This window comes from Deinococcus aquiradiocola (assembly GCF_014646915.1).
GTDB lineage: Bacteria > Deinococcota > Deinococci > Deinococcales > Deinococcaceae > Deinococcus > Deinococcus aquiradiocola.
Genome location: NZ_BMOE01000001.1, coordinates 443005 through 555871, shown reverse-complemented (window position 1 = coordinate 555871; position 112867 = coordinate 443005). Strand labels below are relative to the sequence as shown.

The following is a 112867-nucleotide window of genomic DNA, read 5'->3' as shown; positions in this document are numbered from 1 at the left end:
AACGCGTGGCCCTGCAGCGCACGCTCTCCGACCTGCACGCCCTCGCCGCCGCCCTGCAGACCACGCCCACCCGCACGGCCGCCGTGACGGAATTCGCGGAGCACCTGTGCGCCTCCTTCGAGGGCGACGGCGTGCAGGTGTACGAACTCGGCGCGCTCGGCCTGGACGTCATCGCGTCGTCCGGTGTGGTGCCGCCCCAGCAGCGCAGCCTGCTGCCCGGCAGTGGCGTCGCCTGGACGTGCGTGCAGGAACGCCGCCCCATGCTGCTGCCCGCCGTGCGCGCCGACGAACCCGGCTACGCGCCCGCCATGTCCGGCCCGCAGAGCCTCCTGCTGCTCCCACTGCACGCGCACACGCCCGCCGACGCCGAACCGAACGCCAGCGGCGCCGCGCCCACCTGGGGCCTCCTCGCCATCACTCGCCCCGCCACGCGCCCCTTCACGCCCACCGACCAGGGACACGCGCAACGCTTCGCGGAACTGCTCGGCACGGCCCTCGCGCGCATCGAACCGCACGCCCGGCCCGGCCTGCAGGAACACGGCCGCCACAACCCCCGCGCCTGAACGAGAGCGCGCCCCTCAGCGGGCGACCGCCCGGAACGGCCCAGGCCGCCGCCGACCCCACGTGACCGGAAGCGCCTGGAGTTCCTTCTCGTTCCACTCGGATCGAACCCGCACACCGCGAGGGATTCGACCGGAATCCGTTTCAGAGGCGCGTGAGGTTCGCGAACTTCACGAGGAGCTTCTTCGCGCCCGCCGCCGGGAAGTGCACGGTGACCTCCTGCTTGTCCCCGACGCCCGCCACGGCCAGCACCTGCCCCTCCCCGAACTTCGGGTGCGTGACCTTCTCGCCGCCCCGGTAGCTCAGCTCGCCGGTCAGGGGGCTGGTGTTCTTGACGGAACTGCCGAGCGGTGCGTTCCCGCCCGGCTGGGGGCGCGCGGGCACGGTCGGACGGTAGTCGCGCCACGTCTTCTGCCGGTACTCCTGTACCTGCCCGTACTGGTCGACCGTGTCGAAGCCGCCCTGCAGTTCCTCCAGGAAGCGGGAGTCCTCGGCGGCGTTCGTCTTGCCGTACTGCATGCGGTTCTGCGCGGCCGTCAGGAAGAGGCGCTCCATGGCGCGCGTGATGCCCACGTAGAACAGGCGGCGTTCCTCCTCGATGCCGCCCGGCTCTGCCAGCGCGTTCTTGCTGGGCAGCAGGCCCTCCTCGGTCCCGACGATGAACACCGCCGGGAACTCCAGGCCCTTGGCGTTGTGGAGTGTCATGAGGGTCACGGCGTCCTCGGGCACGCCGTCGTTCTCGCGTTTCACCCGGCCGTCGTCCACGCTGGACAGCAGGGCCGCGTCGTCCAGGAAGTCCGCGATGGTGCCGCCCTCGTGTTCCGCCTGCCATTCCTCGGCGGCGTTCACGAGTTCTTCGAGGTTCTCGAGCCGTACCGCGCCCTCCTGCCCCTCCTGGCGGAGCAGGTCCACGTACCCGCTCGTCTCGATCACGTAGCGCAGGAAGCCGCCGGGCGTGTAGTTTTCGGCAGCGTCCGAGAAGGCGCTCATCAGAGCCGCGAACTCGGTGGCCTTGTTCGCGCCCCGGTCGAGGATCCCGTCTGCGTTCGCGCAGGCGGTCAGGACGGACGTGCCGTTGATGCGCGCCCAGTCCATCAGGCGCGTGAGGGCCGTGTCGCCGATGCCGCGCTTGGGTCGCCCGATGATGCGGCGCAGCGCCACGTCGTCCGACGGGTTGATGCTCAGGCGCGCGTACGCGAGGATGTCGCGGATCTCGCGCCGGTCGTAGAAGCCGACGCCGCCCACGATCTTGGCGGGGATGTTCACGCGCCGCAGGCTTTCCTCCATCACGCGCGACTGGGCGTTCGTGCGGTACAGGATGGCCATGTCGCTGAAGCGGCGGCCCTCGTGGTGCAGGCGCGTCACCCATTCGGCCACGAAGTCACCCTCGGCGCGGTGGTCGTTCGCGCGGTGGAAGTACACGGCGTGCCCGTCGTCCTTGACGGGCTTGAGGGTCTTCTCGAGGCGTTCGGTGTTGTGCTCGATGAGGGTGTTGGCGAGGCCCAGCACGCGGGCCGACGACCGGTAGTTGTGCTCCAGGCGGTACACCTTCGCGTCCGGGTAGTCCTTCTGGAAGTCGAGGATGTTCTGGATGTCCGCGCCGCGGAACTTGTAGATGCTCTGGTCCGGGTCGCCCACCACCAGCAGGTTCCGGTCGCGGCTGGCGAGCAGGCGCGTCAGTTCGTACTGGGCCTTGTTGGTGTCCTGGTACTCGTCCACGTGGATGAACACCGCGCGGTCCTGCACGCGGTTCAGGACGCCTGGCACCTCCTGGAACAGCCGGACCGTCTCGGTGATCAGGTCCCCGAAGTCGATGGCGTTCTGCGCCTTCTTGCGGGCCTCGTAGCGCCGGAAGACTTCGGCGGCCGCCTCGCGCGGCAGGCCGCTCAGGTAACGTTCGCCGCGTTCGAGGTCGGCGGCCGTCAGCAGGTTGCTCTTGGCGCGGTCGAGGATGCCGCGCAGCACGCGCGGGTTGGTGTCCGGCCCCACCCCCGGCACGCTGCCCATGACTTCCTTGATGATGTCGAGCTGGTCGTCGTCGTCGTAGATCACGAAACCGCGCTGCAGGCCGATGTACTCGCCGTACGCGCGCAGGATCCGCACCCCGGCGGAGTGGAACGTGCTCATCCACAAGCTGTTCGCGCCCTCGATGAGGTGCCCGGCGCGTTCGCGCATCTCGGCGGCGGCCTTGTTGGTGAAGGTCACGGCGAGCACCTGGTCCGGCTGCACCCCGTAATGCCGGATGAGGTGCGCGATGCGGTAGATGAGGGTGCGGGTCTTGCCGCTGCCCGCCCCGGCGATCACGAGAGCGGGGCCGGTGAAATGGTCGGCCGCCTGGGCCTGGTTGGGGTTGAGCTGCTGGAGGAGGTCTGAACCGGAGGTCACGCGTGAATTGTAGCGCCCCCTCTTACGTTCCCGGCGTAACCCAGGCGGGGGTATGCGCGGCAGCAGGCCCGGCACGGTGCGGCTGCGGGGCCGGGCGGCGCTACACTGCGCGCATGCGTCTGTCCACCACCGACATCTATGCCTTCCAGTCCCTGGGCTACCTGGGGGCCCAGTACCAGGGGACGGACGAGCCGGAACGCTGGATCTCCAGTGACGAGATCAGCGAGCACACCCACATCGCACGCCCGTACCTCGTGCGGATCCTGGCGGCCCTGACCGCCAAGGGCGTCATCCGCTCCAAGAAAGGCATCGGGGGCGGGTACGCGCTGGCCCGAAAGCCGCGCCTCATCAGCCTGTGCGAGGTGGTGCGCGCCGTGGACGGCCCGGTCGCGCCACTGTCGTGCATCTCGCTCAACTGGGGCGAGCACTGCGTGGAGGAGGACCGCTGCCACGCGCGCAACACGGTGTACAAGCGCATGCGCGACGCGATGCTCAGCGTGCTGCAGGAATTCAGCGTGGAGGACCTCGTGATCGACGCGCGGCAGGGCGTGAGCTACGGGAACTGCCTGGAGCACCTGCTCCGCCCCAACGTCTGATCCGACCTTCCGGGAGGTGCACGGAAGTCGCACCTGTCTCTCCCCGGTTTACTCGGGCGAACCCTGCACAGACCGGGGGAGTTCACCGGAATCTGTCTGAACCGGGCGGCATGCGGTGGGTGCTGGCGGTGGGCGCGGGTGGCGACGCCGGCCGGGGCGGGATGGGGGAGGGTGGGCGTCCCTCACCGGGTTGCAGTGTGTGGGATGCGCCGGGCCGCGAAATGCAGACAAGTTGATGATTTTTGTCTCTTAGATGGTGTACCTTTTTCATCAGTGATGAAGACTGACCTCTCGGCCCTCAAATTCAACCAGATCACCGTCGTCACGGTGACGGCCGTGGCCCTCGTGCTGCGGCAGCCGTGGCTGGCGGCGCTGCTCGGCGCGGCCATGCTGTTCGGCGCGGTCAACCCGGCCCTCAGCCCCATGAAGGCCCTGTACCGTACGCTCGGCCCGGCCTTCGGTCTGAAGCCCGAGATCGTCGACGAGACGCCCGAAGCGCACCACTTCGCGCAGGGCGTCGGCGGCGTGTTCCTGCTCGCGTCCGGCGTCAGCGGCCTGCTGGGCCTGGGCAGCCTGAGCGTCGTGCTCGGCGTGATCGTGATCGCGCTCGCCCTGCTGAACCTCACGGCGCACATCTGTGTCGGCTGCCTGATGTACTTCCAGTACCGCATGCTCCGCTACCGCCTCAGCCGCTGAACCCTCCCCCCACACACCTGCACCCCAGCGCCACCCACCGGAGTCCACCATGTCCGACATCGAACGCCTGAAGAAAGAGAAGCCGCCCTTCGACATCATCGACGACATTCACGTCTACGCCCGCGAGGGCGTCATCGACCCCGAGTGGATCGACATGCTGAAGTGGTACGGCGTGTACCCCCAGAAACCCCAGGAGGACGGCTTCCTGATGATGCGCGTCAAGGTGCCCGGCGCGACGTACACCGCCGACACCCTCCGCGAGATCGCCAGCATCTCCGAGGACTATGCGCGCGGCACGCTCGACGTGTCGGACCGGCAGGCCTTCCAGTTCCACTGGCTCACCATCCAGGACATCCCCACCATCTTCACGCGCCTCGAGAAGGTCGGGCTGCACACGCGCGGCGCCTGCGGCGACACGGTGCGCGCCGTTATCAGCAGCCCGATCGCGGGTCTGGACGCCGCAGAGGTGATGGACGTGTCCGCCCTCGCGAACGACCTCGACCGTGAACTGTCCGGCAACCCGGCGTTCGGCGACCTGCCCCGCAAGTTCAAGATCAGCATCACCGGTTCTCCCGAACTCGAAGGCATTCACCTCATCAACGACATCGGCTTCCTGGCGCACGAGGTGAACGGCGAGGTCGGCTTCGACGTGTGGGTCGGCGGTGGCCTGGGTGCCGTCGCGCACCTCGCGCGCCGCCTCGGGGTGTTCGTGAAGCAGGACGAGGTCGTGGAGGTCGCCATGGCCATCGCGGGCGCGTACCGTGACCACGGCTACCGCCAGAACCGCAAGAAGTCCCGCCTGAAGTACCTCATCAAGGACCTCGGGCCGGAGAAGTTCCGCGAGATCGTCGAGACCGAGTACCTGAAGCGCCCCCTGCAGGACGGCCCGGCCGCGCCCGTCGCGCGCTTCGGCGGCAACGACGTGCTCGGCGTGCGCGACCAGAAGGGCGGCGGCAGCTACGTGGTCGTGGCGACCACCGTGGGCCGCATCAGCCCCGAGAAGGCCCGCGCGCTCGCGGACCTGTCCGAACGGTACGGCAGCGGCGAACTGCGCAACACGCCCTTCCAGAACATGCTCATCCCGAACGTGCAGGACCCGGCCGCCCTCAGCGCCGAACTCGCGGCGCTGGACCTCGCGCCGAACACCGGCATGCGCGGCACCACCATCGCCTGCACCGGCACGCAGTTCTGCCGCCTCGCACTCACCGAGACCAAGGCCCGCACCGCAGGTCTGATCGACCACCTCGAAGCGGGCGGTCTCGCGCTCCCGCAGCTGCCCGTCACCATCAACCTGACCGGCTGCAGCAACGCCTGCACCCGCTATCAGGTGGCGGACCTGGGCTTCATGGGATCGCTGCGCAAGAACGCGGACGGCGTGGAGGAAGAAGCGTACGGCGTGCACCTCGCGGGCGGCATCGGGCACGCGCAGCGGCTCGGCGCGAAGCTGAAGGGCGTCGTGCTCGCGCGTGACCTGGACACGTACACCGCGTCCGTCCTGAGCGACTACAAGCAGAATGCCCTCCCGGACGAGACCTTCGCGGACTTCGCGGACCGTGTCGGGCACGACCGCTTCGTGCCTGACGCCGTGCTCGGCACCGGCAAGGCCCCGGTGAACGCGTGAGCGGCGTCACTCCTCCCGCCGAGGGGCGCGTGGTGTGGTTCACGGGTCTGTCCGGCGCGGGCAAGAGCACCCTGGCGACCGCGCTGCACGAGCGCCTGGTGGCGCGCGGCGAACGCGTCGAACTGCTGGACGGGGACGCCGTGCGCGAGAACCTGAGCAAGGGCCTGGGCTTCAGCAAGGCCGACCGCGACACCAACGTGCGCCGCATCGCGTTCGTGGCGGGCCTGCTTGCCCGGCACGGCGTGACGGTCCTCGTGAGCGCCATCAGCCCGTACCGCGACACGCGCGACGAGGTGCTCGCCGCCCTCCCCAACACGGTGGAAGTGTTCGTGGACGCGCCGCTGTCGGTCGTGACGGACCGCGACGTGAAGGGCCTGTACCTGAAGGCCATCGCGGGCGAGATCCCGCACTTCACGGGCGTCAGCGACCCCTACGAGGCGCCGATCAGCCCGGACCTGCACCTGCGCACCGACCTGAAAAGCATCGACGCCTGCCTGAACGAACTGCTCACCCACCTGGGGGTTCACGATGTCACCCACGCTTGAAGCGCTTCCCTCCCACGACCTGACCCCCGCCCGCGAGGCCGCGGCGCAGCAGGGCGAATTCCGGCCGGACAGCGATCCCACCGAGGTGATCCGCTGGGCGCTCGCGGCGCACCCGGACCTCGTGATGCCGAGCGCCTTCAACCTGAACGGCGTGGTGCTCCTCGACCTCGCCGCGCGTGCCGGGTACGTGGGCGACGTGCTGTTCGTGGACACCGGGTACCACTTCCCGGAGACGCTCGCCACCCGCGACGCGCTCGCCGCCCGCTACCCGCAGATGAACTTCGTGACGCTGAATGCCGGAGCGAGCCCCGACGACGGGCAGACGCCCGACACCCTGTACGCCAGCGACCCGGACGCCTGCTGCGCCGTTCGCAAGGTCGCGCCGCTGCAGAACCACCTGCGGGCCGTGAACCCGTCCGCGCTGCTGAACGCCCGCAGTCGCGAGCAGACGAGCGACCGCGCCGACATCCCCTACGTCGAGGACGGCGGGTCGCGCCGCAAGATCAACCCGCTCGCGTACTGGACCCGCGAACGCCTCGAAGCGTACGCCGAAGCGCACGACCTGCCCGTCAACCCCCTGTACCACGACGGTTTCCTGAGCGTCGGCTGCTGGCCCTGCACGCGCGCCGTCAAGCCCGGCGAGGACAGCCGTGCCGGACGCTGGGCCGGGAAAGGCAAGACCGAGTGCGGCCTGTGGGCCGGAGACAACCGCCTCTGAACGACCGGGAGAGGCCCGCGCCCGCGCTGCTCTCGTATTGATTTTTTTTCGCCGGATAGTTGACCGAGTCTGTCCACAACTCACCGCCCGCTCACCGCTCCCCGAGGCCCCCATGACCATCCTGACCCACGACACCCTGACCCTCCCCACCCCCCTCGGGGGCACGCTCGTCAACCGCGTCCGCGCCGTGCAGCCCGGCGAGCTCGCCGGACTCCCCACCCTGGAACTCGGCGACCGCGCCGCCGCCGACCTCGAAATGATCGCCACCGGCGCGTACTCCCCCCTCACCGGCTTCCTCGGCGAGAAGGACTACCGCTCCGTCGTGGACCGCATGCGCCTCGAAGACGGCACCCCCTGGAGCATCCCCATCACCCTGATGGTCACGCCCGAAGAGGCCCGCACCGCGCGCGGCACCGTCGCCCTCACGCACGGCGGACAGCCCGTCGGCCTGATCGAGGTGCAGGAACAGTTCACGCCCGACAAGACCCACGAGGCCCGCGAGGTGTACCGCACCGACGACGCCGCCCACCCCGGCGTCGCCGCCCTGAACGCCGCAGGCAGCGTGTACCTCGCCGGTCCCGTCACGCTGTTCGACGTGCCGCGCGGCCACTTCCCCGCGCACCACCGCACGCCCGCCGAGGTCCGCAGCGTCATCGAGGCGCGCGGCTGGCGCAGCACCGTCGCCTTCCAGACCCGCAACCCCATCCACCGCGCGCACGAGTACCTGCAGAAGGTCGCGCTGGAACTCGTGGACGGCCTGCTCCTGCACCCCCTCGTCGGCACCACCAAGGGCGACGACGTGCCCGCCGACGTGCGCGTCAAGGCGTACGAAGTCCTGCTCGAGAAGTACTACCCGCGCGAACGCACCCTGCTGAGCGTGTACCCGGCCGCCATGCGCTACGCCGGGCCGCGCGAGGCGATCCTGCACGCCCTGTCGCGCCGCAACTACGGCGCCACGCACTTCATCGTGGGCCGCGACCACGCGGGCGTCGGCAGCTACTACGGCACGTACGACGCCCAGGAGATCTTCCAGAACTTCACGGCCGCCGAACTCGGCATCCAGATCCTGAAGTTCGAGCACACCTTCTACTGCAAGTCCTGCTCGCAGCTCGTCAGCCCCCGCACCTGCCCGCACGACGCCACGCACCACCTCGTGCTCAGCGGCACCCGCGTCCGCGAACTCCTGCGCGCCGGAGAAGCCCTGCCCGCCGAATTCACGCGCCCCGAAGTCGCCGAGGTCCTGCGCGAAGGCTACGCCCGCTGAAGGAAGCGAACAGGAGAGGGGCGGCCCGCTGACCATGGCGGGCCGCCCCTCTCCTTCAAGTACCGGCCGGAGCGTCAGAGGCCTGACACGGCCTGCGTCACGGGCGTCTCGCCCGATACCATCTCGAACACGCGGCCGACCGTGCCGTCGTCGTCCAGCGCGGCCAGCACGGCGGCCGCCACGTCCTCGCGCGGCACCATGCCGCCCGCGACCGGCAGGCCCACCGTGACCTGCCCGGTCCCCGCGTCGTTCGTGAGACCGCCGGGACGCACGATGGTGTACGCCAGTCCGCTCGCCTGCACGTGCGCGTCCGACTGCGCCTTGACCTTCAGCACGGCCGTCAGGAAGGGCGGCATCTGCTCCGGGCGGTCCACGCCCATGCTGCTCACCACGATCAGGCGCGTGGGGCCGCCCTGCGCGAGCCGGTCCGCCACGCGTTTCAGCGCCTCGCCGTCCACCTGCGCGAACTGACCGCCCGCGCCCGCACCGGCCGCCCACACCACCGCGTCCGCGCCTTCCAGCACGCGCTCCCAGTCGCCCGTCAGGTCGCCGAGGACCGTCACGGCGCCCAGGGCGTCCAGCGCGTCCGCCTGCTCCTCGCGCCGCACCAGGGCGCGGACCGTGTCGCCGCGCTGCAGCAGCTGGTGCACCACCTGTCGCCCCACGCCGCCCGCCGCGCCGAGCACCGCGACCGTCCGCGAAGAGGGAAGACCAGTGGATTCCGTGTTCGTTGTCGTCATGCCGTCAGGGTACGGCGCGCCCGTCCTGGCGACCTTTGTGGACGCTCAAGGGACCTTCACGGCCAGCGGGCACCCTGAGGCGCAGGCTGGGAAGCGGCAGCAAAACGAGACCGGCCCCACGCGGGGGCCGGTCGTGCTGCGTTCACGGCAGCGGCCCGTGAGGACCGCGCGTGAAGGACAGGATTACTTGTTGGGGACGGTGATCTTACCGGCGATGATCTGGGCCTTGACGGACTCGACCTTCGCGACCTGGGCGCTCGTGATGAGGGCCTTGTTGTACTGGTCCATCGCGTAGCCGACGCCGTTCTCCTTCAGGGCGAAGACGCGCTGGCCGCCCTTGAACTTGTTGGCCTTGACGTCGCTGATGAGGGCGTACACGGCGTTGTCGACGCGCTTGAGCATGCTGGTCAGGCCGTGGTTGAGGGTGGCGGGGTTGCTGTCGAAGTCGCCCAGGTAGTTCTGGTTGCTGTCCACGCCGATGAAGAACATGGGGCGCGTGGTGCCGGCGCAGGCGGCCTTGTACGCGGCGCTCTTCGTGACCTTCGCGAAGTTGTCGGAGACGAACTTCACGCCGGCGGGCAGCTGGTTGGACTTGATGCACTGCACCTGCTTGATGTAGTCCTGCAGGCCCTTACCGCTCGCGCCCGCCGCGGCGAAGATGATGTCCGCACCCTTGGAGCGCATGCCGGAGGCGATCTCCTTGGCCTTGCCGGGGTTGTTCCACGCGTCGGGCGTCGTGCCGACATACTGCGCGACGACCTTGATGCCGGGCTTCGCGGCCTTGGCGCCCGCGGTGTAGCCCGCCTCGAACTTGTGGATGAGGGGGATGTCCATGCCGCCGATGAAGCCGACGACGTTGGTGCTGGTGTTGAGGGCCGCGAGGTACCCGACGAGGTAGCTGCCTTCCTCCTCCTTGAAGGTCAGGGAGGCGACGTTCGGGGCGGTGGACACGTCGTCGATCAGGCCGAACGACAGGTCGGGGTTCTCCTTGGCGACCTGGGTGATGCTGGCGTTGTTGTTGAAGCCCACGCCGATCGTCAGGTCGAAACCGTCCGTCGCGAAGGCGCGGACGCCCTGCACCACCTGCGAGGGGTCGCTGGGCTCGAAGTCCTTGACCTGCAGGCCGAAGGCCTTCGCGGCACGGGTCGCGCCGTTGTAGGCGCTCTCGTTGAAGCTCTTGTCGAACTTGCCGCCCGCGTCGTAGGCCATGCCGACCCGCATCTGGGTCTGGGCGAGGGCCATGCTGGAGACGGTGGCAGCGATCAGGCTGATGGTCAGCATCTTCTTCATGTGGTGCTCCTTGGGTTGTGCGGTGTGAAGTGGTCGGGGCAGAACCTGACGGCGACGCCCGATGAGCAAATATAACAGGTTTCATTTAGACAACTGCGTGCCACGGCTGAGAATCGCGTGTGACACAGCGTCAAAATGAGCGTCCCCAGTCAGATTCGCCGCGCCCTGCTACGCTCTGTACATGTCCACCCAGGCCCGCTACCAGGCACTCCTGCAGGAAGTCCAGCACCACAGCCGCCTCTACCACCAGCAGGACGCGCCCGAAATCTCGGACGACGCCTACGACGCCCTGCTGCGCGAACTGCGCGCCCTGGAGGCAGAGCACCCCGACTGGGTGGACCCCGAGAACCCCAGCCCGCAGGTCGGCGACGCGCCGCTTCCCGGTTTCCAGAGCGTGAACCACCCCACCGCCATGACCAGCCTCGACAACGTCTTCGACGACGCCGAACTCGGCGGCTGGCGCGAACGGCTCGCCCGCGCCCTCAACGAGGACACCCGGCAGGACTTCCGGTACACCTGCGAACTGAAGATCGACGGTCTGAGCATCAACCTGTACTATCGGGACGGCGACCTGCAGTGGGCGGCCACGCGCGGCAACGGCGTGACCGGCGAGATCGTCACGGCGCAACTCCTGACCATTCCCGGCATTCCCCGTACCCTGCGCGCCCCGGACGGAACGCCGCTCGCGGGTGAGGTCGAGGTGCGCGGCGAGGTGTACCTGTCCCGCGCGGACTTCGAGGCGCTCAACGCGCAGGCCGAGGAGCTCGGCACGGCCCTCCTCAAGAACCCCCGCAACGGGGCCGCCGGTGCCCTGCGGCAGAAGGACCCGGAAGTGACGCGCGCCCGCCGCCTGAAGGCCATCCTGTACGCCCTCGGGCGGCGCGACAACGTGCCCGTCCGCACCCAGTGGGAGGTGCTGGAATGGCTGCGCGCGCAGGGCTTCCCGACCAGCGACTACTCCCGGCAGGCTGCGGGCATCGAGGAGGCGCAGGCGTACCACGCGGACCTGCTCGCCCGCCGCCCGGAACTGCCCTTCGACGTGGACGGTACCGTCATCAAGCTCGACGACCTGCACCTGCAGTCCGAGGCGGGCTTCACCAGCCGCGCGCCCAAGTGGGCCATCGCGTACAAGTTCCCCGTGCAGGAGGCGCACACCGTCCTCGACGCCATCGAGGTGAACGTGGGCCGCACCGGCAAGCTCGCGCCGCTCGCGCACCTCCAGCCGCGCCTCATCGAGGGCAGCACCGTGTCGCGCGCCACCCTGCACAACGAGGACTTCATCCGCGACCTCGACCTGCGCGTGGGGGACACCGTCGTCGTGCGCAAGGCGGGCGGCGTCATCCCGGAAATCGTGCGCGTCCTGAAGGACCAGCGCCCCCCGGACGCGCAGCCCTTCGCGTTTCCCACCGCCTGCCCCAGCTGCGGCACGCCCGCCGTGCGCGAGGAAGGCACCGCGAACACGTACTGCCCGAACCGCGAGTGCCCTGCGCAGATCTACGAGCAGCTCCGGTACTTCGTGTCGCGCGGCGCGCTCGACCTGCGCGGCATCGGCGAGAAGCTCACCGCGCAGCTCATCGCGGCCGGGTACGTGCAGGACGCGGGCGACCTGTACGCCCTGACGGCCGAGCAGCTGAGCGGCCTGGAACGCGGCGGCGACAGGAAAGCCCAGAACATCCTCGCGCAGCTCGAAGGGAGCCGCCAGAAGCCGCTGTGGCGCGTCGTGAACGCGCTCGGCATCGCCGGGGTGGGGGAGAGGAACGCGCAGGCGCTCGCCCGCGCCTTCGGGAGCCTGGACGGCCTCACCGCCGCCACGCCCGAACAGATCGCCGCCGTGCCCGGCCTCGGCGCGACCCTCGCGCAGAGCGTCACCGAGGGCCTGCAGGACGCCCGCACGCAGACGGTCCTGCGCAAGCTGCGCGCGGCAGGCGTGAACCCCGTGGAGCGCGAGGAAGCGCGCGGCGACCTGCTCTCGGGGCTGAATTTCGTGATCACCGGCACCCTCAGCCGCCCCCGCGACGAGATCAAGGCCAGCATCGAGGCCGAAGGGGGCCGCGTGACCGGCAGTGTCACCGGCAAGACCAGTTACCTCGTGGCGGGCGAGGAGGCGGGCAGCAAACTCACGCGTGCCGAGGAACTCGGCGTGAAGGTCCTCGACGAGGCGGGCCTCACCGCCCTGATCGGCGAGAAACGCGCCGCCCGTCACGAACAGGCCCAGGACACCCCTGAACCCCAGGACGCCCTGGAACCCCAGGCTGCACTGCACCCGCAGGAGACCGTGGACCCCGCCTGACCCGGCCCCGCACCCCCGCCCTGGACCACCTGCCGCGCACGCCCGCCCCCGACCCGCTATACTTCCCGCATGACGTCCGTGCGCGCATGGTGGTGGCCCAGGTTTCCTGGGTAGCTTCCGCTATCGCACGCCCCGCAGGCTGCGCCCAGGTGAATCCTCACCGGGCGCTTTTTTTGGCTTCCCTCACCCCCACAGGAGACCCCATGACCACCGCTGCCACCTCACACGTCGCCCTGCGTGAACTGACCGCCGACCTCGACACGCCCGTCACCGCGTACCTCAAAGCCACCCAGGACGGCGGCGTCAGCTTCCTGCTGGAATCCGTCGAGGCGGGCGAACGCATGGGCCGCTACAGCTTCATCGGGGTGGGCGAACAGGGCAGGTTCGAACTCCGCGCGGGCGTCGCGCACCTCAGCGGCGTCCTCAGCCGCACCGGGCAGCCCACGCAGGAACCCACCCGCGACCCGCTCGGCCTGCTGTACAGCCGCACCACCCGGCAGGTCACCGTCCCGGCGGGCCTCCCCACCTTCATCGGCGGGGCCGTCGGGTACGCCGCGTACGACCTGATCCGCAGCTACGAGACGCTGCCCGACGCGAACCCCGACGAGCTCGGCGTGCCCGACGCGCTGTTCATCGTGCCGGAAGGCGTCGTCGTCTTCGACCACCTGGGCCACAAGCTGTTCGTGGTGGCCGTCGCCGACGACCGGGACGCCGCCGAACGCGTCGTCGAGCGCCTCGTCCGCCGCCTGCGCGGACCGCTGCCCGGCGTGCCCGGCGACCGCCCCAGCCCCGCCCCCACCTTCACCAGCAACTACCCCGAAGGCGGGTACGCGGCCGCCGTCGAGAAGTGCCTCGAATACATCCGCGCCGGAGACGTGTTCCAGGTCGTGCCGTCCCAGCGCTTCAGCGCCGACCTGACCGTGCATCCCTTCGCGCTGTACCGCGCCCTGCGCGGCGTGAACCCCAGCCCGTACCTCGGGTACCTGAACCTCGGCGAGGTCACGCTGATCGCCAGCAGCCCCGAAAGCCTCCTGCGCAGCGACGGCCGCACCGTCACCACCCGCCCCATCGCCGGAACACGCAGGCGCGGCACGACCCCCGAAAAGGACGACGCGAACGCCGCCGAACTCCTCGCCGACGAGAAGGAACGCGCCGAGCACCTCATGCTGATCGACCTGGGCCGCAACGACATCGGCCGCGTCGCCAGCTTCGGCAGCGTGCGCGTGCAGGACGCCTTCAGCATCGAACGGTACAGCCACGTCATGCACATCGTCTCCAGCGTCACCGGCACCCTCGCCGAAGGACAGACGCCCCTCTCCGCCCTCGCGTCCGCCCTCCCGATGGGCACCGTGTCCGGCGCACCCAAGATCCGCGCCATGGAGATCATCGACGAGGTGGAACCCGTCCGGCGCGGCCCGTACGGCGGTGCCTTCGGGTACATCGCGTACGACGGCTCGCTCGACATGGCCCTCACGCTGCGCACCATGGTCGCCGCGCACGGCAGGCTGCACATCCAGGCCGGAGCGGGCATCGTCGCGGACTCCGACCCGCACGAAGAGGAACGCGAGACCCGCAGCAAGGCCGCCGCCCTCATGCGCGCCGCCGAACTGGCCGCCGCCGGACTGTGACCCGCCGCTCCCCGGCCCGCCCGCCCGCTTCCCTTCAGGAGACCCGCCCGCCCACCCGCCTTCAGGAGACCCACGCATGACCACTCCGCTTCACCTGCTCGTCATCGACAACTACGACTCGTTCACGTACAACCTCGTGCAGTACCTCGGTGAGCTCGGCTGTCAGCTGACCATCTGGCGCAACGACCAGTTCACGCTCGAGGAGGTCGGAGCGCTGAACCCGGACGCGATCGTGGTGTCGCCCGGCCCGTGCACGCCGCTGGAGGCGGGCCTGAGCGTCGAGGTGGTCCGGCGGTTCGCGCCGGTCACGCCGATGCTCGGCGTGTGCCTGGGGCACCAGAGCATGGGTGAAGCGTTCGGCGCGAGCGTGGTCCGGGCGCCCGTGCCGGTGCACGGTAAGACGAGCACCGTGCAGCACGACGGGCAGGGCCTCTTCGCGGGGCTGGGCAGCGAGGCGGGCGTCACGCGGTACCACTCGCTGATCGTGGAGGAACTCCCGCCGGAACTCGTGCCGACCGCGTGGACCGTGGACCACACCCCGGACGGTGAGCGGCGCATCCTGATGGCGCTCCGGCACCGCGAGTACCCGATGTTCGGCGTGCAGTTCCACCCGGAAAGCATCGCCACGCAGGACGGCATGACCATGCTCCGCAACTTCCTGAGCGAGGTGCGCGCCCACCACGCCGCCCGCGCCACCGCCACGTCCGCCCGCTGAGCCGCCCGGACCGACCCGGAGCGCGTTCCGGCCTTCCCACACCCCCAACACGGCAGTGCCGCCTGCCGGAGGAGCACACATGCACACCCGCCTGATGAACGGAGAGACCCTCACCCAGACCGAAGCGCACGCGTACATGGGGCAGGTGATGACCGGAGAGATCAGCGCCGTGCGGCTCGGCGCGGCCCTCGCGGCCCTGCGCGTGCGCGGCGAGACGCCCGCCGAGATCGCGGGCTTCGCGCAGGCGATGCGCGAGAACGCCGTGCACCTGCCGATCGCGCCGCGTCCGCTGCTGCTCGACGTGGTCGGCACGGGCGGCGACGGCGCGCACACCTTCAACATCAGCACCACGTCCGCCTTCGTGGTCGCGGCGGGCGGCGTGCCCGTCGCGAAGCACGGGAACCGCGCGGCGAGCAGCAAGGCCGGAAGCGCCGACGTGCTCGAAGCGCTCGGCGTGAACCTGGAGGCCGACCCCGCCCGCGTCGCTCAGGCGATCGACGAGCTCGGGGTGGGCTTCATGTTCGCCCGCAACTACCACCCGGCGCTGCGTCACGCCGCGCCCGTCCGGGGGGAACTGGCGGCCCGGACGGTCTTCAACGTGCTCGGGCCGCTCTCGAACCCGGCGGGCGCCACGCACCTCGTGGTGGGCGTGTACACGCCCGCCCTGACGCGCACGCTGGCCGACGTGCTGCGCCTGCTCGGCACGCGCGCCGCCCTCGTCGTGAGCGGCGGTCCCGCCGGACGCAGCCTGGACGAGTTCAGCGTGTCCGGTGAGAACACCGTCTCGGAACTGCGGGACGGGACCGTCACGGACTTCACGCTGACGCCCGAGGAGGCGGGCGTGTCCCGGCACGCGCCGGAGGCGCTGGTGGGCGGCACGCCCGCCGAGAACGCCGTCATCACGCGTGCCGTGCTGCAGGGCGGCGGGACGCCCGCCCAGCGGGACATCGTGGCGCTCAACTCGGGCGCGGCCCTGTACCTCGCCGGGCGCGCCGACAGCGTCGCGGCGGGCGTGACGCTCGCCGGGCGCATCCTCGCGTCCGGCGAGGCGTGGACGCTGCTGGAACGTTACGCGGCCCACACGCGCGCCTGAAACGAACTCCGGTCAGCGGGCCGGGACCCTTCACGAGACGGTGAGACTGTAGACGATTTGACCATTGCGGCCCCACCGGACGCCGACACTGGTCTCATGAAGAAGCGTACCGTGCTCACCACCCTGCTCGTCGTGGCCGCCCTCGGCACAGCCGCCGCGCTCGCGCAGGCCGCCGCCCCCGCCACCACCCAATCCGCCGCGCCCACCGCACCGTCACGCGTGCCGGACGCGCTGACCGCGCAGGGCGTCACCGTCACCGGCAACGCCCTCCCGAACGCCTTCTCGGCCGACCGGTTCAGCTTCCCGCTCGCGGGCTTCGGCCGCGTCGGGTACTACGCCGACACGAGCGGCACGGGCCGCCCCCTGCTGCTCCTCACCAGCATCAACGCCGCCGCGAGCGCCTACGAGGTCCGCCCGCTCTTCCAGGCGTACCGCGGCACGCGGCCCGTGTACGCCATGGAGTGGCCCGGCTTCGCGTCCAGCGACCGCCCCGACATCCGCTACAGCCCCACCCTCATGACGCGCGCCCTGCGGCAGATGGTGAACCTGATCGGGACGGACGTGGACGTCGTCGCCCTGTCGCTCGGCAGCGAGTTCGCGGCCCGCGCCGCGCTCGAAGAACCCCGCATCCGCACCCTGGCCCTCATCAGCCCCACCGGGCTCGGCGCGGCGCAGGGCGGCACGCAGGTCGCGGCCGCCACGCAGAAGGCCGAAAACCTGTACGGCAACCTCAGCAACCCCCTGTGGGCCTCGCCGCTCTACACCCTGATCTCCAGCAAGCCCAGCATCTTCTTCTTCCTGAAGGGCAGCTTCGAGGGCCGCCCCGACGACGGCCTCGTCGAGTACAGCTACGTCACCAGCCACCAGCCGGGCGCCCGCTACGCGCCGCTGCACTTCATCGGGGGCCTGCTGTTCACGCCGGACGCGTACACGCAGCTGTACAGCAGGGTCACGCAGCCGACCCTGGTGCTGTACGACCGGGACGCCTTCGTGAACTTCGACCGCCTCCCGGAATTCACGGCCAGCCACCCGAACGCGCAGGCGGTCCGCGTCACGCCCACGCGCGGCCTCCCTCAGTTCGAGCAGCTCGGCAAGGTCACGGCCGCCCTCGACGCCTTCTGGGCTGCACAGAAGTAACCCCGGCCGCCGGTCCCGTCAGGGCAGGTCCAGCAGGCGCTCCACGCGCGTCCCGATGCCGGTCAGCAGTTCGTACTCCGCCACGCCACCCCAGCGCGCCACGTCGCTGGGGTGAACGCTGTCTGCGCCCCACACGTCCAGCCAGTCGCCGGGCCGCACGTCCAGGCCCGTGACGTCCACCATGAACTGATCCATGCAGATGCGCCCCAGCACGGCCCGCCGCTCCCCCCGGATCATGAGCTGCGCGTGTCCCGTCGCGTTGCGCGGGTAGCCGTCCGCGTACCCGAACTGCACGGTCGCGGCCAGCGTGTCGCGCGGCGCGGTCCACAGGCCGCCGTAACTGACGGCCTCACCGGCCCGGACCGTATGCACGGCACCCACGCGCGCCTGCACGCTCAGCACGGGCCGCAGCGGCAGCACGTCCCGCAGGTGGTCCGGCGCGATCCCGTAACTGACGAGGCCCGGCCGGGCGAGCGTCATGCCGGGCAGCCTCCCGAAGCTCAGGACGCCGCCCCCGTTCGCGGCGTGCACCTGCACGTCCGGGAACGCCTCCCGCACCGGCCGGAACCGTTCCAGCTGCGCGCGCGCACTGGCGAGGTCCGGCACGTCCGCACCTGCGAGGTGCGTGTACACGCCCGCCAGCTGACCGCGCGCCCGCAGCGCCTCCCCGAGCGGCACGGCGTCCTCCGGGCGCGCCCCCAGGCGGTTCATGCCGGTATCGACCTTCAGGTGCACCCGCGCGCCCGGAGGCAGGGCCGCCACCTCCTCCGGGGTGGACACGCTCATCAGTACGCCCAGCGCCGCGAGTTCCGACATCTCGTCCGGCGCGGCAGGCGTGAGCAGCAGCACCGGCTTGCCGGGGCGCATGGCCGCGACCTCCGCCGCTTCGAGCGGCATGGCGACCGCGTACCCCCACACGGCAGGCAGGTCGCGCGTGGCCTGAACCACCTGCGCGACCCCGTGCCCGTACGCGTTCGCCTTGACGGGCAGCAGCAGCGGCACGCCCGCCCGGACATGCAGGGCCTCCAGGTTCCCGGCGAGAGCGGCGGCATTCAGGCGGGCACGGGCGCGGAACAGCATGCGGGCAGCATAGAGCACCGCTCCCCGCGCGCCCACACCCCGTCCAGAGGACTTCACGCAACGTTCACGAACGCGCGGCCCTCCAGCCACATGATGGCCGCCCTTCACATAATCGGGGTACGCTGAACGCATGGCAGACGTGACTTTCCGCAACGAATCGGACGGCAGTTCCTTCGAGATGACCGCCAGCAAGGCGGCCCGCGTCCTCGACGACATCCGGGCCTGGGCGGTCACCAACCACTTCGACGAGGTCGTCTTCTGGCGCGACGCCGACGACGCCCAGAAGTACTGGGTGCAGCTCGGCGAGCAGCGCCTCAACTACTGGGTGCACGAGACGACCTTCACCGAAGGGCAGCACGAACAGGTCGAATCGCAGATGGATTACGCCCGCGGAGCGCAGCGCCGCAGCGTCGCCGGATTCGACAAGTTCGACAAGTAAGACCAGATGGAGCTGAACTCCTGACGTTCGGCCGAGCAGAACGCGAAGCCGCCGCCCGGCCGCGAGCACCAAACCGTATGTCACGCGTCCCGGTCAGGCGCTGAGAGCGTCACCGCCTGACCGGGAAAGAGACGGAAGAAGAGGGTTCCGGCATGACGCCGGAACCCTTCTTCAGGTCCTGTTGGCCGGGGCGGCGTTCAGAACGGCAGGATCGGCAGGTGCAGGCTGCGCTCCACGGACTGCGCGACGCTGCGCAGCTCACCGGGCGTGATCAGGCCGAGCGCCATGGCATGCGCGGCAGCGGCGAAACTGTCGCGCGCGAGCACCATGTCCACCCCGATGCGTGCCATCTCCTCGCGCAGGTGCAGGATGCGCGCGTCGCCGCGTCCCTCGTTCACGTCACGGATGTAGATGCTCAGCACGCGGCCGGGGAACTTCTGCGCGACCTCCGCGTAGATTTCCGGGTCGCGCTCCCCGCTGTCGCCGACCAGCACGAAGCGCAGCGCCGGGTACGCATGGAAGATGCGTTCGATGACGGCGTGCTTGTAACTGCCGTGCCCGGTCAGGAGGTCCGCGCCCCAGTTGCGCAGGAACAGCGGCCCGAGCGGAATGCGGCGGTACTCCAGGAACTGCCACAGCAGGTCGAAAAAGTTCCACGGGCTGCTCGACACGTAGAACACGGGGTTACGGCCGCGCCTGCGGGCCGGGGCGGGCAGGTCCGGTCCCAGGCCGTCCGGCGTGTGCCGGGACAGCGCGCGGTACAGGGAGCCAACACCGGGGAACGGGGAGCGCGTGCGGGCGTTGCCGGTGAGGACCGTCATGAGCATGCGGCCGATGCGCGTCACGTCGCTCTGGATGACGGTGTCGTCCAGGTCGGAGATCAGGCCGTACGCGCAGGTGCGGTCGTCCACCACCTGAATGCGGGCGTGCGACGTGCGTTCCCGGCCGGGAATGGTGAGTTCAGCGTCGTGCCAGCCGCTCGTGAACGGCTGGTCCGGCGTCGCCTGGAAGCACAGGGTGAAGAAGCCGTCGTCGTCCGACACGGCGCGCGCCTGCACGCCGTACAGCGTGCCGCGCACCTCGATCCCGCCGATCTCGCGGGACAGGAGGCGGCGCACGATGTTCGTGAAGTTCAGCCAGCGCGGGTCGCCGTGCGTGGCGGGCTTCAGGGTGCGGGGCAGCACGACGCGGCCCGTCAGCTCCACGCGCTGCGGTGACCCCCACCCGCAGTAGCACAGCAGGCTCAGCAGGCCGCGCGCCCGGCGGGGCTGCAGGGCGCGGCTGAACGCACGGTCCAGGCCCATCACGGCGCGTTCGACGACAGGAATCAGGGGCCGCAGCAGGCTCATCGGCGGAAGTGTAGCGCGTCCGCGTCCCGCGAGGGTGATCCGCACCCACCGAACACCGCCACGAACGTGCGGGGCGTCCGGTCAGGACCGCTGGTAGCGGGCGCGCGCGATGCGGCGCACGATCACGTCCCCCAGGCCCGGCAGCACGGCGTCCAGCACGCTGAGCGGACCGTACGGGCGGGGCGTGACCACCTCGCGGCGCGGCCGGAGGAGTACCTCCGCCACGGCGCGCGCCACGATCTCCGGTCCCGGCATGGGGAGGCGCGCGCCGCCCGTCAGCGGTGTCCGCACGAAGCCCGGCGACACGAGGCTCACGTCCACGCCGCTGCCCAGCAGTTCGCGCCGCAGGGCCAGCGAGAAGCCGCGCAGGCCGTACTTGCTGGCCGAGTACATGCCGTGCGTCGGCACGCGCCCCGCCACCGACCCGATGTTCACGATGTGCCCGCTCCCGCGCGCCCGCATGTCCGGCAGCACCAGCCGCACCAGTTCGATGGGGGAGACGAGATTCACGTCCAGCACGCGCAGCGGGTCGGGCGCGTCCCACCACTGCCCGCGCGCGATGCTGATCCCGGCGTTGTTCACGAGCACGTCCACCCGCCCGAAGCGTGCGACGGCCGCCTGCACCAGCCGTTCGCGGTCGGCCTGCACGCTCACGTCCGCCGCGACCGTCAGCACGCGCGTGCCTGCCGGGTCGAGTTCCGCCGCGAGCCGCGCGAGCAGGTCCGCCCGGCGCGCCGTGAGGACGAGCGCGTACCCCTGCCGGGCGAGGTGGCGGGCCGTGACTTCACCGATGCCGCTCGACGCGCCGGTCAGCAGGACGACCGTGCGGCGCTCCACCGGGGGCGCGGCCGGATGGCCGGAGGGGCTGGAGGTCGTCATCCGCGCAGGCTCCTGAACGCCGCGGGTGCCCTGCCGTTTCGTGTCATGCCGCATGCTAGAGCACCGGCCGGGCAGGGCGAGGTGAAGGGATTCGCCCCGCCGCGTCTCAGCCGCGCGTCAGCTGCGAGCGGCAGACTGCCCGCATGATCCGCGCCTCGCTGCTCACCCTCACCCTGCTCGCGTCCGGCGGGACGGACGCCATCCGCGTGGTGGTGCCCGCCCTGCCGCCCACCACCACGCCCCGTCCCACCCTCCCGGCGACCCCCACCCCGGCGACCCCCCTGCCGACGACTGGCACGCCCGTCCGTCCGCTGCCCGCCGCGCCCACGCCGCGTCCGCCCGGCGACCCGTACTACCCGCAGCAGTGGAACCTCGCGCAGATCCACATAGAGGACGCGTGGGCCGTCACGCCCGGCGAGCCCGTCACCGTCGCCGTGCTCGACACCGGCTACGTGAGAAGCGACGAGCTCGGCACGCGCGAGGTGAACGGCTACGACTTCGTGAGCGATCCCGCCCGCAGCGGCGACGGGGACGGCCGCGACGCCGACGCGAGCGGCGTGGGACCGTTCGCGTTCCACGCGGAGACGGTCGCGAACTTGATTGGCGCGGCCCGCGACGGCCGGGGCGCGGTCGGCGTGAACCCGGACGCGCGCATCGTGCACGTGCGCGTGGCCGGCACGGACGGCACCATCGCCGTGCAGGACCTCGCGGACGCCGTGCGCTGGGCGGGCGGCCTGAACGTGCCCGGCACGCCCGTGAACCGCACGCCCGCCCGCGTACTGAACCTCAGCCTGTTCGTGGACTTCATCCCCCTGACCGGCTGCGACGCCCGCGTCCGAGCCGCCATTGACGCCGTCACGGCGCGCGGCGTGCTCGTCGTGGCGGGCGCCGCGAACGACGGGCGGGACGCCGCCGGGTACACGCCCGCCGCCTGCCCGAACGTGCTGACCGTGACGGCCGTCGACCGCGCCGGGCAGCGCCCCGCCTACGCCAACTGGGGCGCGCGCGTCGCGCTGGCCGCACCCGGCGGGTCCGACACCGACCCCCTCCCGCTCTGGAGTGCGGGCGCGCCGCTCCTGCGGGACGGCACGAGCTTCGCCGCGCCGCAGGTGGCGGGCGTCGCGAGCCTGATGATGGGCGTCAACCCCGCCCTGAAGCCCGCCGACGTGACGCGCCTCCTGAAGGCGTCCGCCGCGCCGTTTCCCGCCGGGCGCTGCGAGCCCGCCAGTGCCCTGCACACCTGCGGGAGCGGCATCGTGAACGCCGGAGCGGCCCTGCGCCTCGTCGCGAACCGCTGATCCCGGTTCCGTCCGGTTCTGGGAGTGCGTAGGGGGCCGGGGGCAGGCGTCCCGGCGCGCGGCGCCTACACTGGAGGCATGAACCAGAACTTCCGCGTGTACTTCCTCGCGGTCCTCACGGCCCTGTGGGTGATCCTCACGCTGGCGAGCGCCAGCCGCGGCAAGTGGCCCATCGCCCTCATCTGCCTCGTCATGGCGATCGCCAACGGCCTGAGTCTGTACCGCCTCAACCGCAACAATCCCTGAACCGCGTGCCGGTCCTGACATGAAGCGCCCCCCACAGGCGATGTGGGGGGCGCTCCGCTGAACCGGCCGCTCAGGGGGTGGATTCGCCGGGTTCCAGCTGCAGCCACGTCTTGCGGCGCTTCTCGAACCGCACCTGCAGCACGCCGCCCTTCAGGCTCGCCTCGGCCGTGCCGGGCAGCACCGGCTCCGGGAAGGCCAGGGTGCGGCTGAAGCGCCCGCCGGGACGCTCGCGGCGCAGCGTCGTCCCGCCGAGACGCTCGTCACGCTCCCCGGCGACCGTGACCTCGTCGCCGTCCTCCAGCAGTTCCAGGTGGTCCGGGTCGAGGCCCGGCACGTCCATCACGAGGAGCAGGTGCGTGTCGAGATCCAGCCAGTCGGCGGCAGGCTCCCAGGGAAAGGCGGTGCCGACCTCCTCCACCTCTTCACGCAGGTGCATCAGGTGGTTCAGCCGGGCGAGGACAGGCTCGTTCATGCCCCCAGGGTAACACCTGCCCCGTGCGGGTCCGGGAGTGTTCAGGTCACAAATGCCCCCGGCACACGCTCCCCGCGCGGCGCTACAGTGACGCCGTGCCCGCCGATCCCGCCCCCACCCCGGTCCAGATCCTGACGGCCCCCACCGCGTCCGGCAAGACGGGCCTGTCCATCGCGCTGGCCGCGCAGGCAGGCGACGTGGAGATCGTGTCCGCCGACGCCTTCCTCGTGTACCGGGGCCTGAACGTCGGGACGGCCAAACCGGACGCGGCGGAGCAGCGCGGCATCCCGCACCACCTGATCGATGTGGCCGACCCCGACGAGAACTACGACGTGGCGCAGTACGTCCGCGCGGCAGAAGCGGCCGTGACGGACATCCTGGCGCGTGGGCGGCGACCCCTGGTGGTGGGCGGCACGGGCTTCTACCTCACGGCACTCCTGCAGGGCCTGCCCCTCACACCGCGCAGTGACGCGCACGCCCGCGCCGCCCTGGAAACCGAACTGCAGGCGCGCGGCCTGGACGCCCTGCTCGCCGAGATCGAGGCGAGCAGCCCCGCCGAGGCCCGCCGCATGGAACGCAACCCGCGCCGCGTGCTGCGCGCCCTGGAAGTGTACCGCGCGACCGGACGCTGGCCCGGCGAGTACGGCCGCACCACGCCCGCCCACACGTACCACGTGACGGCCTTCGCGCCCCCACAGGCGGACCTGGAGACGAGGATCGCGGAGCGAACGGTCCGCATGTTCCGCGCCGGGTGGCCGCAGGAGGCCGCGTGGCTCGCCTCGCGCGTGGACCCCGCCACGCAGCCGCGCCCGACCGTGTGGCAGACCCTCGGGTACGACGCGGCCCTCGCCGCCTGGCGCGGCGAACTCCCGCAGGACGAAGCGGTGCGGCGCGTGACGCTCGCCACCCGCCAGTACGCCAGGCGGCAGCTCACGTGGATGCGCGGACAGCTCCGCGCGCCGCTGCTCACGCCGGACGAGGCCGCCCGGCAGCTCGCCCGGCACCTGCACCTGAAGGCCTGATCCCAGATCGAGCGGAACGCCTGAAATACAGCCGGGCCGAGCAGGGGTGAACACCGGATGACCTGCACCCGGCCCTGAACACCCAGCCCTGACGCGCCCCCACACGCGCCGGGCTAGCCTGACCGCATGGACCTCCAGCTGCTCACCGGCCCGCGCGCCACCGCCTTCATCCCGGACCTCGTGCCGCTCGCGCGCGCCGTCTTCGGGGACGGGGACGACTTCAGCACCCTGCCCGCCGACGCGGCCGAAAAGCCCGGCCTGATGCTGCTCCTCGCCTGGGAGGGCGACGACCTCCTCGGCTTCAAGATGGGGTACCGGCGCAGCGACGCGCACTTCTACAGCTGGCTGGGCGGCGTGCACCCCGGCGCGCGCGGGCAGGGCGTCGCCCGCCGACTCATGACCGCGCAGCACGACTGGCTGGCCTCGCAGGGGTACACACACGTCACCACCGAAACGTACAACCGCTACCGCGAGATGCTGCTCCTGAACATCACGTCCGGCTTCGACATCGTCGGGACGCTCACCACCCTGAAAGGCGAGACGAAGATCGTGCTCCGCCGGGACCTCATCCCGGACTGAACTCCTGGCGTTCAGCCGAGCGGTGAGGGCACCCACAGCTCCGGTCTGGAGGAGATGGAATCGGATCTCTACCGGACCGCGCGGCACTGACCGGCGCGCCCGGTCCCCGCAGGGACGCGCTGCCTTGCACCCCGCCCTTATACTTGCCGTCATGTCAGACGCACCGCACCACACCACGGGCGACCAGCCGGCCCGCCCCAGCCGCGATGGCCTGCACGAGCAGACCGTCGCCCGCCTGAACAACCAGGACGCCCAGACGGCCGCCGGATTCCCCGCCCACCCGTACAGTTACCCGCGCACGCACACCGCCGCGCAGCTCCTCGCCGCGCACCCCGCAGGGGCCGGGACGCCCCTGGAGGCCGGGCAGGCGTGGCCGGACGAGACGTACGCCCTCGCGGGCCGCATCATGCAGTTCCGCCACATGGGCGGCGCGGCCTTCGCGGACCTGCAGGACCAGTCCGGGACCGTGCAGGTGTACTTCGGCAAGAAGGTCACCCAGGCCTTCGCGACCACCAAGAACATCGATCTGGGCGACATCGTCGGCGTGAAAGGCACGCCCTTCGTCACGAAGACCGGCCAGCTGACCCTCGAAGTGCACGACTGGCAGCCGCTCGTGAAGAGCCTCCACCCGCTCCCCAGCAAGTTCCACGGCCTCGCCGACGAGGAACTCCGCGCCCGCCGCCGTTACGTGGACCTGATGATCAACCCGCACAGCCGCGCCGTGTTCCAGACGCGCGCCGCCGTCGTGCGCCACATCCGCCGCTTCCTCGACGAGCGCGACTTCATGGAGGTCGAAGGCCCCACCCTGCAGGTCGTGCCGGGCGGCACCGAAGCCAAGCCCTTCAAGACGCACCACAACGCCCTCGACCACGAGTTCTCGCTGCGCATCAGCCTGGAACTGTACCTCAAGCGCCTGCTGGTGGGCGGCTTCGAACGCGTGTACGAGATCGGCCGCAACTACCGCAACGAAGGCATCGACCGCACGCACAACCCCGAATTCACCATGCTCGAAGCGTACTTCGCGTACGGCGACTACAACGACATGATGGTGCTCGTGGAGACGCTCCTGCACGACCTGGTGGTCAGCATCAAGGGCGAAGCGAAACTCACGTACCAGGGCCGCGAACTGGACTTCTCGCTGCCGTTCAGGCGCCTGGATTTCGTGACGGCCCTCCGCGAGCAGGCGAAGATGGACTTCGACCCGCTGGACCTGCCGCGCCTGCGCCAGTGGAGCGACGAGCACCACCCCGAGCACCGCAAGACGCCCGACTACAAGCTGCTCGACAAGCTCGGCGGGGAGTACGTGGAACCGCTCCTGCAGAACCCCACCTTCCTGACCGACATGCCGCTCGTGATCAGCCCGCTCGTCAAGACGCACCGCGAACGCGACGGCCTCGCCGAACGCGCCGACCTGTACGTCGCGGGCTTCGAACTCGCGCCCATCTACTCCGAACTGAACGACGCCCTCGACCAGCGCGCCCGCTTCGAGGCGCAGACGGCCCGCCGCGACGCCGGGGACGACGAAGCGCACGAACAGGATGAGGACTTCCTGCTCGCGCTGGAGTACGGCATGCCGCCCACCGCCGGGATGGGCATGGGCATCGACCGCCTCACCATGATCCTCGCGGACCGCGACAGCATCCGCGACGTGCTGCTCTTCCCGCTGCTGCGCCCCGAAACGCGCCACCCCGAACCCGCCCAGACGGAAGCCCCCCAGACCGAAGCCGGAACCGCCGAGCAGGCCTGACCCCGAAGGCCGGGCGGGGGAGAGCGCACCCTGCCCGGCCCTGTTCGGTCCCGCCCAGCGCGCGTCATGCCCACGTCTGGACACCGGCCACCGTGAAGGGGCGCGCACCTGTGGTAACCTTGAACTCCGGAGGCCAAGTGCCCCGGATTTTTTTTTGTCCACCCCCCACACACGGGGATTTGCAGTGCGGTCAGGGGCCCCGGCCCCAGCGAAACTCAGAACGGCCTCTGGAGGGCTTATGAAATACATTTTTGTCACGGGCGGCGTCGTGTCCAGCCTCGGGAAAGGCGTGGCCACCGCGTCCCTCGGCGCACTCCTGCGCGCACGCGGGTACAAGGTCACGGCCGTCAAGGTCGACCCCTACATCAACATCGACGCGGGCACCATGCGCCCCTACGAGCACGGTGAAGTCTTCGTGACCGCCAGCGGCGCCGAAACGGACCTCGACCTCGGCAACTACGAACGCTTCCTCGACCTCGACGTACCCGAAGGCAGCAACCTCACCACCGGACAGGTGTACCAGGAAGTCATCCGCCGCGAACGCGCGGGCGACTACCTCTCCCAGACCGTCCAGGTCATCCCGCACGTCACCGACGAGATCAAACGCCGCATCCGCACCGCGGGCGAGAAGGCCGGCGCGGAAATCGTGATCGTCGAGGTGGGCGGCACGGTCGGCGACATGGAAAGCCTCCCCTTCCTCGAAGCGATCCGCCAGTTCCGTTTCGACGAAGGTGAAGAGAACACCCTGTACCTGCACCTCACGCTCGTCCCGTACCTCGGCACCAGCAACGAATTCAAGACCAAACCCACCCAGCACTCCGTCGCGGCGCTCCGCAGCTACGGCATCAGCCCCGACATCGTCATGGTGCGCAGCAAGGAACGCCTCCCCGAGGACATCACAAAGAAGATCGCGCTGTTCACCAGCGTCCGCGCGAACCGCGTCTTCTCCAGCTACGACGTCCCCCACGTCTACGAAGTCCCCACCGCCCTTGAAGAACAGGGGCTCGGCAAGGCCGTCGAAGCGCTCCTGCACCTCGAACCGAACCTCCCGAACCTCAGCGTCTGGCAGAAGGCCGTGCGCGTCATCAAGGCCCCCGCCCGCGAAGTCACCATTGCGCTCGCCGGGAAGTACACCGCCATGCCCGACGCGTACCTCAGCCTCCTCGAAAGCCTCACGCACGCCGGCATCGCCAACGACGCGCGCGTCAACATCCGCTGGGTGAACGCCGAGGAACTCGAAGGCGACCCCGCCTCGTACTTCCAGGACGTGCACGGCATCCTCGTGCCCGGCGGGTTCGGCATTCGCGGCATCGAAGGCAAGATCCGCGCCGCCCAGTACGCCCGCACCCAGAAGGTCCCGTACCTCGGCATCTGCCTCGGCATGCAGATCGCCGTCATCGAGTACGCCCGCCACGTCGTCGGCCTCGACGGCGCCAACAGCACCGAATTCGACCCCTACGCCCAGCACAAGGTCATCGACCTGATGCCCGAACAGCTCGAAGTGGCCGGCATGGGCGGCACCATGCGCCTCGGCGACTGGCCCATGGACCTCCTCGGCGGCACCCGCATCGCGCAGCTGTACGGCGTCCCGCAGGGCGGCACCGTCAAGGAACGCCACCGCCACCGCTTCGAAGTGAACCCCGCCTACACCGCGCAACTCCAGGCGGCCGGACTCGTCATCAGCGGCGTCACCCCCGGCGTCGCCGGACGCGGCGCCGGCCTCGTCGAGAGCATCGAACTCACCGACCACCCCTTCTTCGTCGCCATGCAGGCCCACCCCGAATTCAAGAGCCGCCCCATGCGGCCCAGCCCGCCCTTCGCGGGCTTCATCGCCGCCGCCCTCGACCGCTGAGGCACGGCGCAGGGCAGAGGGGCGGGGAGGGTCAGGGGCGTGTTGCCTGACCCTCCCCGCCCCCTTCGTTTCCCGGCGTCCCTTGTTCACCGCTGGCCGCTGCACTAGGATGGGTGCGCCCTGCCTGGGGTGACGGACCGGAGGGGGTGATGACGTGAACATAGAAGCCGAGCCGCCCAGTTTGGGCCATGACTGCCGTGTCCCCGTAATCCATCATTCCCGGAGGTCGTCATGCCCCAACTCCGTAGTCACCTGAGGCGCCTGCCGTGCTGACGTATTACCGCAGCATCGGCGGCAAACTGAACATCGTCGACAAGTACATGGACGGCTGCTGGGTGGACGTGCAGCGTCCCACGGCCGAGGAGCTCGCGGTGGTGAGCCGCGAGACCGGCATCGAGATCGATTACCTGAGTTACCCGCTCGACCCGGATGAGCGTTCCCGTTTCGAGCGGGAGGACGAGCAGCTGCTGATCATCATGCAGACCAGCTACCGGCTGGGGGAGGAGTCGGACATTCCGTTCGACACGGTGCCGCTGGGCATCATGCACACGGACCACTGTCTGGTGACGGTGTGCGCGCAGGAGAACCCGGTGGTGCGCGACATCGTGTCGGGCCTGATGAAGACGGTGCACACCGCGAAGAAGAACCGCCTGACACTGCAGCTGTTCCTGCGGAACGCGCAGCGGTTCCTGATCGACGTGCGGCAGATCAACAAGCAGGTGGACCGTGCGGAGGACCGGCTGGAGTCCAGCACGCAGAACAAGGAGCTGCTGGAGCTGCTGCGGCTGGAGAAGTCGCTCGTGTACTTCATGACGGCCCTCAAGGCGAACGAGCTGATGATGGAGCGCGTGAAGCGCGACCGGATCTTCGAGATGTACGAGGAGGACGCGGACCTGCTGGACGACGTGCTGATCGAGAACCTTCAGGCGATCGAGATGGTGGGCATCGCCAGCAACATCCTGACGAGCATGAGCGGGACGTTCGCGAGCGTCATCAACAACAACGTCAATCAGGTCGTGAAGCTGCTGACCGTGACGACGATTCTCGTGGCGATCCCGACGCTCATCACCGGCATCTTCGGGATGAACGTGCCGATCCCGTTCCAGTCGCACCCGTACATGTTCGCGGTGGTGATGGGCCTGATGGTGGCGGTGAGTGGGCTGCTGGCGTTCCTGTTCTACCGCTGGCGCCTGTTCTGATCGTCCTGGCCTGACACCGGAAGGCGGGGCCGAGCGGGCGCGCTGTCCCTGGCCGGGTCCGGCCGGGATGGGCTACCCTGGGGCGCGATGAACGGCCAGCCTCCCACCACGTCCACCCGTCCGGCGCGCGCTCCGGGCGCGGCCGGGGGGTTCGGGCTGGGGGTGGGGCGCGTGCTGCTGGTGAGTCGGCCCGCCCTGTGGGTGAACACGGTGGGCGTCCTCGTGACGGGCGTGTGGCTGACGGGTGAACTCTTCAGCGCGAGTCCGGCCCTGTGGGCGCTGCTCGCGTACCTGACGCTGCCGTTCAACCTGCTGATCTACGGCCTGAACGACCTGTCGGACCGCGCCGAGGACGCCCTGAGCGTCCGCAAGGGCGGCTGGCAGGGGGCGCGCCTGCGGGACGGGGAGGCCGGGTCGCTGCTCGGGTGGACCTTGGCGCTCAACGTGCCGTTCCTGCTGCTGCTGGCGGCGCTGCTGCCCGCAGGGGCCCTGGCGGTGCTGCTGCTGAGCGCGGCGCTGTTCGCGGGGTACAGCGTGCCGCCGCTGCGCTTCAAGGCGCGGGTGCTGCTGGACGGCCTGTCGAACGTGGCGTACGCGCTGCCGCTGGTGCTGCCCGCCCTGACGCTGCACCGCCCGGTGCCGTGGCTGGCGCTGCTGGCCCTGTGCGCGTACTCGGTCGGGAAGCACGCCTTCGACGCGGCGCAGGACGTGGACGGGGACCGGGAGGCGGGCCTCGTCACGACGGCCGTGCGCCTGGGCGTGCCGGGCACGGCCCGCTACGCCCTCGCGTGGTTCGTGCTTGCGGCCGCCCTCCTGTGGCCCCTCAGCCGCCTGAGCGCGGCCGCGCTGCTCCTCGTTTGCGGCGGGATGGCCGTGTGGCTCCTGCGGCGCCCGGACGTGCGGACGGCGGCGCGCCTGTACCCGCTCAGCATCCTGAGTCCCTGGGTGGTGGGCGGCGTGAGCGGCGTGCAGCTGGTGTACCTGCTCGTGCGCGGGACGTTCTGACGGTGCCGTCCGCGCGGGTCGCGGTGATCGGGGCGGGCGTGTCGGGCCTCACGCTCGCCGCGCTCCTCGCGCAGCGGGGGCACCGCGTCACCGTGTACGAACGCGACCGGCCCGGCGGCAAGCTGCGGCGCGAGACGAGCGGCGACCTGACCTTCGACACCGGCCCGAGCCTCTTCACGTTCCCGGAGGTGTGGCGGCGCGTCCTCGCGCGGCTCGGCGAGAAGAGCGACCCGCTCGACCTGTACCCCCTGCCGGGCGGGCTGGGCGTGCACCACACGCCGCACGGCCCCGTGCCGCTGCCCGTCCCGGCCGGGCACGCCCTGCACGCCGAGTGGGAGCGGTACGCGGCCGAGGTGCGCCCCCTGCGGCCTCACGTGCTGACGCTCCTCACCACGCCGCCCTCCCTGACCCACCCGGCCTTCCTGCGCGCGAGCGCAGCCCTGCTGCGCGTGACGGGACCGCACCTCACGGCGGGCGGCTGGCTGCGCGCCCGTATCTTCCCGCCCGCCCTGCACCACGCGCTCGCCGTGCACGCCCTGAACGCCGGGCAGGGGCCGGACGAGGGCAGCGTCCTGTACGCCCTGCTGCCCGCCCTGATGGCGGACGACGTGTTCCGGCCATGGCGCGGCATGGGTGCCGTGCTGGACGCCCTGCTCGGGTACTGCGCCGCGCGGGGGGTGCAGCTGCGCTCGGGCGAACCCGTCACGTCCCTGCACGCCCTGCCGGATCACGACCTGACCGTGAGCGCCGTGGACCCCGCCCGCGTCACCGCCCTGCGCGGCCTGCCGGTCCCACGCGGGCCGCTGAGCGTGTCGGGCCTCGCGCTGTACGCGCCACTCCCCGACGCCCTGCACGGCCGCCTGCCCGCCACGAGCGTCGTCACGCCGGACGACTACCCCGCCTTCGCCGCCGCGATGCGCGCACGTGCACTGCCGCCCAGCACGCTCGCCCTCGTGCACGCCGACCCGCAGTCGGGAACCGGTCGTGCCGGGAGGCTCGCGCTGCTCCTCACCGTCCCCCCGACCGGCCGCGACCTGCCCGTCACGCACCCCTGGGTGCAGAGCCAGCTGCGGCGCGTCGCGGCCGCACTCGGCACGGACCCCGTCACGCTCCTCCCCGCGCCCGGCCCCCTGATCTCCCTCGGCCCGCAGCACTACGCGCAGGGCGGCGCCCCGGGCGGCGCGATCTACGGCACGGCCCTCCCCGCGTGGCGCTCCGGGCCGCTGCACCCGCAACCGTACCGCCTCACGTCCACCCTCTGGCAGGTCGGAACGGGCGTCCACCCCGGCGGTGGCCTGCCCGCCGTGCTCGGCAGCGCCCTCATCGTGGACACCCTGCTGCGCACGCACGGACACTGATACGGTTTTGAGCTGAACTTGTAGAGTTCAGCCGAGCGAAGCGAGCACCAAAAAGTACGGTTTGGAGGAGATGGAAGGGATGTCGGTGCTGTTTCCGGCATCCCTGGAATCGGATCAAAACCGTATGATTCGTTGCCCGTCCGGCCGTGTCACCCGGACGGTAGGGGCAGCGGCGCGGCCCGTGTGCCAGACTGAACGCATGACACAATCCGACGTGCAGGTGCGCGCCCTGGTCCTCACCCAGAACGAAGACAAGACCGTGAACGCCGAACTGCGGCACGACCTGACCGTGCAGGACCTGCCGGAAGGCGAGGTGCTCGTCGCGGTTGAGGCGTCCAGCCTGAACTACAAGGACGGCCTCGCGGTCCTCGGGCGGCCCGGCGTGGTCCGCCGGTACCCGATGGTGCCCGGCATCGACCTCGCGGGCAGCGTCGTCACGTCCACCGACGACCGCTACCGGCCCGGCGATCCGGTCCTCCTGACCGGCTGGGGCGTCGGTGAGGGCCACTGGGGCGGGTACGCCACGCACGCCCGCGTCCGCGCGGACTGGCTCACGCACCGTCCGGAAGGCATGACGGCCAGCACCGCCATGGCCGTCGGCACCGCCGGCTTCACGGCCATGCTGAGCGTCATGGCGCTCGAAGACCACGGGCTCACGCCGGACATGGGCGAGGTCGTCGTGACCGGCGCGTCCGGCGGGGTCGGCAGCGTCGCCGTCGCGCTCCTCGCCGCGCGAGGCTGGACGGTCGTCGCGTCCACCGGCCGCACCGACGAGGGCGACTACCTGCGCGCCCTGGGCGCCAGCGAGATCATCGGACGCGAGGTGCTGAGCGACCTGAAACGCCCCCTCGAGAAGGAACGCTTCGCGGCGGGCATCGACTCGGTCGGCGGCAGCACCCTGGCGGGCCTGCTCGCCAGCACCCGCCGTGGCGGGGCCGTGGCGGCCTGCGGTCTCGCGCAAAGCAGCGACCTGCACACCACCGTCATGCCGTTCATCCTGCGCGGCGTCTCGCTGCTCGGCATCGACAGCGTCATGTGCCCCCCCGACCGCCGCGAGCGCGCATGGGCACGCCTGAACACCGAACTGCCGCAGGCGCTCCTCGACACGGGCGTCCACACCGCGCCCCTCGCGGACGTGCAGGCCCTCGCCGCGCAGATCCTCGCCGGGCAGGTCCGCGGCCGCACCGTCATCCTGCCCTGAATCGCACCGCAGCAGAAGAGGGACGGCCCGCACTGGGAACCGTCCCTCTTCCGTCTTGTGGGCCGGTCTGTCCCTGAGTGGGTCAGGGACGGACCGGCGCCCGTTTCACTTGATGCTGATGGTGGCCGGGTCGAAGTCCGGCTCCGGAAACTGCGGGTCCATGTCCTGCAGCGTCTCCAGCAGGATCTGGCTGACGAGGTCGTTGCGGAACCACTTGTGATCGGCGGGAATCACGTACCAGGGCGCGTCCCTGGTGCTGGTCGCGGCGAGCGCGTCCTGGTACGCGCGGGTGTAGTCGTCCCACAGGGCGCGTTCCTTGAGGTCGCCGACGTTGAACTTCCAGCGTTTCTCCGGGTCGTCCAGGCGGTCCTGCAGGCGTTCCTTCTGCTCGTCCTTGCTGATGTGCAGGTACAGTTTCACGATGCGGGTGCCTCGGTCGTGCAGCAGCGCCTCGAAGGCACGGATGTGCTCGAACCGGCGTTCGGCCTCCTCGTCGCTCACCTGGCCGTGCACGCGCGTGACGAGCACCTCCTCGTAGTGCGAGCGGTTGAACACGGCGCTCATCCCGGCGGCGGGCGCGTGCGCGTGGACGCGCCACAGGAAGTCGTGCGCCTGCTCCAGCGCGGACGGCACCTTGAAGCTCGTGACGACGACGTGCTGCGGGTTGATGCCGTGCAGGACGTGTTCGACCGTGCCGTCCTTGCCGCCCGCGTCGCGCGCCTGGATCACCACGAGGAGGCTCTGTTTCCCTTCGGCGTACATGCGTTCGTGCAGCGCCGCGATCTTGGGGAGACGCTTCTGCACGCGTTCGAGCGCTTCGGATTCGCTGCCCTTGCCGGTCTCGTCGGTCTTGAAGGACGACAGTTTCAGCTTTTCGCCCTTCACGCGGTACTTGCTGGTCTTCATGCCGCTCAGCTTACGGGATGGAGCCACGTCCGGACGGCGTGCATGAAGTCTTCCGGACGTTCCGTCTGTCCCTGCGCGAGTTCGGGACGCCCGCCGCCGCGCCCGCCCCCGGCAGTCAGGAAGGCCTTCAGGAGCGGTCCGGCGGGGTGCGCGCCGCTGCCGCTCGCCACGCCCGCGCGCCCGTTCGGGGAGACGGCGACCGTCACGCGGCCCGCCTCGCGCGACGCGAGGTCCAGCAGGGCGGGCAGCACGTCGTCCTCCACCTGCAGCAGGGTGCCGTGCACGTCCGTCGCGTCCGGCAGGGGCGTCCACCCGGCCCGCTCCAGGTGCAGGGCCGCCACGCGCCGCTGCAGGGCCGCCACGTCCGCCGTGAGGGCCTGCACCTGCGCGGCCTGGTCCGTCACGCGTTCCGGCAGGCGCTCCACCCCGACCGAGAAGGTGCGCGCGAGCGCCTGCGCGTCCGCGTACACGCCGCTCAGGCGCAGGGTGGCCTCCTCGCCCGCCATGAAGGTCACGCGCGTCAGGTCGCCCTTCAGGCGCTCGGTCTTCAGCACCACGACCGGCGCGACCTGCGCGCCCGCCTGCAGGTGCGTTCCGCCGCACGCGCTCGCCTCCCACACCTCGCCTGCCGCGTCCCGGTACAGCACGACGCGCACCGTGCCGTCCACCTGCGGCGGGCGGCGCAGCGGGAACGCGCCCAGCCCGGCGGCAGGCACCATGGTCGTCTCCAGTGTCAGTCCGTCCCGCAGCGCCTCCATCAGGGTCGCCTGCGCCGCCGCGACGTGGGACGCGCCCGGCTGCCCCGCCAGGTCCAGCGTGCATTCCGGGCCGCGCATGCTCACGGCCCGTACCGCGAACGCCGGACTCACGCGGTGGAAGGCCTGCGCGAGCAGGTGTTCGCCCGTGTGCCGCTGACTGTGCCGGTAGCGGCGCGCCCAGTCGAGCGTGCCCGTCACCTGCGCGCCCACCGGCGGCCCGTCGCCCGTCACGGCGTGCCAGATGACCTGTCCGTCCTTCTGCACGTCCGTCACGCTGGCTGTCCCGCCTTCCCATGCGAGCGTGCCCGCGTCGCACGGCTGTCCGCCCCCCTCCGGATAGAAGAGCGTTCCGTCCAGCGCGACGCGCCCCTCCCGCACGGCCATCACGCGAGCCGTGAAGGTCCGGTCCTCCGGGCGGGTCCAGTACAGGCGTTCGGTGGGCGGCACGGGGGCAGGGGGCAGCGTCATGCTGGCGAGGCTACTTCAGCCGCGCCCGCCGGTCCAGTTTCCGTCCGTTCACAGATACGAGAGTTCCCACGCGCCGCGCCCGTGCGCGACGCCGTTGCGGGCGAGGGCCTGCGGGTCCGGCTGCACGTCCCGGTGCCACGGGAGGCCCGCCGCGAGCCGCTCGAACTCCGTCAGCGGGTACTTCGCGCCCGCGTGGAGTTCCTCGACGACCACGCCGCCCGACACGCGGAACACCGCGCCGTACACCTGTTCCTTGCGGGCGTCCATCGACACGGCGAGCGTCCCGTCCACGCGGCCCGTCAGGGCCTCCAGGGTGGACACGCCGACCACCGGCGCGCCCCACGCGCGGCCCAGGCCGAGCGCGTAGCTCGCGCCGACGCGCAGGCCCGTGTACGAGCCGGGCCCGGTGCCGACCACGATCAGGTCTGCGCGTTTCGGCAGGCCCGCCTCCAGGAACAGGGCCTCCAGTTCGCCGGGCAGGCGTTCGGCGTGCGCGCGGCCCACCTCCGTCACGCGGTCCGTGCGGCCGCCCGGGTGCGTGAGGCCCAGCGCAAGGTGCGGGGTGCCGGTGTCGATGCTCAGGACGATGCTTGCCGGGCGGGTCAGGGGTTCGTTCATGGTCAGAGCCTCACGTTCAGGATGCGGCCCACCAGCGCCGTCTGGGAGGGGCGGTACACCGGCACGAACTCCTGTCCGGCCAGCGTCCACAGGCGTTCGAAGTCCGGGTAGTGCACGTACACGTTCGGGCCGTAGATGGGGTCCGACAGCCACACCAGACCCGTCTGGTCGTCGTAGCCGCGCACCACGCGGAAGTGCGGGATGCCGCCCACGCGGTTCATCCACTGCAGCACGATCACGGGAATCCCGGCGGCCGTCAGCTGACGGATGTTCTCCAGCGAGCCGTTCTTGAAGCGCGTGGCGCGCAGCCCGTAGCGCTCCACGAACGGCGGGATGACGCCCGCCAGCATGTACCCGCCCTGGGGGCGCAGGACCTGGGCCAGCTGCGACTGGTCGGCGCGGATGCCGTAGTAGCTGAGGACGCTCACGATGGAGGCCGGGCCGCAGTTGTTGTACGTCTGGTGGACGTGCCCGACCGCGAGGGACGCACGGACCGGGTGCGCCGGGACCGGGGCGGCGAGCGCGGGCGTGCCGACACTCAGGCCGAGCAGCAGCGCGCGCAGGAGGGACAGGGGAGATGGGCGGACCTTCACGAGCGACAGTGTAGTGGCGCGCGTGTCACGGGAAGCTTTCTCGCACCTGTCCATACCGTCACCGGTTCGGGGACGCGACGCAGCGGGTGCCGGGGCGGCCCGGGCAGGGTCAGGCGTGCCGGTTCGCGAGGCCCTGAGCGACCGTCACGATGGTGCCGGCCGCCAGCGGGTCCGGCAGGCCGGAAAGCGCCTCCGTGAGGAGCGTCAGGCCGCGCGTGGCGAGCTCGTCCGCCGTGCGCTGCGCCCGCGTGACGCTGCCGCTCTCCAGCAGCCACGCCAGCAGCTGCCGGATCACGTCCGGGCGTTTCTCGCTGCGCGGGCGGTTCATCTCGTGCAGGAACACCTCCCGCTGCTCGGCCGCCGCGCAGGTCAGCCAGTCGAGGACCATCAGGGTCCGCTTGCCTTCCAGCAGGTCGCCCGCGATCTCCTTGCCGTACGACTGCGCGTCGCCCGTCAGGTTCAGCACGTCGTCCCGGATCTGGAAGGCCGCGCCCAGCGCCACGCCCGCCTCCTCGAACCGCGCGTCCGGCACCCGGCCCGCCACGACCGCCCCCAGCCGCAGCGGAATGACGACCGTGTAGTACGCGGTCTTGAGACGCACCATCTCCAGGTAGTCGGACGGCTGCAGGTTCCACTCGCGGTGCTCCACCCACGCGAGGTCCACGTGCTGACCCTCCGCCGTGCGGTGAATCATCGTCAGGATCTCAGGCGCGGCGTCCGGCACGCCCGCCTGCAGCAGCGCCGCCCACATGTACGCGTGCAGGGCGTCCCCGGCGTTCAGGGCGAGCGGCACGCCGTACGTGCGGTGCAGGGCGGGCTGGCCGCGGCGTTCCTCGGAGTCGTCCGCGATGTCGTCGTGAATCAGCACCCAGTTCTGGAAGAGTTCGAGCGTCGTGGCGAGCCACAGCGCCGACTCCCACGCGGGCGTGCCGACCTGCACACCGTGCGCCTGCGCCGACAGCAGCAGCAGTTCGCTGCGGATGCCCTTGCCGCCGCGCTCCGGGTAGTCGCGCATCATGCGGTACAGCAGGTTCACTTCCGGGCGGTCGGAGTGCGCGGGCAGCAGGTGACGGATTCGGTCGGTCAGTTCGGGACGCATGCTGCGCGCAGTGTAGAGCATCGGCCACGGCGGCACCGGACCGCCCGCCGACCCTGCGCAGGATGGAAACGCCGTGCCAGTGCGGCCGGACGGAGCACGGAACGGATTCCGGTGAGGGGAGCTTCAGGGGCAGGTCACGTCTCCTCATGCGGCCGCTCTACCGTGCAGATGTGACCCACATCGGCCCGCCCCGCGCCGCTCCCACGTCTTCCTCGCGGCTGTACCTGCGGCTCGCGGTGGCCGCGTGCCTGCTGGCCCTGCTGGTGGCGGCGGCCCTGCAGCCGTCCGTGCAGCGGTTCGTGATGCAGGGCGCGGCGGCGCTGCTGTCCCATGATCCGGTCGTCACGCACCGCTGGGTGACGCAGTTCGGTCAGTGGGGTCCGGCCGTGCTGACGGCGTCGTTCGTGGTGCAGGCGGTGCTGCCGGTCCTGCCCGCGCTGGTGCTGGTACTGGTCACGCTGCTCGCGTACGGGCCGTTGTGGGGGTTCGTGATCGTGTACCTGGGCACGCTGCTGGGCGCGGCCGCCGGGTACGGGCTGGGGTACGCGGTGGGCGACCCGCTCATCCGGACGCTGGCGGGACGCCGCAACCGCGACCGGGCGCACGCTTTCGCGCATGCGCAGGGCGTGCGGGGCGTCCTGCTGGTGCGGCTGATGCCGGTCCTGAGTTCCGACGTGATGAACCTCGTGGCGGGCGCGACCCGCATGCCGTTCCTGCCGTTCATGCTCGCCACGGCGGGGGGCGCGCTGCCGGTCACGCTGATCATCACGTGGCTGGCGCACGTGACGCGCGGGGCGCCGGGGCGGCTCGCGCTGGGGCTGGGCGTGCTGTCGCTGGCGGTGGGCGCGGCGGCCCTGCTGCGGTTCCTGCTGCGTCGCCGCGCTCTGCCGTCCGGAGGGACAGTCACGAAAACCTGACAGACCGGCCTTCATGAAGCTGCTACGGTGAACGGAGCATGAAGATGAACTCTTCATGAACCGTGCGGTTCTGAACCGGTGACAGGGATGCCAGTTTCTGGACCTCTTTCATCTCCTCCAGGCCGTACGTGTCGGTGCCCGCTTCGCTCGGCTGAACGTCAGGAGTTCAGCTCAATCTGGTCTCAGGAGGTCCGGTCATGCTCACCCGTCATGCTGCCCCGCCCGCTCCCCGCCCGCTCCGCAGGGCCCGTCTGGGCCTCGCCCTGCTCGCCCTGAGTTGCGGCGCACTGGCCTCCGCCGTGCCTGCCGTCGTCGCCACCTTCCGCGCGCAGTTCGACCGCGTGGACGTCGAGGGCCACCTGCTGCTGCGCGTCAACCAGACCGTCATTCCCGTCGACCTGTACGGCGTGACCCTCAAGATCGGCGCGGACGGCGTGCTGGGACGCATGCTGCCCAGCAGCAGCTCGCTGGACGTGCAGGTCGTCGAGAAGGGCAGCGTCCCCAAGGTGATCCTGCTGCGCGGCAAGACCAACGTCGCCGACGACCTCGTCAGGAACGGGTACGCCACCCGCCCCTGACGCCCTCCGCACCAGCGCCGGACGGCCCGCCCCAGCAGACGGCCGTCCGGCGTTCCTGTGGGCTGCCCGCGCCGCCCGGAACCCCCCCCAGGCGGGTGGAAGACGGACGAACCGGTACATTTGTAGCCCGCCCTGCCCGCTAAACTGAGTTCATGAGTCTGCCGCCGCTCCCGCTCGACACCTTCGAAGACCGTCTGCGCGAGGTGCTGCGTTCACGCGTGGAATTCATCGAACTGATCGGCGAGGACCTCGCGGCGGCCGGCGGGAAACGCCTGCGGCCCAGCCTCGTGTACCTCTCGATGCGGCTGCTGGGCGGGCAGGACGCGCAGGCGCACGACCTCGCCGTCGCCATCGAACTGCTGCACTCCGCGAGCCTGCTGCACGACGACCTGCTCGACAACGCCGACACCCGGCGCGGCCGCGAGACGGCCTTCCGGCGTTTCGGGAACGTGGTCAGCGTGATGAGCGGCGACTACATGCTCAGCAAACTGCTCGTGCTGCTCGGCAACCTGCCGGACCCTGGCGCCGCGCAGGCCCTCACGCGCGCCTTCGGCGAGACGGCCGCCGCCGTGTGCGAGGGTGAGGTGCTGCAGTTCCAGGTGGCGGCGTACGGCGAGTACTCGCTTGAGCACTACCTGGACATCATTCGCGGCAAGACCGGCGTGCTGATCGAGCTGGCCGTGACCGCCCCGGCGCTGCTGCTGCGCGCCCCGCATGCGCACCTGGAGGCGCTGCGGACCTTCGGGCGGGAGTACGGGCTGGCGTTCCAGATGCAGGACGACCTGCTGGACCTCGCGTCGGACGAGGCGACGCTCGGCAAGCCGGTGGGCGGCGACCTGCATGAAGGCAAGGCGACGTACCCGGTGCTGCTGCTGCTGGACGGCCCGGACGGCCCGGAGGTGCGCGACATCCTGGAGCGCCGCGCGTCTCGCCCGGAAGACGTGGAGCGCGTCCGGACGCTGGCCGCCGTACACGGCGTGTTTGGCGCGTCGCGGCAGGAGATCGCGCGGCGCTCGCGGCTGGCGGTGCAGGCCCTGTCGGTGCTGCCCGCCAGTCCGGCGCGCGAGCGGCTTGAATCGCTGGCGATGCTGGAAACGCAGCGCGTGAAGTAACGATTGCCTCGTCCTCCCCCCACTCCGGTTTTCAATTGAAAATCGGATGTGGGGGGTTTCCTTTTCTGTTTTCAGGCAGGCGGGTGGGGGAGATGCAGGGATCCGTGCCCCCTCCGGCCCGTATTTCGGCCGGGCGTGCCGCACGGTTCGCTCCGTGAGGGGTGGCCTTGCGCTACCCTGCATTCAGGCGGCGCGGGCGGTCCTGGCATTTGCAACGCCTCATGTATCCTGTATACTCTTGCCGAAATCACAGTCCAGACAGCCGGACGCACACCGTCACCGGGTGCCGTGTGACCCCGTCCTGGCCAAGCTCATGACGGGAGTGGTTTCATGGAGGCATGATGCGGTCTTCTGGACTCAACTGGCAGGGCCTGATGGAACAACTCGAACAGGCGCTCCCCCACACCGGCGTCAGCGAACAGTCGCTGATGTACTTCAAATACCCCAAACGCAGCGTCACGCTCAGCCTCCCCGTCCGCATGGACGACGGCCGCGTGCAGGTCTTCAAAGGCTACCGCAGCGTCCACAGCATCGGGCTCGGCCCCAGCATGGGCGGCGTGCGCTTCAAGCCCGGCCTGAACACCCACGAGTGCGAGGTGCTCGCCGCCATCATGACGCTCAAGCACGCCGTCGCGGACCTCCCGCTCGGCGGCGCGAAGGGCGGCATCGACGTGGACCCCACCACCCTCAGCGCCGCCGAACTGCAGCGCCTCACGCGCCGCTACACCAGCGAACTCGTCGAACTGATCGGCCCGCGTGAAGACATCGTCGCGCCCGACATCGGCACCGACGAACAGATCATGGCCTGGATGCTCGACACCTACAACGAGAACAGAGGCAGCACCTCCAGCGGCGTCGTCGTCGGCAAACCCATCCCGCTCGGCGGCAGCTACGGCAGCAAGGACGCGCGCGGGCACGGCGCGGCCGTCGTCGCCGCCCGCGTCCTCGAAGAACGCGGCGACAGCGTCCGCAACGCCAGCGTCGCCATCTTCGGTTACGGCGACGCCGGACGCCGCTGCGCCGAAGGCCTCCAGGAGCGCGGCGCGCGCATCGTCGCCGTCAGCGACAGCGTCGGCGGCGCGTACGACAGCGGCGGCCTCGACCTGCACGCCCTCGGCGAGCACCGCGCCCTGACCGGCAGCGTGGACGGCCACGCGACCGCCCTCACGCCCGGCGACCTCCTCGCCCTGGACGTGGACCTGCTCGTGCTGTCCAGCGACTTCGGCAGCATCCACGCCGGGAACGCCTCCGACGTGCGCGCCCACTACGTGCTGGAAGCCATCAACCGAGCCGTGCTGCCCGACGCCGAACGCACCCTGAAACTCCAGGGCAGCGTCGTCATCCCCGACCTGATCGCCAGCGTCGGCGGCGTGATCGCCAACTACCTCGAATGGGTGCAGGACGCCAGCAACTTCTTCTGGCTGGAAAGCGAGATCGTGGCCGCCGTCGACGCGCGCGTCCTCGTGGCCGTGAACGCCGTGCTGCACTTCGCCCGCGAACGCCGCACCGACCTGCGCACCGCCGCGTACGCCCTCGCGCTCGAGAAGCTCCACGACGCCTCCACCATGCGCGGCGTGTACCCCTGATACGGTTCTGATCCGATTCCAGGGATGCCGGGAACAGCGCCGACATCCCTTCCACCTCCTAAAAACGTACTTGTTGATACTCGCGGCCGGGCGGCGGCTTCGCGCTCCGCTCGGCCGAACTCCAAAAGTTCAGCTCAACACCGTATGACCCACCCCGCAGTGCCACACGCAGGCCCGCAGCACCGACCACTCCACCCTCCGAGGTTGCCATGACCACCGAACACCGCCCGCCCGCCAGTGACCAGCCCGCCCCCCGCCAGCACGCCATCCCCAGCTACCTCGACGCGTCGCACCTCGGCCCGTGGGGCATCTACCTCGAACAGGTGGACCGCGTCACCCCGTACCTCGGCAAGCTCGCGTACTGGGTCGAGACGCTCAAGCGGCCCAAACGCATCCTGATCGTGGACGTGCCCATCCACCTCGACGACGGCACCGTCGCGCACTTCGAGGGCTACCGCGTGCAGCACAACACCTCGCGCGGCCCCGCCAAGGGAGGCATCCGCTTCCACCAGGACGTGACGCTCAGCGAGGTCATGGCGCTCTCCGCCTGGATGACCGTCAAGAACGCCGCCGTGAACCTCCCGTACGGCGGCGGCAAGGGCGGCATCCGCATCGACCCGCGCAACTACAGCCAGGGCGAACTCGAACGCCTCACGCGCCGCTACACCACCGAGATCGGCCTCATCATCGGGCCGGAAAAGGACATCCCCGCCCCCGACGTGAACACCAACCCGCAGATCATGGCGTGGATGATGGACACGTACAGCATGAACACCGGCAAGACCAGCACCGGCGTCGTGACCGGCAAACCCGTCGCGCTCGGCGGCTCGCTCGGCCGCGCCGACGCCACCGGACGCGGCGTGTTCGTGACGGGCGCGCAGGCCATGCAGAAACTCGGCATTCCGCTCGAAGGCGCCCGCATCGCCGTGCAGGGCTTCGGGAACGTCGGCAACGCCGCCGCCCGCATCTTCCACGACCACGGCGCGAAGATCGTCGCCATTCAGGACGTGAGCGGCACCGTGCACAGCAGCGCCGGCATCGACCCGCACAGGGCCCTGGAGCACCTGCGCGCCACCGGCAGCATCCTCGACCTGCCGGGCACGGAACCCGTCGAGCGTGACGCGTTCTGGGACGTGGACTGCGACGTCCTCATTCCCGCCGCGCTCGAGAACCAGCTGACCGAAACGAACGCCGCCCGCATCCGCGCGCGCGTCATCATCGAGGGCGCGAACGGCCCCACCACGCCCGCCGCCGACGACATCCTGCACGACAAGGGCGTCACCGTCGTCCCGGACGTGCTCGCCAACGCGGGCGGCGTGACCGTCAGCTACTTCGAATGGGTGCAGGACTTCAGCAGCTTCTTCTGGACCGAGGACGAGATCAACGCCCGCCTCGACCGCATCATGCGCGAAGCCTTCGACTCCCTGTGGGACGTGTCGCAGCGGCACGGCGTCACGCTCCGCACGGCGGCCTTCATCGTCGCGTGCACGCGCGTCCTCGAAGCGCGCGCCCTGCGCGGCCTGTACCCCTGAACCCATCCCGCCCCTGACCCGGCAGGTGCACCCGCACACGGCCAGCCCCGCCCCGACCGGCGGGGCGTCGCCTTGCACCGCACGAGGCTGCGCGTGCCTGCACGCCTGAACCGGCCGCTCACATGCGGCCCTTACAATGGGGCTCACATGAGCAACCCCAACTCCACGTGGCAGCCCGCCCCTGCCGGTTACAAGCACGTCGTCAGCGTCAGCCTCGGGAGCAGCAAACGCAACGCCCGCGAGGAGATCGAAGTGCTCGGGCAGCCGTTCATCCTGGAACGCATCGGCACGGACGGCGACAGCAGCCGCATGAAGGAACTCTTCGCGCAGCTCGACGGACGCGTGGACGCCTTCGGCCTGGGCGGCGCGGACCTGTACGTCGTGTCCGGCGGGAAACGCTACACCTTCGGGAACGTCCGCAAGCTCGTGGAGGGCGTCCGCAAGACCCCCGTCCTCGACGGGAGCGGCCTGAAGAACACCCTGGAACGCGAGGCCGTCATGCAGCTCGACCCTGTGCTGCACTGGAAGACGCAGCGCGTCCTGATGGTGAGCGCCGTCGACCGCTTCGGTATGGCCGAGGCCCTCAGCGACGTGCACGCGGACGTGGTGTACGGCGACGTGATCTTCGGGCTGGGCATCGACTACCCGCTGCGCAGCCTTCAGGCCCTGCGGCGCGTGGCGGGCCTCGTGCTGCCCGTCGTCACGAAACTCCCGCAGGACTGGTTCTACCCGACCGGCGACAAGCAGGAATCGAGCGTCGTCAGCAAAGGCACGAAGTACTACGCGTGGGCAGACGTACTCGCCGGAGACACGCACTACGTCAAACGGTACGCGCCGCAGGACCTGCACGGCAAGACCGTCCTCACGCAGACGATCACCGAACCCGACCGCGAGTGGATGTCCGCGCACGGCGTGAAACGCCTCGTCACGACCACGCCCCGCATCGGGAGCCGCAACTTCGCCACCAACGTCATGGAAGCGATGTTCGTCGCGCTCGCCGGGAAACGCGAAGCGCTCAGCGAACAGGAGTACCTCGACCTGATCCGCAGGGTGGACTTCAGACCGCAGATCAACGACCTCTGATCCGGCCTCCGGTCAACCGGTCAACGGGTCAGCCGAGGTGCGTGACGGCCCTGGGGTGCGCGGCCTTCAGGTTGAAGCGCTCGGCGTACTTCACGCCGCTCATGGTGCCCGCCTGGGCCCGCGCCTGCCGGTACGCCTCGGGCGTGAACGCCCACCCGTAGAACCGCTGGTAGTACGCCATGACGCGCTCGGCCACGTCGATGCTGTCCGTGATGTCCACGAACACCTCCGGGTACGGGCTCGCGTCCGCGTGGTACTGGTAGATGCGGACCGGGTCCCGCCACGCCTGCAGCGGCTCGGCGAGGCCCTCGTTGAGGATCTTGGGGATGCGTGCCAGCGTGACGGCGTCGTACGCGATCTTCGCGCTGACGCGGTGGTCCGGGTGCGGGTGGTCGTCACTCCAGGTGATGACGGCGTTCGGCTGGAATTCCGCGTACAGTCGCGCCAGCTGCAGCGCCTCGTCGCGGCTGCCGGTCATGCGGCTGTCGCCCATGTCGAAGAAACGGTACGACGCGCCGATCTGCTCGGCGACCCACGCGCCGTGTTCGCGGCGCGTGCGGGTCACGTCCTCGTGCGAACGGTCCCCGAACTGACTGGCGAGCTCACCGAGCGTCGTCCAGACCAGCATGACCTTGTCGCCCCTGGCGGCGTGCCGCGCGAGGGTGCCGATGCAACCGATTTCGTCGTCCGGGTGAGCGAAGACTGCCATGACGTTCATGCCCGGACTGTACCAGACGCGGCCCACGCGAACCGGAACGGCCCTCCCAGACCCGCACGCCCGAAATGCACTACAGTACCCGCGCATGACGCGCAGCTCCCGCCCCCGACCCAAGACCGACGCCGCCCGCGACCTCCTGCCCATCCAGGCGTGCATCCAGCCTGCCGTGCCCATCGCGGGCGAGAACGTGGAACTGTTCGCGGACGGTGCGTGCGACACGGCCGCCGGGCACGGCGGGTGGGCCTGCATCCTGAAGTACCGGGGCAGCGAACTGGTCCTGTCCGGCCACGAGGGCGGCACCACCAACAACCGCATGGAACTCACGGGCCTGCTTGAAGGCCTCAGGACCCTGAAGCGCCCGTGTCAGGTGCGCGTCGTGACGGACAGCCAGTACCTCCGCAAGGCCTTCACGGACCGCTGGATCCTGAACTGGCAGCGGAACGGGTGGCGGACCGCCAGCAAGGACCCCGTCAAGAACCAGGACCTGTGGGAGGAACTGATCGAGCAGGCGCACCGGCACGCCCTGACCTTCGTGTGGGTCAAGGGTCACGCGGGCCACGACGAGAACGAACGCGTCGACAGGCTCGCGGTCGAGGAACGCCTCAAGCTCCGCAGACGCTGACCAGCACAGGTACGAACCATCACGGTCGCTGACCTTCCCCGCAGGCAACCCCACCCCGTTCAGGTGGAGCCGTCCTCCGGCAAGGTCAGGGCGCAGCGGTACCGTGCCCCCCACCTGGACGGCGTGGGCGTCACCTCGAAGCCGCAGCGGCGGTAGAACCCGGCGGCGCCGTCGTCCGTCTCGGCAGTCAGGACCGTCAGGTGCAGTTCGCGCATCACGGCGAGCAGCAGGGAGCGCGCCGTGCCCTGCCCGCGCGCGTCCGGGCGCGTGCCCAGGTGAAGCAGTTCGGCACGCGTGCCCGAGACGCTCAGCCCGGCCGCGCTGACGGCTGTGCCGTCCACCATCCAGGCCCACACCTGCCGGTCCGGGTGCAGCGCGTACCCCTGCAGGCCCGCCCGCACGCGGTCCGGGTCGGGGTACATCGCCAGGGCCAGGAGGTCGGGCACGCCGGGCGTGTCGGCCGTGACGCGCTGCGGGGCCGCGTGCGCCGTCACGGGGTGGCCCTCACCGGCCGGTGCCTGCGCTGCCGGTATTCGCCTGCGCCTGCTGGGCCTGTTTGGCGTAGGTGGCGTGCATCTGGCCGAGTTCGCCGGTGCAGGGCGTCTGGCCGGGCAGCGCGTGGTTGCGCTCGTCGAGCTTCAGGCACCAGCGGGCCGCGAAGACCTTCGCGGCGGCGTTGAGGGCCGGGCCGGAGCCTTCGCCGCCGTTCTGGAAGAACGTCACGACCTCGAAGTTCGGGCTGGAGAGCGGCCCGAACCCCTCGTACCACGCGTTCGTGTACCCGTAGTTCTTGCGGTGGCTGAGGGCCGTCTCGCCGGTCCCGGTCTTGCCGCCCGTCCGGACGGGGAAGTAGTTCGCGCCCAGGATGTGCCGCGCCGTGCCGCTGTTCGCGCCGGCCTGCGCGGTCGTCATGCTCATGCCGTTGTAGATGATGTCGAAGTTCTTCGGGTCGCTCTGGATGGTGGTGGCGGGCCGCAGCGGGACGGGCTTGCCGTTCACGGTGTTCAGGACCGTCAGTTCGCGCAGCTGGCCCTTCATGGCGAACATCGCGAGGGCGCGCGCGATCTGGGCGGGCGTCACGAGGAGCGCGTCCTGCCCGATCGAGAAGCTCAGCGCCTGCCCCGGCTGGTACGGCGTGTCGAAGGTGTCCTCCACCCATTTCGGGGAGGGGATGTTGCCGCTCTTCTCGCCGATGAGTTCCAGGCCGCTGGGGCTGCCGAAGCCCAGTTCGCGCGCGCGTTTGGCGAGCATGTTCGCGTACGTGACGGGGCCGGCGTCGATGGCCGTCTGGTAGTACCAGGTGTTGCAGGAGTTCGCGATGGCGAGCGCGCCGTCCATGGGGCCCATGCTGCCGGTGCGGTGCCAGTTGTACCTCGGGCCGCCGAAGCGGATGTACGGCAGGCACGTGAAGGTCTTGTCGCCCCACTTCTCGATGTACGCGAGGGTGCTGGTCGGCTTGAAGACGCTGCCCGCGTCCCAGGACTGCACGACGCGGTTCTGCATGACGGCGTCCTCGGAACTGCTGAGGAGCGCTGCTGCCTTGGCTTTCTTGTCGGGGCTGGGCGTGCGCGAGAACCAGTTCGGGTCGAAGGTCGGGCTGCTCGCCATGGCGAGGACCTTCCCGGTGCGCGGGTCGAGCGCGATGACGGCGCCCCGGACGATGCTTTCGGGCGGGTTGCCGTACTTCGCGCGGCCCTTGTTGATGTCCGGCAGCGCGCTTTGCAGCGCCTGTTCCGCCGCGCGCTGGATGGTGCTGTCGATGGTGAGCGTGATGTCCTGCCCCTTGCGGCCCGGATCGACGACCTTGTCGCTCTGCGGGCGTCCGGCGGCCGTGACTTCGCTGCGCAGGATGCCGTTCCTGCCCTCCAGCGTCTTCTGGAGGCTCGCTTCCAGGCCGCTCGCGCCGACGAGGTCACCGAGCGTGTACCCCTCGTCCACCTCGCTCTGGTCGGCCTCGCGCGTGTACCCGAGCAGGTGCGCGGCCAGCTTGCCCTGCGGGTAGATGCGCTCCACGCGTTCCCGCAGTTCGAGGTTCGGCTGCACGGCCGTGAACTCGTACAGGGCGGGGAGGTTCTCGGCGCGGATGTTGCGGGCCAGCACCACCTCCTTTTCCTTGTCGGGGTCCGGGGGTCTGGGCTGGTCGCCCACCATTGCGTCCGGCTGCACGCCTGCCAGGTAGCGGATCTTGTCCCAGCTGTTCACGTCGCCGCCGGTGTAGATCAGGTCCACCGCGAGGCGGTTCGTGGCGAGCAGCAGGCCGTCCTGGGTGCGGATCTCGCCGCGCAGCGCCCGGATCACCTGGTCCTTCTGGTAGTTGTTGTCGCTCTGCACGGCGAACTGCGCGTGGCGCGTCACCTGCAGGTCGAAGAGGCGCGCGCCGAACACGCTCAGCGCGACGCTCATCGTCACGGCCAGCCAGCGGATCCGGTTCAAGGCCGGACCACGCGCGCGCGGCAGGAGAAAGTGGGGGAGGGGACGGCGGAGTTCGGCACAGCGTTCGGGAACCTCTGGAGGGAATGAGGGGCGAGGGAGGTGGTGCGGAGGGATTCAGGCTGCGGGGCGGCTCAGGCGGCCATCTCTTCCTCGGCGCTCGGGCGTGCCCCGAGACCCCACGCCATCACGCGGTTCCACACGGGGTACACGAGCAGCGTGAGGCCCAGCTCCCACGGCAGGACGTGCACGAGCGAGTCGACGGTCACCAGCCCCCCGCGCAGCCAGTACGTGAGGATCAGGAAGGCCGCCCACTGCCCCAGGATGGCGCCCACCACGGTGAGGATGCTCTGAAACACGCCCGAATCCGTGATGAAGCGCCGCAGGCCCACCAGCACCAGCACGCCCGCCCCGACGCCCGCCGCGTGCAGGCCCAGCAGACCGTGACCGAGCACGTCCTGCAGCAGCCCCACCCCGTACCCGGCCAGCACGGCGGGCAGCGCCCGCAGCCGCAGCGCGTACGCGACGCCCGTCAGCAGGAACAGGTCGGGCGGCGTCACGCCGACCCGCGTGAGCAGGCTCGTGACGGCCCCCTGCAGGCCGATCAGGAGCACGAAGTAAACGATGGCGCGCAGGACGCGCGCGGCGCGGCTCACAGGCCCCCCAGCACGGTGACGTCCTCGACGACGTTCACGTCCACGGCGGGCTTCACGATCACCTGACGGTTCACGTCGTTCGGACCGAGCGGCAGCACGCGCTCCACCGTCCCCACCTTGATGCCGACCGGGAACACGCCGCCCAGACTGCTCGTCACGATCTCGTCCCCGACCTTCACGTCCACGCCCAGCGAGAACTGCGCCTTCATGCGGTCCGGCGGCGCGCCGAACGCGAGGCCGCGCCCGCCCTTGTTGCGGGCGAGCGTCACGCCCACCCGGCTCTCCGGGTCCACGAGCGCCAGCACGACCGCGTTGCCGGACGTGACCTCCACCACCTGCCCGATCAGGCCGGCCGGGACCGTGACCGGCATCCGAAGGCGCAGGCCCTGCGCGCTGCCCTTGTTGATGGTGAGGCGACTCAGGAGCGGCGAGGGGTCCACCGCCGTCACCTGTGCGATTCCTACCACGCTCGGCGCCTGCGTGGCCGTGATCTGCGTCACCTGCCGCAGCCGCGACACCTCGCGCTGCAGCAGCTCGTTGCGTTGCCGCAGCACGTCGTTCTGCTGGCGCAGCGTGGAGTACCGGGCGCTCAGGTCACGGTCGTCCACCAGCGTCGTGTACGCGTGCGTCACGTTCTGCGCGCCCACCAGGAAGGCCCGCGTGACCGGCTGCACGCCGCTCGTCAGGGCCAGCGGCGCCACCACCTGAAAGCGCGTGGCGACCATGCTGAGCGCCATGAGCGGCAGGTACATCAGTGCCGCGCGGCGCCACACCAGGCCCGCGCTCTGCTTCTGGAAGCGTTTGGGTCCCTGCAGGCTCACGCGTGCCCCCGGCGCGCGGTCCGCACCAGGCTGCGGTGCGTGGCGTACATCAGGCTACGGTGCGCGGCGTGCATCAGGCGCGGCCCCACACGGGCACGCCCACCGACCTCAGCAGGGCCGCCACCAGCGTGAGCGGGAAGCCGACCACGTTGCTGTACTCGCCCTCGATGCGTTCCACGAGCGCTGTCCCCAGGCCCTGGATGCCGTACCCGCCCGCCTTGTCGAGCCCCTCGCCGCTCGCCGCGTAGTACGCGACCTCCGACTCCGTCAGGGCCCGGAACGTGACGTGCGTGGCCGTCACGCCGCTCGACAGTTCGCCCGCGTGGAGCAGGGCCACGCCGCTGAACACCGTGTGCGTCCGCCCGGACAGCGTCCGCAGGAACGCCGCGTTCTGCGCCGCGTCCACCGGCTTGCCGAGCAGCGCGCCGTCCAGCGCGACGAGCGTGTCGGCGGCCAGCACGAGCGGCGCGTCCCCGCCCGGCAGGGCCGCCGTGGCCCGCGCCTTCTGCTCCGCGAGGTCCCGCGCGACCAGCGCCGGGTCAGAGTGCGCGCTGCGCTCCTCGATGTCCGACACCAGCACCCGGAACGGCACGCCCAGGTGCGTCAGCAGCTCACGGCGGCGAGGACTGCCCGACGCCAGGATCAGGGACGCGGGCTGCACGGAAGGGGCGCCCGCAGGCGCCTGAACAAGAGGCTCCGTCACCGCTCAGTAGCCGGAGCCGTTCGCGCTGCCCGACACCAGACCCACCCCGCCCGACGTGCCGAGCCGCGTCGCGCCCGCCGCGATCATCGCCTCCGCGTCCGCCGGGGAACGCACGCCGCCCGCCGCCTTGATCTCGGCGCGGCCCGCGATCACGCGGCGCATCAGGGCCACGTCGTCCAGCGTCGCGCCACCCGTCCCGAAGCCGGTGCTCGTCTTCACGAAGTCCGCGCCGCCCAGCACCGCCGCCTCCGTCGCCCGCGCCTTCTGGTCGTCCGACAGGTAGCACGTCTCGATGATCACCTTCAGGACCGTGCCCGGAATGGCCGCACGCACGGCCGCCACGTCCGCCTGCACGTACGCCCAGTCCCCGGCGAGCGCCGACCCGATCGCGATCACCATGTCCACCTCGTCCGCGCCCGCCTCGACGCTCAGGCGGGCCTCCACGGCCTTCTGCTCGCTCGTCACGGCGCCCAGCGGGAAGCCGCACACCGTGGCGACCAGCACGCCACTTCCCTCCAGCTCGGAGCGGCACAGCGCCACGTGCTGCGGGTTCACGCACACCGCCTTGAACTGGTGCTGGCGGGCTTCGGTGCAGAGCTTCACGATGTCCGCGGGTGTCGCGGTGGCTTTCAGGAGCGTGTGGTCAATGTACGGCGCGAGATTCACGCCCCCCAGCATACTGCCCCGGCCATGAGGACGGGTGACCCGGACCACGCTGCCCCCGCCCCGCCTGCCGCCCCGGCCCGCTGCACTATCCTGACCGCATGACCCAAGATGCCAGCCAGGAGGCCCCGCGCCTCGCTCCCGGTGACGCCTTCCCCGACTTCGCCCTGCAGGACGGAGACGGCCACACGCACACCCTTGCGGACAGTGCCGGGAAGTACCTCGTGCTGTACGTGTACCCCAAGGACGACACGCCCGGCTGCACCACCGAAGCCTGCGACTTCCGCGACAACCTCGCCCTGCGCCAGCACGGGGCCGTCATCCTCGGCCTGAGCCGCGACGACGCGGACAGCCACCGCAGGTTCGCCGAGAAGCACAGCCTGCCGTTCCCGCTGCTGTCCGACCCGGACGCGACCTTCATGCGCGCCATCGGCTCGTACGGCACGAAGGTCCTGTACGGCAAGACGAGCGAAGGCGTCAAACGCAGCACCTTCCTGATCGGCCCGGACGGACGCGTCGTGAAGGCCTGGTACGCCGTGAAGGTCGACGGGCACGCGGACGCCGTCGTGAAGGCCATCGACGCGCACCGGACCGCCCATGCCTGACCTCGAAGCCCTGAAACGTCAGGCGGCCGTCCGTGCCGCCGCGCTCGTTACGGACGGCATGCGCGTCGGCCTGGGCACCGGCAGCACCGCCAAGTACGCCATCGAGGAACTCGGGCGGCGACTCGCGGACGGCGAACTGAAGGGCATCGTGGGCGTCGCCACGTCCGAAGCGTCCGACGCGCTCGCCCGGCAGGTCGGCATTCAGGTCGAGCCGCTCGACCCGCGCCCGCTGGACCTCGCCATCGACGGCGCGGACGAGATCGACCCGGGCCTCAACCTCATCAAGGGCCTCGGCGGCGCCCTGCTGCGCGAGAAGCTCACCGAGGTGCAGGCCCGGCAGCTCGTGATCATCGCCGACCACACCAAACTCGTCACGCAGCTCGGCGAGAAGGCCCCGCTGCCCGTCGAGATCGCCCGCTTCGGCTTCCTGAGCACCATCGAACGCCTCCGCGCCCTGGGCCTCGGCGGCCGCCTCCGGCAGCCCGGCGCGCAACCCTACCTGACCGACAACGGCAACTACATCTTCGACGCCGCCATTCCCGCCGGGACCCAGCCCGCCACGCTCGAACGCACCCTCAAGGGCACGCTCGGCGTGATCGACACGGGCTTCTTCCTGGGCATGGCCACGCGCGCCTTCGTGGCCGCCCCGGACGGCGTGCAGGAGCTCAGCCCGCAGACCTGAAGCGCCCAGCGGTTCCTGCGCCGTCCAGTCGGGCGGGTCGGCGAGCGCACCGCCGACCCGCCCGATCTGTTCTGCTCAGCGCACGACGGCGTGCAGCAGCATGTCGCGCAGCGCGCCGGATCCGTCGCTGGCTCGCTCGTCATGCCGCAGCAGGCCCTCCACGCCGAACCCGGCACGCCGCGCGACCGCCGCGCTCGCCACGTTCAGGGCGTCGCAGCGCAGCTCGACGCGCCGCAGACCCAGCACCGATACCCCCACCTCCGCGAGCGTCCGCGCGACCTGCGTCGCGTACCCATGGCCGGTGTGGGCCGAATGCACCCAGTACCCGACCTCGCCCTTGGGCACCTCCCAGTCCAGCGCGTGAAAGCCGCTGCTGCCCAGCAGGGTGCGGCCCCGGGCGTCCCAGATCAGGGACCGCAGTTCGCTGCGATCCGCGAACCGTGCGGCGGCCCGCGTCAGGTTGAGGGTCGCGGCCGCATCGTCGAGCGGTTCGTGCGCCCAGCGCATCCAGCGGCGCAGTTCGGGCCGCGAGGCGTTCACGGCGGCACTCAGGGCCGGGCCGTCCTGCGGTGCGGGCGCGCGCAGCAGCAGGCGTCCGGTCCGGATCTCGGTGGGCACGGTGTCGGGCAGCATACCGGAGTCTAGGGCGATTCCCCGGCCCGCGCCGCCGCACCTGTCACGCGCCCTGCCGCTGGCCGTGCCCGCTGCGCTAGGCGAGCGGCAGGGCGCGTCCGGGCGGCCCGCTATCATGCCTGCCATGCGCGTCGTACTGAAGCTGGGCACGTCCGTACTCACCGGCGGTTCTGACCGCCTGCACCGCCCCAGGATGGTGGACCTCATCCGGCAGATCGCGGCGCTGCGCGCGCAGGGTCACGAGGTGGTCCTCGTGACGTCCGGCGCGGTCCTCGCCGGTTGGGAAGCGCTGGACTTCCCGCCGCGCGAACGCACGCTCGCCGAGAAGCAACTCCTGGCCGCCGTCGGCCAGAGCGCCCTGATGCACACGTACAGCCTGCTCGCCGAACTGTACGGCGTGAAGGTCGCGCAGATCCTGCTGACCGCCGACGACTTCCGCGACCGCACCCGCTACCTGAACGCCCGCACCACCCTCAGCGCCTGCCTCAGCCGGGGCGTCCTGCCGGTCATCAACGAGAACGACGCGGTCGCCGTCGAGCAGATCAAGGTGGGCGACAACGACACCCTGTCCGCCTTCGTGGCGAACCTCGTGGAGGCCGACCTGCTCGTGATCCTCACGGACGCGCCCGGCCTGTACACCGCCGACCCGCGCACGCACCCGGACGCGACCCTCATCCCGGAGGTGACGCGCATCACGCCGGACATCTGGGCCCTCGCGGGCGGGGCGGGCAGTCACCGCGGCACGGGCGGCATGCACACCAAGATCCAGGCGGCCGAGATCGCCACGCGCGCCGGGACGCCCGTCGTGATCGCGCCCGGCGACGCGCGCGAGGCGTTCGTGCGCGCCGTGGACGGCGAGGCCATCGGCACGCGCTTCCTGGCGAACGGTTCGCGGCTCGAGGCGCGCAAACGCTGGATCCTGGCCGAGATCGCGCCGGGCCGCGTGCTGCTGGACGCCGGGGCGGCCCGGGCGCTGCGCGAGCGTGGCGGGAGCCTCCTCGCGGTCGGCGTGCGCGGCGTGGAGGGCGACTTCGAGCGCGGGCAGACGGTGCGGCTCCTCACGCCGGACGGCACGGAACTCGGGCGGGGCCTCACCCGCTACCGCAGCCAGGACCTGTCGCGCCTCGCCGGGAAGCGCAGCAGCGACACGCAGGCCGTCCTCGGCTACGACTACGGCCCGGAAGTCGTGCACCGCGACGACCTGATCCTGCTGTGACCCGCCCCGCACGGGAGGGTCGCATAGGCGTTCCGGCGGAAGGAGGCCGGGAGCGCCGTATGCTGAAGGCATGACCGCCACCCTTCCCTCCACCCTGACCGTGCGTCAGATGGCCGAAACCGCCAGGAGGGCCGGACGCCGCCTGGGCGTGCTGCCCACCGAACAGAAGAACGCCGCGCTGCGCGATGTCGCCGCCAGCCTCCGCGCCCACGCACCCGAAATCCTGGCCGCCAACGCGCTCGACGTGCAGGCCGCGCGGACGGCCGGACTGAACGCCGCGCTCGTGGACCGCCTCACGCTCACCCCGGACCGCCTGGAGGGCGTCGCGTCCGACGTGGAGCACGTCGCGACCCTGCCGGACCCGGTGGGGGAGACGCTGGAGCGCGCCACGCGCCCCAACGGCCTGCACGTCATGAAGCGCCGCGTGCCGCTCGGCGTGCTGGGCGTCATCTACGAGGCCCGCCCGAACGTCACGGTGGACGTCGCCACGCTCGCCGTCAAGAGCGGCAATGCCGTCATCCTGCGTGGCGGACGCGAGACGCTGCACAGCAACGCCGTCCTCGTCGCGCGCATCGGCGAGGCGCTCGCCGCGCACGGCATTCCCGCCGGGGCCGTGCAGGTCATCACGGACCCCGACCGCGCCCGCATGCTGGAACTCCTGCGGCTCGACGACCTCGTGGACGCCATCATCCCGCGCGGCGGGGCGGGCCTGCACCGCTTCTGCGTCGAGAACGCGACCGTGCCCGTCATCGTGGGCGGCGTGGGCGTCGTGCAGCTGTACCTGGACCCGTCCTACGTGCAGGACGGCGCGGGCGTCCGGAGTGCTGTGGCCGTCGTGCACAACTCCAAGGTGCAGCGCCCCAGCGCCTGCAACGCCCTCGACACGCTGCTCGTCACGCCCGACTCGTCCCGCGCGGCGCTGCCGGACATCGTGCGCGACCTGCTCGGCGCGGGCGTGCACGTCGTCGCGGACGACGCCGCCCGCACCGTCCTGCACGCGGCGGGCCTGACCGTCCCGGCCGCTCAGCCCGCCGACTACGGCACCGAGTTCCTCGCCCTGAAACTCAGCGTGCGGACCGTGGACGGCCTGGACGACGCGATGGACTACATCGCCGCGCACGGCGGGCACACGGACGCCATCCTGACGCGCGACGCGCAGCAGGCGGACGCGTTCGTGGCGGGCGTGGACAGCGCCGCCGTGATCGTGAACGCCAGCACCCGCTTCAACGACGGCGGGCAGCTGGGCCTGGGGGCCGAGGTGGCCGTCAGCACGCAGAAACTCCACGCGCGCGGCCCGATGGCCCTCACGGAACTCACCACCACGAAATGGGTGGTGCTGGGCGACGGACAGGTGCGCGCCTGAACGGAACGCCGCCCACCCCGGACCCGCCGCGAGGTGCGGCGGGCTTCGCACAGGCACTCCGGCACGTGCAGGACACGCCCGGCGTGCTCGGCGTGCTCTGGTGCGGCAGTGCCGCGCGCGGCGAGGCGGACCGGCACTCCGACCTGGATTTCCTCGCGCTGGTGAGCGGCGAGACCCGCTGGCGCGAGAGCTTCGCCGTGCTCGGCACGCCCGCCGAAGCGTTCTACAACCCGGCCGCCCAGCTGCGGCACGACGTCCGCGACGGGGACGCCAGCACGCTCTTCATGCTCGCCGAGGGCCGCGTCATGACGCCCCACCCGGTTCTCAGCGAACTGCAGACGGCGGCGCGGGAGCGCCTGCACGCCGGACGCCCCCCGGAACCCCTCACGCCCTTCACGCGGCACGTGCTGGTGGACGCCGTGTGGGAGGCGCGCGCCACGCAGGACACGCCCCTGCACGCCCTGGTGGCCCTCGACACGACACGCAGGCTGGTGCGCGCCCTGTACGCGCAGCGCGGCTGGTGGGACACCAAACCCCGCCAGTGGCTGCCGGACCTGTCAGGACGCGACCCTGCCGCCTCGGACCTCCTGAGCCGCGTCCTGACCGCCACCAGAGACGCGGAACGGCAGGCGGCGCTGGAGGCCCTGGCCGTGCGCGTCACCGCCGACCTGAACTGGGTGGAGAGTGCCACCGACCCCGCACCTGTCCCGCCGCACCCCTGATCCGGTGTGGAGGGGCGTCCCTTCCTGCGGAGCTGGGCCAGTCATGGGCGCTGTGCTGCTCAAGAAGGGACGCTGGTGCTGTTTCCGGCATCCCTGGAATCGGATCGACACCGTATGCCGCGCGGGGCGGCGGACCCGGCATGGTCAGGTCAGGCGTTCACGTGACCGGACGCGGTACCCGGCGGGCGTGTCGCCCGCGCCGCTGAACAGTGCCGTCGTCAGGTAGCGCGCGCCACTGTCGCACGCGATGCTCGCCACGCGCTTTCCCGGCCCCAGTCGCCGCGCGACCTCCACCGCCGCCCACAGGATGCCGCCGCTCGACATGCCCATGAAGATTCCCTCCTCCTGCGCGGCGCGGCGCGCGAGCGGGAACGCGTCCTCCTCCCACACCTGCACCACCTCGTCCAGCAGGCTCCGGTCGAGGTTCTCCGGAATGAAGCCCGGCCCCATCCCCTGGAAGCCGTGCTCGCCACGCTCGCCGCCCGAGAGGACGTTGCTGCGCCTCGGCTCGACCGCCACGATCCGCACGCCCGGGTCCTGACGTTTCAGGTACCGGCCCACGCCCGTGATGGTGCCGCCTGTGCCGCTCCCGTACACGAACGCGTCGATGCGGCCCTCCATCTGCTCCCACAGTTCCGGTCCCGTCGTGCGCTCGTGCACGGCCGGATTCGCGGGGTTCGCGAACTGGTTCGGCATCCAGCCGCCCTGTTCCAGCGCGATCTTCTCGGCTTCCTCGATGGCGGCCAGCATGCGGCGCTCCGGGTCCGTCAGGACGAGTTCCGCGCCGTACGCGGCGAGCGTGCGCTTGCGTTCCTCGCTCATCTGGGCGGGCATCGTCAGGATCAGCCGGTACCCGCGTGACGCGGCGACCTGCGCGAGCCCGATGCCGGTGTTGCCGCTGGTGGGTTCCACGATCAGCCCGCCGGGTTTCAGCAGGCCGCGCGCCTCGGCGTCCTCGACCATGCCGAGCGCGGTGCGGTCCTTGATGCTGCCTCCGGGGTTCTGCCCCTCCAGTTTCAGGAACACGTCCGCGCTGCCGTCCGGCACGATGCGCTTCAGTTGCACCAGGGGGGTGTGGCCGATCACTGCGTCAATCATGCGATCACTCTAGAGCGCCCCGCCCCGCCGGACCGTGCGCCCCTATGCACAGGCCAGCGCACCGGAACCTCCGACCTGCCCGCAGGCCCCATCAGCCCTGCCCTGACCGGACCGCGCGTCAGGCGGGAGAGCGGAACCAGTCCTTCAGGGCCGGGTACGCCGCCGTGAACCGCGCCCGCGTCCCGGCCGGAATACCGTCCTCGCGGGCCGTCACGGGCGCGCTCCCGGTCAGGGGTGGCCGGTCCGGGTGGTGGCCGAGCGCCTGCCACGCGAGCAGGCCCGCCCCGACCAGCGACGCGCCCGGCACCGCGACGGGCCGCAGGTCGCGCCTCAGGGCGTCCGCGAGGAGCTGCCGCCACCACGGGTCGCTCGTGCCGCCGCCCGCCAGCCACAGCGGGCCGGGCCGGAGTGGGAGCACCGCGGCGGCCGCCGAGATGGACAGCGCCACGCCCTCGAAGGCGGCGCGGGCGAGGTGGCGCGCGTCGTGCTCCAGGCCCGCCCCGATCCACCCGGCGCGGGCGTGCGCGTCCAGGTGCGGGGTGCGGTCGCCCGTCACGAACGGCAGGAACACCGGTCCCTGCAGCGGTCCCGCCGCCTGCGCCGCCGCGTAGAAGTCCGGCCACGACAGGTTCAGGGCGCGCCGCGCCCACTCCAGCGCCGTGCCCGCGTTCTGCACGGCGGCCAGCGCGTACCAGCCGCGCCCCGCGTCCCGGAACACGTGCCCGCCCGTGACCGGGCCGGGCAGCGTGCCGCTCGGCTGCACGATCTGCGCGCCCGTCCCGACCGTCAGCTGCGCCTCCCCGTCCGGCAGGCCTCCCGCCAGCAGGCTCGCGGCCGTGTCGCCCGCCCCGGTCGCGACGGGCAGCCCCGCCGGGACGCCGAGCGCCGTGGCCGCGCGGGCCTGCAGGTGGCCTGCCTGCGCGCCGGACGCCCGCAGTGGCGGCAGCAGGCGCGCGTCCAGCCCCCAATCGGTCAGCAGGGCGTGGTCCCAGGCGTCCCGCGTCAGGTCGTACAGCAGCGTTCCGGACGCGTCCGAAGGGTCGCTGAACGCCTCGCCCGTCAGGTGCAGGCGCAGCCAGTCCTTCGGCTGGAGCGCCCAGCGCGCCCGTGCCAGCACCTCCGGCTCGTGCCGCGCGAGCCACAGGAGCGTCGGCCCGGCCATGCCCGTCACGGCCGGATTCCGCAGCGCCTCCTGCCGCGCCTCCGGCAGGGCCCGGTAGCGGGCGAGTTCGGCGGTGCTGCGCCCGTCGGACCACAGCACCGCCCCGCGCAGGGCCTCCCCGTTCGCGCCGCTCAGCACCACGCCGTGCATCTGCCCGCTCAGGCCCACCGCCCGCACCGCCACGTCCGGCCGCGCGGCCCTCACCTCGCGGGTTGCGTCCACGGTCGCCGCCCACCACTCGCCCGGCAGGCTCTCCGCCCAGCCGGGCCGGTCGGCGCGCACCGGGTACGGCCTGCTCGCGCTCGCCAGCACCTCGCCGCCCGGGCCGATCAGGCCCACCTTGACGCTGCCCGTCCCCAGGTCCAGCGCCAGCACGCCCCCGGCGGCAGGGGAGGGGCGGTCGGGGTGCGGGCCGGACGGGGTCGGCGTCATGACCAGAGTGAAGCACACCGGGCGGGGGCAGCGCGGGCGGCGCTCTATACTCGGCGGGTGCGCCTCGCCGTCATCGCCGACATTCACGGCAACCTCGACGCCCTGGACGCCGTGCTGAGCGACCTGCAGGGCCAGAACCCGGACCGGGTGATCGTGAACGGCGACGTCGTCAACCGCGGCCCGGACAGCGTCGCCTGCCTGGAACGCGTCCTCGCGCTGCCCGGCGCGACCTTCACGCTCGGCAACCACGACGACCTGATGCTGCTGTGGCAGGAGCGCAGCCCCGACCTGCCCGCCGACTGGTTCACCGACCCCTTCTGGGGCGCGACCGACTGGAGTGCGCGGCAGCTGCACCGCGCGGGCCTGCTGGACGTCATTCGCGGGTGGCCCATGACCCTGCGGCCCCACACGCCGGACCTGCCGGACGTGGTGGTCGCGCACGGCTCGCCGCACCACTACCGCGAGGCGGTCGGGGCGTTCACCACGCCGGAACGCGCGGCGGAACTGTTCTCCGCGTCCGGCGCGCAGGTGCTCGTGGCGTCCCACATTCACCGGCCGCTGCTGCGCGACGACGGCGGGCGCTGGCTCATCAATACGGGCGCGGTCGGCGCGCCCTTCGACGGCGACCCGCGCGCCCGCTACCTGCTGCTCGACGGGCAGGGCGGCCAGTGGACGCCCACCATTCGCGCCGTCCCGTACGACCGGAGCGGCGTCACCCGGCGCTTCCGCACCTCCGGGCTGCTGGAGCACGGCGGCCTGAGCGCCCGCATCTTCCTCGACGAGCTGCACAGTGCGCGCAGCATCTACACGCCGTTCTGGGACTTCACGGCGGAGCATCGCCGCCCCAGGGACGCAGGCGCGTACCGCGACTTCACGGCACTGCACCCGGACCTGTTCCTGCCCGCCTGATACGGTCTTGAGCTGAACGATTGGAGTTCAGCCGAACATAAGGGTGCCAACAAGGACGGTCTGGAGGAGCTGGAAGCGGGCAGGCGTCCTGCAGGGCGTCCGTTCTGCCCAAGAAGCGGGCAGGCGTCCTGCAGGGCGCTGTTCTGCCCCGGAATCGGATCGACATCGTATGACGGGAACGGTTCAGGAGAGCGTGAACCCGGCCTGCACCGCCGCGCCCGTACCCGTGGCTATACTCGCCGCGTGACTCCGCTCCCGCCCCGTCCGGACGACACCTCGCCTGCCGGGGAGCTGCTCGCGCGCCTGCCCGTGCGCCGCTACGCGTACGGTGCGTGGAGCGACCCCGAGCCGGACGACGTGGCGGTCGAGGAACCGCTGGAACTGCGCCTGCCGGACGCCGGTACGGACGCGGACGAGGGTGCGGGCGGTCCCGGCACGCCGCTGAACGTCACGATGCGTACCCCCGGTCACGACCTGCCGCTCGTGCACGGCTGGCTGCACGCCGAGGGCCTGCGCGGCGCCGTGACGCGCGTCTGGCCGGACCCGGACGCGCCGAACGTCATGTGGGTCAGCGGTGACCGGGACGTGCTCCTCGCCGCGCGGCGCGGCACGACCACCACCAGCGCCTGCGGCATCTGCGGCAGCGGCAGCGTCGAGCGCCTCATGCTGCGCGCCGCCCCGCCCCGCTGGACGGTCCCGCCGCTCGCGCCGGACCTGATCGCGGCCCTGCCGGAACGCCTGCGGGCCGCGCAACCCGCCTTCCAGGCGAGCGGCGGGCTGCACGCGGCGGGCCTCTTCACGCCGGACGGCATCCTGCTGGACGCCTTCGAGGACGTCGGACGGCACAACGCCGTCGACAAACTCGTGGGGGCCGCCAGCCTGCGCGGCGACCTGCCGCTCACGGACCGCGTGCTCGTCACCAGCAGCCGCGCGGGCTTCGAGATCGTGCAGAAGGCCCTCCTGGCAGGCGTCGCGGTCGTCGTGACGGTCGGCGCGCCCAGCAGCCTCGCGGTGGACACGGCCGTCAGTCTCGGGCTCACCCTCGTCGGCTTCGTGCGCCAGGGCCGCCTGAACGTGTACGCGGGCAGCGAACGCCTGCACACCTGAGCGTGCCCCGCGCCGTGTGACGCTGTGGGCAGGGTGCGTGCGGGCGGTACACTGGGGCATGACCACACCATCAGAGCCCTCCCAGGGGACGCGGGTCCTCGTCGCGTTCGGAGAGACGCAACCCGAAATGCTCGCCGAACTCCACAAGGCCTTCGGCCGCTTCGAGGAAGGCGTCCGGGGCAGCCAGGACCACTGGCTGCAGGCGCCCTCCGAGGGCCGCTGGAGTCCCGCGCAGGTCGCGGAACACGTCCTGCTCGTCAACGAGAACGTCGGCAGGCTCGTGGCCCTGCTGCTGTCCGACAAGGCCCTGCGCCCCATGGAGCGCACGCCCGGCCACACGCAGGACGGCAGACGCCTGGCCCCCGCGAACCTCGAACCGTCCGCCGGACAGCCCTGGGAAGCCCTCTCGGCCCGCTGGGAGGCCAGTCACGCGCAGCTCACCGGGGTCGGTGAACGCCTCGCGGCCGCCGACCTCGGCCGCGTCGCGTACCACCCCTTCCTCGGCGACCTCGACGCGCACGACTGGTTCCGCATGGTCACGTACCATATCCGGCACCACCGCCGCCAGCTGGAGGAAGGCCAGTGACGGGCGCGCCCGAACAGCGCCCCGCAGGCGTGCGCGGCCACGAGCTGGACACGCAGCTCAGCTTCGCGCAGCCGCTGTCGCGCGCCCTCGCTGCCCAGACCCTCAGCGGCTGGGGCCTCCCGGCCGAACTGTACGGGCAGGGTGACGAGGTGCGCGGCGCGCGCCTGACCGGCGACCTGGACCGCGAGCAGCTGCACGCCCTGCTGCGCTCCGGCTTCGAGGACGGCCTGCTGCGCGGCGCGGAGGTCGGACGGCGCGGTTTCCTGCGCTCCACCACCGGCAGCACCGAATGGATGCCGTGGCGGCGCAACGTCATCCTGACGCGCGACCGGATCGCGGACGTGACGCTGGAAGACGGCCTGCGCTACGTGCTGGAGTGACCCGCACCCCGGTCGGCAGGGGCAGGTGACGCCGCGTGCAGGGCGTGATGCCCGCAGCCGGAAACAGCGAGGCGGGCCGAACCCCACTGGTTCGGCCCGCCCGCTTTGCGCCTGTCCTCAGGGGAGGATGAGGGCGCGGGGTTTCTCCTCGCCGGGGCGCAGCACCCACACGTCCAGCCGGGCGCGCGGCACCAGGAAGGGCAGGAGTGAACTGGCGAGCATGTGCAGGGCGCGGCGCGCGTTCTCGAGCAGTGCGAGGCGCTGGTTCCCGCCGAGCCCGCCGTCCACGTTGCGCAGCACCAGCACGGCGCGGTCGCCCTGCGCCGTGGCCCACACGTCGGCATGACCCAGGCGGTCGATGCCCTGTCCGTCCCGATACTCGAATTCGTGCGCCTGCCGAACCAGCTTCATGATTCTGCTCCTTGGTGTGAGTTGCCGGCGCCGGGGGGTGCTGAGGTCCGGGCCGTGCTGGAGTTTCGCTTGCCGTCATCATAGGGCCTTAAGGTGAGCGCGGCACGAGGCAAATGCCCCGCCCCCATGCGGGGTGAACGTGCCGTTCAATGCGCGGTTTCGTGCGGTACGGACGCCGCGCCGCGCGCTACACTCGGAGCTCATGGCTCTCAAGGTTCTCTCATGCCGTGCGTCCCGCCGGGCCGTCACGGGTCTGCTCGGCACGGCCATCGCCGTGACCGGCACGGCGTGGGCCGCCGCGCCCGCGCGCGGCATCACGGCCCTGCTCGCCGCGCAGTACGCCGCGTGGACGCCCGCCAGCGGCGATACCACCCCGCTCGCCACCCTGCGCGCCCAGGGCCTCGACTGGGGGACGGCCACCGCCCGCCTCCGCCCCCTGTACGACGACGCGCACGCCTATGCCGAACTGCGCGGCGTGGCCCGCCTCCCGGACGGCCGCGAGACGGTCGGCGTGCTGCGCGCCGCGCTGTACGTCGGCGGGAGCGGCGGCAACGTCCTGCTGCTCAACGACGAGTGGTGCGTGCAGGACCGCTGCAGCGCCCGCACCCGCTTCGTGCTGCAGCGCCAGGGCCAGCCGGACACGCTGCTGCCCGAACCGAAACTCGTGCCGCTCATCGCGGACGACGACCTCATCGACGGTCCCGTCCCCGACTGCCTCGCGGGCGTCACGCTCGGCGTGCAGTACCTCCCCTCACGCTACGACACCACCCTGACGGCCCTCGCGACCGTCCCGCCGGACGTGCAGGCCACGTGCGACGACGCCGGGATTCAGGTCGCCCTGGTGACGCGGCCCCTGCAGCTCAACTGGAACGCGGCCGCCCGCAAGTTCGTCCGCGTCCGCTGAGGTCCCGCCCGGTCAGCGGTCCCGCACGCCCTGCGTCTGACTGACCCACAGTTCCACCATGCCGCGCAGGGTGAGCGTCTCGTCGTAATGGTCGATCTCGCGGCAGATGCCCTGAATGGTCCGCGCGAAACCGCCCGTCGCAACGGTCACGGCGGGCGCGTCCAGCTCGGCGCGCACGCGGCGCAGCAGGCCGTCCACCATCTCGGCGTACCCGTACACGAGGCCCGACTGCAGCGCGTGCACCGTGTTCTTGCCGATGGCGCTCAGCGGCGCTTCCAGCGCGATGCGCGGCAGTTTCGCCGCGCGTGAGAACAGCGCGTCTGCCGACACCTGCGCGCCCGTCGCGAGCACCCCGCCCAGGAAGCGCCGCCCGCGCCCGATCACGTCGAAGTTCGTGCTCGTCCCGAAATCCACCACCACCGCGTACTCGTACCCGTCCAGGTAGCGGCCCGCGCCGTACAGGTTGCACAGGCGGTCCGCGCCCACCGCGGTCGGCTGGTCCAGCTCCACCCGCACGTCCGGGAGGTTCTCCGCGCTGACCTCCAGCGCCTCCACCGCGAAGTGCTGCCGGAGCGCCAGCAGGTAGTTCTGCCCGAGCGGCGGCGCGACGCTCGACAGGACGGCGCTGCCCGGCGGGGTCGCGCCGCTCAGGTTCAGCAGGCTGTGCAGCTGCAGCGCGAGGTCGTCCGGGAGCAGGTCGCGGTTGCTGCGCAGCCGCCACGTGTGCGTGAGCGTCAGCTCGTCCGACAGCGGGGAGGGTTCGGCGAGGCCCAGCACGGTGCTGGTGTTGCCGATATCCACGGCGAGCAGAGGGAAACGGGTGGAGCGCGCAGGCATGGGCGCAGGATACCGCCCCCGGCGCTACACTGACCCGGACAGCATCACCGCCGCACCACTGCTGGCGCGGGACCCGTCCCGCCCGGCCACGCCACGCACGCCCCCCGGAGGTCCGTATGGATGACGTCCTGCTCCGCGCCCCGCTCGTCCCGCCCACCGACACCCTGCGCCGGGACGCGCCCGTCACGCCCGAAGAAGCGCAGCGGCTGCGCGACCTGCCGCCCGAAGCGTACTGGCTGGAGATCGCCCGGCACCTCGACTGGATCACCCCGCCGGAACGCGGCCTGGACGGCACGCTCGGCGACTTCCGGTACTTTCCCGGCGCGACCCTGAACGTGAGCGTCAACTGCCTCGACCGGCACGACCCGCACCGCGTCGCCCTGCACTACGAGCGCGAGGACGGCCTGCGCGAGACGTGGACGTACGGCCGACTCACGCGGGCCACCGCCCGGTTCGCGGCGTGCCTGCAGGACCTCGGCGTGACGCGCGGCGACCGGGTCGGCATCTACCTCAGCAACGCCCCGGAGGCGTTCATCGCCATTCAGGCGTGTTACCGCATCGGGGCGGTGTACAGCGTGATCTTCGCGGGCTTCAGCGCCAGCGCCGTCCGGGACCGCCTCACGGACGCCCAACCGAAGGTCGTGATCTGCACGGACGCCACCCTGCGGCGCGGCCGTCCCGTGCCTCTGCTCAGCACCCTGCGCGAAGCCATGACGGGCGTGGACAGCGTCGGCGCGGTCGTCGTGGCGCGCCGCGTGGACCGGGACGCGCCCCTGCAGCAGGGCGAGCACGACTTCCACGCCCTGCTGGACGCCCAGACCCGCCACGCGGAACCCGTGCCCGTAGAGGCGAACGAGCCGGGCTTCATCATCTACACGAGCGGCACCACCAGCAAACCCAAGGGCCTCGTGCACAGCGCGGCAGGCTTCCTCGTCGGCACGTACGCCAACGTCCTGTGGTCCCTGAACCTCCGCCCGGACGACGTGTACTGGTGCACGGCCGACGTCGGCTGGCTCACCTTCCCGATCTTCGCGCTCGTGGGCGGCCTCGCGCACGGCGCCACGCTCGTCGTGTACGAGGGCGGCATCGACCACCCCACGCCCGAACGGCCGTACGCGCTGCTCGAACGGTACGGCGTCACCAAGATGTTCACCGCGCCCACCGCGCTGCGGATGCTGCGCCGCGCCGGGGACGACGCCGTCGCCCGGCACGACCTCACGCGCCTGCAGCTCGTCGCGCTGGTCGGCGAGCCGCTCGACCCGGAAACGTGGCACTGGACGCAGGGCACGCTCGGCGGTGGCCGCATCTTCGTGAACAACACGTACGGGCAGACCGAGACAGGCACCGCGTGGGCGAGCAGCATGGTCGGCCTGACCCCCACCCGCCCCGGCTCCTGCGGCGAACCGCTCCCCGGCTACCGCGCGCAGGTCCTGCGGGACGACGGGCAGCCCGCCGCGAGCGGCGAACTGGGCGTCCTGACGCTCAGCGAACCGTTCCCCAGCCTCGCGCGCACCGTCTGGGGCGACCACGACCGCTACCGCGCCGTGTACCTCAGCGACCACCCCGGCCACTACGCCGCGTCCGACGCGGCCCTCATGGACGCGGACGGGCAGCTGTGGGTGACGGGCCGCGTGGACGACGTGATGAACGTCGCCGGGCACCGCATCGGCACCATGGAACTCGAAGCGGCCCTCACCACGCACCCCGCCGTGTCCGAGGCGGCCGTCGTCGCGCGGCCCGACCCCCTGCGCGGCACCGTGCCCGTCGCCTTCGTCGTCCCGAGGGCAGGCACGCTCCCCAGCCCGGCCCTCGAAGCGGAACTCGCGGACGCCGTCGTGCAGGGCGTGGGCCGCCTCGCCCGGCCGGACCGCGTGGTCATCGTGAGCACCGTGCCACGCACCCGCAGCGGCAAGATCATGCGCCGCCTGCTGCGCGACCTGCTCGTGACGGGCGACGTGACGGGCGACCTCACCAGCCTCGAGAACCCCGAGGCGCTCGACGTGATCAGGCAGGCCCTGAACGCCCCCGACTGACCCGGCCCGCCCCTTGCCTCCAGCCGCCCTGGCCCGCCCACAGCGCCCACCACACCAGCAGCGGCTGCAGCGGCAGGCGCACCCACAGCACCCACGCCGGAAGCCCGAACCGTTCCGGCGTGCGCGCCATCTCCACGTTCGCCGGGAACACCGCCACCAGCAGCGCCGCCAGCCCCCACCCGGCTGCACGCCGAGACCGCGGGAACAGCAGGCCCAGCCCGCCCGCCAGTTCCGCCACGCCGCTCAGCAGCGTCACGCTCCGCGCGGACGGGAACACGCCCGGCGCCACCCAGCGCGGCACGATGGAATCGAACACCGAGGGCCGCAGCAGGTGAAGCGCGCCCGCCCCCACGAACACCGCCGCCAGCCCCCACACGCCCCACTGCCGTTTCATGCCTGTCAGCCTGCCACGCCCGCATGAGCGCCGCACCCGGCACGGCCCACGCCGGGCGGCCCTCACGGGGATGCATTACCATCGGCCCGTGACCCCGCCAGCCACCCACCCCGCCTCTGCCGCGCCAGCACCCGCCACCCACCCGCCCGCCCTGGAGGCCCGGGCCGTCCGGCATGGCTTCGGCGGGCAGGACGTACTGCACGGCGTGACCCTCAGCGTCGCGCGCGGCGAGGTGGTCGCCGTGACCGGCCCGTCCGGCAGCGGCAAGAGCACCCTTCTGCACCTCCTGGGCGGACTCGACCGTCCCGACCACGGTGAGGTCCTGTGGGGCGGCACGCGCGCCGACACGCTCGACAGTCAGGGCCGCGCCCGCCTGCGCGCCGCGTCCGTCGGCCTGGTCTTCCAGCACCACTACCTGCTGCAGGACCTGACGGTCCTCGACAACCTGCGCGTGCCGGGTCTCCTGCTCCGCCAGGACCTCACGGACGCCGCCCGCACCCTGCTGCACGCCGTGGGCCTCCAGGGCCGCGAGCACGCCATGCCTGCCCAGCTGAGCGGCGGGGAACGCCAGCGCGTCGCGCTCGCCCGCGCCCTCGTCGCGCGGCCCGCCATCCTGCTCGCCGACGAACCCACCGGCAGCCTCGACAGCGGCAACGCCGTCGCCGTCAGCGACCTCATGATCGCCCTCGCCCGCCAGCACGGGACCGGCGTGCTGCTCGTCACGCACGACGAACACATGGCGACCCGCGCCGACCGCCGCCTGCACCTCCTCGACGGGCACCTCAGCGCCCACTGAAGCCCCCGCCCCGTCCGTGACGCACGAGAACGCCCCCTCCGTACGGAGGGGGCGTTCGGGGTCTATCTGTTCAGGCGATCAGAAGAAGAACTTCAGGCCCGCCTTGGCGGTGCTGCCGAACCCGGACTTGTTCGCGCCGGTCGTGGTGTTGCCGTCGAGGCCGGTGCCGATGCCGCTGTTCGTGATGTAGTAGCGGCCCATCGCCTCGGCGTACACGCCGATGCTGTCCGTGAACTTGTAGTCCACGCCGACCAGACCGTTGACGGAGTAGTCGGTGCTCGTACCGGTCGTGGCGGCCACGTTGCGGTTCGCGGTGTCGCGGGTCTTGCTGCTCGTCAGGCCGAACCCGGCGCCGACGTAGGGGGAGATGGTGCCGCCGTCGTTGATGCGGTAGGTGGCGCTCGCGTCGGCGTTGATGGTGCCGTTCTTGGGCTCGTAGTCCACGGAGACCTGCGCGCCGACCGGGCCGATCGCCTGGGTCGTGCCGACGACGGCGCCGTAACTGCCGCGCTCCTGGTTGCCGCCGAGCGAGTAGTCGTAGTTCGCGCCGACGTACAGGCGGCCCGCGTTGCTGGCCGTGGTGGCGGGCGTGCCGGTGTCACCGATCACGATGGTGCTGGGGTTGGTGGTGTTGTTGGTGGTGGTCGTGGTGGTGCTGGTGGCGGGCTGGGCGTTCACGCGCGCTTCGAGTGCCGCGAGGCGAGCTTCGAGGGCGGTGGTGTTCGCGGCGCTGCCGGCAGGGCCAGCGGGACCCTGAGGGCCGGTGGGGCCTGCGGGGATGTTCTTCACGGCCGTCTCGAGCGCGTCGATGCGGGCGGTGAGGGCGGTCGTGTCGGTGCTGGCGGCGCTGCTGTTGAGGGTCGCGGCCTGCGTCTCCAGGGCCGTGATGCGGGCCTGCTGGTCGGCGGTCAGCTTCTCGAGGTCGCTGACGCGGCTGCTGACGCTGGCGAGCTCGGTGGACACTTCCTGGATGCCGTTGGCAATGGTGGTCATGTCGGTGCTGCTGACGCTGCCGCTGCTCAGGGTGCCGCTCTGCAGGAGGCGGTAGAAGATCAGCGCGGCCTGGTAACGGGTGAGGTTCTCGTTGCCACGGAAGGTGCCGTCCGGGAAGCCCTGGATGAGGCCCTTCTGCACGATCACGTCGACGGCGTCCTTGGCCCAGTGGCCGGCGGGCACGTCGGTGAAGGTGGTGACCTGCGTGGTGGTGGCGGTCGTGGCGGCGGGAGCGGTCTGCGCGCCGGCGACGCCGAGAGCGAGGGCCAGGGTGGAAGCGATGGTCAGGATTTTGGTGTTCTGAATGTGCATGGTTGGTTCTCCTCGGTTGCGGCCACTTCGTAGCTGCCTGACTCTCACCGTAAGAACTTCGCGTGAGCGGCCTGTGAATTCAGATGGAGGCGGGCCGCTCCGGGTGAGCTGTAACGCACGGCACGTTCTTCACTTATGAGGTCTGCGTGCGACTCTCTCATATGGGCTATCATCTGATGAGAACGCCGGAAGCCATGCAGCACGCCTGAGAACGTTCTCAGATGACAAAGCTAACTGGACCTTGGGTCATACGCCTCATGAGTGCTTTCTCATCGGGTTCGGGCCTCCCGGACGCTCCGAAGTCATGGCATGCGGCCAGGAGCGCGGCCGCGCCGTTCACGCGGGGCCGGTATGGCAGACTGAACCCATGACCATGTTCGAGGAATACGAGTTCAGAACCCTGCAGATCGACCAGCACGGCCCGCTCGCCGTGCTCACCGTGAACCGCCAGAGCGCCCTGAACGCCCTGAACGGCGAGACGCTCTCCGAACTCGCGCAGGTGACCGACATCGTCGCCGAGAACGCCGAGATCGCCGCCCTCATCATCACGGGCGCGGGCGACAAGGCCTTCGTCGCGGGCGCCGACATCTCCGAACTCGCGCAGCTGGAAGGCGTCTTCGCGGGCCGTGAGATGGCGCTCGCCGGGCAGGACGTCATGCACGGCATCGCGTCGCTGCCCATCCCGACCATCGCGGCCATCAACGGGTACGCGCTTGGCGGCGGACTGGAACTCGCGCTCGCCTGCGACGTGCGCGTCGCCGCGAAGACCGCCCGCGTCGGCCTGCCCGAAGTGACGCTCGGCCTGCTGCCCGGCTTCGGCGGCACGCAGCGCCTCTCACGCCTGATCGGGGCGGGCCGCGCGCTCGACATGATGCTCACGGCCCGCCAGGTGGGCGCCGAGGAGGCCCTCGCGATGGGCCTCGTGAACTACGTGGCCGACAACCCCCTCCAGAAGGCGCGCGAGGTGGCCGAAACCATGCTCAAGAACGCTCCCATCGCCCTGTCCCTCGTGAAGGAAGCGGTGCGGCGCGGCCTGGACACCACCCTGGAACTCGGCCTGGAGATCGAGGCGGACATGTTCGGCATGACGGTCGCCACGCAGGACTTCAAGGAAGGCACGCAGGCCTTCCTCGACAAGCGCAAGGCGAACTTCAAGGGCGAGTGACGCGCCGCCTGTCTTCCCGTCCACCCGGGTCGGCCCGTGACCGCTCACCGGCTGACCGCCCGCCGTCCCAGGAGGTCCACGTGACGCGCCACCCTTCACTCCTCCCCGCCCGCCTCACGCTCCCCTGCCCGCACGCGCGCCCCACGCGGGGGCACGCGTGAACGTCCCTCCGCCCGACGACCGCCCGACCGGCGACATGCTGACCATCAACGTGTCCGGCGGCACCATGCAGGAACTGACGGGCCGCACCGGTCAGCGCACCATCGAGTTCGCCACGCCGCGTGCCAAGCTCATCGAGGCGCTCGGCGCGGCCATCCGCGAGGACCTGCGCGACTACCCGCTCGCCACGGCCGCCTTCGAGGCGCTCATCCGCGACCCGGAAGCGCTCGCGTGCTGGGACATGGCGAACTACATCACCATGCGCAAGCTCGGGTACAACGACCACGGGCGCGTGCACGCCTTCGTGACCGGCGCGTCCAGCCTCGCCATCCTCGAACTGCTGCTGGAGGGCGGCGTGCGCCCCGACCTGATCGAGAGCGGCATCGGCGACGAGGGCGACGTGTTCCTCGTGGTGCTGCTGTCCACCATGCTGCACGACATCGGCAACCAGGTGCACCGCGCCGGGCACGAGCAGCACGGCGTGCACCTCGCGCGGCCCATCATCGACCGCATCCTAGAGCCGCTGTACCCGGACGTGTTCAAACGCACGAAGGTGCGCGCCTTCATCCTGCACGGCATCAACTGCCACGACCTGAACCCGCCGCCGCTCACGGTGGAGGGCGGCATCGTCGCTGTCGCCGACGGGACCGACATCACCAAGGGCCGCGGCCGCAAGGCCTTCTCGCTCGGCTCGGTGGACATTCACAGCATCTCGGCGCTGGCGGTGGATCAGGTCGTCATCACGCGCGGCGACAGCAAGCCCGTGCTGATCGACGTGACCATGAACAACTCCGGCGGGATCTTCCAGGTGGAGGAGGTGCTCGCCCCGAAGGTGATCCGCACGCCGCTCAGCCGTTACGTGGAGCTGCGCGCCCGCACGCGCCCGCAGGGCGACGAGCAGATCGTGAGTTCCGTGCGGCTGGAAGGGGATCACTTCGTGATGAACCTCGAGGACGGCGAGCGGGCCAGCGTGGAGGTCAACGACTCGCAGAAGCGCGTGCGGGACGCGGTGGCGGGCAGCCTCGACGTTCACAGCGAGACCCGCTGACCGCACCCTGACCACCTTCACGACAGGCCCGGCTGGCCGCCCCCGGAACTCCCGGCGGGCGGCCAAGTTCTTCACGTCCCGTGCCCGGCCGCCCCTGTACCCTGAAGGTATGCTCAAGCCGCTGCTGGCCTGCACCCTCGCCCTGCTCCTCGCATCCTGCGGTGGCGGGAGCAGCACCGCCCCCACCACACCCACTGCCGGTACGCCCACCACCGGCACTCCGACGACGGGCACCCCCACCGCCCCGACCCCGGCGCCCGCCCCGGTCCCGCCGAGCGTCCCCGCCCCCACCGCCCGCTGGAGCGACCCCGCCAGCTGGCCCGGCGGGAAGGTCCCCGTGCAGGGCGACAGGGTCAGCGTGCCCGCGGGCGTCAGCATGCTGCTCGACGTGAGCCCGCCCGCCCTCGCGGGCCTCACCGTCCCCGGCGGCAGCGCCCTCACCTTCGCGGACACGGGCGACCTGACCCTCAGCACCGACTGGATCATGCTGGAAGGCACCCTGACGATCGGCACCGAGGCCGCGCCCTACACGCACCGCGCCACCATCACCCTCACGGACGCCACGCCCGGCGAGGACGTGATGGGCATGGGCGACCGCGTGCTCGGCGTGATGGGCGGCCACCTCGAACTGCACGGCCAGAAACGCCTCCCCTGGACGCGCCTCGCCCAGACGGCCCGCGCGGGCAGCAGCACCCTGACGCTCGACACGCCGCCCGACTGGCAGCAGGGCGACCTGATCGCGCTGGCCAGCACCGACTACGACCCCGCGCAGAGCGAGCAGGCCGTCGTCCGCAGCGTCTCCGGGCGCACCGTGACGCTCGCGCAGCCGCTCACGAACACCCACTGGGGCGACCGCGAGCAGGCGCCGCTGCAGGCCGTCGACGAGCGCGCCGAGGTGGGCCTCCTGAGCCGCAACGTCCTCGTGCAGTCCGGCGACGACAGCGTGACCAGCGGCCGGGGCGGGCACGTCATGGTCATGACCGGCGGCACGGCCCGCATCGAAGGGACCGAACTGAACCGCATGGGCCAGCGCAACACCCTGCGCCGCTATCCGCTGCACTTCCACATGCTGGGCAGCGCGTCCGGGTCGTACCTGCGGGACAGCAGCCTGCACGACCTGTACAACCGCTGCGTGACCGTGCACGGCACGAACGACCTCACCGTGAGCGGCAACGTCGCGTACGGCACGACCGGCCACTGCTTCTTCATGGAGGACGGCGCCGAGACCGGCAACACCTTCAGCGGCAACCTCGCCATGCGCGTCCGCGCGCCCGACAGCAAACTCGGCGAGACGCCGCTCCTCACGAGCGACAAGACGCCCGCCGGGTACTGGATCACCAACCCCGCCAACACCTTCACCGGCAACGTCGCCGCAGGCGTGGACGGCACCGGCTTCTGGTACGCCCTGCCGGAACACCCCACCGGCCTCAGCGCCGCCGCCGGAGCGAACACGTGGCCGCGCCGCACCCCGCTCGGCACCTTCAGCGGCAACGTCGCGCACAGCGCCACCCGAGGCCTGAACGTCGACAACGGCAACCAGGCGGACGGCAGCAGCACCGAGGTCATGAGCTACCGCCCCCGCACCACCCCCGCCGACTCCAGGAGCGCGCCCGTGCAGGCGACCTTCAGGGACTTCACGGCCTTCAAGAACCGCGACCGGGGCGTGTGGCTGCGCGGCGACACGCAACTCCTGCAGGGCGGCACCCTCGCCGACAACGCCGTCGGCGTGACCTTCGCCGCGCAGGACACCGCCAGCGACGGCACGCTGCTGGTGGGGGAGACCAGCAACGCCGGGCACCCGCCCAGCTGGGAAGCGACCGGCGACGGCGGCCGCTCCCTCCCGCGCCCGTGGGACGCGACCTTCCCCATCCGCGGCTTCGAGTTCTACGACGGCACCGTCGAGGTCCGCAACGCCACCCTCGCGCGCTTCACGCCCACCGCGCAACGCGGCGCGAGCGGCCTCGGGTACAACCGCCGGAACCCCTTCTCGCTCAGCCCGCAGAACGCCGCCAGCGGCCTGAAATGGCTGGACGCTTCCAACCGCGTCCTGCTCGAAGACCCCACGCCCGGCAAGGACGGCGACCTCGCCGCCGCGTTCCTCGACCGGGACGGCAGCGTGACCGGCACGCCCGGCCGGACCGTCGTCGCCAGCAACCCGCTCCTCACGCCTGGCTGCACCCGCACCGCCGCATGGAATGCCAGCGTGTGCGCCGGACCGTTCCTGCGCCTGTGGTTCTCGTCCGTCAGCGGCGAGAAGCCCGGCACCGTCACCGTGACTGGCGCGGGCGGCCAGGTGTCGCTGGTCGGCACGCCGTCCGCCGGGACGTCCTACTCCACCACCCTCCCCGTCGGCGGCCGGTACGCGCTGGGCTTGCCGCGCATCAACCACCTGCGCCTCGGTCTGGAACAGCTGAAGCCCGGCCAGTCGCTGCGCGTGGACCTGCCCTACACCGGCACGCCCTACCTGTACCGCGACTGGTGGGTGGACGCCCGCAACGCCCTGAAACAGGTGGACGCCGCCGCCCTCGACGCCACGCAGGGCGACGCGTACGCCCTCAGCGGCGGCACGCTGTCCCTGAAACTCATGGTGAAACCCACCGAGCAGGCCGCCGAAGTCGAACTCTGCACCACCCCCCTCTGCCAGTAGACGCCAACGCCGGACCTGAGCGGTGCAGCCTGCTCAGGCGTCGCGGCTCAGCCACGCGCTCAGGGCGGGGACGCTCACCACCTGCCCGCTCCCGCTTCCCGGTCCGGCCCGGCCGTCCTCCAGGCTCCACGCGGCCATCAGGACGGCGCGGGCGTCCACGAGTGCCGTGATCCGCGCGTCCCACGCGTGTCCGAGCGGCCGGACCTCGCGGTACCCGGCCAGCAGCGCGGCTACCAGAGCGCCCGCGTCGGCGCGCCGTGCCAGCAGGGCCTCCATCGCGGCCCGCGCGAGGTCGAGCGCGGCAGGACCGACGACCGGTTCGTCGAAGTCGATCACGACGCAGCTCCCGCCCGCGTCCAAGATCACGTTGCCGGGACGCAGGTCGCCGTGCGTGACGACGGCGTCCTCGACCGCCCAGGCGTGCACGAGCGGCCCGAGCCGGGCGTGCGCGGCGCGGATCACGGGGTCGCGCGCCGCGCCTCCTGACGCACGATCCCAGTGGTCCGTCCAGCGCGCGAAGGGGTGCGCCTGGCCGGGCGGCGGCCTGAAGGTGGCCGACGCGAGGTGCAGCTGCCCGACGCTGCGGCCCAGCTCCCGGGCGCGGGCGGGCGTGAACGGCAGGTCCGACAGGCGCGGGCCGTCCACCCAGCCGGTCGCCGTCACCAGCCAGCCGGGCGGGACGCGCCGCACCGCCCCACCGTCCGGGGTGCGGAGCGGGCGGCAGACCGGCGCGCCGTGCGCGTGCAGGTGTTCCAGCCACAGAAGCGGCAGGGTGAGTTCCCCCTCGCGTACGTGACGGACGCCGGGCACGTCCTGCACGCCCGCCTCCCGGCAGCAGCGCAGTGCGACATGCCCTGCCCGGTACACGGCGTTCACCCCGGCATTCACCAGCGTGACGGGCGCGCCGTCCGCCCCGAACGCGTCCGCGCAGGCCCGCAGCAGGCCCGGCACGATCAGTCCAGGGTGTTCCCGCCCCGAGCCGTCACGCGCCGCGCCGCCCACGGTGGCGCTCAGTCGCCCGTCCGGGCGTCCGTCCGCGCGGCGGGCGCGGTCAGGTCACGCAGCCGCTCGATGAGCGGGCGCAGTTCCTGCCGCTTCAGTTTCAGGGACGTGCGGTTCACCACGAGTCGCGCGCTGGACCGCAGGATCACCTCCAGTTCCTCCAGGTGGTTGGCGCGCAGGGTGCTGCCCGTCTGCACGAGGTCCACCACGGCGTCCGACAGGCCCGTCAGGCATGCCAGTTCGATGTTCCCGCTCAGCTTCACGATCTCGGCACTCAGGCCGCGCTCCAGCAGGTACGCGGCCGTCAGGCGCGGGTACTTGCTCGCCACGCGCTGCACCGGGCCCGTCGCGCCCACCTCGCGGATCAGCGAGAGGCGGCAGTGCGAGAAGTTCAGGTCGAGCGGCTCGTAGATGGCGCGGCCCGACTCGGCCAGCACGTCCTTGCCGACGATGCCTGCGTCCGCGATGCCCAGGTCCACGTACACCGGCACGTCCTGATTCCGCAGTTCCAGCAGCGTGACGTGCCCCATCTGCCACTGCAGGGCACGGCTCTTCTCGGGCAGCGTGATGGGCAGGCCCGCCTGCGCGAGCAGCGCGACGCTCTCCTCGAAGATGCGGCCCTTCGGGAGCGCGAGCGTGATCGGAGTGGGGGACGTCATGCCTGACCTCCTGCCGCCGCGTCCGGCCCGAGCAGCACGTCCAGGTCTGCCAGCTCGTGCCCGCGCGCGCCTCGCCGGATGCCGCGCTGCGCGGCGTACCGGGCGAGTTCCGTTCGGTCGTCCGTCCAGCAGCCCTCCGCGATCAGGCCCTGCGCCCGCGCGTACTGCGCGCCGCCCGCGTCCAGCGCCAGCACCACTTCCGGTTCGGGCGGCAGGTGCCGCGCCGCGACCTCCGTCAGGCGCTCCAGGCCCACCGCGAAGCCCGCGCCGCCCAGCCCGCCTTCCGCCTCGTAGCGCCCGCCGCCCAGGATCTGGCGGGGCGAGCCGTCCGCGTACGCCCGGAACGTGAAGCCCGAGTAGTACTGGTAGCGGCGCGACATGCCCAGGTCGAACAGCAGCCGCTCCGGCCCGAACAGGTCCGCGACGCGCCCCAGGTGATCCAGCGCCGAGCGCGCCCGGTCCCCCAGCGGCAGCGAGCGGGCCGCCGCGAGCACCTCCGGGCCGCCGTACAGGTCCAGCACGACGTTCAGGGTGCGTTCCAGGTCCGCGCCGAGCGAGTGCGTGCGGATCAGCGCGCCCAGGTCCGGGCCGCTCTTGCGGTCCAGCACTTCGTGCAGCTGCGCGCGCAGCGGGTCCGGCAGGCCAGCGTCCTCCAGCAGCGCGTCCAGGAAGCCGGGGTGCCCGACCTCCAGGTGCGCGCGCACGCCGACCGCCTCCAGGGTGCTGAGGCTCAGCGCGAGGAGTTCCGCGTCGGCCTGCGGGGTGTCCACCCCGATCAGTTCCACGCCCAGCTGCGTGAACTCCCGCAGCCGCCCGAGTTCGCTCGCCTGCGAGCGCAGCCACAGGCGCCCGCCGTACTGCAGCCGCAGCGGGAACGGCCCGGCCGGGTAGCGCAGCCGCACGAGGCGCTGCACGGCCGTCGTGAACTCGCTCCGCAGGGCCAGCACCTCGCCGCCCCGGTCGATGAGCTTGAAGGCCCGCGCGTCCTGCGGGTGATGCGGGTCCTGCAGTTCCAGCGCGGGCAGTTCCACGCCCTGGTAGCCCCACGTTCCGAAGTGCGCCGCGACCCGGTTGCGCAGATGCTCCCGCCACGCCCACTCGGGCGGCAGGACGTCTCTCGTCCCCTGGGGCAGGATCATGCGGCCACGCTCCCTGGCGGGCCGGCGAGCAGGTGGGCGGTCAGGCGGTTCAACACGTCCGGGATGATAGCAGGCACGGCGCACGCTGCCGTCAGCCTCGGCGTCCGGCGCGTCCAGCAATGAGGGCCGCCCCACACGTGGAGGCGGCCCGCTGCGGCAGGGGAGGTTACTTCAGGGGGGTGCAGGCGACGCCCGCGTCTGCAGGCGCGCCGGTGCTGTCCTTGGCGGTGTGAACGTTCAGGTACGTGGCGGCCGCGATGTCGGCCGTGGCGACGTTCCCGCTGAGCGTCAGGGCACCCGCCGCGTCCGTCTGCCCGACCATCATGCTCGCCATGATCGGCGCGCCGCCGCTCTTGCAGGGCTCGGTGCTGGCCGTGCCCATCACGTGGTAGTGCCCGACGTAGTACGTGTTCGCGGCGAGGCCCGTGAGCTTCACGGTCGTCATGGTCATGGTGTCGCTCTTGGTGACGCTGGCGTTCCCGGCCGGGTTCACGCCGGCGGGCGCGCTCGCCTGGGGGGTGAGGGTGTACATGGGGCTCATCATCATGGGGGCGCAGGAGGCGAGGGCCAGCGCGCCGAGGGACAGCAACATCACGTTCTTCATGGGGCTCCTTTGTCTGCCGTGGCAGTCCATCTGGTGATCTGGGTCTCATTTAAGGCCCGGCGCGCGGTCGGCATTGTCTGAAGTCCGGCAAACTAAGGATTCTCTGAACGCGGCCCGCCCGCTATAACGGGCGCATGCCTGGCCCCCGCCCGCCCCTGCCGCTCGCGGCCGCCATCACGGCGGGCGGGCAGTCGCGCCGCTTCGGGCAGGACAAGGCCCTGTACCGCGTGGACGGCGTCCCGATGCTGGAGCGCGTCGCGGCGTCCCTGCAGGCGTGCGCCCCGCGCCTGCTGATCGCGCCGCCCGGCCGGTACGACCTGCCCGGCTGGACCGTCACGCCGGACCTGCGGCCGGGCCTCGGGCCGCTCGCCGGACTGGAGGCCGCCCTGACGGCCCTCCCGCAGGGCGCGGAGTGGGTCGCGTACTCGGCCGTGGACCTCCCGTACCTCACGGCCCGGTACTGGGCGCTGCTGCACGCGGCCGTCACGCCCGGCGCGCAGGCGGTCGTGGGCCGGGACGGGGAGGGGAGAGGACAGCCGCTCGCCGCGCTGTACCACCGCTCCGCCCTGGGGGCCGTGCAGGCGCACCTGGACCGGCAGGACCTGCGGATGCGTTCCCTCTTGGACGCGCTGCAGGTACAGGCCGTGATGTGGCCGCAGGTGCGGGACGCGGCGCCGCTCGCGTTCACGAACCTGAACCGTCCCCCTGCATGACGCGCGCCTGACGCCGCCTCAAGCGCTTCTCATGACTTCCACACGGCAGCGGCAGCCTCAGCCTCTAGGCTGCCGTCATGACGTTCACCACCAGCGCGCGCCGCACCGCAGTCCTCGGCCTCACGGCCCTCGTCGGCACGGCCAGCCTCGCGCACGCCGCCACCTCCCCCATCCCGAACCTCCCCCTCAGCCTCGACACCGGCGAGCGCCTCCAGATGCTCACCGACAAGGGCGTCCAGAAGATCTTCCCCGCCGGGAACCGTCCCGAGGCGGTGTTCCTCAGCCCCGACAGCAAACTCAGCCTCGCCTTCGAATGGCGCGACGCCAAGCTCAACAAGGCCGACGTCGCCACCATGCTCACGCAGTTCCCCACCGTGATCCGCGCGCAGGTGCCCGGCATCAAGTCCCTGAAGCAGCAGATGGTCACCCTGAACGGCAACGAGTGGGCGGACTTCGTGTTCGTCGCGCCGAGCCGCACCGGCGACGTGCGCCGCGAGATGCTCATCACGAGCGCGCAGGGCCGCATGCTGGTCCTCACCATCAGCAGCACCATCGCCGACTACAGCAAGAACGAAGCGGACGTCAAGGCGTTCACGAACAGCATCAAACTCAACTGATCCGGAACGTCCCGCAGGCCCGCGCCCGAACCGGTGCGGGCTTCTTCATGGGCGCGTCACCCGGCCCGCCCGTCCGGCTGCTGCTCGCCGTACATGAACACGGCAGCCGACGGGCACAGGTCCAGCAGCAGGCACCCGGCGCACCTGGGGCGCTGCGAGCGGCACACGGCGCGCCCGTGCGCGATGGTGCTCACGTGGAAGGCGTAGCGGTCCGCCCAGGTGCGCGGCAGGACCTCCTCGTACCACCGTTCGATCTTCACGGCGTTCCATCTGGCGGGCACGAGTTCCAGCCGCCGCGAGATGCGGTCGATGTGCGTGTCGACCGGCATGGCGGGCCGCGCCAGATCGAAGAGCAGCACGCACGAAGCCGTCTTGGGGCCAACGCCCGGCAGGCCCTCCAGCAGGGCGCGCACCTCGCCGTCCGCCATGCCGCGCGTGTCCGCGAGGCTGAGCGTGCCGCGCGCCTCCTCCAGGGTGTGCAGCACGTTCCAGATGGTCAGGGACTTGCTGCGGATGAGGCCGCCGCCCGCCTCCCGAAGCGTCGTCTCGATGCCGTCCGGACCGTCGTGCAGCGCCATCTCCCAGCGCGGGTACATGCGTTTCAGGGCCGCGAACTGCCGCCGCGTGACGACGGCGAGGTTCTGCTGCGACAGGATGGTGGAGATCAGCCCGTCAAGCGGTTCGGCGCTGCGTTCCGGGTGGGGGCGGCCCGGCAGGTACGCGTCCGTGAGTCGGCGCGCGACCTCCCCGAGCTGCGGCGGAGCGGGATGCTGTTCGGACAGGGGTGGGCGGGCCATGCCGTCACTGTAGGGTCGGGTGCCCCCGTGAACGGTGTGCGTTCCGGCAGGGAACCTTGAGCCGCGGCAGGGCCAGGGCTGCGGCACGGCAAAAGGGCGCGCCCCCGACCAGGTGTCGGGGGCGCGCCGTGCGGATCGCCTGTTCCTGCCCCGCGCACGGCGGGGCGGGAGGGTCAGGCCTGGGGCTGCTGGGGCTGGATCTGGAAGCCTTCCAGGAAGGCGTAGTCGTCCTGGAAGTGCATCAGCACGCCGCCGAACAGCGTGTCGAAGGTCTCCTGGGGCATTTCGGTCAGGGTGGGGTAGAAGCCCACGTACTCCAGCCACACGTTGCCGTCGCCGTCGATGCTGCGGCTGAAGGCACGCTCGCGGTTGCGGTCGTTGAGGATGGTCATGACTTCCTGCTTGCGGCTCACGTACTGCTTCTGGGTCACGCAGGTGACTTCGAGGCGGCTGGTGTTCTGAGGGCCGTCGTTGACGCTCACGAGCACGGCCGCGTCACCCATCTCGAAACGCCAGCCCATGCGGATGAAGCGCTGGCCGTTGTTCTCCTCGAAGTCCAGCTGCACTTCCTTTTCCTTCAGGTACTTGGCGATGGTCTCCAGGGTCAGCAGGGCAACGTCTTGATTGGTCATGGTGATTCCTCCAGTGTTGGTGGTCAGGACGGAAGGGGCCGTGAAGTCCGGCCGGTGTCTTCCGCCGCTTGTTTGAAACCCGAACGATTCTACACCCTTCCCGCGCGCGGCGCGCCTCACGGGCCGCGCGCGGCCTGCGTTCAGGGCCGGTGCGCGATCCGCAGCGTGACGGGCGCCACGCCCTCGCCCGTGATGCCGAGCGCGCGGGCAGCGGCGGTCGACAGGTCGATCACGCGGTCCCGGCGGCCGAAGGGGCCGCGGTCGTTGATCATCACGAGGACCGAGCGGCCCGTGCGGGCGTGCCGGACCTCCACCCACGTCCCGAACGGCAGGCTGAGGTGCGCGGCCGTGAGCGGCGTGCGCGTGTCCCGCCGCCCGCCGTAATACACGGCCATGCCGCTCTGGTACACGGGCAGGTTCGCGGCGCGGGCGGGCAGCACGGCGGGCCGGACGTGACTGGCGGGAGCCGCGCCGCGCCCGGGGAGGCGCAGCACCGTCCCGACGTGCAGCGTGCCGCCGTTCAGGCCGTTGCGCCGCGCGAGGTCGGCAGCCGTCGTGCCGGACGCCCGCGCCAGCGCGTACAGCGTGTCGCCCGCCTGCACGCGGTACACGCGCTCCGCGCCCGCCTGCGCCGCGACGCCCGCAGCAATCAGCACGCCCGCCTGCAGCCACGCCCGCACGCGCGTCAAAGGAGCTCCTTCGCGGAGCGGGACAGCACCTCGTGACCGTCCTCGGTCACCAGGATCAGGTCCTCGATCCGCACGCCGCCCACGCCCGGCACGTACACGCCCGGCTCGACCGTCACGATCATGCCCGGCACGAGCACGTCCGCGCTGGCCGCCCGCAGGCTCGGCCCCTCGTGCACCGCGAGGCCCACCCCGTGCCCCAGCGAGTGCGCGAACGCCTCCGCCAGTCCGTGCGCGCCGAGCAGGTCACGCGCGACCGCGTCCAGCTCGCCGCCCGTCGCGCCGGGACGCACGGCGGCCACGGCGGCCTCCTCGGCCTCCAGCACCGCGCGGTACAGGCGCCGCAGCTCCTCGGACGGGTTCCCGACCGCCACGGTGCGCGTCATGTCGGAGTGGTACCCGTCCAGCAGCGCCCCGAAATCCACGGTGACCAGCTCGTCGTTCCCGATCACGCGGGCCGACGCCGTCCCGTGAGGCATCGCGCCGCGCGGGCCGGACGCGACCGTGATGCCGAACGCGGACCCCGCCCCGCGCTCCCGCATGAAGCCCTCCAGCCGCGCCGCGACGTCCGACTCGCGCACGCCCGCCGCGATGAAGGGCCGCACGGCCGCGAAGGCCTCGTCCGCGAGCGCCTGCGCGGCCCGCACGCGCGCCACCTCGTCCGGCGTCTTCACCTGCCGCAGCGTGTCGATCACGCGCGACGTGGACACCAGCGTCGCCGGGCGCTCGCCCGCCTGCCAGTGCGCGCGCAGCCGCTCCAGTTCCGCCACCGTCAGGTGATCCGCCTCGAACCCCACCCGCAGGCCCTCCACGGCGGGCGCGGCGTGCGCGAGCGTCGCGGGCGGCCGCGCGATGAAGGACGGGAAGCGGCTCTCCTCCTGCGCCTGCACCGTGTACCGCGCGTCGGTGTACAGCGTCGGCTGCGCCGAGAGCAGCAGCCGCGCGTCCCGGCCGCTCGTGAAGCCCGACAGGTAACGGATGTTCTCAGGGCTGCTCACCCACAGGGCGTCCACCCCCGCCCGGTCCAGCGCCGCGCGCAGCGTGTCGGGCAGGAGGGAGGCCGGGCCGGGCGAGGGCGTCGCGGTCTGATCTGTAGACATGGCAGGCAGAGTAACACGCGCCCCCGCACCCCGACTCCGGGAAACCCGTCATGCGGGCGGGGCAAGCGTCCCCTGCCCGGGCCTGGGCGCGGGCGTACACTGACCGTCATGAGTGCGCCGTCCAATCCGTCCAGGCGAGGCGCGAGCCCGAAAATCGTGCTGTTCCTGACCATTTTCGTGGCGATGCTGGGCCTCAGTGTCCTCTTCCCGATCATCGCGCCCCTCTCCCGTCAGCTCGGCCTGACCGAGACGCAGGCCGGGTGGTTCTCCACCGCGTACAGCCTGATGCAGTTCGTCTTCGCGCCCATCTGGGGCAGCCGCAGCGAACGCGTGGGCCGCAAACCCGTCCTGCAGACGGGCCTCGTCGGCTTCGCCGTCAGCTTCGGGCTGTTCGGCCTGTTCGCCGTGCTCGGCCTGAACGGCGTGCTCAGCGGCACGCTGCTGTTCGTGCTGCTCGTCGCGTCCCGCCTGCTGGGCGGCGTGCTGTCCAGCGCCACCCTCCCCACCGCGCAGGCCATGATGGCCGACCTGACGGGCCGCGAGAACCGCGCCGCCGCCATGGGCCTCATCGGCGCGGCCTTCGGGCTGGGCGTCGTGTTCGGCCCCGCCATCGGCGCGGCCCTGTCCCGCCTGGGCCTCGTGGTTCCCGTGTTCTTCAGCGCGGGCCTGGGCCTCCTCACGGCCGTCCTCGCCACCCTCACGCTGCGCGAGACGCGCCAGCCCGGCCAGGACGACCCGGCCAGCCGCCGCCCCGCGTGGGCGCTGCTGCGCGGCCCGCTGCTCCTGATCCTGGCCGTCAGCGCCCTGTACACCCTGGCGTCCGTCGGGATGGAGCAGACCATCGGCTTCTACGTGCAGGACACCCTGCACCTCTCGCCCGCAAGGACCGCCACCACCGTCGGCACGATGCTCGCCATCTTCGGGTTCCTCGCGGCGGCCGTGCAGGGCGGCGCGATCCGGCCCCTCAGCAAGAAGCTGTCCGCGTCCGTCCTCATCCCGGCGGGCCTGCTCGTGATGGGTGCGGGCATGCTGCTCCTGCCGAGCGGCGTGACCTTCTGGAGCATCACGGGCGCTCTCGCGCTCGTTGGGGTGGGCAGCGCCATCCTCGGCCCGAGCCTGTCGGCAGCCCTGTCGCTCGGCGTGGACGAGAACGCGCAGGGGCAGGTGGCGGGCCTCAACAGCAGCGCCCTCGCGCTCGGCCGCATGACCGGCCCCCTGATCGGCACGGGCCTGTACCAGAAGGTGTCGCACGGCGCGCCGTACCTGTTCAGCGGCACGGTCCTCATCGTGCTGCTCGTGCTGAGCCTCGTGCTGCGCCCCAATCTGGAACGCACGGTGACCGCCCCCGGCACCTGATCCGGCCCTGAACTGAACGCCTGGAGTTCAGCCGACCGGAACGCGCAGCCGCCGCCCTGCCGCGAGCACCAAACGTACGGCTTTGAAGAGATGCCAGGGGATGCCATGGCGTTTCCTGGCGTCCCTGGAATCGGATCAACACGGTATGACCGTCTCCTCCAGTGTTCCGACCGGCCCCGCGTTCTCTCGGGGCCGGTCCCGTTGTGGCCGACCGGTTCTGCGCTGCCTGCCTTTCATGAGGTGCCGTTATGGTGGGCGAATGCGTTTGTCTCTGCTCGCCTCCGTCCTCACCCTGTCCCTCGCGCTCGGCGTGGCCGTCCCGGCGGGCGCTCAGTCCGGCGCGGCGCTCGTGTACACCGTCCGCGCCGGGGACACCCTGTACCGCATCGCGACGGAACGCGGCCTGAATCCGGCCGACCTGCTGCGCCTGAACAACCTCACGTCTCCCGACCTGAGTGTCGGGCAGGTGCTGCGCCTCCCGTCCGGGGCGGCCGCGACCACACCCGCCCCCACGAAGCCCGCCGTCACGAAACCCGCCACCGCTGCGCCTGCCAATCCGGCGCCTGTCAACGTGGTGTCGGGCGTCACGGTCCGCGCGCCCGCGCGCCTCACCATGGGCGACGCGTTCGTGCTGCGCCTCAGCGGCCAGGACGCCGGGAACGCCGTGGTCAGCTTCCCCAGCGAGACCGGTGAGGACGTCCGAAAGCCCGCCGAGGTCCTCACGCCCATCGGCGCGGCCGGAGAGTACGTCGTGCTGGGCCGCGTGGTGCTCGGCAAGACCACCCCGCTCGTGTACACCGTCCGCGTCGGTCAGGACGTCCTGAAAGGCAGCGTGCCCGTCTCCGCGCTCGACCAGCCCATCCAGCACCTCACGCTCGCCAAGACCCTCACCGACCGCCTCAAGGCGCCCGAACGGCCCGCCGAGGAGAAGGTCGTGGAGGCCGCGTACGCGCTCCGCACCCCGCAGGCGTGGTCGCGGCCCTTCTCGCCGCCCCTCGACAGCCGCAGCGTGTCGAGCTCCTTCGGGCAGCCGCGCACGTATCTCGCGGGCGGCCCCGTCGCGTACCACTACGGCATGGACTTCCCCGCCAAGATCGGCACGCCCGTCCGCGCCGTCAACGACGGCCGCGTCGTGATCGCCGCCACGTACCCCGTCCGGGGCGGCCTCGTCGCCATCGACCACGGGGCGGGCCTGCTCAGCCTGTACTTCCACCAGAGCAAACTGCTCGTGAAGGTCGGTCAGGTCGTGCGGCGCGGCGACGTGATCGGTCAGGTCGGCACGACCGGCCTGAGTGCCGGACCGCACCTGCACCTCGAGATGCGCGTGCGCGGCGAGGGCACCCTCCCCACCCTGTACTTCAACCGGCTCTGGCCGTGAAGCGGCGCGGCGCTACACTGACCCGGTGAACGAACGCGACCTCCCCCAGGCCGACCTGCTGAGCAACGTCAACGCCCGCAGCGAAGGCCACCTGCCCGGCCTGATCGGCATCGCCTTCACCGAACTGACGCCCGACACCGTGAAGGCCGAACTGACGGTCCGTCCGGAACTCATGGCCCCCAACGGCTTCCTGCACGCCGCGTCCGTCATCGCGCTCGCCGACACCGCCTGCGGGTACGGCTGCCGCCTGCTCCTGCCGGACGGCGCGAACGGCTTCACGACCATCGAACTGAAAAGCAACTTCCTCGGCACGGCCCGCGCAGGCCGCGTCACCTGCGAAGCCCGCCCCGTCCACGCGGGCCGCACCACGCAGGTCTGGGACGCCGAAGTCCGCAACGAGCAGGGGAACGTCATGGCCCTCTTCCGCTGCACGCAGGCCGTCCTGTACCCCAGAGCCGCCCCCCGCACGGACGGCTGAATTGCCGACCGCCGACCCCTTCCTGCATCACCCGGACCCGCTCACGCGCGAGATCGCACGCGGGTACGCGGGCGGGTCCTTCCTGATGGACAACGGCGACGGCCTGCAGTGGTACACGGTCGGCACGCGCGCCCTCGTCCCGCTCGGCGCGGACCTGCACGTCCCCACCAGCCTCAGACGCCAGATCGGGCGCTTCCAGGTGGCCGTCGACATGGATTTCGCCGGCGTGCTCGCCGGGTGCCGCGACCGCCCGGCAGACGAGACGTGGATCAGCGACGAACTGGCCGACATCTACCTGCACCTGCACCGGACGGGCCTCGCGCACAGCTTCGAGACGTGGCAGGACGGACAGCTGGCAGGCGGCGTGCTGGGCCTCGTGCTGGGCGGCGCGTTCATCGGCGAGACCATGTACCACCGCGTCACGCACGCCTCCAAGGTCGCGCTCGTGCAGCTGTCCCGGCACCTCACCGCGCAGGGGTTCGTGTTCCTCGACGCGCAGATCCAGAACCCGCACCTCGCCCGCTTCGGCACGTACGAACTCGGCGCAGCGGCGTACCGGAAGCTGCTGAAGCAGGCGCTCGGCACGGACGCCGACCTCTGAAATCCGGCCGGGGCAGGCGGGACGCGCGCCCCCCAGACAAATGCCCGCCGTGCCCGTGCTCAGGCGGTACGCTGGGTCCATGACCAATCCCGCCCCCACCTTGCCCGGCAGCACCCAGACGCAACCGTTCCGCGTGCTGATCTGCGACGAGATGAACCCCGGCAACCTCGAGCACGACGGGTACGACATCGAGTACGTGGCGAACATGCCGCGCGAGGAGATCCTGCGCCGCCTCCCGGAGTTCGACGCGCTCATCACCCGCAGCCGCACCAAGGTCGACCGTGAACTGATCGACGCGGCGGGCGAGCGCCTGAAGGTCGTGGGGCGCGGCGGGGTCGGCGTGGACAACATTGACCTGGATTACGCGTCGCTGCGCGGCCTGCTGATCCTGAACGCGCCCGAGAGCAACAACGTCTCGGCGGCGGAGCTGGCCGTCATGCACCTCATGGCCGCCGCGCGCGGTCTCGTGCGCAGCGACAGCCGCACGCGGGCGGGCGTGTGGGACCGCAAGTACCTGGGGCAGGAACTCAAGGACCGCACGCTCGGCATCGTGGGCCTGGGCCGCATCGGCAGCATCGTCGCGAGCCGCGCGCAGGGCCTGCGGATGAACGTCGTCGCATACGACCCGTACGTGCCCGAAACGAAGTTCGAGCGTCTGGACGTGCGGCGCGCCGAGACGCTCGACGAGCTGCTCGCGCAGGTGGACGCCATCACGGTGCACACGCCCCTGACGGACGAGACGCGCGGCATGATCGGCGCGGAGGAACTCGCGAAACTCCGGCCCGGCGCGATCGCCGTGAACGCCGCGCGCGGCGGCATCATCGACGAGCAGGCGCTCGTGGACGCCCTGACGAGCGGACACCTGTTCGCGGCAGGCGTGGACGTGTTCGTGGACGAGCCGCCCACCCCGGACCACATCTTCCTGACCGCCCCGAACCTCGGCATCACCGCGCACCTCGGCGCGAACACCTTCGAGGCGCAGGAACGCGTCGGTGCGGAGATCGTGGAGCGCGTCCTCGCGGCCCTGAAGGGCGACGTCAGCAAGGGCGCCGTGAACGCGCCCGCCCTGGACGCCAAGACCATGGAGGCGCTCGGCGGGTACCTGGAGCTCGGTGGGAAGCTCGGGAAGATCCTCGCGCAGCTCATTCCCGGCGCAGAGGAACTGGAGATCACGTTCCGTGGGGAGTTCCCGGCGGACCCTGCGCCCGTCGTGTCGAGCCTGCTGGTCGGGTACCTGAGCGGCAGCACCGACGAGCACCCCAACATGATCAACGCCCGCGCCCTCGCCCGCGAGCGCGGCCTGAGCCTCGCGATCCGCGAGGTGCCGGAAAGCCCCGACTACCAGACGGAAGTGATCGTGAAGGCCGTCGTGCACGGCGACGACCGCGACCGTACCCGCACGGTGGGCGGCACGGTCTTCGGACGCAGCGCCCGCCTGACGCGCCTGCGGGACTTCCGCGTGGAACTCCAGCCGGAGGGCTTCATCCTGATCGCGTCCAACCAGGACAAGCCGGGCGCCGTCGCGAAGCTCTCGAACCTGCTCGGCACGTGGGGCATCAACATCGCCGGGATGGCACTCGGCCGTGCCGAACGCGGCGGGCAGGCGCTGTTCACCCTCACGCTCGACGAGGGCCTGAACGCCGAGCAGCTGCAGGCGGTCCGTGACCTCGACGTGATCGACTCGGCCTTCCTCGTCCGCGTCTGATCCGGTGTTGAGCTGAACGTTTGGAGTTCAGCCGAGCGAAGCGAGTACCAAAAAGTACGGTTTGGGGGAGATGGAAGCGGGCAGGCGTCCTGTAGGGCGTCCGTTCTGCCCAAGAAGGGATGCCTGTGCTTTTTCCGGAATCCCTGGAATCGGATCAACACCGTACGACCCTGGGAGGGCGGGGCGCCTCACCGGCACGTGGTGGGGCGCTCCGCCCTCTGCCGCCCCGCCCTCTGCCGCGCGCGGGCTTGTCCTGACCGGTCCCGCGCCCGGCCCGCCCGCAGCCTGCACAATGGAGGCATGGCCGACCAACCCCAGCCCACCCCGACCCAGCCCGCTCACGTGCCCCTGAACCGTCAACGCCTGATCGCGCCCGGCCCGGTCGAGGTGGAGCCGCGCGTCCTCGCGCAGCTCGCGCAGCCGCAGATGCACCACCGCGCGCCGGAAGGCGTCGCGAAACTCATGCAGGCGCGCGCGCAGCTGAGCGAACTGCTGGACGCGCCCGGCTACGAGTCCGTGATCGTGACGGGCAGCGGCACCGCCGCCTTCGAGGGTGCCCTCGTGAGCCTCGTGCCGGGCGGCGCGAAGGTTGTGAGCGCCCAGGCCGGGAAGTTCAGCGAACGCTGGGGCGAGATGGCGGGCCGCTTCGGGTACGACACGCACCTCGTCAGCAGACCCTGGGGCGAGGTGCTCGACCCGCAGGAAGTCGCGGACGCCGCGCGGGACGCGCACACCCTGCTCGTGACGCACAGCGAGACGAGTACCGGCGCGCTGCACGACCTGCAGGCCATCACGGCCGCCGCGAAGGCCCGCAACCCCGACCTGATCGTCATCGCGGACTGCATCACCAGCTACGGCGTCGCGGAACTCCGCCCGGACGCGTGGGGCGTGGACGTGATCGTGTCCGGCAGCCAGAAGGGCACCGCCACCCCGCCCGGCCTGGGCCTGCTGCTCTTCAGCCCCGAGGTGCAGGAGCGCCTCATCCCGAACACGCCGCGCGGCTTCTACCTCGACATGCAGCGCGAACTGAAGGGCCAGAAGGCCGGGAACACTCCGCAGACGCCCGCCATCAACCTCATCTACGCGCTCAGCGCGTCGCTGGAGCGACTGCTGAGCGTCCCGCGCGAGGTGCTGTGGGCCGAGAAGCGCCGCCAGAACGACGCGCTCCTCGCGGCCGGCACCGCCATCGGCGCGCGCCCCTGGGCGAGCCGCACCAGCCCCGCCGTCGCCGTCCTGTGCCCCCCCGAAGGGCTCGGCGGGCGGGCCGTCGCCGCGCAGCTCGCCGCGATGGGCCAGCGCGCCCTGCCCGGCCAGGCGCCGCATGAGGACACGGTGTTCCGCGTGTCCAACATGGGCTACGCTGACCGTTACGACGCGCTCGCCATCGCAGGCGTCATGGAGGACGCCTTCGAGGCGCTGGGTGTCACGTTCACGCGCGGAGCAGGCGTCGCCGCCGCGTGGGAAGCCCTGAAAGGCTGAACCGCCACCACGGCAACGAGGCGGCCCACCGGACAGGGGGGCCGCCTCGCCTCATTGCGGAAGGCGTGTCAGTTCAGGGCGCGTTCGTCTCTCGGCAGGAACGAGATCAGGGTCTCCAGGCGGTCCATCAGGTCGATGGTGTCGAGCGCCTGTTCGCGCTGGTCGCCGTTCAGGGGGAGGAGCGTCGCGGCGAAACTGGCGAGCAGCAGCGGGTCGTGCGGGGCGTGCTCGCGGATCGCTTCGGCGTCCTGCGGGCGCGTGCGGAGCAGGCCGTCCAGCAGGCGGCGCGACAGGGCGCCCGTCATGTCCTCCTGGCCGGGACCGCCGGGCAGCGGGTCTTCCTGCACCACGGCGCTCAGGTACGAGCGCGTGGTGTCGAACGACTGGATACGGAAGCGTTCTCCGCCGACCACGACGATGCTGGCCGTGCCGTCGTCGTGGTCGGTCACGTTGCGCAGGTGGGCGAGCGTGCCGACGCGGGCCACGCGCTCGTGGAAGGGTTTGCCCGGGGCCGCGTCCGCCGCTTCGAGGATGCGGACGATGCCGAACGGTTCGCCGCTGCGGCGCGTGTCGGCGAGCAGGTCCCGGTACCGCTGTTCGAACACGTAGAGGGGGAGGACCAGTCCTGGGAACAGCACCAGATCGGGCAGCGGGAAGAGTGGCGTGGTGGGCGGGGACATTTGACTTCATGCTGGACGCTGAGGCGCCCTCACATATCATCTTGTGTTACAAACCGTGTCCTAGACGGGTTCCTGTGGCGTTTTCGGGCGTCTGGTGCGTTTGCGTTTCGGGGTGGGCGGTGGGGGCGCGCCGTGGCCCGCCAGGGCGTCCGCGTCCACGCCGAGCGTGAGGAGGGCCGAGCTGTCTTCCGGGGTGAGACCCGCGCCGGGCAGCAGGTCGGGTCGGCGCGCGAGCGTGCGTTCCAGCGCCCGGTCGCGCCGCCAGCGGGTGATGGCCGCGTGGTTGCCGCCCATCAGCACCTGCGGCACGCCGTGCCCCTGCCATTCGGCGGGACGGGTGTACTCCGGGTAGTCGAGGAGGCCGCTGGAGTACGAGTCGGCCCGCCAGCTTTCCTCGTCGCCGATCACGCCGGGCCGCAGGCGGCCCACGGCCTCCATGATGCACGCGGCGGCCGCCTCGCCGCCCATCATCACGTAGTCCCCGATGCTGACCTCGCGCGTCACGAGGCCCTCCACGCGCGCGTCGAAGCCCTCGTACCGGCCGCACAGCAGGGCGATGTGCTGCCTGCCCGCGAGCTCCTCCGCGAGCCGCTGGTCGAAGCGCTGCCCGGCGGGCGTGAGCAGGATCACCTCGTCCGGCGTGGACGGCAGGGCCGCCAGGGCGCGTTCCACCACGTCCACGCGGATCACCATGCCTGCCCCGCCGCCGTACGGGGTGTCGTCCACCTTGCGCCAGCGGTTCCCGGCGTGCTCGCGCAGGTCGTGCAGGTCGAACTTCAGGAGGCCGTTCGCGGCGGCGCGGCCCAGCAGCGCCTCCTGCGTGAAGGGGCGCAGCAGTTCCGGGAAGAGCGTCAGCACGCTGAAGTGCAGCGCGTCCCCGCCCGCGTGGCCGGGCGCTTCGGGGGTCAAGCGTCGTCCTCCGGTTCGGCGCTGGGCGTCACGACGTCCGCCTGCCCGCCGATCAGGCCGTCGGGCGCGCTGTCCAGCAGCGTGACCTCCAGGCCTCGCCGCACGCGCACGTACGGGGCCTGCAGCGGCACGAGCGCCTCGCCGCCCGCGTGCCGCACCACCAGCAGGTCCTGGTGACCCATGTCCAGCACGTCCGTCACCTCGCCCAGCCGTTCGCCCGTGGCCGTCTCGACGGGCAGGCCACGCAGTTCGTGGTAGTAGAACTGCCCATCGTCCAGCGGCGGCAGCTCGCGGTCGTGGGCGTAGACGTTCACGTTCCTCAGCGTCAGCGCGTCCTCGCGCGTGTCGGTGCCGGACAGCTGTACGGTCACGCCGGGCCCCTGCGCCTGGATGGTGGTCACGCGGCGCCACCCGTGCCCTTCGAGGTACAGGCGTTTCAGGCCGAGCAGCTGGTCGGCGTCGCCGATCACGAACAGTTTCATGGCCCCCCGGAGTCCGTGAGGGGCCATCAGGTGACCCACGCGGGTCAGGTCGGGAGGCAGGATGTTCAGAGGGTTATCGTTCCTTCTTGGGGGCGTCGAGATCGACGTTCAGGCGTTCCTGGGGGTCGCACACGGCGCGGACGAGGGTGCGCATGGCCTGGATGACGCGCCCCTGACGGCCGATCAGGCGGCCTTCCTCGCCGGGGGAGACCTTGACCATGACGTTGGGGCCGCGCCGGGAGACCCGCACCGCGGCGGGCTGCTCCACGATGCTCTGGGCCAGGAACAGGGTGAGGTCGGCGGGGTCTGTCGGCATGAGGCGCACTATAGCAAACGGTGAGCGGCCCGCACCCGGTGGGCGTGCGGGCCGCTCACGCGCCGCACCTACCAGCCGAGCGAGCCGCGCGGGCCCTGCAGGCGCGCGATGTGGTCGGGCGTCCACAGTTCGTAGTGGTACATGGGGTACTGCTGCTTGAAGCGTCCCACGCGGTCCCACACGTCGCGCGACTCGCGCGGCATGAGCAGGATCAGTTTCATGACGCTGTCCATGTTGTCGTACACGTAGAAGTCGAAGTGGAATTCCTGCTCGTTGCCGCTCGGCGAGTAGATCGGGAAGCTGAAGGGACGGTAGCGCCACTTCTTGCCCTTGTCGGTCAGGATTTTGGCGGCGATGCGTTTCAGGGCGCTGTCGGGGAAGGTGTGGACCTTGCCGTCCCGGTCGCGGAAGGTGGCGCCGGGGGCGGGCGTGTCGAGCTGCGGGCCGCGCTGGCGCGGCGGGTTGGGGCGGCGCGCGCCGGTGCGGGCGGGGGCCTGTTCGGCCTCGCCGGGCTGTTCGGTGGGGGCGCGGCGGCTGGCGGGCGCGGGGCGGTTGTCGGTCTTGGGTTTGCGGACGCTGCCGGGACGGATGTGCAGTTTGCCGTCGGCCTTCGAGCGCGAGCCCTGTCCCTGGACGCGGGCGCCGGCCGCGTCGGCGGCGGCCGCCGACTTGGATGCGGGCCGCGCCGACTTGCTGGAAGGTTTTCTGCCTTTGGTCATCAGGCCAGTGTAGTACGTGCGGGCACGTCAGGGCCAGGACCGCCGCCCCGCGCCCGCGCAGGTATTTTATACAACGCCGGTTCCGTACAGACGCAGAGCCCTCACGCGGACCCTCCAGGCAGGGCAGAACCCCGTCCACCCGTCACTCGCCCGTCAGCACCCCGCTCAGGTACGACTCCACGCTCACCCGGACCGGCATGAAGTACGCGTGACTGCCCGTCGCGCGCGCGAAGGCCAGCAGCTCCCGCGCGAACTGCCGGTTCCAGTCCAGCGTCGGCTGAAAGCCCTTCGGGAACACGGCCTTGTTGCGGTTCTGCCAGTAGCTCAGGCTGCTCTCGCTCGTGACGCTCGTCGCGCCCCAGAACACCTGAGCGTCCGGCAGCAGCTCGCTCCACACCTCCAGCATCCGCACGTCGAAGAACGGCTGCGTGAACAGCCCCACCGCGCCCGCCTCCAGTTTCGCCTCGGCGTAGTCGCGTTCCCGCGCGAAGCTCTGCCGGTACGGGTCGAGGCCCGCCCAGACCGTCACGTGCGGCATCTCGCGCCGGAACTTCCGGATGATCTCCAGGCTCGTGACGGGGTACGTGCGGTGCCCCATGTCGGCGGGCGGGTCGCCCTCGATCACGAGCACCTCGGTCAGGCCCGCCGCGTCGATGGCGTCCGCCATGGGCAGCGGCCGCCGGGGATCGATGTCGATCGCTCGGATGTGCGGGATGGGGTGAGCGAAGTGCTCGCGCGCCACCGCGCACCCCTGCCAGCTGCGCATGGAGTACCGCAGCAGGTCCGGAATGTTCACGGTCTGCACGCCACCCAGGGCGCGCACGGCCTCCAGTTCGGCATTCAGGGCGCTGCGGCTGCGCGGGACGAGTTCGACGGCGATGCGGGACGCGGCGGGCAGGCTGGTGTCGGTCATGGTGAAGGGAACGTCCTTGAACGGGGCGGCGGCCGAGCCGGAACGGTGCGGCAGATCGGACCGCCGGGAAGGAGCGGGTACAGGTAGGGGCGGGTACGGGCAGGGGCCGCCTGACCGGGCCGCGCGAAGGGTCGCGTGACGGTCCGGCGGCGGTGGGCGTCAGTCGGCGCTGACGGGCAGGACGGCCGGGGCGGGGTCGTACGCGAGGTTCGGGGCGAGCCAGCGTTCCGTCTCGGCGCGCGTCCAGCCCTTGCGGCGCGCGTAGTCCTCCACCTGATCCTGCCCGATCCGGCCGAGCGCCATGTAGCGCGCGTCCGGATGAGCGAGGTACACGCCGGACACGGCCGCGGCAGGCGTCATGGCGCAGCTCTCCGTGAGGGCCATCCCGACCTCGTGCAGGGCCAGCACCTCGAACAGCGTGCGTTTCTCGGTGTGGTCCGGCTGGGCGGGGTAGCCGGGCGCGGGCCGGATGCCGCGGTACTTCTCGCGGATCAGGGCGTCCGTGTCCAGCGCCTCGTCCGGCGCGTACCCCCAGTGCTCGCGACGCACGTCCTGATGCAGCTTCTCCGCGAACGCCTCCGCGAGCCGGTCCGCGAGGGCCTTCACCATGATGCTGCTGTAATCGTCGTGCTGCGCCTCGAACGCCGCACTCAGGGCCTCCGCGCCGTGAATGGCGACCGCGAACAGGCCCGCGTGGTCGCCGGGACCGGCACTCACGAAGTCCGCGAGCGCCGCGTTGGGCGTCGCCTGGTCCCGCTGCTGCCTCAGCGTGTGCAGCCGCACCACGCCGCCGTGATCCGCTCCCTGCAGTTCCAGACCGACCGCTTCGCGCGACCCCCCGTCCGGCCCGTCCCGGCCGTCCACGTGCAGCACGATGTCGTCCGCGTCCCGGCGGGCGGGGTACAGGCCGATCACGCCGGTGGCCGTGAACAGGTCCTCGCGCACGATGCGGTCCAGCAGGGCCTGCGCGTCGTCCCACAGGGCGCGCGCCTGCGTGCCCTTGACGGGGTCCGTCAGGATGCGCGGGTACACGCCCGGCAGTTCCCACGCGATGAAGAACGGCGTCCAGTCGATGAACGGCACGAGGTCCGCGACGCTCTGCCGGACGACCGTGCGGCCCGGCGCGCGCGGCGCGGGGGCGGGCGCGTCCGGCAGTTTCGGGGCGCGGGCGCGCGCCTCCTCCAGCGTCACGAGGCGCACGGTGCGTTCCGCGTGCCGTTCGCGCAGCGCGTCGTACTCGCGCCGGGTCCGGTCCCGCGTCTCGCCGGGCTGCGTGAGCAGGTCGTTCACGACGCCCACCGCGCGGCTCGCGTCCAGCACGTGCACGACCGCGCCCGGGTACGCCGGGTCGATCTTCACGGCCGTGTGCGCGCGGCTGGTGGTCGCCCCGCCGATCAGGAGCGGCGTGGTCAGGCCCCGGCGCGTCATCTCGCGCGCGACGTTCACCATCTCGTCGAGGCTCGGCGTGATCAGGCCACTCAGGCCGATCACGTCCGCGCCGATCTCGCGGGCCGTGTCGAGGATGCGTTCGGTGCTCACCATGACGCCCAGGTCCGTGACCTCGTACCCGTTGCAGGCGAGGACCACGCCCACGATGTTCTTGCCGATGTCGTGCACGTCGCCCTTCACGGTCGCCATCAGCACGCGGCCCTTGCCGCTGCTCCCGACCTTCTGCGCCTCCAGGTACGGCGTGAGGACCGCCACGGCGCGCTTCATGACGCGCGCGCTCTTGACGACCTGCGGCAGGAACATCTTGCCCGCCCCGAACAGGTCCCCGACGACGTTCATGCCGTCCATCAGCGGCCCCTCGATCACGGCGAGCGGACTGCCGAGCGACCGGTACGCCTCCTCGGCGTCCGCCTCCACGAAGTCCGTGATGCCCGCGATGAGCGCGTGCTTCAGCCGCTCGTGCACGCTCCCCTCACGCCAGGCGTTCACGGCGCTCGCCTCGCGCTTCACGCCCCGGTAACTCTCGGCCAGTTCGATCAGTCGCTCCGTGGCGCTCAGGTCGCCCCGCGTGGGCCGCGCGAGGATCACGTCCTCCACCGCCTCGCGCAGTTCCGGGTCGATGTCCTCGTACACGGCGAGCATCCCGGCGTTCACGATGCCCATGTCCAGGCCCGCCTGCACCGCGTGGTACAGGAACACGCTGTGCATCGCCTCGCGCACGTGGTTGTTGCCGCGGAAGCTGAACGACACGTTGCTGACGCCGCCCGACACGAGCGCGCCCGGCAGGTTCGCCTTGATCCAGCGGGTCGCCTCGATGAAGTCCAGCGCGTACCGGTCGTGTTCCGGCAGGCCGGTCGCGACGGTCAGCACGTTCGGGTCGAAGATGATGTCCTGCGGCGGGAACTGCACCTGTTCCGTCAGCAGGCGGTACGCGCGGGACGTGATCTCCTGGCGCCGCTCCAGCGTGTCCGCCTGCCCGCGCTCGTCGAAGGCCATCACGACGGCCGCCGCCCCGTAGCGGCGCAGCAGCGCGGCGCGCTCCAGGAACTTCTCCTCGCCGTCCTTGAGCGAGATGCTGTTCACGACGGCCTTGCCCTGCACGCGCTTCAGGCCCGCCTCCAGGATCTCCCACTTGCTGGAGTCCAGCATGACCGGCACGCGGCTGATGTCCGGCTCGCCCGCCAGCAGGTTCAGGAACTTCACCATGGCGGCCTCGCCGTCCAGCATGCCCTCGTCGAAGTTGATGTCGATGATCTGCGCGCCGTTCTCCACCTGCTGCCGCGCGATCTTCAGGCCGGTGTCGTAGTCGCCCGCCAGGATCGCCCGGCTGAACTTCGGGCTGCCCGTCACGTTGTTGCGCTCGCCGACGTTGATGAAGTTCGCCGTGCCGTCCTGCCGGGGCGTCACCACGAACGGCTCCAGGCCGCTCAGGCGCAGCGTGACGGGCAGAACCGCAGGGCTGCGGGGCGGCAGGCCGTCCACCGCGTCCCGGATGGCCCGGATGTGGTCCGGCGTGGTGCCGCAGCAGCCGCCCACGATGTTCAGCAGGCCCTCCTGCGCGAACTCGCGCAGCACGCCGGACGTCTGCTCGGGCGTCTCGTCGTACTCCCCGAAGGCGTTCGGGAGGCCCGCGTTCGGGTGCACGCTCACGAGGTGCGGGGTGTTCGCCGCGATCTCCCGCAGGTGCGGGCGCAGGTGCTCGGCGCCCAGTGCGCAGTTCAGGCCCAGCGACAGCAGCGGCGCGTGCTCGGTGCTGATCGCGAACGCGGCGGGCGTCTGCCCGCTCAGGGTGCGGCCCGACGCGTCCGTGATGGTGCCGGACAGCATGATCGGCACGGGCCGCCCGCGCCGCCTCGCCACCTCGTCCACCGCGAACAGGGCCGCCTTGGCGTTCAGGGTGTCGAACACCGTCTCGATCAGGATCAGGTCCGCGCCGCCGTCCAGCAGCGCCTCCACCTGCGCCTGGTACGCGGCGTTCAGCTCGTCGTACGTGACGTTGCGGAACTCGGGGCGTTCCACGTCCGGCGAGAGGGTCGCCGTGCGGTTCGTCGGCCCGACCGATCCCGCCACGTACCGCGCCCGCCCGTCGCGCGCCTCGAACTCGTCCGCCACGGCCCGCGCGAGCCGCGCGCCCTCCACGTTCAGTTCACGCACCAGTCCCTCCAGCCCGTAGTCCGCCTGCGCGATGGTGGTGCTGGAGAAGGTGTTCGTCTTGGTGATGTCGGCGCCCGCCTCGAAGTACAGGCGGTGGATGTCCGTCACGATGTCGGGCCGCGTGACGTTCAGCAGGTCATGGTTCCCCTTGAACTGCCGGTCCGCGTCGAAGTCGGCGCGGCGGTAGTCGGCCTCGGTCAGTTCGCGGCGCTGGATCATGGTGCCCCACGCGCCGTCCAGGATCAGGATGCGGTCCTGCGCGTCCGCGCGGATGTCTCTTGGCGTGTCTGTGTGCATGTGTGCCTCAGTGGTCCGCGGCGGGAAGTGGGCGGTGGCCGTTGCCGCAGGCCGGTCCCTGCCGTGCCGAGAGGTCATCGTTGACGCCCGGAGGGTGGATCTGTCACCGTGCCGCGATGGGGGCCGGTGAACGTGCCTGCCCCGGACGGTGCCGGGGGTGATCTCAAGTATTGTACCGTTCCCGGACCGCGCGACTCCCGAATGCCTGAACAATTCCCGCCGCGCAGTGACCTCATACGGTGTTGAGCTGAACTTTTGGAGTTCAGCCGAGCGACAAGGGCACCAACAAGTCCGGTTTTGAGGAGGTGGAAGGGAGGCCTTTGCTGTTCCCGGCCTCCCTGGAATCGGATCAACACCGGATCAGGCCGGGTGCAGCGCCTGCTGTCCGAGCAGCGTGAGCGTCTGGTCGTCGGCGGGCGGGTGCGTGATCCCGGCCCGCGCGTCGCGGAACAGGCGCTCCAGCGGCAGGTCCGCCGTGAGGGACGCGCCGCCCGCCGCGCGCAGCGCGAGGTCCGTGACGCTCACGGCGGCGTTCGTGCACAGCAGTTTCGCGCCCGCGAGCTGCGGCAGCAGGTCCGCGTGCGGGCCGCGCTCCGACCATGCGAGCGCGGCGGCGTGCAGGGCGGCGCGCGCGGCGAGCAGGTCGAGCGCCATCTGTCCGGCCGCCTGCTGCACCTTCGGCAGGGTGCTGATGGGCGCGCCGAGCGCCGTCGGGACCCGCGCGTGCGCGTACCCGGCGAAGGCGTCCAGGGCCGCCTGCCCCACCCCCAGGTACGTCGCGGCGACCGCCGTCCAGAACCACGCGCTGCTGCACGCCTGCATGTCCGCTCCCGGACGCGTGGGCGGCACGCTCAGGTCGTCCGGCACGAACACGTCCCGGAACGCCACGTCGTGCGAGCCGCTTCCGCGCAGCGTTAGCGCGTCCCGCCACGTGTCGCGCACCTCCACGCCCAGGCTGCCCGCCTCCACCACGAACCTCCACACCTCGCCGCCCGCGTCGGCCGTCACCACCATGAAGTCCAGGGCGCGCGACCCGGTCGACCACGTCTTCAGGCCGTTCAGGACCCAGCCGCCCGGCACGCGCCGCGCCGTGGTGCGCGGCAGGCCCCCCCGGGACGGGCTGCCGAGGTCCGGTTCGCTCGCCAGCGAGTTGCTGAGCGCGCCGCGCGTCACGCTGGCCCGCGCGACGCGCGCGTACACCTCCGGCGGCCACGTGCCCGCCTCGCCTGCACTGCCGAGCAGGTGTGCGTTCATGGCGGCCACGAGCGCCAGCGACGCGTCCGCGCGCCCCAGGTCCTCCTGCGCGAGCGCGAACTCGTGCAGGGTCGCGCCCAGGCCGCCCAGGGACGCGGGCACCGTGAGCGCCGCGTACCCGCTGTCCCTGAGTGCCTGCACGCCCCGCACGGACAGCGTTTCCTGCCGGTCGGCAGCCTGCGCTTCCTCGCGGAACACGCGGGCGAGCGGAGCGGTCAGGTCCTGAAGCTGGGCGACTCTGGAGGAGGGGAGAGCAGTCACCGGGGCAGTCTACCGGAGGGCGCGCGGCGCGCCTGTAGGCGCACTGACCCTCCCTGACCGTCGCGCACGCCGTGCTGCTGGGCGGGCGGGCTACACTCAGGGCATGAGTTTCGTTGCGATTTCCGAGCGGAGGACCGCGCCATAACCGCCCCGACCTTCAAGGGCAAACGCCCACGCGCCCTGAGCGCCGACGCGGCCGTCAGCGTCGTGGACGTGTACAAGAGCTTCTCGGGCGGGCACGGCCCCGTGCAGGTGCTCGACGACGTGGACCTCGACATCCGCAAGGGTGAGTTCTTCAGCCTGCTCGGCCCGTCCGGCTGCGGCAAGACGACCCTGCTGCGCATCCTGGCGGGCTTCGAGCAGGCGGACGCGGGCAGCGTCATCATCGGCGGGCGCGACATGACCGGCATTCCGCCGCACCTGCGGCCCGTGAACACCGTCTTCCAGAGTTACGCGCTGTTCCCGCACCTGAACGTGCAGGACAACGTCGCGTTCGGCCTGCGCATGAAGGGCGTGCCTGCCGCGCAGCAGCGCGAACGGGTGGCGCGCGCGCTGGAAACGGTCCGCATTCAGGACTTCGCGAAACGCCGCCCGGAGCAGCTGTCGGGCGGGCAGCGGCAGCGCGTGGCACTCGCGCGCGCCATCGTGAACGAGCCGGAAGTGCTGCTGCTCGACGAGCCGCTCTCGGCCCTCGACCTGAAGCTCCGCAAGGAACTGCAGGTGGAACTCAGCAACCTGCAGGAGACGCTCGGCATCACGTTCATCTTCGTGACGCACGATCAGGAGGAGGCGCTCGTGATGTCGGACCGGATCGCGGTCATGAACCGTGGGCGCGTCGAGCAGCTCGGCCGGGCCGAGGACCTGTACGAGCGGCCTCGCACGGCCTTCGTCGCGAACTTCCTGGGCAGCAGCAACCTCATTCCCGGCACGGTGCAGGAGGTGGGGGATGCGTCGGCCGTGATCCGCACGGCGCACGGCCCGCTCCGCACGCGCTACGTGACGCGCGGCGACGGGTCTCGCCTCACGCCGGGGCAGGAGGTGCGGCTCAGCATCCGCCCCGAGAAGCTCCGGATGGAGCGCGACGACGAGACCGAAGGCAACGAGGTGCGCGCCCGCGTGGACGACATCGTGTACACCGGCGCGGAGAACCAGTACCTGCTGCAGGCCTCAGGGCAGTCGCTGATCGCGTTCCAGCTGAACGCCGACATCGGCGCGGACGAGGACTTCGACTACGACGAGGAGGTCGCCCTGTACCTCCCGCCGGAAAGCCTGGTGGTCCTCGATGACTGAGGGCGCACAGCTGGCCCTCGGGGGGCGCGCGTGCTGACGGTGCGGCGCTTCCTGGCGACGCTGGGGCCGGGCACGGTGTGGCTGATCGTGTTCCTGGTGCTGCCGCTGCTGATCGTGCTGGGGTACTCGTTCCTGACGCGCACGGATTTCGGTCAGGTGGGCCTGCCGCTCACCGCCGAGAACTGGCAGCGGGTGTTCGGGTACGACGCGCTCTTCGAGGAGTTCGTGCCGGACAACCTGCTCGTGCTGTGGCGCAGCGTGTGGGTGGCGGGCCTCAGCACGCTGCTGTGCGTGGCGCTCGGGTATCCGCTCGCGTTCTACATCTCGTTCCAGTCGGCGCGGCGCAAGAACCTGCTGCTGCTGCTGCTCATCATTCCCTTCTGGACGAACTTCCTGATCCGCATCTACGCGTGGATCATCATCCTGCGACCCTTCGGGCTGTTCCCTTCGACGCTGGCGGTGTTCCTGGGCATGACGTACGCGTACCTGCCGTTCTTCGTGCTGCCGGTGTACTCGAGCGTCGAGAAGGTCAACTGGACGCTGGTGGAGGCGGCCGCCGACCTGGGCGCGACCCCGTGGCGGGCCTTCTGGGTGGCGGTGTTCCCGCAGACGCTGCCGGGCCTCGTGGCGGGCGTCATCCTGACCTTCGTGCCGGCGCTGGGGACCTTCGTGGTGTCGGACATCCTGGGCGGCGCGAAGGCGGCCCTGGTCGGGAACCTCGTGCAGAACCAGTTCGGGCAGTCGGGCGACTGGGCGTACGGTTCGGCGCTCAGTTTCCTGCTGCTGGGCGTGGTGCTGCTGGGCCTGTGGGTGTACGCGCGCCTGGCGGGCCAGCGTGGCCTGGAGGACCTCGTCTGATGCGGCGCGTTCATCCCCTGCTGGCGGGGTACGCGTGGCTGGTGTACGCGTTCATGTACCTGCCGATCCTGGTGCTGGTGCTGTTCAGTTTCAACGCCTCGAAGTTCGGGGCGACGTGGTCGGGCTTCACGACCCACTGGTACGCGGTGCTGTTCGGCCGCTCCGACGTGCGCGAGGCCGTGACGAACACGCTGCTGGTGGCGGTGTCGTCCACCGCCCTGAGCGTGGTGCTGGGCACGCTGCTGGGCCTGGGCCTGTGGCGGTACACGTTCCGTGGCCGGACGGCGCTGACGTTCCTGCTGGTGACGCCCATCGTGATTCCGGACGTCGTGATGGGCGTGTCTCTCCTGATGTTCTACGCGCTGGTGCGGCACGTGCTGCCGTTTCAGGGCGGGCTCTTCACGGTGCTGCTGGCGCACGTGACCTTCCAGGTGAGTTACGTGGGGCTGGTGGTGCGGTCGCGGCTGGCGGGGTACGGGCCGGAGCTGGAGGAGGCGGCCCGTGACCTGGGCGCGAGCGGGCTGCGGGCGTTCCTGCACGTGACGTTGCCGCTGGCGCTGCCGGGCGTGCTGTCGGGGGCGCTGCTGGCGTTCACGCTGTCGCTGGACGATTTCGTGGTCACGTACTTCACGAGCGGGTCGGGGTTCCATACCCTGCCGGTGCTGGTGTACACGAGCGTGAAGCGCGGCGTGACGCCGGACATCAATGCGCTCAGCACGCTGCTGATCGCGTTCACGGTCCTGCTGATCGTGGTGGCGAACGCGGTGGGTCGCCGGGGGGGCGCGCGTGAGGGCTGAGCGTGCCGTGCTGGGGGCGCTGCTGCTGCCCGCGCTGCTGCTCGCCTGTCAGCGGGCCGAGCCGGTACAGTCGGGGGCCGGGGCGGTGCCGGTGGCGCGCGGGGACGGGAAGACGCTGCGGATCTTCATGTGGTCGGACTACATCGATCCGCAGGTCGTGAAGGACTTCGAGAAGGCGCGGGGCGTGCGGGTGGTGATCGATACCTTCGAGTCGAACGAGGCGATGCTGGCGAAGTTGCAGGGGGGCGGCACGGCGTACGACCTCGCCACGCCCAGCAACTATTTTATACAAACGATGGTCCGGGCCGGACAGCTCCAGAAGATGAACGTCCAGACCCTCAAAAACTTCCACAACGTCGCCCCCGGCTTCCAGAACCCCGGCTACGACCCGCATAACACCTACACCGTCCCGTACCAGTACGCCGCGACCGGCCTCGCCTACAACGCCGCGCGCTACACCCCGCCCCGCGAGAGCTGGGACCTGATCTTCGGCACGAGCGACACCGTGAAGTTCGTGCTGCTCGACGACCCGCGCGAGGTGATCGGCGCGGCCCTCAAGTACCTGGGGTTCAGCGTCAACAGCACCCGCGTCCCCGAACTCCGCGCGGCCCGCAACCTGCTCCGCACCGTCGTCGCCAAACGCGGCTTCCTCGGCTTCGACGGCGGCCCCGGCACCCGCAACCGCCTGCTCGCGGGCGACATCGACCTCGGGCAGATCTACGTCGGGGACCTGCTGCAGGGCGCGGCCGAGAACGCCAGCCTCAAGGTGTTCCTCCCGCGCGAGGGCACCACCATCAGCACCGACAACCTCGTGCTGCTGCAGGGCGCCCCGAACCCCGCCCTGGCACGCGACTTCATCGACACCGTCCTCACGCCCAGGGTCAGTGCCGCCATCAGCAACTACACGTACTACGGCAACCCGAACGCCGCCGCCAGGCCCTTCCTCGACCCCCTGCTGCGCGACAACAAGGCCTTCAACCCCTCGCAGGCGGACCTGAAGAGCGGCCGGGTGGAATTCATCGAGGAACTCCCGCCCGGCCGCCCGCCGCGCCTCTTCGACCGCATCTGGTCCGAACTCAAGAGCCGCTGACGCCCCCACCACCGGCCACACCCGGCATGCCCGGTCCCTCACAGGGGGCCGGGCGTCCCTTTCCGCCGGGCCGGGGAGCACTATCCTGCAGGCATGAGACAGCCGTCCCCCGACCCCTCCCTCGCCCTGGGCCGCATGCAGGCGCGCCTGAGTCTGGGCGTGATCTTCGTGCTGAGCGCCGCTCCCGTCGTGGCCCGCTGGGTGCGCGGCGATGTGGCACAGGCGGGCGTGCAGCTCGCGGGGTTCGCCGTCACCGCGTTCGTGCTGTGGCAGGTGTACCGGGGCTCGCGCGTCGCGCTGTTCGTGACGCTCGCCATCACGGTCCTCGGCGGGCTCGCCCTGATGCTCCTCAGCCCCCTGGCGGGCATCTCCGTGCAGACCCTGATGCTGCTCCTCGCGGGCCTCGCCTTCGCCATCTGCGGCCTCGCCCTGTACGCTCACGCGCCCATCAAGGCGTTCCTGGAAGCGCAGCGCTCCCGGCCGGGGCGCGCGTGACGCGCCGCTTCGTCAAGCAGGGCACGAACTCCGCCTTCGTGTGCGGCCACTGCGGCCTGGACGTGCAGCCCCTCCTGAACGGCTCGGTCCGCAACCACTGCCCCGCGTGCCTGCACAGCGTGCACCTCGACGTGTTCCCCGGCGACCGCGCCGCCGACTGCGGCGGCCTGATGGTCCCGGTGGGCGTGGAGAGCCACCCGAAGAAAGGCTGGATGATCCTGCACCGCTGCGCCACCTGCGGCTACGAGGGCCGCAACAAGGCCGCGCTCGACGATCCCGCCCAGCCGGACAGTTACGACGCGCTGCTGGCCGTGTCCAGCCGCGAACGCTCCCGCTGACGCGGCCCTGCTATCCTGACGCCCTATGGCCCTCTGGCTCTTTGTCATCCTGATCCTGTGCTCCGCCTCTTTCGTGCTGTACCTCACGTACGGCCCGCTGCGCCGCGCCCCGAACGTGGCGAGCCTGCGGCTCGTGGCGGCCGTGCAGTACCTCGCGGCCGTCGTGCTCGCTGTCGCCCGCCTGCTCGGCAAGGCCTGACCCGCCCTTTCCGCTGACGCGCGTTCACGGCCTGAGGCGCGTGCTGTCGTGCCGGACCTGACGTGCATGGCGGGTCTTTCGACCGTTAGACTCCAGGGCATGCCTCAACTCATTGATCTGGAGTTCCAGGGCGCCTCAGGCATCATCGCGTCGTCCGTTTTCGACACGGGCGACGGGCTGGCCGTCGTGGACTGCGGACCGTCGAGTTCGCTGCCCGCACTGGAAGCGGGCCTGGAACGGTTCGGTGCGCGGCTGGAGGACGTGCGGCACCTGCTGCTCACGCACATTCACCTGGATCATGCGGGCGCGGCGGGTACGCTCGCGGCGCGCGTGCCGGACCTGCGGGTGTACGTGCACGCGCGCGGCGCGGCGCACCTGCAGGCGCCGGAGCGGCTCATGGCGAGCGCCGCGCAGATCTACGGCGACCAGATGGACACGCTGTGGGGCGAGATGCGGCCCGTCCCGGCCGCGCAGCTCACGGTGCTGGACGGCGGCGAGACGCTCACGCCCGGTCGGGTCGAGGTGCGGCCGCTGTACACGCCGGGGCATGCCGTGCATCACCTCGCGTACCACGTGGGGCCGGACCTGTTCGTGGGGGACGTGGGCGGCATTCGCCTGGACCGTCGGCAGTCGCCGCGCCCGCCGACCCCGCCGCCGGACATCGACCTGCCCGCGTGGCAGGCCAGCATCGCGCTCCTGCGGGACGTGGACGCGCAGACGCTGCACCTGACGCATTTCGGCAGTCACCGGCACGAGGCGGCGCACTGGGACGCGCTGGAGCGCAACATGGCGTTCGACGCGGACCTCGTGCGGCAGGAACTGGAGGCGGGTGCGGACCTCGCCCGGATCACGGAGCGGTACACGGAGGCGCTCGGTGAGGCGCTCGTGCTGGAGGGGCCGGACCTGCCGTCCCGGTACGCGCTCGCGTGCCCGCCCTGGATGAGCGTGCAGGGCCTCGCGCGGTACTGGACGCGCGCGGCGGCCCGCGGCCGCGCCTGACCTGCCCGCTGGGTAGACAATTGTCGCCCCGTTCCTCGCCCGTGGCCCGCGCGGGGCGGGGCGACTCTCTATCATGCCGGGCATGAGGTCCAGCATCCTGCCCGTCCGTCCCGTGTCGTCCGTGCCTGCCCACCGTGCCGGGGGCGCGCTGTGAAGGTGCTCGTGGTGGGCGGCGGTGGGCGCGAGCACGCCATCGTGGACGCCCTGACGCGCTCGTCGTCCGTGACCGGCGTGGTGTGCACGCCCGGCAACCCCGGCATCGCGGCCCTGGCGCGGTGCGTGCCGGGCGCGCAGGACCCGGCGGCCGTCGCCGCGCTTGCGGTGGGGGAGGGCGTGGACCTGGTGGTCGTGGGGCCGGAGGGTCCGCTCGCGGAGGGCGTGGTGGACGCGCTGCAGGCGGCGGGCGTCCCGGCGTTCGGGCCGAGCCGGGACGCGTCGCGTCTGGAGGGCGACAAGGCGTGGAGCAAGGCGTTTATGGCACGGCACGGGATTCCCACCGCGCGGTACCGCAGTTTCGAGGACCTGCCGGGCGCGCTCGCGTACGCGCTGGAGCAGCCGTTGCCGGTCGTGGTGAAGGACGCGGGCCTGCGGGCCGGGAAGGGCGTCACCATCTGTCACGCGCACGACGAGGCGCGGGAGGCGCTCACGGCGATCTTCTCGCAGGACGGCGCGGCGGCCGTGATCGAGGAGTTCATGACGGGGCAGGAGGTGAGCGTCCTCGCCTTCGCGGACGGGGTGCGGGCCGTGCAGATGCTGCCCAGCCAGGACCACAAGACCATTCACGAGGGCGACACCGGCCCCATGACGGGCGGCATGGGCGTCATCTGCCCGTTCCCGCTGACGGACGCGGACCGCACGTCGGTGCAGTCCGGCATTCTGGACCTGGTGATGGCGGGCATGGCGGCGGAGGGCCTGCCGTTCGTGGGCGTGCTGTACGCGGGCCTGATGCTGACGCCGGACGGGCCGAAGGTGGTGGAGTTCAACGCGAGGTTCGGGGACCCGGAAGCCGAGGCGGTGCTGCCGCTCCTGACGGGCGACCTGGGCGAGATCACACTCGCGTGTGCGCAGGGCAGGCTGGACCCCGGCATGGTGACGTTCGCGGCAGGCGCGAGTGCCGTGGTGATCCTGGCCGCGCCCGGCTACCCGGGCGAGCCGCAGCGCGGCGTGCCGCTCACGCTGCCGGTGGCGGGGGAGGGCGAGCGCATCTATCAGGCGGGCACGGCCCTGCAGGGGGAGCAGCTGGTGTCGGCGGGCGGGCGCGTGCTGGCGGTGCAGGCGAGCGCGGACACCCTGGCGCTGGCGCTGGGACGCGCGTACCGGCTGGTGGAGCGCGTGGGCTTCGAGGGCGCGCAGTTCCGCCGCGACATCGGCGGCCGGATCGGGCTGACACCGGAAGCCTGAAGGCGAGCGGCGTTGACCGTCCCGGCCCGCGCTGCTAGCATGCCGGGTGCGTGCAATTTCGGTTGCGTGCGTGCTGTGCCGGAGTGGTGGAATTGGTAGACGCACTCGACTCAAAATCGAGCGAGAAATCGTGCGGGTTCGAGTCCCGCCTTCGGCACCAGAAGCAACCAGGGGCGCGCCGATCCGCCTGGAAAGAAGTGCGGTCACCTTCGCCGACCGGCCAAGGGCAACCAGAGACGCCTCACCGAATGCAGTCGGCAGATCCATGATTTGGCTGCCGCGCCCCACCAAAGGAACCTACCCATGCTGACCATCTTCATCATCATGTTCGCCCTCGTGTCCGTCGCGCTGATCTTCTTCGTGCTGTTGCAGGTGCCGAAGCAGGCGGGGCTCAGCTCCAGCCTGGGCGGCGGCGGCGATCTGTTCGGCGGGCGCGGCGTGGAGGGTGGTCTGGTCCGGATCAGCAGTGTGCTGGGCGGGCTGTTCATGCTGCTGGCGCTGCTGATTGACGTTCTGTCGCGCTGAGTTCAGGCGCTGTGAGGGCCGTTTCCCGGTTTCCGGGGAGCGGCCTTTGCATTTGTAATTATTGAGATCGTATTTCTATGCAGCTGCCACGATTCTCATGAGGGTGCGTGAATCGCGCCTGACACGCGCTTGACCCGCTTTTATGGACTCTTTATAGTGACCCTCGCTGGTATCCCGAACACCTGTCAGACATTCAGACGCCCGGACATCCTCCGGACCCGCTGAGGTGGTTTTCGTATACACAGACCAGGAGGAACACCGATGAAGAAGATTCTGATGCTCGCCGCTGCCCTGACCCTCGGCAGCAGCATGGCTGCCCCGTTCGTCTGGCCTGCCAAGTGGAGCGCCGATCCCGCGAGCGCCGCCAAGAAGGGCGGCGACTACCGCGAATCCACGATCAGCGACTACAAGACCATCAACCCCTTCACCTCCGCCGAGGCCCGCAGCATCCCGAACTACTGGATGAGCCTCGGCGCAGGCCTGTTCACGCAGGACCAGACCGACGACAGCTTCATCCCGGACATGGCCGAAGGCATGCCCGTCGTGAGCAACAACGGCAAGCGCTTCGTCGTCAAGATCCGCCAGGGCATGAAGTTCAGCGACGGCCAGGCCATCACCGCCGACGACTGGGTCACCACCTGGAAGATCCACACGGACGACAAGGTCGGCAGCAACAGCTACGACAGCTTCTTCATCAACGACAAGCCCATCACCGTCAAGAAGCTCGACAACTACACCCTGCAGTTCGACTTCCCGCAGCAGAGCGCGACGGCCTACGTCACCATGAGCTACACCCCCTGGCCCGACCACGTCTTCGGCAAGGCCTACTCGGCCGGCGGCGCCGAAGCCGTCAAGAAACTCTGGGGCCTGAACGTCAACCCTTCCGACGTCGTCACGGCGGGCGCCTTCACCCTCCAGAGCTACTCGGCCGGTCAGCGCGCCGTGCTGAAACGCAACGCGAACTTCGGCGAGTGGAACAAGGACAGTGCGGGCGCGGCCCTGCCGTACCTCGACACCGTCACCCTCAAGATCGTCAAGGACCTGAACGCCTCGCTCGCCTCCTACCTCGCCGGTGAACTCGACGTATACGGGCCCCGCAACGCCGACGACCTCGCGCAGATCAAGAAGGCCATCGACGCCGGGACCCTCAAGGCCACCGAGCTCGCCAACGTGTCGCCCGCCGCGACCAGCCAGTGGATCACCTTCAACTGGAACAAGGCCGACAGCCCCTTCAAGCAGAAGCTGTTCCGCGACGTGCGTTTCCGCCGCGCCATGAGCATGGTCGCCAACCGCGAGGCCATGGTCCAGCTCGCGCTGGGCGGCCTGGGCAACCCCACGTACTACAGCGTGTACCCGGTCTTCAAGAACTACATCAACGACGCCGCGCCCAAGTACCCCTACAACCTCGCGGGCGCCACCAAGCTCCTCGCGCAGATGGGCTTCACCAAGAAGGGCAGCGACGGCATCCTCGTGAACGCGCAGGGCCAGAAGCTGGAGTTCACGCTCGCCACCAACTCCGGCAACACCGTCCGTGAACAGCTCGGCCGCATCTTCGCAGACGAGGCCAAGAAGGTCGGCGTCAAGGTCAACTTCACGCCCATCGACTTCAACGTCCTCGTCGGCCAGCTGACCAGCAAGGGCGAGAGCCGTCCCTTCGACGCCATCCTGCTCGGCCTGAGCGGCGGCGACAACATCTGGCCTTTCGGCAGCAACACCGTCCCCTGCGGCGGCAACCTGCACAGCTACAACAACCCCACCAAGGGCGACTGCCTCACCAGCCAGGAACAGCTGATGACGAAACTCTTCTTCCAGGGCGACAGCACCGTGGACCAGGCGGCCCGCCAGAAGATCGGCGCGCAGCTCCTCAAGACCGAGGCCGAACTGCAGCCCGTGGTGTACCTCGTGGGCGGCAGCTACCACGTCACGTACAACAACCGCCTGGGCGGCCAGTTCCCCCGCAACCAGATGGACAGCTACTACGGGTCCCGTAACGTCGTGACCACCTTCATCAAGTAACGACGCATCTCGGCTGGGGGTGGCCTGCAATCGCGGGCTGCCCTCTGTCCTTGAAGCCCCCGGAGCACCCATGTTCACCTTTCTGCTCAGACGACTCCTGAACCTCCTGCCCACCTTCCTGCTCGCCACCATCCTGGTGTTCGCGATCATCCAGCTGGCGCCCGGCGACTTCCTCACGCCCGCCAAGCTCAACCCCGGCATCAGTCAGCAGCAGCTCGATAACCTCGCCGCGCAGTTCGGCCTGAACAAACCCGCGTGGCAGCAGTACTTCCAGTGGCTCTGGAACCTCCTGCACGGCAACCTGGGCCTCAGCTTCAGCTACACGCAGCCGGTGCTGGACGTCGCGTGGCCGCGCGTCGTGAACTCCATCAAGCTGGTGCTCGTGTACCTCGTGCTGTTCTACGCCATCAGCATCCCGCTCGGCGTGTACGGCGCGGTCCGGCAGTACAGCATCGGCGACCGCGTCAGCGGCGTCGTGTTCTACTTCCTGCTCGGCTTCCCCAGCTTCTTCATCGCGCTGCTCACCATCTTCGGCATCCTGAAGCTGCGTCAGGCGACCGGCTGGAACATCCCCATGATCGGCATGACCAGCGACGGCTACGATCAGATGAGCGCCCTCGGCAAGATCTGGGACACCCTCAAGCACCTGATCATTCCGGGCCTCGTGCTCGCCGTGGGCGACGTGGCGGGCTTCACGCGCGTCCTGCGCGGCCAGATGCTGGAGTACCTGCGCGGCGACTTCGTCCGGACCGCCCGCAGCAAGGGCGTGCCCGAATTCAGCGTCGTGTACAAGCACACGCTGCGCAACGCCATCATTCCCTTCGTGGCCGGCATCGGCGGTCTGCTCCCCACCCTGATCGGCGGGGCGGGCTTCGTGGAGGTGGTGTTCGCGTACCCCGGCATCACGCCCATGCTGCTGGACGCCATCGCCTCCCAGGACTTCTACCTCGTCGCGGCCTTCTCGATCCTCCCGATGGTGCTGCTGTTCATCGGCAACGCGATCAGCGACATTCTGCTCGCGGTCATCGACCCGCGCATCAGGTTCAACTGACATGACAGCCATCCCCGCACCCCCCAAAACGAACGCCCGCGCCCAGAGCCAGATGCAGGTCGCGTGGGGGCAGTTCCGCAAGAACCGCCTCGCCACCATCGGCGGCATCTTCATCATCCTGCTGTACGTCATGGCGATCTTCGCGCCGTTCATCGCGCCGGACGGCCTCAGCAACTACAGCACCACCGCCACCACCCGCTACCACGAACCCACCCCGCTGCACATCCGCGACCCCAAAACCGGCAGGTACGGACTCTTCGTGGACAAGTTCGCGCAGACCATGAACCCCGACACCTTCCTGCAGGAATTCCGGCCGACCGGCGAACGCTGCCCGGTGCGGCTCTTCGTGCGCGGCGACACGTACCGCATCCTCGGCATTCCCGGCAACCTCCACCTCTTCGGGACCGGCAATCCCGACTGCAAGGTGTTCCTGTGGGGGGCCGAGGGCCTGGGCCGCGACCTGTTCACGCGCACCATGTACGCCTCGCAGATCTCGCTGAGCATCGGCGTGCTCGCCGTGTTCATCAGCACGATCATCGGCGTCGTGATGGGCGCCCTCGCCGCGTTCTTCGGCGGCTGGGTGGACAACGTCATCAACCGCCTCGTGGAGGTCATCTCGGCCATCCCGTACCTGTTCCTGCTGATCCTGCTGCGCTCCCTGTTCCCGCAGGACGCCAACCCGATCCTCGTGCTGTTCCTGCTGCTCGTGATCCTGGCGTTCATCAGCTGGGGCGGCCTCGCCCGCACCGTGCGCAGCCAGCTGCTGTCCGTGCGCGAGCAGGACTACGTGACGGCCGCGTACTCGCTCGGCTCGTCGCAGTCGCGCATCATGCTGCGCCACATGATTCCCAGCATGACCAGCTACCTGATCGTGACGCTCAGCCTCGCCATTCCCGGCACCATCCTCACCGAGAGCGGCCTGAGCTTCCTCGGGATCGGCGCGGTCGAACCGTACGTCAGCTGGGGCACGCTCCTCAACCAGACGCAGGACGGCGGCATCGCCAGCATCACCGACCGGCCCTGGATGCTCATCCCCGGCTTCTTCATCGTGTTCACCGTCATGTGCTACCAGCTGCTCGGCGACGGGCTGCGCGACGCCTTCGACCCGCGCAAACGGCAGTGACGCACGGCGGGCCGGTCGATACGCGAGCGGCCCGCCAGTACCTTAACGCAGCGCACAATCCTGATATCATGCGCCCAATGTTTTGTGGTTGAGGCCCCCCGGCCTGACCGAGTCCGGACGCCGGCCAACGCGGACAAGCCGTCCGATGCCGGACCGGGAGCAGTACCTACAGGGAGGGTGAATGACCCACAGTGAATCCAGTATTCCGGCCATGAGCCGCAGCGACATCAACAAGAACGCCGAGGTGCTCCTCGACGTCAAGGGCCTCAAGACGTACTTCTACACCGACGAGGGCGTCGTGAAGAGCGTGGACGGCGTGACCTTCCACATCCAGCGCGGCGAGACGCTCGCCGTGGTGGGCGAGTCCGGCTCCGGCAAGAGCGTCACCAGCCTCAGCATCATGCGCCTGATCGCCATGCCGCCCGGCAAGATCGTGGAGGGCGAGATCCTCTTCCGCGGCAAGGACGGCGTGCAGAAGAACCTCGTCACCGCCAGCGAAGCCGAGATGCGCAAGATCCGCGGCAACGACATCAGCATGATCTTCCAGGAACCCATGACGAGCCTCAACCCGGTGTACACCGTCGGCGACCAGATCGCCGAGGCCGTCATGCTCCACCAGGGCAAGAACCGCAAGGAAGGCATGGAGGTCGCCGCGCAGATGCTGGAACTCGTCGGCATTCCCGCCGCGCGTAAACGCGTGAACGAGTACCCGCACCAGATGTCCGGCGGCATGCGCCAGCGCGTCATGATCGCCATGGCGCTCTCCTGCAACCCCGCCCTGCTCGTCGCGGACGAACCCACCACCGCGCTCGACGTGACCATCCAGGCGCAGATTCTCGACCTGATGCGCAAACTGCAGGCCGAGATCGGCATGAGCATCCTGTTCATCACGCACAACCTCGGCGTCGTCGCCGAGATGGCCGACCGCGTCGTCGTGATGTACGGCGGCCGCGTCGTCGAGGAAGGCGAGGTGCTCGACATCTTCCGCGCGCCCAAGCACCCCTACACCATGGGCCTGCTGAACAGCATGCCGCGCGTCGATCATGCCGCCGTGCCCGGCGTCCGCAAGGAACGCCTCGAAGCCATTCCCGGCAACGTCCCCAACCCCCTCAACCTCCCGAGCGGCTGCGCCTTCGAGCCGCGCTGCAAGTTCGCGGTCCCCGAATGCAGCAAGGCCGTCCCGGCCCTGGAAGACACGGGTGCCGGCCACATGAGCCGCTGCATCCGCTGGCGCGAATTCAGCGAGGTGAAGGCATGACCCGCCCCGCCCGCACCGAGGTGAACGCATGACCGCCGCCGCAGAGAAGACCAGCCGCAAGCCCCTGCCCGCCATGGGCGAGACGCTGCTGGAAGTCAACAAGCTCCAGAAGTTCTTCCCGATCCGTGGCGGCCTGCTGTCCCGCGTCGTCGCGAACGTGCAGGCCGTGGACCGCGTCAGCTTCAAGCTGAACCGCGGCGAGGTGGTCGGCGTGGTCGGCGAGTCCGGCTCCGGCAAGACCGTCATGGGCCGCACCATCCTGCGCCTCCTCGAACCGACCGGCGGTCAGGTGATCTTCAACGGCACCGACATCACCAGGATCGGCAAGAACGAACTGCGCGACTACCGCCGCGAGATGCAGGTCATCTTCCAGGACCCCTTCGCGTCCCTGAACCCCCGCATGACCGTCTCCGAGATCATCGGTGAGGCCCTGCAGATCCACAACCTGCACCCCGGCAAGGGCCGCGTGGACCGCATCGCGGAACTCCTGACCAAGGTCGGTCTGCGCCCCGAGAACATGGGCCGCTACCCGCACGAGTTCTCCGGCGGTCAGCGCCAGCGTATCGGCATCGCGCGCGCCCTCGCCGTCGACCCGGCCTTCATCGTGGCCGACGAGCCCACCTCGGCGCTCGACGTGTCCATCCAGGCGCAGGTCGTGAACCTGCTGCAGGACCTGCAGGAGGAACTGGGCCTGACGGTGCTGTTCATCGCGCACGACCTCGCCGTCGTGGAGTACATCTGCGACCGCATCATCGTGATGTACCTCGGCAAGATCATGGAGATCGCCCCGAGCCGCGAACTGAACCGCAACCCCAAGCACCCGTACACCGAGGCGCTCCTCTCGGCCGCGCCGATCCCCGACCCGACCGTGAAACGCCAGCGCATCATCCTGGAAGGGGACATCCCCAGCCCGATCAACCCGCCGAGCGGCTGCGTGTTCCGCACCCGCTGCCGCTACGCCATCGCGGAGTGCGCGCAGGTCGAACCGGAACTGCGTGAGGTGACGCCCGGCCACTTCAAGGCCTGCATCCGCGACGACATCCTCTGAAGCCGGATTGAACGGCACTCCCCGCACGGTCAGACGTGCGGGGAGTTTTCTCTGTTGGGCGCGGCGAGGTCGGCAGGCGTGCGCCACGTGGGTTGCCGAGCGGCATGGCGTGAATGTTTGTTCTGAAGACGCTCTTCTATTTTATACGAACAGCCTGGGACTCCTGAAAACACGTCTGAACACGACGTAAAAAGCGCTCCGGTCGAGCGGTCGCCGATGCGAACGACCCGACCGCAGCGCCGAACCTGCCGGAATCAGCGGCGGGTGTAGTCCTGCTCGCCGCTGAGGCTCTCGGCCCAGCCCGCGATGATGTCCACGCAGGCCTGCACGTCGGAGAGTTTCACCATCTCGCTGGGGGAGTGCATGTAGCGGTTGGGGATGCTGACGACGGCCGTCGGGACGCCCGCGCGCACCAGGGCGAGGGAGTCGTTGTCGGTGCCGGTGTAGCGGGGGTTGGCGGAGAGCGTGGTGGGGATCTCGCGGGCCTTGGCGACAGCCTGCATCTGGCGCAGGATGACGGGGCTCACCATGGCGCCC

The 112867-nt window shown here is 71.0% G+C and carries 111 protein-coding genes and 1 tRNA gene (2 of these 112 running past the window's edge); 69 read left to right on the top strand and 43 right to left on the bottom strand.

Going from position 1 to position 112867, the window contains the following annotated elements; genetic code table 11:
• Positions 1 to 563, top strand: partial view of a diguanylate cyclase gene (locus IEY33_RS02575; protein ID WP_188960633.1) — the end only. 1663 nt of this gene lie to the left of the window's left edge; the window shows 563 of its 2226 coding nt (coding positions 1664–2226); its start codon lies beyond the left edge, outside the window; its stop codon occupies positions 561 to 563.
• Positions 564 to 705: 142 nt separating this feature from the next.
• Here IEY33_RS02575 and IEY33_RS02570 read toward each other — a convergent pair whose 3' ends face one another.
• Positions 706 to 2946 (bottom strand): ATP-dependent helicase, encoded by a 2241-nt coding sequence (locus IEY33_RS02570; protein WP_188960632.1) that lies wholly within the window; start codon positions 2944 to 2946, stop codon positions 706 to 708.
• 113 nt (positions 2947 to 3059) lie between these two features.
• Between IEY33_RS02570 and IEY33_RS02565 the strand changes: the two genes are divergently transcribed.
• From IEY33_RS02565 to sat, 6 genes are all read left to right on the top strand, one after another.
• On the top strand, positions 3060 to 3542 hold the full coding sequence (locus IEY33_RS02565) for an Rrf2 family transcriptional regulator (RefSeq protein ID WP_188960631.1): 483 nt from the start codon (positions 3060 to 3062) through the stop codon (positions 3540 to 3542).
• Between the two features lie 276 nt (positions 3543 to 3818).
• Positions 3819 to 4238, top strand: a complete 420-nt coding sequence (locus tag IEY33_RS02560; RefSeq protein WP_188960961.1) for a DUF4395 family protein — start codon at positions 3819 to 3821, stop codon at positions 4236 to 4238.
• Between the two features lie 49 nt (positions 4239 to 4287).
• Entirely contained in the window at positions 4288 to 5859 is a 1572-nt protein-coding gene (locus IEY33_RS02555; protein WP_188960630.1) for a nitrite/sulfite reductase, read from the top strand.
• Positions 5856 to 6404, top strand: coding sequence for an adenylyl-sulfate kinase (gene cysC / locus IEY33_RS02550; RefSeq protein WP_188960629.1), 549 nt, complete (start codon positions 5856 to 5858; stop codon positions 6402 to 6404). The genes IEY33_RS02555 and cysC overlap by 4 nt, the downstream gene beginning before the upstream one ends.
• Positions 6388 to 7122, top strand: coding sequence for a phosphoadenylyl-sulfate reductase (locus tag IEY33_RS02545; RefSeq protein WP_188960628.1), 735 nt, complete (start codon positions 6388 to 6390; stop codon positions 7120 to 7122). The genes cysC and IEY33_RS02545 overlap by 17 nt, the downstream gene beginning before the upstream one ends.
• Before the next feature lie 112 nt (positions 7123 to 7234).
• Positions 7235 to 8386, top strand: coding sequence for a sulfate adenylyltransferase (gene sat / locus IEY33_RS02540; protein ID WP_188960627.1), 1152 nt, complete (start codon positions 7235 to 7237; stop codon positions 8384 to 8386).
• Between the two features lie 74 nt (positions 8387 to 8460).
• Here sat and IEY33_RS02535 read toward each other — a convergent pair whose 3' ends face one another.
• Entirely contained in the window at positions 8461 to 9126 is a 666-nt protein-coding gene (locus IEY33_RS02535) for an NAD(P)H-binding protein (RefSeq protein WP_188960626.1), read from the bottom strand.
• A gap of 183 nt (positions 9127 to 9309) precedes the next feature.
• Positions 9310 to 10416: a BMP family lipoprotein gene (locus IEY33_RS02530; protein WP_188960625.1), complete on the bottom strand. Its 1107-nt coding sequence runs from the start codon at positions 10414 to 10416 to the stop codon at positions 9310 to 9312.
• A 181-nt stretch (positions 10417 to 10597) separates the two neighbouring features.
• Between IEY33_RS02530 and ligA the strand changes: the two genes are divergently transcribed.
• From ligA to IEY33_RS02505, 5 genes are all read left to right on the top strand, one after another.
• On the top strand, positions 10598 to 12706 hold the full coding sequence (gene ligA, locus IEY33_RS02525) for an NAD-dependent DNA ligase LigA (RefSeq protein ID WP_188960624.1): 2109 nt from the start codon (positions 10598 to 10600) through the stop codon (positions 12704 to 12706).
• Between the two features lie 203 nt (positions 12707 to 12909).
• Positions 12910 to 14334 (top strand): anthranilate synthase component I, encoded by a 1425-nt coding sequence (gene trpE, locus IEY33_RS02520; RefSeq protein ID WP_188960623.1) that lies wholly within the window; start codon positions 12910 to 12912, stop codon positions 14332 to 14334.
• A gap of 76 nt (positions 14335 to 14410) precedes the next feature.
• The gene (locus IEY33_RS02515) at positions 14411 to 15049 is read left to right on the top strand and encodes an anthranilate synthase component II (protein WP_188960622.1); all 639 of its coding nucleotides are present in this window, start codon (positions 14411 to 14413) and stop codon (positions 15047 to 15049) included.
• A 79-nt stretch (positions 15050 to 15128) separates the two neighbouring features.
• Positions 15129 to 16142 (top strand): anthranilate phosphoribosyltransferase, encoded by a 1014-nt coding sequence (trpD, locus tag IEY33_RS02510; RefSeq protein WP_188960621.1) that lies wholly within the window; start codon positions 15129 to 15131, stop codon positions 16140 to 16142.
• Between the two features lie 96 nt (positions 16143 to 16238).
• Entirely contained in the window at positions 16239 to 17279 is a 1041-nt protein-coding gene (locus IEY33_RS02505) for an alpha/beta fold hydrolase (RefSeq protein WP_188960620.1), read from the top strand.
• 18 nt (positions 17280 to 17297) lie between these two features.
• Here IEY33_RS02505 and alr read toward each other — a convergent pair whose 3' ends face one another.
• Positions 17298 to 18359, bottom strand: a complete 1062-nt coding sequence (gene alr / locus IEY33_RS02500; protein WP_188960619.1) for an alanine racemase — start codon at positions 18357 to 18359, stop codon at positions 17298 to 17300.
• Positions 18360 to 18489: 130 nt separating this feature from the next.
• Here alr and IEY33_RS02495 point away from each other — a divergent pair, with 130 nt between their 5' ends.
• A complete protein-coding gene (locus tag IEY33_RS02495; RefSeq protein WP_188960618.1) occupies positions 18490 to 18798 on the top strand; it encodes a hypothetical protein in 309 nt (102 codons plus the stop codon).
• A 197-nt stretch (positions 18799 to 18995) separates the two neighbouring features.
• Here the strand turns inward: IEY33_RS02495 and IEY33_RS02490 are convergent, their stop codons facing one another.
• A complete protein-coding gene (locus tag IEY33_RS02490) occupies positions 18996 to 20147 on the bottom strand; it encodes an App1 family protein phosphatidate phosphatase (protein ID WP_188960617.1) in 1152 nt (383 codons plus the stop codon).
• An 81-nt stretch (positions 20148 to 20228) separates the two neighbouring features.
• Entirely contained in the window at positions 20229 to 21026 is a 798-nt protein-coding gene (locus tag IEY33_RS02485; RefSeq protein WP_188960616.1) for an SDR family NAD(P)-dependent oxidoreductase, read from the bottom strand.
• Positions 21027 to 21169: 143 nt separating this feature from the next.
• Between IEY33_RS02485 and IEY33_RS02480 the strand changes: the two genes are divergently transcribed.
• Both IEY33_RS02480 and IEY33_RS02475 read left to right on the top strand, forming a co-directional pair.
• Complete coding sequence (locus IEY33_RS02480) at positions 21170 to 22324, top strand: S8 family serine peptidase (protein WP_188960615.1); 1155 nt, start codon at positions 21170 to 21172, stop codon at positions 22322 to 22324.
• Between the two features lie 78 nt (positions 22325 to 22402).
• The gene (locus IEY33_RS02475) at positions 22403 to 22570 is read left to right on the top strand and encodes a hypothetical protein (RefSeq protein WP_188960614.1); all 168 of its coding nucleotides are present in this window, start codon (positions 22403 to 22405) and stop codon (positions 22568 to 22570) included.
• A gap of 70 nt (positions 22571 to 22640) precedes the next feature.
• On the opposite strand, the gene IEY33_RS02470 is transcribed toward IEY33_RS02475, so the two are convergent.
• Positions 22641 to 23042, bottom strand: coding sequence for an Hsp20/alpha crystallin family protein (locus IEY33_RS02470; RefSeq protein ID WP_188960613.1), 402 nt, complete (start codon positions 23040 to 23042; stop codon positions 22641 to 22643).
• Between the two features lie 95 nt (positions 23043 to 23137).
• Here IEY33_RS02470 and miaA point away from each other — a divergent pair, with 95 nt between their 5' ends.
• From miaA to IEY33_RS02430, 8 genes are all read left to right on the top strand, one after another.
• The gene (miaA, locus tag IEY33_RS02465) at positions 23138 to 24064 is read left to right on the top strand and encodes a tRNA (adenosine(37)-N6)-dimethylallyltransferase MiaA (protein WP_188960612.1); all 927 of its coding nucleotides are present in this window, start codon (positions 23138 to 23140) and stop codon (positions 24062 to 24064) included.
• 126 nt (positions 24065 to 24190) lie between these two features.
• Positions 24191 to 24643 carry a GNAT family N-acetyltransferase gene (locus IEY33_RS02460; protein ID WP_188960611.1) on the top strand — a complete coding sequence of 151 codons (453 nt, stop codon included), beginning with the start codon at positions 24191 to 24193 and terminating at the stop codon, positions 24641 to 24643.
• A gap of 151 nt (positions 24644 to 24794) precedes the next feature.
• A complete protein-coding gene (gene lysS / locus IEY33_RS02455) occupies positions 24795 to 26390 on the top strand; it encodes a lysine--tRNA ligase (RefSeq protein WP_188960610.1) in 1596 nt (531 codons plus the stop codon).
• 238 nt (positions 26391 to 26628) lie between these two features.
• Entirely contained in the window at positions 26629 to 28242 is a 1614-nt protein-coding gene (gene pyrG, locus IEY33_RS02450; protein ID WP_188960609.1) for a CTP synthase, read from the top strand.
• Between the two features lie 266 nt (positions 28243 to 28508).
• The gene (locus IEY33_RS02445) at positions 28509 to 29441 is read left to right on the top strand and encodes a magnesium transporter CorA family protein (protein ID WP_188960608.1); all 933 of its coding nucleotides are present in this window, start codon (positions 28509 to 28511) and stop codon (positions 29439 to 29441) included.
• Positions 29442 to 29528: 87 nt separating this feature from the next.
• Positions 29529 to 30446, top strand: coding sequence for a UbiA family prenyltransferase (locus IEY33_RS02440; protein ID WP_188960607.1), 918 nt, complete (start codon positions 29529 to 29531; stop codon positions 30444 to 30446).
• A 2-nt stretch (positions 30447 to 30448) separates the two neighbouring features.
• Entirely contained in the window at positions 30449 to 31804 is a 1356-nt protein-coding gene (locus IEY33_RS02435) for a phytoene desaturase family protein (RefSeq protein WP_268238795.1), read from the top strand.
• Between the two features lie 199 nt (positions 31805 to 32003).
• Entirely contained in the window at positions 32004 to 33005 is a 1002-nt protein-coding gene (locus tag IEY33_RS02430; protein WP_188960606.1) for an MDR family oxidoreductase, read from the top strand.
• Between the two features lie 105 nt (positions 33006 to 33110).
• Here IEY33_RS02430 and IEY33_RS02425 read toward each other — a convergent pair whose 3' ends face one another.
• The 5 genes from IEY33_RS02425 to IEY33_RS02405 form a co-directional block, all read right to left on the bottom strand.
• Positions 33111 to 33911 (bottom strand): polyphosphate kinase 2 family protein, encoded by an 801-nt coding sequence (locus IEY33_RS02425; protein WP_188960605.1) that lies wholly within the window; start codon positions 33909 to 33911, stop codon positions 33111 to 33113.
• 5 nt (positions 33912 to 33916) lie between these two features.
• Entirely contained in the window at positions 33917 to 35137 is a 1221-nt protein-coding gene (locus IEY33_RS02420; protein ID WP_188960604.1) for an alanyl-tRNA editing protein, read from the bottom strand.
• Between the two features lie 48 nt (positions 35138 to 35185).
• Positions 35186 to 35755, bottom strand: coding sequence for a tRNA (adenosine(37)-N6)-threonylcarbamoyltransferase complex dimerization subunit type 1 TsaB (gene tsaB / locus IEY33_RS02415; RefSeq protein ID WP_188960603.1), 570 nt, complete (start codon positions 35753 to 35755; stop codon positions 35186 to 35188).
• 2 nt (positions 35756 to 35757) lie between these two features.
• Positions 35758 to 36348, bottom strand: a complete 591-nt coding sequence (locus IEY33_RS02410) for a C39 family peptidase (protein WP_188960602.1) — start codon at positions 36346 to 36348, stop codon at positions 35758 to 35760.
• 109 nt (positions 36349 to 36457) lie between these two features.
• Positions 36458 to 37447 (bottom strand): polyprenyl synthetase family protein, encoded by a 990-nt coding sequence (locus IEY33_RS02405; RefSeq protein WP_188960601.1) that lies wholly within the window; start codon positions 37445 to 37447, stop codon positions 36458 to 36460.
• 170 nt (positions 37448 to 37617) lie between these two features.
• Here IEY33_RS02405 and IEY33_RS02400 point away from each other — a divergent pair, with 170 nt between their 5' ends.
• From IEY33_RS02400 to IEY33_RS02375, 6 genes are all read left to right on the top strand, one after another.
• Positions 37618 to 38364 carry a TVP38/TMEM64 family protein gene (locus IEY33_RS02400; RefSeq protein WP_229670696.1) on the top strand — a complete coding sequence of 249 codons (747 nt, stop codon included), beginning with the start codon at positions 37618 to 37620 and terminating at the stop codon, positions 38362 to 38364.
• 197 nt (positions 38365 to 38561) lie between these two features.
• Positions 38562 to 38942 (top strand): hypothetical protein, encoded by a 381-nt coding sequence (locus tag IEY33_RS02395; protein WP_188960599.1) that lies wholly within the window; start codon positions 38562 to 38564, stop codon positions 38940 to 38942.
• A 152-nt stretch (positions 38943 to 39094) separates the two neighbouring features.
• Complete coding sequence (locus IEY33_RS02390) at positions 39095 to 40054, top strand: polyprenyl synthetase family protein (protein WP_188960598.1); 960 nt, start codon at positions 39095 to 39097, stop codon at positions 40052 to 40054.
• A 341-nt stretch (positions 40055 to 40395) separates the two neighbouring features.
• Complete coding sequence (locus tag IEY33_RS02385; protein WP_188960959.1) at positions 40396 to 41640, top strand: Glu/Leu/Phe/Val family dehydrogenase; 1245 nt, start codon at positions 40396 to 40398, stop codon at positions 41638 to 41640.
• 209 nt (positions 41641 to 41849) lie between these two features.
• Positions 41850 to 43172: a Glu/Leu/Phe/Val family dehydrogenase gene (locus IEY33_RS02380; RefSeq protein ID WP_188960597.1), complete on the top strand. Its 1323-nt coding sequence runs from the start codon at positions 41850 to 41852 to the stop codon at positions 43170 to 43172.
• Positions 43173 to 43319: 147 nt separating this feature from the next.
• The gene (locus IEY33_RS02375; protein WP_188960596.1) at positions 43320 to 44255 is read left to right on the top strand and encodes a DUF8754 domain-containing protein; all 936 of its coding nucleotides are present in this window, start codon (positions 43320 to 43322) and stop codon (positions 44253 to 44255) included.
• 28 nt (positions 44256 to 44283) lie between these two features.
• On the opposite strand, the gene IEY33_RS02370 is transcribed toward IEY33_RS02375, so the two are convergent.
• Positions 44284 to 44973 carry a PIG-L deacetylase family protein gene (locus IEY33_RS02370; protein ID WP_188960595.1) on the bottom strand — a complete coding sequence of 230 codons (690 nt, stop codon included), beginning with the start codon at positions 44971 to 44973 and terminating at the stop codon, positions 44284 to 44286.
• 85 nt (positions 44974 to 45058) lie between these two features.
• Here IEY33_RS02370 and rnhA point away from each other — a divergent pair, with 85 nt between their 5' ends.
• The gene (gene rnhA, locus IEY33_RS02365) at positions 45059 to 45595 is read left to right on the top strand and encodes a ribonuclease HI (RefSeq protein ID WP_188960594.1); all 537 of its coding nucleotides are present in this window, start codon (positions 45059 to 45061) and stop codon (positions 45593 to 45595) included.
• 59 nt (positions 45596 to 45654) lie between these two features.
• Here rnhA and IEY33_RS02360 read toward each other — a convergent pair whose 3' ends face one another.
• The 6 genes from IEY33_RS02360 to deoC form a co-directional block, all read right to left on the bottom strand.
• Positions 45655 to 46089: a GNAT family N-acetyltransferase gene (locus IEY33_RS02360; protein ID WP_188960593.1), complete on the bottom strand. Its 435-nt coding sequence runs from the start codon at positions 46087 to 46089 to the stop codon at positions 45655 to 45657.
• Positions 46090 to 46099: 10 nt separating this feature from the next.
• On the bottom strand, positions 46100 to 48028 hold the full coding sequence (locus tag IEY33_RS02355; RefSeq protein ID WP_229670695.1) for a penicillin-binding transpeptidase domain-containing protein: 1929 nt from the start codon (positions 48026 to 48028) through the stop codon (positions 46100 to 46102).
• A gap of 131 nt (positions 48029 to 48159) precedes the next feature.
• Complete coding sequence (locus IEY33_RS02350; RefSeq protein ID WP_229670694.1) at positions 48160 to 48681, bottom strand: rod shape-determining protein MreD; 522 nt, start codon at positions 48679 to 48681, stop codon at positions 48160 to 48162.
• Positions 48678 to 49502, bottom strand: a complete 825-nt coding sequence (gene mreC, locus IEY33_RS02345) for a rod shape-determining protein MreC (protein ID WP_229670693.1) — start codon at positions 49500 to 49502, stop codon at positions 48678 to 48680. The genes IEY33_RS02350 and mreC overlap by 4 nt, the downstream gene beginning before the upstream one ends.
• A gap of 73 nt (positions 49503 to 49575) precedes the next feature.
• Positions 49576 to 50163, bottom strand: coding sequence for a Maf family protein (locus tag IEY33_RS02340; RefSeq protein WP_229670692.1), 588 nt, complete (start codon positions 50161 to 50163; stop codon positions 49576 to 49578).
• Between the two features lie 45 nt (positions 50164 to 50208).
• A complete protein-coding gene (deoC, locus tag IEY33_RS02335) occupies positions 50209 to 50871 on the bottom strand; it encodes a deoxyribose-phosphate aldolase (protein ID WP_229670691.1) in 663 nt (220 codons plus the stop codon).
• 98 nt (positions 50872 to 50969) lie between these two features.
• On the opposite strand from deoC, the gene prxQ reads away from it, so the two are divergent.
• Positions 50970 to 51473 (top strand): thioredoxin-dependent peroxiredoxin PrxQ, encoded by a 504-nt coding sequence (gene prxQ, locus IEY33_RS02330; RefSeq protein WP_188960591.1) that lies wholly within the window; start codon positions 50970 to 50972, stop codon positions 51471 to 51473.
• Positions 51466 to 52155: a ribose 5-phosphate isomerase A gene (rpiA, locus tag IEY33_RS02325; RefSeq protein ID WP_188960590.1), complete on the top strand. Its 690-nt coding sequence runs from the start codon at positions 51466 to 51468 to the stop codon at positions 52153 to 52155. Before prxQ ends, rpiA begins: the two co-directional genes overlap by 8 nt.
• 75 nt (positions 52156 to 52230) lie before the next feature.
• Here rpiA and IEY33_RS02320 read toward each other — a convergent pair whose 3' ends face one another.
• Positions 52231 to 52788 carry a GNAT family N-acetyltransferase gene (locus IEY33_RS02320; RefSeq protein ID WP_188960589.1) on the bottom strand — a complete coding sequence of 186 codons (558 nt, stop codon included), beginning with the start codon at positions 52786 to 52788 and terminating at the stop codon, positions 52231 to 52233.
• A gap of 124 nt (positions 52789 to 52912) precedes the next feature.
• Here IEY33_RS02320 and proB point away from each other — a divergent pair, with 124 nt between their 5' ends.
• The 3 genes from proB to IEY33_RS02305 all read left to right on the top strand — a co-directional run bounded on the left by proB (position 52913) and on the right by IEY33_RS02305 (position 56089).
• Complete coding sequence (proB, locus tag IEY33_RS02315; RefSeq protein WP_188960588.1) at positions 52913 to 54004, top strand: glutamate 5-kinase; 1092 nt, start codon at positions 52913 to 52915, stop codon at positions 54002 to 54004.
• Between the two features lie 70 nt (positions 54005 to 54074).
• Positions 54075 to 55367, top strand: coding sequence for a glutamate-5-semialdehyde dehydrogenase (locus tag IEY33_RS02310; protein ID WP_188960587.1), 1293 nt, complete (start codon positions 54075 to 54077; stop codon positions 55365 to 55367).
• 65 nt (positions 55368 to 55432) lie between these two features.
• Complete coding sequence (locus tag IEY33_RS02305) at positions 55433 to 56089, top strand: nucleotidyltransferase domain-containing protein (RefSeq protein ID WP_188960586.1); 657 nt, start codon at positions 55433 to 55435, stop codon at positions 56087 to 56089.
• Between the two features lie 144 nt (positions 56090 to 56233).
• Here IEY33_RS02305 and cysK read toward each other — a convergent pair whose 3' ends face one another.
• Both cysK and IEY33_RS02295 read right to left on the bottom strand, forming a co-directional pair.
• Positions 56234 to 57187: a cysteine synthase A gene (gene cysK / locus IEY33_RS02300; RefSeq protein ID WP_188960585.1), complete on the bottom strand. Its 954-nt coding sequence runs from the start codon at positions 57185 to 57187 to the stop codon at positions 56234 to 56236.
• A 118-nt stretch (positions 57188 to 57305) separates the two neighbouring features.
• A complete protein-coding gene (locus tag IEY33_RS02295; protein ID WP_188960584.1) occupies positions 57306 to 58781 on the bottom strand; it encodes a xylulokinase in 1476 nt (491 codons plus the stop codon).
• Between the two features lie 57 nt (positions 58782 to 58838).
• Here IEY33_RS02295 and IEY33_RS02290 point away from each other — a divergent pair, with 57 nt between their 5' ends.
• The 4 genes from IEY33_RS02290 (at position 58839) to IEY33_RS02275 (ending at position 61763) form a co-directional block, all read left to right on the top strand.
• Complete coding sequence (locus IEY33_RS02290) at positions 58839 to 59690, top strand: metallophosphoesterase family protein (protein WP_188960583.1); 852 nt, start codon at positions 58839 to 58841, stop codon at positions 59688 to 59690.
• Between the two features lie 243 nt (positions 59691 to 59933).
• Positions 59934 to 60797: a formate dehydrogenase accessory sulfurtransferase FdhD gene (locus tag IEY33_RS02285; RefSeq protein WP_229670690.1), complete on the top strand. Its 864-nt coding sequence runs from the start codon at positions 59934 to 59936 to the stop codon at positions 60795 to 60797.
• Between the two features lie 58 nt (positions 60798 to 60855).
• Positions 60856 to 61383: a DinB family protein gene (locus tag IEY33_RS02280; protein WP_188960582.1), complete on the top strand. Its 528-nt coding sequence runs from the start codon at positions 60856 to 60858 to the stop codon at positions 61381 to 61383.
• Complete coding sequence (locus IEY33_RS02275) at positions 61380 to 61763, top strand: hypothetical protein (protein WP_188960581.1); 384 nt, start codon at positions 61380 to 61382, stop codon at positions 61761 to 61763. The genes IEY33_RS02280 and IEY33_RS02275 overlap by 4 nt, the downstream gene beginning before the upstream one ends.
• Positions 61764 to 61880: 117 nt before the next feature.
• On the opposite strand, the gene IEY33_RS02270 is transcribed toward IEY33_RS02275, so the two are convergent.
• Positions 61881 to 62174 carry a hypothetical protein gene (locus IEY33_RS02270; RefSeq protein ID WP_188960580.1) on the bottom strand — a complete coding sequence of 98 codons (294 nt, stop codon included), beginning with the start codon at positions 62172 to 62174 and terminating at the stop codon, positions 61881 to 61883.
• A gap of 202 nt (positions 62175 to 62376) precedes the next feature.
• Between IEY33_RS02270 and IEY33_RS02265 the strand changes: the two genes are divergently transcribed.
• A complete protein-coding gene (locus tag IEY33_RS02265) occupies positions 62377 to 63078 on the top strand; it encodes a hypothetical protein (protein ID WP_188960579.1) in 702 nt (233 codons plus the stop codon).
• A 12-nt stretch (positions 63079 to 63090) separates the two neighbouring features.
• Here the strand turns inward: IEY33_RS02265 and IEY33_RS02260 are convergent, their stop codons facing one another.
• A complete protein-coding gene (locus IEY33_RS02260) occupies positions 63091 to 63915 on the bottom strand; it encodes a type III pantothenate kinase (RefSeq protein WP_188960578.1) in 825 nt (274 codons plus the stop codon).
• A gap of 116 nt (positions 63916 to 64031) precedes the next feature.
• On the opposite strand from IEY33_RS02260, the gene IEY33_RS02255 reads away from it, so the two are divergent.
• Entirely contained in the window at positions 64032 to 65948 is a 1917-nt protein-coding gene (locus tag IEY33_RS02255) for an acetate--CoA ligase (protein ID WP_188960577.1), read from the top strand.
• Here the strand turns inward: IEY33_RS02255 and IEY33_RS02250 are convergent.
• Positions 65920 to 66342: a DoxX family protein gene (locus tag IEY33_RS02250; RefSeq protein ID WP_188960576.1), complete on the bottom strand. Its 423-nt coding sequence runs from the start codon at positions 66340 to 66342 to the stop codon at positions 65920 to 65922. The two genes, IEY33_RS02255 and IEY33_RS02250, sit on opposite strands and share 29 nt — an antisense overlap.
• A gap of 88 nt (positions 66343 to 66430) precedes the next feature.
• Between IEY33_RS02250 and IEY33_RS02245 the strand changes: the two genes are divergently transcribed.
• Positions 66431 to 67138, top strand: coding sequence for an ABC transporter ATP-binding protein (locus IEY33_RS02245; RefSeq protein WP_229670689.1), 708 nt, complete (start codon positions 66431 to 66433; stop codon positions 67136 to 67138).
• Positions 67139 to 67216: 78 nt separating this feature from the next.
• Here IEY33_RS02245 and IEY33_RS02240 read toward each other — a convergent pair whose 3' ends face one another.
• Positions 67217 to 68443, bottom strand: coding sequence for an S-layer homology domain-containing protein (locus tag IEY33_RS02240; RefSeq protein WP_188960574.1), 1227 nt, complete (start codon positions 68441 to 68443; stop codon positions 67217 to 67219).
• Positions 68444 to 68810: 367 nt separating this feature from the next.
• Between IEY33_RS02240 and IEY33_RS02235 the strand changes: the two genes are divergently transcribed.
• From IEY33_RS02235 to IEY33_RS02225, 3 genes are all read left to right on the top strand, one after another.
• Positions 68811 to 69608 carry an enoyl-CoA hydratase/isomerase family protein gene (locus tag IEY33_RS02235; protein ID WP_188960573.1) on the top strand — a complete coding sequence of 266 codons (798 nt, stop codon included), beginning with the start codon at positions 68811 to 68813 and terminating at the stop codon, positions 69606 to 69608.
• Between the two features lie 226 nt (positions 69609 to 69834).
• On the top strand, positions 69835 to 70815 hold the full coding sequence (locus IEY33_RS02230; RefSeq protein ID WP_229670743.1) for a phosphohydrolase: 981 nt from the start codon (positions 69835 to 69837) through the stop codon (positions 70813 to 70815).
• Between the two features lie 109 nt (positions 70816 to 70924).
• Positions 70925 to 73462, top strand: coding sequence for a G8 domain-containing protein (locus tag IEY33_RS02225; RefSeq protein ID WP_188960572.1), 2538 nt, complete (start codon positions 70925 to 70927; stop codon positions 73460 to 73462).
• Between the two features lie 33 nt (positions 73463 to 73495).
• On the opposite strand, the gene IEY33_RS02220 is transcribed toward IEY33_RS02225, so the two are convergent.
• The 4 genes from IEY33_RS02220 to IEY33_RS02205 form a co-directional block, all read right to left on the bottom strand.
• Positions 73496 to 74464: a phosphotransferase enzyme family protein gene (locus tag IEY33_RS02220; protein WP_188960571.1), complete on the bottom strand. Its 969-nt coding sequence runs from the start codon at positions 74462 to 74464 to the stop codon at positions 73496 to 73498.
• 8 nt (positions 74465 to 74472) lie between these two features.
• On the bottom strand, positions 74473 to 75123 hold the full coding sequence (gene hisG / locus IEY33_RS02215; protein WP_188960570.1) for an ATP phosphoribosyltransferase: 651 nt from the start codon (positions 75121 to 75123) through the stop codon (positions 74473 to 74475).
• Positions 75120 to 76262 carry an ATP phosphoribosyltransferase regulatory subunit gene (locus IEY33_RS02210; protein WP_188960569.1) on the bottom strand — a complete coding sequence of 381 codons (1143 nt, stop codon included), beginning with the start codon at positions 76260 to 76262 and terminating at the stop codon, positions 75120 to 75122. Before IEY33_RS02210 ends, hisG begins: the two co-directional genes overlap by 4 nt.
• A 166-nt stretch (positions 76263 to 76428) precedes the next feature.
• The gene (locus IEY33_RS02205) at positions 76429 to 76866 is read right to left on the bottom strand and encodes a superoxide dismutase (RefSeq protein WP_188960568.1); all 438 of its coding nucleotides are present in this window, start codon (positions 76864 to 76866) and stop codon (positions 76429 to 76431) included.
• 134 nt (positions 76867 to 77000) lie between these two features.
• Between IEY33_RS02205 and IEY33_RS02200 the strand changes: the two genes are divergently transcribed.
• Positions 77001 to 77579, top strand: coding sequence for a molybdenum cofactor guanylyltransferase (locus IEY33_RS02200; RefSeq protein WP_188960567.1), 579 nt, complete (start codon positions 77001 to 77003; stop codon positions 77577 to 77579).
• Positions 77580 to 77656: 77 nt separating this feature from the next.
• On the top strand, positions 77657 to 78196 hold the full coding sequence (locus tag IEY33_RS02195) for a hypothetical protein (RefSeq protein WP_229670688.1): 540 nt from the start codon (positions 77657 to 77659) through the stop codon (positions 78194 to 78196).
• A gap of 56 nt (positions 78197 to 78252) precedes the next feature.
• Here IEY33_RS02195 and IEY33_RS02190 read toward each other — a convergent pair whose 3' ends face one another.
• The 4 genes from IEY33_RS02190 to IEY33_RS02175 form a co-directional block, all read right to left on the bottom strand.
• A complete protein-coding gene (locus IEY33_RS02190; RefSeq protein ID WP_188960566.1) occupies positions 78253 to 78993 on the bottom strand; it encodes an endonuclease III domain-containing protein in 741 nt (246 codons plus the stop codon).
• A gap of 173 nt (positions 78994 to 79166) precedes the next feature.
• Entirely contained in the window at positions 79167 to 79625 is a 459-nt protein-coding gene (locus IEY33_RS02185; protein WP_188960565.1) for a type III secretion system chaperone family protein, read from the bottom strand.
• Positions 79626 to 79765: 140 nt separating this feature from the next.
• Positions 79766 to 80305, bottom strand: a complete 540-nt coding sequence (locus IEY33_RS02180) for an RlpA-like double-psi beta-barrel domain-containing protein (protein ID WP_229670742.1) — start codon at positions 80303 to 80305, stop codon at positions 79766 to 79768.
• Positions 80306 to 80310: 5 nt separating this feature from the next.
• On the bottom strand, positions 80311 to 81411 hold the full coding sequence (locus IEY33_RS02175) for a M24 family metallopeptidase (protein WP_188960564.1): 1101 nt from the start codon (positions 81409 to 81411) through the stop codon (positions 80311 to 80313).
• 108 nt (positions 81412 to 81519) lie between these two features.
• Between IEY33_RS02175 and IEY33_RS02170 the strand changes: the two genes are divergently transcribed.
• The 6 genes from IEY33_RS02170 to IEY33_RS02145 all read left to right on the top strand — a co-directional run bounded on the left by IEY33_RS02170 (position 81520) and on the right by IEY33_RS02145 (position 88408).
• Entirely contained in the window at positions 81520 to 82767 is a 1248-nt protein-coding gene (locus IEY33_RS02170; protein WP_188960563.1) for an MFS transporter, read from the top strand.
• A 259-nt stretch (positions 82768 to 83026) separates the two neighbouring features.
• On the top strand, positions 83027 to 84145 hold the full coding sequence (locus IEY33_RS02165) for a peptidoglycan DD-metalloendopeptidase family protein (protein WP_188960562.1): 1119 nt from the start codon (positions 83027 to 83029) through the stop codon (positions 84143 to 84145).
• 25 nt (positions 84146 to 84170) lie between these two features.
• On the top strand, positions 84171 to 84623 hold the full coding sequence (locus IEY33_RS02160; protein ID WP_229670687.1) for a PaaI family thioesterase: 453 nt from the start codon (positions 84171 to 84173) through the stop codon (positions 84621 to 84623).
• A 1-nt stretch (position 84624) separates the two neighbouring features.
• A complete protein-coding gene (aat, locus tag IEY33_RS02155; protein ID WP_188960561.1) occupies positions 84625 to 85224 on the top strand; it encodes a leucyl/phenylalanyl-tRNA--protein transferase in 600 nt (199 codons plus the stop codon).
• Positions 85225 to 85303: 79 nt separating this feature from the next.
• Positions 85304 to 86929 carry a phosphoglycerate dehydrogenase gene (gene serA, locus IEY33_RS02150; RefSeq protein ID WP_188960560.1) on the top strand — a complete coding sequence of 542 codons (1626 nt, stop codon included), beginning with the start codon at positions 85304 to 85306 and terminating at the stop codon, positions 86927 to 86929.
• 300 nt (positions 86930 to 87229) lie between these two features.
• Complete coding sequence (locus IEY33_RS02145; RefSeq protein ID WP_188960559.1) at positions 87230 to 88408, top strand: aminotransferase class V-fold PLP-dependent enzyme; 1179 nt, start codon at positions 87230 to 87232, stop codon at positions 88406 to 88408.
• A 68-nt stretch (positions 88409 to 88476) separates the two neighbouring features.
• Here IEY33_RS02145 and IEY33_RS02140 read toward each other — a convergent pair whose 3' ends face one another.
• The 8 genes from IEY33_RS02140 to IEY33_RS02105 all read right to left on the bottom strand — a co-directional run bounded on the left by IEY33_RS02140 (position 88477) and on the right by IEY33_RS02105 (position 97842).
• Positions 88477 to 89088 carry an LON peptidase substrate-binding domain-containing protein gene (locus tag IEY33_RS02140; RefSeq protein ID WP_188960558.1) on the bottom strand — a complete coding sequence of 204 codons (612 nt, stop codon included), beginning with the start codon at positions 89086 to 89088 and terminating at the stop codon, positions 88477 to 88479.
• A gap of 60 nt (positions 89089 to 89148) precedes the next feature.
• Positions 89149 to 89997, bottom strand: a complete 849-nt coding sequence (gene trmD / locus IEY33_RS02135; RefSeq protein ID WP_229670686.1) for a tRNA (guanosine(37)-N1)-methyltransferase TrmD — start codon at positions 89995 to 89997, stop codon at positions 89149 to 89151.
• A complete protein-coding gene (gene rimM / locus IEY33_RS02130) occupies positions 89994 to 90527 on the bottom strand; it encodes a ribosome maturation factor RimM (RefSeq protein WP_268238808.1) in 534 nt (177 codons plus the stop codon). The genes trmD and rimM overlap by 4 nt, the downstream gene beginning before the upstream one ends.
• A 25-nt stretch (positions 90528 to 90552) precedes the next feature.
• Positions 90553 to 90795, bottom strand: a complete 243-nt coding sequence (locus IEY33_RS02125) for a KH domain-containing protein (RefSeq protein WP_188960556.1) — start codon at positions 90793 to 90795, stop codon at positions 90553 to 90555.
• A 68-nt stretch (positions 90796 to 90863) separates the two neighbouring features.
• The gene (locus IEY33_RS02120) at positions 90864 to 91514 is read right to left on the bottom strand and encodes a hypothetical protein (RefSeq protein WP_188960555.1); all 651 of its coding nucleotides are present in this window, start codon (positions 91512 to 91514) and stop codon (positions 90864 to 90866) included.
• A gap of 142 nt (positions 91515 to 91656) precedes the next feature.
• Positions 91657 to 92427, bottom strand: a complete 771-nt coding sequence (locus IEY33_RS02115; RefSeq protein ID WP_188960554.1) for a methylenetetrahydrofolate reductase — start codon at positions 92425 to 92427, stop codon at positions 91657 to 91659.
• Between the two features lie 159 nt (positions 92428 to 92586).
• A complete protein-coding gene (gene metH, locus IEY33_RS02110) occupies positions 92587 to 96327 on the bottom strand; it encodes a methionine synthase (RefSeq protein ID WP_188960553.1) in 3741 nt (1246 codons plus the stop codon).
• A gap of 360 nt (positions 96328 to 96687) precedes the next feature.
• Positions 96688 to 97842: an acyl-CoA dehydrogenase family protein gene (locus tag IEY33_RS02105; protein ID WP_188960552.1), complete on the bottom strand. Its 1155-nt coding sequence runs from the start codon at positions 97840 to 97842 to the stop codon at positions 96688 to 96690.
• A 213-nt stretch (positions 97843 to 98055) separates the two neighbouring features.
• Between IEY33_RS02105 and IEY33_RS02100 the strand changes: the two genes are divergently transcribed.
• The 16 genes from IEY33_RS02100 (at position 98056) to IEY33_RS02030 (ending at position 112330) form a co-directional block, all read left to right on the top strand.
• Positions 98056 to 99132 carry an ABC transporter ATP-binding protein gene (locus IEY33_RS02100; RefSeq protein WP_229670684.1) on the top strand — a complete coding sequence of 359 codons (1077 nt, stop codon included), beginning with the start codon at positions 98056 to 98058 and terminating at the stop codon, positions 99130 to 99132.
• A gap of 30 nt (positions 99133 to 99162) precedes the next feature.
• Complete coding sequence (locus tag IEY33_RS02095; protein ID WP_229670683.1) at positions 99163 to 99990, top strand: ABC transporter permease; 828 nt, start codon at positions 99163 to 99165, stop codon at positions 99988 to 99990.
• Entirely contained in the window at positions 99990 to 100787 is a 798-nt protein-coding gene (locus tag IEY33_RS02090) for an ABC transporter permease (RefSeq protein ID WP_188960551.1), read from the top strand. Before IEY33_RS02095 ends, IEY33_RS02090 begins: the two co-directional genes overlap by 1 nt.
• Entirely contained in the window at positions 100777 to 101877 is a 1101-nt protein-coding gene (locus IEY33_RS02085; RefSeq protein WP_229670682.1) for a polyamine ABC transporter substrate-binding protein, read from the top strand. Before IEY33_RS02090 ends, IEY33_RS02085 begins: the two co-directional genes overlap by 11 nt.
• A gap of 93 nt (positions 101878 to 101970) precedes the next feature.
• The gene (locus IEY33_RS19175) at positions 101971 to 102372 is read left to right on the top strand and encodes a hypothetical protein (RefSeq protein WP_229670681.1); all 402 of its coding nucleotides are present in this window, start codon (positions 101971 to 101973) and stop codon (positions 102370 to 102372) included.
• On the top strand, positions 102369 to 102710 hold the full coding sequence (locus tag IEY33_RS19170; protein WP_229670680.1) for an RNHCP domain-containing protein: 342 nt from the start codon (positions 102369 to 102371) through the stop codon (positions 102708 to 102710). The genes IEY33_RS19175 and IEY33_RS19170 overlap by 4 nt, the downstream gene beginning before the upstream one ends.
• Before the next feature lie 25 nt (positions 102711 to 102735).
• Positions 102736 to 102909, top strand: a complete 174-nt coding sequence (locus tag IEY33_RS02075; RefSeq protein WP_188960550.1) for a hypothetical protein — start codon at positions 102736 to 102738, stop codon at positions 102907 to 102909.
• Positions 102910 to 103008: 99 nt separating this feature from the next.
• Complete coding sequence (locus IEY33_RS02070; RefSeq protein ID WP_188960549.1) at positions 103009 to 103908, top strand: MBL fold metallo-hydrolase; 900 nt, start codon at positions 103009 to 103011, stop codon at positions 103906 to 103908.
• A 150-nt stretch (positions 103909 to 104058) separates the two neighbouring features.
• Entirely contained in the window at positions 104059 to 105309 is a 1251-nt protein-coding gene (gene purD, locus IEY33_RS02065) for a phosphoribosylamine--glycine ligase (RefSeq protein ID WP_188960548.1), read from the top strand.
• 77 nt (positions 105310 to 105386) lie between these two features.
• Positions 105387 to 105469: transfer RNA gene (locus IEY33_RS02060), tRNA-Leu, on the top strand.
• A 143-nt stretch (positions 105470 to 105612) separates the two neighbouring features.
• Entirely contained in the window at positions 105613 to 105834 is a 222-nt protein-coding gene (secG, locus tag IEY33_RS02055; RefSeq protein WP_188960547.1) for a preprotein translocase subunit SecG, read from the top strand.
• A gap of 261 nt (positions 105835 to 106095) precedes the next feature.
• The gene (locus IEY33_RS02050; RefSeq protein WP_188960546.1) at positions 106096 to 107850 is read left to right on the top strand and encodes an ABC transporter substrate-binding protein; all 1755 of its coding nucleotides are present in this window, start codon (positions 106096 to 106098) and stop codon (positions 107848 to 107850) included.
• A 70-nt stretch (positions 107851 to 107920) separates the two neighbouring features.
• Positions 107921 to 108901 (top strand): ABC transporter permease, encoded by a 981-nt coding sequence (locus IEY33_RS02045; protein ID WP_188960545.1) that lies wholly within the window; start codon positions 107921 to 107923, stop codon positions 108899 to 108901.
• A gap of 1 nt (position 108902) precedes the next feature.
• Positions 108903 to 110024, top strand: coding sequence for an ABC transporter permease (locus IEY33_RS02040; protein ID WP_188960544.1), 1122 nt, complete (start codon positions 108903 to 108905; stop codon positions 110022 to 110024).
• Positions 110025 to 110205: 181 nt separating this feature from the next.
• On the top strand, positions 110206 to 111282 hold the full coding sequence (locus IEY33_RS02035; RefSeq protein ID WP_306415590.1) for an ABC transporter ATP-binding protein: 1077 nt from the start codon (positions 110206 to 110208) through the stop codon (positions 111280 to 111282).
• A 28-nt stretch (positions 111283 to 111310) separates the two neighbouring features.
• On the top strand, positions 111311 to 112330 hold the full coding sequence (locus IEY33_RS02030) for an ABC transporter ATP-binding protein (protein ID WP_306415589.1): 1020 nt from the start codon (positions 111311 to 111313) through the stop codon (positions 112328 to 112330).
• Between the two features lie 254 nt (positions 112331 to 112584).
• On the opposite strand, the gene IEY33_RS02025 is transcribed toward IEY33_RS02030, so the two are convergent.
• A protein-coding gene (locus IEY33_RS02025) for a M20/M25/M40 family metallo-hydrolase (protein ID WP_188960543.1) crosses the window boundary here: on the bottom strand, positions 112585 to 112867 show its end. 773 nt of this gene lie beyond the right edge of the window; the window shows 283 of its 1056 coding nt (coding positions 774–1056); its start codon lies beyond the right edge, outside the window — the gene reads right to left on this strand; its stop codon occupies positions 112585 to 112587.

Coding starts and splice junctions, on each gene's coding strand:
- IEY33_RS02565 (WP_188960631.1), top strand. CDS start 3,060: ATGCGTCTGTCCACCACCGACATCTATGCCTTCCAGTCCCTGGGCTAC.
- IEY33_RS02560 (WP_188960961.1), top strand. CDS start 3,819: ATGAAGACTGACCTCTCGGCCCTCAAATTCAACCAGATCACCGTCGTC.
- IEY33_RS02555 (WP_188960630.1), top strand. CDS start 4,288: ATGTCCGACATCGAACGCCTGAAGAAAGAGAAGCCGCCCTTCGACATC.
- IEY33_RS02545 (WP_188960628.1), top strand. CDS start 6,388: ATGTCACCCACGCTTGAAGCGCTTCCCTCCCACGACCTGACCCCCGCC.
- sat (WP_188960627.1), top strand. CDS start 7,235: ATGACCATCCTGACCCACGACACCCTGACCCTCCCCACCCCCCTCGGG.
- IEY33_RS02535 (WP_188960626.1), bottom strand. CDS start 9,126: ATGACGACAACGAACACGGAATCCACTGGTCTTCCCTCTTCGCGGACG.
- IEY33_RS02530 (WP_188960625.1), bottom strand. CDS start 10,416: ATGAAGAAGATGCTGACCATCAGCCTGATCGCTGCCACCGTCTCCAGC.
- ligA (WP_188960624.1), top strand. CDS start 10,598: ATGTCCACCCAGGCCCGCTACCAGGCACTCCTGCAGGAAGTCCAGCAC.
- trpE (WP_188960623.1), top strand. CDS start 12,910: ATGACCACCGCTGCCACCTCACACGTCGCCCTGCGTGAACTGACCGCC.
- IEY33_RS02515 (WP_188960622.1), top strand. CDS start 14,411: ATGACCACTCCGCTTCACCTGCTCGTCATCGACAACTACGACTCGTTC.
- trpD (WP_188960621.1), top strand. CDS start 15,129: ATGCACACCCGCCTGATGAACGGAGAGACCCTCACCCAGACCGAAGCG.
- IEY33_RS02505 (WP_188960620.1), top strand. CDS start 16,239: ATGAAGAAGCGTACCGTGCTCACCACCCTGCTCGTCGTGGCCGCCCTC.
- alr (WP_188960619.1), bottom strand. CDS start 18,359: ATGCTGTTCCGCGCCCGTGCCCGCCTGAATGCCGCCGCTCTCGCCGGG.
- IEY33_RS02495 (WP_188960618.1), top strand. CDS start 18,490: ATGGCAGACGTGACTTTCCGCAACGAATCGGACGGCAGTTCCTTCGAG.
- IEY33_RS02490 (WP_188960617.1), bottom strand. CDS start 20,147: ATGAGCCTGCTGCGGCCCCTGATTCCTGTCGTCGAACGCGCCGTGATG.
- IEY33_RS02485 (WP_188960616.1), bottom strand. CDS start 21,026: ATGACGACCTCCAGCCCCTCCGGCCATCCGGCCGCGCCCCCGGTGGAG.
- IEY33_RS02480 (WP_188960615.1), top strand. CDS start 21,170: ATGATCCGCGCCTCGCTGCTCACCCTCACCCTGCTCGCGTCCGGCGGG.
- IEY33_RS02475 (WP_188960614.1), top strand. CDS start 22,403: ATGAACCAGAACTTCCGCGTGTACTTCCTCGCGGTCCTCACGGCCCTG.
- IEY33_RS02470 (WP_188960613.1), bottom strand. CDS start 23,042: ATGAACGAGCCTGTCCTCGCCCGGCTGAACCACCTGATGCACCTGCGT.
- IEY33_RS02460 (WP_188960611.1), top strand. CDS start 24,191: ATGGACCTCCAGCTGCTCACCGGCCCGCGCGCCACCGCCTTCATCCCG.
- lysS (WP_188960610.1), top strand. CDS start 24,795: ATGTCAGACGCACCGCACCACACCACGGGCGACCAGCCGGCCCGCCCC.
- pyrG (WP_188960609.1), top strand. CDS start 26,629: ATGAAATACATTTTTGTCACGGGCGGCGTCGTGTCCAGCCTCGGGAAA.
- IEY33_RS02440 (WP_188960607.1), top strand. CDS start 29,529: ATGAACGGCCAGCCTCCCACCACGTCCACCCGTCCGGCGCGCGCTCCG.
- IEY33_RS02430 (WP_188960606.1), top strand. CDS start 32,004: ATGACACAATCCGACGTGCAGGTGCGCGCCCTGGTCCTCACCCAGAAC.
- IEY33_RS02425 (WP_188960605.1), bottom strand. CDS start 33,911: ATGAAGACCAGCAAGTACCGCGTGAAGGGCGAAAAGCTGAAACTGTCG.
- IEY33_RS02420 (WP_188960604.1), bottom strand. CDS start 35,137: ATGACGCTGCCCCCTGCCCCCGTGCCGCCCACCGAACGCCTGTACTGG.
- tsaB (WP_188960603.1), bottom strand. CDS start 35,755: ATGAACGAACCCCTGACCCGCCCGGCAAGCATCGTCCTGAGCATCGAC.
- IEY33_RS02405 (WP_188960601.1), bottom strand. CDS start 37,447: ATGCGTCCCGAACTGACCGACCGAATCCGTCACCTGCTGCCCGCGCAC.
- IEY33_RS02395 (WP_188960599.1), top strand. CDS start 38,562: ATGCTCACCCGTCATGCTGCCCCGCCCGCTCCCCGCCCGCTCCGCAGG.
- IEY33_RS02390 (WP_188960598.1), top strand. CDS start 39,095: ATGAGTCTGCCGCCGCTCCCGCTCGACACCTTCGAAGACCGTCTGCGC.
- IEY33_RS02385 (WP_188960959.1), top strand. CDS start 40,396: ATGCGGTCTTCTGGACTCAACTGGCAGGGCCTGATGGAACAACTCGAA.
- IEY33_RS02380 (WP_188960597.1), top strand. CDS start 41,850: ATGACCACCGAACACCGCCCGCCCGCCAGTGACCAGCCCGCCCCCCGC.
- IEY33_RS02375 (WP_188960596.1), top strand. CDS start 43,320: ATGAGCAACCCCAACTCCACGTGGCAGCCCGCCCCTGCCGGTTACAAG.
- IEY33_RS02370 (WP_188960595.1), bottom strand. CDS start 44,973: ATGAACGTCATGGCAGTCTTCGCTCACCCGGACGACGAAATCGGTTGC.
- rnhA (WP_188960594.1), top strand. CDS start 45,059: ATGACGCGCAGCTCCCGCCCCCGACCCAAGACCGACGCCGCCCGCGAC.
- prxQ (WP_188960591.1), top strand. CDS start 50,970: ATGACCCAAGATGCCAGCCAGGAGGCCCCGCGCCTCGCTCCCGGTGAC.
- rpiA (WP_188960590.1), top strand. CDS start 51,466: ATGCCTGACCTCGAAGCCCTGAAACGTCAGGCGGCCGTCCGTGCCGCC.
- IEY33_RS02320 (WP_188960589.1), bottom strand. CDS start 52,788: ATGCTGCCCGACACCGTGCCCACCGAGATCCGGACCGGACGCCTGCTG.
- proB (WP_188960588.1), top strand. CDS start 52,913: ATGCGCGTCGTACTGAAGCTGGGCACGTCCGTACTCACCGGCGGTTCT.
- IEY33_RS02310 (WP_188960587.1), top strand. CDS start 54,075: ATGACCGCCACCCTTCCCTCCACCCTGACCGTGCGTCAGATGGCCGAA.
- cysK (WP_188960585.1), bottom strand. CDS start 57,187: ATGATTGACGCAGTGATCGGCCACACCCCCCTGGTGCAACTGAAGCGC.
- IEY33_RS02295 (WP_188960584.1), bottom strand. CDS start 58,781: ATGACGCCGACCCCGTCCGGCCCGCACCCCGACCGCCCCTCCCCTGCC.
- IEY33_RS02280 (WP_188960582.1), top strand. CDS start 60,856: ATGACCACACCATCAGAGCCCTCCCAGGGGACGCGGGTCCTCGTCGCG.
- IEY33_RS02270 (WP_188960580.1), bottom strand. CDS start 62,174: ATGAAGCTGGTTCGGCAGGCGCACGAATTCGAGTATCGGGACGGACAG.
- IEY33_RS02265 (WP_188960579.1), top strand. CDS start 62,377: ATGGCTCTCAAGGTTCTCTCATGCCGTGCGTCCCGCCGGGCCGTCACG.
- IEY33_RS02260 (WP_188960578.1), bottom strand. CDS start 63,915: ATGCCTGCGCGCTCCACCCGTTTCCCTCTGCTCGCCGTGGATATCGGC.
- IEY33_RS02255 (WP_188960577.1), top strand. CDS start 64,032: ATGGATGACGTCCTGCTCCGCGCCCCGCTCGTCCCGCCCACCGACACC.
- IEY33_RS02250 (WP_188960576.1), bottom strand. CDS start 66,342: ATGAAACGGCAGTGGGGCGTGTGGGGGCTGGCGGCGGTGTTCGTGGGG.
- IEY33_RS02240 (WP_188960574.1), bottom strand. CDS start 68,443: ATGCACATTCAGAACACCAAAATCCTGACCATCGCTTCCACCCTGGCC.
- IEY33_RS02235 (WP_188960573.1), top strand. CDS start 68,811: ATGACCATGTTCGAGGAATACGAGTTCAGAACCCTGCAGATCGACCAG.
- IEY33_RS02230 (WP_229670743.1), top strand. CDS start 69,835: ATGCAGGAACTGACGGGCCGCACCGGTCAGCGCACCATCGAGTTCGCC.
- IEY33_RS02225 (WP_188960572.1), top strand. CDS start 70,925: ATGCTCAAGCCGCTGCTGGCCTGCACCCTCGCCCTGCTCCTCGCATCC.
- hisG (WP_188960570.1), bottom strand. CDS start 75,123: ATGACGTCCCCCACTCCGATCACGCTCGCGCTCCCGAAGGGCCGCATC.
- IEY33_RS02210 (WP_188960569.1), bottom strand. CDS start 76,262: ATGATCCTGCCCCAGGGGACGAGAGACGTCCTGCCGCCCGAGTGGGCG.
- IEY33_RS02205 (WP_188960568.1), bottom strand. CDS start 76,866: ATGAAGAACGTGATGTTGCTGTCCCTCGGCGCGCTGGCCCTCGCCTCC.
- IEY33_RS02200 (WP_188960567.1), top strand. CDS start 77,001: ATGCCTGGCCCCCGCCCGCCCCTGCCGCTCGCGGCCGCCATCACGGCG.
- IEY33_RS02195 (WP_229670688.1), top strand. CDS start 77,657: ATGACGTTCACCACCAGCGCGCGCCGCACCGCAGTCCTCGGCCTCACG.
- IEY33_RS02190 (WP_188960566.1), bottom strand. CDS start 78,993: ATGGCCCGCCCACCCCTGTCCGAACAGCATCCCGCTCCGCCGCAGCTC.
- IEY33_RS02185 (WP_188960565.1), bottom strand. CDS start 79,625: ATGACCAATCAAGACGTTGCCCTGCTGACCCTGGAGACCATCGCCAAG.
- IEY33_RS02175 (WP_188960564.1), bottom strand. CDS start 81,411: ATGTCTACAGATCAGACCGCGACGCCCTCGCCCGGCCCGGCCTCCCTC.
- IEY33_RS02170 (WP_188960563.1), top strand. CDS start 81,520: ATGAGTGCGCCGTCCAATCCGTCCAGGCGAGGCGCGAGCCCGAAAATC.
- IEY33_RS02165 (WP_188960562.1), top strand. CDS start 83,027: ATGCGTTTGTCTCTGCTCGCCTCCGTCCTCACCCTGTCCCTCGCGCTC.
- serA (WP_188960560.1), top strand. CDS start 85,304: ATGACCAATCCCGCCCCCACCTTGCCCGGCAGCACCCAGACGCAACCG.
- IEY33_RS02145 (WP_188960559.1), top strand. CDS start 87,230: ATGGCCGACCAACCCCAGCCCACCCCGACCCAGCCCGCTCACGTGCCC.
- IEY33_RS02140 (WP_188960558.1), bottom strand. CDS start 89,088: ATGTCCCCGCCCACCACGCCACTCTTCCCGCTGCCCGATCTGGTGCTG.
- IEY33_RS02125 (WP_188960556.1), bottom strand. CDS start 90,795: ATGCCGACAGACCCCGCCGACCTCACCCTGTTCCTGGCCCAGAGCATC.
- IEY33_RS02120 (WP_188960555.1), bottom strand. CDS start 91,514: ATGACCAAAGGCAGAAAACCTTCCAGCAAGTCGGCGCGGCCCGCATCC.
- IEY33_RS02115 (WP_188960554.1), bottom strand. CDS start 92,427: ATGACCGACACCAGCCTGCCCGCCGCGTCCCGCATCGCCGTCGAACTC.
- metH (WP_188960553.1), bottom strand. CDS start 96,327: ATGCACACAGACACGCCAAGAGACATCCGCGCGGACGCGCAGGACCGC.
- IEY33_RS02090 (WP_188960551.1), top strand. CDS start 99,990: ATGCGGCGCGTTCATCCCCTGCTGGCGGGGTACGCGTGGCTGGTGTAC.
- IEY33_RS19175 (WP_229670681.1), top strand. CDS start 101,971: ATGAGACAGCCGTCCCCCGACCCCTCCCTCGCCCTGGGCCGCATGCAG.
- IEY33_RS02075 (WP_188960550.1), top strand. CDS start 102,736: ATGGCCCTCTGGCTCTTTGTCATCCTGATCCTGTGCTCCGCCTCTTTC.
- IEY33_RS02070 (WP_188960549.1), top strand. CDS start 103,009: ATGCCTCAACTCATTGATCTGGAGTTCCAGGGCGCCTCAGGCATCATC.
- secG (WP_188960547.1), top strand. CDS start 105,613: ATGCTGACCATCTTCATCATCATGTTCGCCCTCGTGTCCGTCGCGCTG.
- IEY33_RS02050 (WP_188960546.1), top strand. CDS start 106,096: ATGAAGAAGATTCTGATGCTCGCCGCTGCCCTGACCCTCGGCAGCAGC.
- IEY33_RS02045 (WP_188960545.1), top strand. CDS start 107,921: ATGTTCACCTTTCTGCTCAGACGACTCCTGAACCTCCTGCCCACCTTC.
- IEY33_RS02040 (WP_188960544.1), top strand. CDS start 108,903: ATGACAGCCATCCCCGCACCCCCCAAAACGAACGCCCGCGCCCAGAGC.
- IEY33_RS02035 (WP_306415590.1), top strand. CDS start 110,206: ATGACCCACAGTGAATCCAGTATTCCGGCCATGAGCCGCAGCGACATC.
- IEY33_RS02030 (WP_306415589.1), top strand. CDS start 111,311: ATGACCGCCGCCGCAGAGAAGACCAGCCGCAAGCCCCTGCCCGCCATG.